Annotated in this window: 94 protein-coding genes and 1 tRNA gene (1 of these 95 running past the window's edge); 35 read left to right on the forward strand and 60 right to left on the reverse strand. The window is 71.2% G+C overall.

The features are described from left to right. Positions 1-129: 129 nt before the first annotated feature. The gene (locus VT52_RS11310) at positions 130-825 is read right to left on the reverse strand and encodes a hypothetical protein (RefSeq protein WP_143070870.1); all 696 of its coding nucleotides are present in this window, start codon (positions 823-825) and stop codon (positions 130-132) included. A gap of 51 nt (positions 826-876) precedes the next feature. Continuing rightward, on the reverse strand, positions 877-1,332 hold the full coding sequence (locus tag VT52_RS39685) for a DddA-like double-stranded DNA deaminase toxin (RefSeq protein WP_167377682.1): 456 nt from the start codon (positions 1,330-1,332) through the stop codon (positions 877-879). A gap of 697 nt (positions 1,333-2,029) precedes the next feature. On the opposite strand from VT52_RS39685, the gene VT52_RS11315 reads away from it, so the two are divergent. Next, positions 2,030-3,856 carry an IS481 family transposase gene (locus VT52_RS11315; RefSeq protein ID WP_046421952.1) on the forward strand — a complete coding sequence of 609 codons (1,827 nt, stop codon included), beginning with the start codon at positions 2,030-2,032 and terminating at the stop codon, positions 3,854-3,856. Positions 3,857-4,020: 164 nt separating this feature from the next. On the opposite strand, the gene VT52_RS11320 is transcribed toward VT52_RS11315, so the two are convergent. After that, entirely contained in the window at positions 4,021-4,251 is a 231-nt protein-coding gene (locus tag VT52_RS11320; protein ID WP_046421953.1) for a DUF7848 domain-containing protein, read from the reverse strand. Next, positions 4,248-4,445 carry a hypothetical protein gene (locus tag VT52_RS11325; RefSeq protein WP_046421954.1) on the reverse strand — a complete coding sequence of 66 codons (198 nt, stop codon included), beginning with the start codon at positions 4,443-4,445 and terminating at the stop codon, positions 4,248-4,250. The genes VT52_RS11320 and VT52_RS11325 overlap by 4 nt, the downstream gene beginning before the upstream one ends. Before the next feature lie 155 nt (positions 4,446-4,600). Between VT52_RS11325 and VT52_RS11330 the strand changes: the two genes are divergently transcribed. Then, positions 4,601-5,323 (forward strand): GntR family transcriptional regulator, encoded by a 723-nt coding sequence (locus tag VT52_RS11330; protein WP_043409952.1) that lies wholly within the window; start codon positions 4,601-4,603, stop codon positions 5,321-5,323. A gap of 70 nt (positions 5,324-5,393) precedes the next feature. Here VT52_RS11330 and VT52_RS11335 read toward each other — a convergent pair whose 3' ends face one another. Further along, entirely contained in the window at positions 5,394-6,239 is an 846-nt protein-coding gene (locus tag VT52_RS11335) for a GntR family transcriptional regulator (RefSeq protein WP_240509715.1), read from the reverse strand. Positions 6,240-6,499: 260 nt separating this feature from the next. Here VT52_RS11335 and VT52_RS11340 point away from each other — a divergent pair, with 260 nt between their 5' ends. From VT52_RS11340 to VT52_RS11360, 5 genes are all read left to right on the forward strand, one after another. Further along, a complete protein-coding gene (locus VT52_RS11340) occupies positions 6,500-6,826 on the forward strand; it encodes an SCO3933 family regulatory protein (protein ID WP_240509723.1) in 327 nt (108 codons plus the stop codon). After that, a complete protein-coding gene (locus tag VT52_RS11345) occupies positions 6,826-8,154 on the forward strand; it encodes an FtsK/SpoIIIE domain-containing protein (RefSeq protein WP_053055512.1) in 1,329 nt (442 codons plus the stop codon). Before VT52_RS11340 ends, VT52_RS11345 begins: the two co-directional genes overlap by 1 nt. Before the next feature lie 136 nt (positions 8,155-8,290). After that, positions 8,291-9,637 carry a replication initiator gene (locus VT52_RS11350; RefSeq protein ID WP_053055513.1) on the forward strand — a complete coding sequence of 449 codons (1,347 nt, stop codon included), beginning with the start codon at positions 8,291-8,293 and terminating at the stop codon, positions 9,635-9,637. After that, positions 9,630-9,815: a helix-turn-helix domain-containing protein gene (locus tag VT52_RS11355; RefSeq protein ID WP_079174983.1), complete on the forward strand. Its 186-nt coding sequence runs from the start codon at positions 9,630-9,632 to the stop codon at positions 9,813-9,815. Before VT52_RS11350 ends, VT52_RS11355 begins: the two co-directional genes overlap by 8 nt. Further along, positions 9,812-11,080 (forward strand): tyrosine-type recombinase/integrase, encoded by a 1,269-nt coding sequence (locus VT52_RS11360; protein WP_046421957.1) that lies wholly within the window; start codon positions 9,812-9,814, stop codon positions 11,078-11,080. The genes VT52_RS11355 and VT52_RS11360 overlap by 4 nt, the downstream gene beginning before the upstream one ends. A gap of 91 nt (positions 11,081-11,171) precedes the next feature. On the opposite strand, the gene VT52_RS11365 is transcribed toward VT52_RS11360, so the two are convergent. The 6 genes from VT52_RS11365 to VT52_RS11390 all read right to left on the reverse strand — a co-directional run bounded on the left by VT52_RS11365 (position 11,172) and on the right by VT52_RS11390 (position 26,597). Continuing rightward, positions 11,172-11,432, reverse strand: coding sequence for a hypothetical protein (locus VT52_RS11365; RefSeq protein WP_143070872.1), 261 nt, complete (start codon positions 11,430-11,432; stop codon positions 11,172-11,174). Next, entirely contained in the window at positions 11,429-22,546 is an 11,118-nt protein-coding gene (locus VT52_RS11370) for a LamG-like jellyroll fold domain-containing protein (RefSeq protein ID WP_053055514.1), read from the reverse strand. The genes VT52_RS11365 and VT52_RS11370 overlap by 4 nt, the downstream gene beginning before the upstream one ends. Positions 22,547-22,819: 273 nt before the next feature. After that, the gene (locus tag VT52_RS11375) at positions 22,820-23,488 is read right to left on the reverse strand and encodes a response regulator (RefSeq protein ID WP_046421959.1); all 669 of its coding nucleotides are present in this window, start codon (positions 23,486-23,488) and stop codon (positions 22,820-22,822) included. After that, positions 23,485-24,774: a sensor histidine kinase gene (locus VT52_RS11380; protein WP_046422058.1), complete on the reverse strand. Its 1,290-nt coding sequence runs from the start codon at positions 24,772-24,774 to the stop codon at positions 23,485-23,487. The genes VT52_RS11375 and VT52_RS11380 overlap by 4 nt, the downstream gene beginning before the upstream one ends. Before the next feature lie 39 nt (positions 24,775-24,813). Then, on the reverse strand, positions 24,814-25,656 hold the full coding sequence (locus VT52_RS11385) for an ABC transporter permease (RefSeq protein WP_046421960.1): 843 nt from the start codon (positions 25,654-25,656) through the stop codon (positions 24,814-24,816). Next, positions 25,653-26,597 carry an ABC transporter ATP-binding protein gene (locus VT52_RS11390; RefSeq protein ID WP_046421962.1) on the reverse strand — a complete coding sequence of 315 codons (945 nt, stop codon included), beginning with the start codon at positions 26,595-26,597 and terminating at the stop codon, positions 25,653-25,655. The genes VT52_RS11385 and VT52_RS11390 overlap by 4 nt, the downstream gene beginning before the upstream one ends. Positions 26,598-26,890: 293 nt before the next feature. On the opposite strand from VT52_RS11390, the gene VT52_RS11395 reads away from it, so the two are divergent. After that, positions 26,891-28,015 carry a PP2C family protein-serine/threonine phosphatase gene (locus VT52_RS11395; RefSeq protein ID WP_240509716.1) on the forward strand — a complete coding sequence of 375 codons (1,125 nt, stop codon included), beginning with the start codon at positions 26,891-26,893 and terminating at the stop codon, positions 28,013-28,015. Positions 28,016-28,051: 36 nt separating this feature from the next. Here the strand turns inward: VT52_RS11395 and VT52_RS11400 are convergent, their stop codons facing one another. From VT52_RS11400 to VT52_RS11410, 3 genes are read right to left on the reverse strand one after another with little or no spacing between them, the layout of a single operon-like run. After that, positions 28,052-29,326: a COG4705 family protein gene (locus VT52_RS11400; RefSeq protein WP_046421964.1), complete on the reverse strand. Its 1,275-nt coding sequence runs from the start codon at positions 29,324-29,326 to the stop codon at positions 28,052-28,054. A gap of 38 nt (positions 29,327-29,364) precedes the next feature. Continuing rightward, positions 29,365-30,633 (reverse strand): sensor histidine kinase, encoded by a 1,269-nt coding sequence (locus VT52_RS11405; RefSeq protein ID WP_046421965.1) that lies wholly within the window; start codon positions 30,631-30,633, stop codon positions 29,365-29,367. Next, a complete protein-coding gene (locus tag VT52_RS11410) occupies positions 30,624-31,277 on the reverse strand; it encodes a response regulator transcription factor (RefSeq protein ID WP_046421966.1) in 654 nt (217 codons plus the stop codon). Before VT52_RS11410 ends, VT52_RS11405 begins: the two co-directional genes overlap by 10 nt. A 302-nt stretch (positions 31,278-31,579) precedes the next feature. Here VT52_RS11410 and VT52_RS11415 point away from each other — a divergent pair, with 302 nt between their 5' ends. The 4 genes from VT52_RS11415 (at position 31,580) to VT52_RS11430 (ending at position 35,544) form a co-directional block, all read left to right on the forward strand. Further along, positions 31,580-32,011, forward strand: coding sequence for a BlaI/MecI/CopY family transcriptional regulator (locus VT52_RS11415; protein WP_107481304.1), 432 nt, complete (start codon positions 31,580-31,582; stop codon positions 32,009-32,011). A 4-nt stretch (positions 32,012-32,015) separates the two neighbouring features. Next, entirely contained in the window at positions 32,016-33,044 is a 1,029-nt protein-coding gene (locus VT52_RS11420; protein WP_046421967.1) for a M56 family metallopeptidase, read from the forward strand. A gap of 416 nt (positions 33,045-33,460) precedes the next feature. Beyond that, entirely contained in the window at positions 33,461-34,795 is a 1,335-nt protein-coding gene (locus tag VT52_RS11425; RefSeq protein ID WP_107481305.1) for an MGDG synthase family glycosyltransferase, read from the forward strand. Next, positions 34,792-35,544, forward strand: a complete 753-nt coding sequence (locus tag VT52_RS11430) for a polysaccharide deacetylase family protein (protein ID WP_046421968.1) — start codon at positions 34,792-34,794, stop codon at positions 35,542-35,544. Before VT52_RS11425 ends, VT52_RS11430 begins: the two co-directional genes overlap by 4 nt. A 65-nt stretch (positions 35,545-35,609) precedes the next feature. On the opposite strand, the gene VT52_RS11435 is transcribed toward VT52_RS11430, so the two are convergent. The 4 genes from VT52_RS11435 to VT52_RS11450 are packed head-to-tail and all read right to left on the reverse strand — an operon-like array spanning position 35,610 to position 41,437. After that, positions 35,610-36,914 carry an MFS transporter gene (locus tag VT52_RS11435; RefSeq protein ID WP_240509717.1) on the reverse strand — a complete coding sequence of 435 codons (1,305 nt, stop codon included), beginning with the start codon at positions 36,912-36,914 and terminating at the stop codon, positions 35,610-35,612. After that, the gene (locus tag VT52_RS11440) at positions 36,911-38,107 is read right to left on the reverse strand and encodes a type III PLP-dependent enzyme (RefSeq protein ID WP_046421969.1); all 1,197 of its coding nucleotides are present in this window, start codon (positions 38,105-38,107) and stop codon (positions 36,911-36,913) included. Before VT52_RS11440 ends, VT52_RS11435 begins: the two co-directional genes overlap by 4 nt. A gap of 8 nt (positions 38,108-38,115) precedes the next feature. After that, the gene (locus VT52_RS11445; protein ID WP_046421970.1) at positions 38,116-39,825 is read right to left on the reverse strand and encodes an IucA/IucC family protein; all 1,710 of its coding nucleotides are present in this window, start codon (positions 39,823-39,825) and stop codon (positions 38,116-38,118) included. 37 nt (positions 39,826-39,862) lie between these two features. Continuing rightward, positions 39,863-41,437 carry an IucA/IucC family protein gene (locus VT52_RS11450; protein ID WP_046421971.1) on the reverse strand — a complete coding sequence of 525 codons (1,575 nt, stop codon included), beginning with the start codon at positions 41,435-41,437 and terminating at the stop codon, positions 39,863-39,865. Between the two features lie 409 nt (positions 41,438-41,846). Here VT52_RS11450 and VT52_RS11455 point away from each other — a divergent pair, with 409 nt between their 5' ends. Both VT52_RS11455 and VT52_RS11460 read left to right on the forward strand, forming a co-directional pair. Continuing rightward, positions 41,847-42,596, forward strand: coding sequence for a response regulator transcription factor (locus VT52_RS11455; protein WP_046421972.1), 750 nt, complete (start codon positions 41,847-41,849; stop codon positions 42,594-42,596). Further along, positions 42,593-44,056: a sensor histidine kinase gene (locus VT52_RS11460; protein ID WP_046421973.1), complete on the forward strand. Its 1,464-nt coding sequence runs from the start codon at positions 42,593-42,595 to the stop codon at positions 44,054-44,056. The genes VT52_RS11455 and VT52_RS11460 overlap by 4 nt, the downstream gene beginning before the upstream one ends. A gap of 105 nt (positions 44,057-44,161) precedes the next feature. Here VT52_RS11460 and VT52_RS11465 read toward each other — a convergent pair whose 3' ends face one another. From VT52_RS11465 to VT52_RS11520, 12 genes are all read right to left on the reverse strand, one after another. Continuing rightward, positions 44,162-44,590, reverse strand: coding sequence for a response regulator (locus tag VT52_RS11465; RefSeq protein WP_046421974.1), 429 nt, complete (start codon positions 44,588-44,590; stop codon positions 44,162-44,164). Beyond that, a complete protein-coding gene (locus VT52_RS11470; protein WP_053055515.1) occupies positions 44,587-44,949 on the reverse strand; it encodes a hypothetical protein in 363 nt (120 codons plus the stop codon). Before VT52_RS11470 ends, VT52_RS11465 begins: the two co-directional genes overlap by 4 nt. A 245-nt stretch (positions 44,950-45,194) precedes the next feature. Beyond that, positions 45,195-45,467, reverse strand: coding sequence for a hypothetical protein (locus VT52_RS11475; RefSeq protein ID WP_046421975.1), 273 nt, complete (start codon positions 45,465-45,467; stop codon positions 45,195-45,197). 360 nt (positions 45,468-45,827) lie between these two features. Further along, positions 45,828-47,045 carry an MFS transporter gene (locus VT52_RS11480; protein ID WP_046421976.1) on the reverse strand — a complete coding sequence of 406 codons (1,218 nt, stop codon included), beginning with the start codon at positions 47,043-47,045 and terminating at the stop codon, positions 45,828-45,830. Next, complete coding sequence (locus VT52_RS11485) at positions 47,045-47,563, reverse strand: GNAT family N-acetyltransferase (protein ID WP_046421977.1); 519 nt, start codon at positions 47,561-47,563, stop codon at positions 47,045-47,047. Before VT52_RS11485 ends, VT52_RS11480 begins: the two co-directional genes overlap by 1 nt. A gap of 1 nt (position 47,564) precedes the next feature. Next, a complete protein-coding gene (locus VT52_RS11490) occupies positions 47,565-48,830 on the reverse strand; it encodes a type III PLP-dependent enzyme (protein ID WP_046421978.1) in 1,266 nt (421 codons plus the stop codon). After that, a complete protein-coding gene (locus VT52_RS11495; RefSeq protein WP_046421979.1) occupies positions 48,827-50,110 on the reverse strand; it encodes a DUF6271 family protein in 1,284 nt (427 codons plus the stop codon). Before VT52_RS11495 ends, VT52_RS11490 begins: the two co-directional genes overlap by 4 nt. Further along, positions 50,107-51,138 carry a phytanoyl-CoA dioxygenase family protein gene (locus tag VT52_RS11500; protein WP_046421980.1) on the reverse strand — a complete coding sequence of 344 codons (1,032 nt, stop codon included), beginning with the start codon at positions 51,136-51,138 and terminating at the stop codon, positions 50,107-50,109. Before VT52_RS11500 ends, VT52_RS11495 begins: the two co-directional genes overlap by 4 nt. 653 nt (positions 51,139-51,791) lie before the next feature. Continuing rightward, the gene (locus VT52_RS11505) at positions 51,792-53,279 is read right to left on the reverse strand and encodes a glycoside hydrolase family 3 protein (RefSeq protein ID WP_046421982.1); all 1,488 of its coding nucleotides are present in this window, start codon (positions 53,277-53,279) and stop codon (positions 51,792-51,794) included. A gap of 6 nt (positions 53,280-53,285) precedes the next feature. Then, complete coding sequence (locus tag VT52_RS11510) at positions 53,286-54,116, reverse strand: carbohydrate ABC transporter permease (protein WP_046421983.1); 831 nt, start codon at positions 54,114-54,116, stop codon at positions 53,286-53,288. Beyond that, positions 54,113-55,111, reverse strand: a complete 999-nt coding sequence (locus VT52_RS11515; protein ID WP_046421984.1) for a carbohydrate ABC transporter permease — start codon at positions 55,109-55,111, stop codon at positions 54,113-54,115. The genes VT52_RS11510 and VT52_RS11515 overlap by 4 nt, the downstream gene beginning before the upstream one ends. A gap of 110 nt (positions 55,112-55,221) precedes the next feature. Continuing rightward, a complete protein-coding gene (locus tag VT52_RS11520) occupies positions 55,222-56,499 on the reverse strand; it encodes an extracellular solute-binding protein (protein ID WP_046421985.1) in 1,278 nt (425 codons plus the stop codon). Positions 56,500-56,821: 322 nt separating this feature from the next. On the opposite strand from VT52_RS11520, the gene VT52_RS11525 reads away from it, so the two are divergent. Then, on the forward strand, positions 56,822-57,562 hold the full coding sequence (locus VT52_RS11525) for a GntR family transcriptional regulator (RefSeq protein WP_046421986.1): 741 nt from the start codon (positions 56,822-56,824) through the stop codon (positions 57,560-57,562). A gap of 22 nt (positions 57,563-57,584) precedes the next feature. On the opposite strand, the gene VT52_RS11530 is transcribed toward VT52_RS11525, so the two are convergent. The 12 genes from VT52_RS11530 to VT52_RS11585 form a co-directional block, all read right to left on the reverse strand. After that, on the reverse strand, positions 57,585-59,156 hold the full coding sequence (locus tag VT52_RS11530; protein ID WP_079174984.1) for an MmgE/PrpD family protein: 1,572 nt from the start codon (positions 59,154-59,156) through the stop codon (positions 57,585-57,587). Positions 59,157-59,256: 100 nt separating this feature from the next. After that, positions 59,257-59,625 (reverse strand): nuclear transport factor 2 family protein, encoded by a 369-nt coding sequence (locus VT52_RS11535; RefSeq protein WP_037654340.1) that lies wholly within the window; start codon positions 59,623-59,625, stop codon positions 59,257-59,259. Positions 59,626-59,677: 52 nt separating this feature from the next. Beyond that, positions 59,678-60,628, reverse strand: a complete 951-nt coding sequence (locus VT52_RS11540) for a diacylglycerol/lipid kinase family protein (RefSeq protein WP_046421987.1) — start codon at positions 60,626-60,628, stop codon at positions 59,678-59,680. Positions 60,629-60,855: 227 nt separating this feature from the next. Next, on the reverse strand, positions 60,856-61,944 hold the full coding sequence (locus VT52_RS11545; RefSeq protein ID WP_240509718.1) for a cytochrome P450: 1,089 nt from the start codon (positions 61,942-61,944) through the stop codon (positions 60,856-60,858). A 330-nt stretch (positions 61,945-62,274) separates the two neighbouring features. Continuing rightward, positions 62,275-63,765 carry an MFS transporter gene (locus tag VT52_RS11550; RefSeq protein WP_079174986.1) on the reverse strand — a complete coding sequence of 497 codons (1,491 nt, stop codon included), beginning with the start codon at positions 63,763-63,765 and terminating at the stop codon, positions 62,275-62,277. Between the two features lie 100 nt (positions 63,766-63,865). Next, on the reverse strand, positions 63,866-65,377 hold the full coding sequence (locus VT52_RS11555) for an MFS transporter (protein ID WP_046421989.1): 1,512 nt from the start codon (positions 65,375-65,377) through the stop codon (positions 63,866-63,868). A 53-nt stretch (positions 65,378-65,430) separates the two neighbouring features. After that, positions 65,431-66,441, reverse strand: a complete 1,011-nt coding sequence (locus VT52_RS11560) for a ketoacyl-ACP synthase III family protein (RefSeq protein ID WP_046421990.1) — start codon at positions 66,439-66,441, stop codon at positions 65,431-65,433. Positions 66,442-66,574: 133 nt separating this feature from the next. Next, the gene (locus tag VT52_RS11565) at positions 66,575-67,342 is read right to left on the reverse strand and encodes a thioesterase II family protein (RefSeq protein ID WP_046422065.1); all 768 of its coding nucleotides are present in this window, start codon (positions 67,340-67,342) and stop codon (positions 66,575-66,577) included. Between the two features lie 29 nt (positions 67,343-67,371). Next, entirely contained in the window at positions 67,372-68,370 is a 999-nt protein-coding gene (locus VT52_RS11570; protein WP_107481310.1) for an LLM class flavin-dependent oxidoreductase, read from the reverse strand. Between the two features lie 38 nt (positions 68,371-68,408). After that, complete coding sequence (locus tag VT52_RS11575) at positions 68,409-70,010, reverse strand: fatty acid--CoA ligase (protein ID WP_046421992.1); 1,602 nt, start codon at positions 70,008-70,010, stop codon at positions 68,409-68,411. A gap of 35 nt (positions 70,011-70,045) precedes the next feature. Continuing rightward, entirely contained in the window at positions 70,046-75,733 is a 5,688-nt protein-coding gene (locus tag VT52_RS11580) for a type I polyketide synthase (RefSeq protein WP_046421993.1), read from the reverse strand. Between the two features lie 11 nt (positions 75,734-75,744). After that, the gene (locus tag VT52_RS11585) at positions 75,745-76,053 is read right to left on the reverse strand and encodes an acyl carrier protein (RefSeq protein WP_240509719.1); all 309 of its coding nucleotides are present in this window, start codon (positions 76,051-76,053) and stop codon (positions 75,745-75,747) included. Between the two features lie 143 nt (positions 76,054-76,196). On the opposite strand from VT52_RS11585, the gene VT52_RS11590 reads away from it, so the two are divergent. The 12 genes from VT52_RS11590 (at position 76,197) to serS (ending at position 88,339) form a co-directional block, all read left to right on the forward strand. Then, positions 76,197-77,828 (forward strand): aldehyde dehydrogenase family protein, encoded by a 1,632-nt coding sequence (locus VT52_RS11590; protein ID WP_046421995.1) that lies wholly within the window; start codon positions 76,197-76,199, stop codon positions 77,826-77,828. Between the two features lie 27 nt (positions 77,829-77,855). Beyond that, positions 77,856-78,998, forward strand: a complete 1,143-nt coding sequence (locus VT52_RS11595) for an acyl-CoA dehydrogenase family protein (protein WP_046421996.1) — start codon at positions 77,856-77,858, stop codon at positions 78,996-78,998. Positions 78,999-79,143: 145 nt separating this feature from the next. Then, positions 79,144-80,436 (forward strand): aspartate aminotransferase family protein, encoded by a 1,293-nt coding sequence (locus tag VT52_RS11600; protein WP_046421997.1) that lies wholly within the window; start codon positions 79,144-79,146, stop codon positions 80,434-80,436. 2 nt (positions 80,437-80,438) lie between these two features. Next, positions 80,439-80,921 (forward strand): type II toxin-antitoxin system RatA family toxin, encoded by a 483-nt coding sequence (locus tag VT52_RS11605; protein ID WP_046421998.1) that lies wholly within the window; start codon positions 80,439-80,441, stop codon positions 80,919-80,921. 21 nt (positions 80,922-80,942) lie between these two features. After that, positions 80,943-81,476 (forward strand): hypothetical protein, encoded by a 534-nt coding sequence (locus tag VT52_RS11610; protein ID WP_046421999.1) that lies wholly within the window; start codon positions 80,943-80,945, stop codon positions 81,474-81,476. Then, entirely contained in the window at positions 81,473-82,021 is a 549-nt protein-coding gene (locus VT52_RS11615; RefSeq protein ID WP_046422000.1) for a flavin reductase family protein, read from the forward strand. Before VT52_RS11610 ends, VT52_RS11615 begins: the two co-directional genes overlap by 4 nt. Next, complete coding sequence (locus VT52_RS11620) at positions 82,018-82,998, forward strand: ferritin family protein (RefSeq protein WP_046422002.1); 981 nt, start codon at positions 82,018-82,020, stop codon at positions 82,996-82,998. Before VT52_RS11615 ends, VT52_RS11620 begins: the two co-directional genes overlap by 4 nt. Further along, positions 82,995-84,002: a beta-ketoacyl-ACP synthase III gene (locus VT52_RS11625; RefSeq protein WP_046422003.1), complete on the forward strand. Its 1,008-nt coding sequence runs from the start codon at positions 82,995-82,997 to the stop codon at positions 84,000-84,002. The genes VT52_RS11620 and VT52_RS11625 overlap by 4 nt, the downstream gene beginning before the upstream one ends. A gap of 35 nt (positions 84,003-84,037) precedes the next feature. Next, positions 84,038-84,268 carry a phosphopantetheine-binding protein gene (locus VT52_RS11630; RefSeq protein ID WP_046422004.1) on the forward strand — a complete coding sequence of 77 codons (231 nt, stop codon included), beginning with the start codon at positions 84,038-84,040 and terminating at the stop codon, positions 84,266-84,268. Continuing rightward, on the forward strand, positions 84,268-85,488 hold the full coding sequence (locus VT52_RS11635; RefSeq protein WP_046422005.1) for a beta-ketoacyl-[acyl-carrier-protein] synthase family protein: 1,221 nt from the start codon (positions 84,268-84,270) through the stop codon (positions 85,486-85,488). The genes VT52_RS11630 and VT52_RS11635 overlap by 1 nt, the downstream gene beginning before the upstream one ends. Positions 85,489-85,596: 108 nt before the next feature. Then, positions 85,597-87,078 (forward strand): APC family permease, encoded by a 1,482-nt coding sequence (locus VT52_RS11640; protein WP_046422006.1) that lies wholly within the window; start codon positions 85,597-85,599, stop codon positions 87,076-87,078. Next, complete coding sequence (serS, locus tag VT52_RS11645) at positions 87,062-88,339, forward strand: serine--tRNA ligase (protein ID WP_046422007.1); 1,278 nt, start codon at positions 87,062-87,064, stop codon at positions 88,337-88,339. The genes VT52_RS11640 and serS overlap by 17 nt, the downstream gene beginning before the upstream one ends. 59 nt (positions 88,340-88,398) lie before the next feature. On the opposite strand, the gene fabI is transcribed toward serS, so the two are convergent. The 6 genes from fabI to VT52_RS11670 all read right to left on the reverse strand — a co-directional run bounded on the left by fabI (position 88,399) and on the right by VT52_RS11670 (position 93,618). Further along, on the reverse strand, positions 88,399-89,166 hold the full coding sequence (gene fabI / locus VT52_RS11650) for an enoyl-ACP reductase FabI (protein WP_046422008.1): 768 nt from the start codon (positions 89,164-89,166) through the stop codon (positions 88,399-88,401). Then, on the reverse strand, positions 89,163-89,489 hold the full coding sequence (gene fdxA / locus VT52_RS11655) for a ferredoxin (RefSeq protein WP_046422009.1): 327 nt from the start codon (positions 89,487-89,489) through the stop codon (positions 89,163-89,165). Before fdxA ends, fabI begins: the two co-directional genes overlap by 4 nt. A 28-nt stretch (positions 89,490-89,517) precedes the next feature. Beyond that, entirely contained in the window at positions 89,518-90,888 is a 1,371-nt protein-coding gene (locus VT52_RS11660; RefSeq protein ID WP_046422010.1) for an MFS transporter, read from the reverse strand. Between the two features lie 144 nt (positions 90,889-91,032). Continuing rightward, the gene (locus VT52_RS11665; protein ID WP_046422011.1) at positions 91,033-92,133 is read right to left on the reverse strand and encodes a fatty acid desaturase family protein; all 1,101 of its coding nucleotides are present in this window, start codon (positions 92,131-92,133) and stop codon (positions 91,033-91,035) included. Positions 92,134-92,428: 295 nt separating this feature from the next. Further along, a complete protein-coding gene (locus VT52_RS37905; protein WP_167377683.1) occupies positions 92,429-92,578 on the reverse strand; it encodes a hypothetical protein in 150 nt (49 codons plus the stop codon). 32 nt (positions 92,579-92,610) lie between these two features. Then, positions 92,611-93,618, reverse strand: a complete 1,008-nt coding sequence (locus VT52_RS11670; protein ID WP_046422012.1) for a DUF2156 domain-containing protein — start codon at positions 93,616-93,618, stop codon at positions 92,611-92,613. A gap of 176 nt (positions 93,619-93,794) precedes the next feature. Here VT52_RS11670 and VT52_RS37910 point away from each other — a divergent pair. The 4 genes from VT52_RS37910 (at position 93,795) to VT52_RS11685 (ending at position 96,914) form a co-directional block, all read left to right on the forward strand. Then, positions 93,795-93,888 (forward strand) — tRNA-OTHER (locus VT52_RS37910). 285 nt (positions 93,889-94,173) lie between these two features. After that, entirely contained in the window at positions 94,174-94,971 is a 798-nt protein-coding gene (locus VT52_RS11675; RefSeq protein WP_046422013.1) for an AfsR/SARP family transcriptional regulator, read from the forward strand. 198 nt (positions 94,972-95,169) lie between these two features. Continuing rightward, entirely contained in the window at positions 95,170-96,702 is a 1,533-nt protein-coding gene (locus VT52_RS11680; RefSeq protein WP_206306490.1) for an acyl-CoA carboxylase subunit beta, read from the forward strand. Between the two features lie 11 nt (positions 96,703-96,713). After that, positions 96,714-96,914 carry an acyl-CoA carboxylase subunit epsilon gene (locus VT52_RS11685; RefSeq protein ID WP_046422015.1) on the forward strand — a complete coding sequence of 67 codons (201 nt, stop codon included), beginning with the start codon at positions 96,714-96,716 and terminating at the stop codon, positions 96,912-96,914. A gap of 91 nt (positions 96,915-97,005) precedes the next feature. On the opposite strand, the gene VT52_RS11690 is transcribed toward VT52_RS11685, so the two are convergent. The 3 genes from VT52_RS11690 to VT52_RS11700 all read right to left on the reverse strand — a co-directional run bounded on the left by VT52_RS11690 (position 97,006) and on the right by VT52_RS11700 (position 99,051). Further along, positions 97,006-97,431 carry a DUF6299 family protein gene (locus tag VT52_RS11690; RefSeq protein WP_046422016.1) on the reverse strand — a complete coding sequence of 142 codons (426 nt, stop codon included), beginning with the start codon at positions 97,429-97,431 and terminating at the stop codon, positions 97,006-97,008. Positions 97,432-97,522: 91 nt separating this feature from the next. Then, positions 97,523-97,921 (reverse strand): RidA family protein, encoded by a 399-nt coding sequence (locus VT52_RS11695; protein WP_046422017.1) that lies wholly within the window; start codon positions 97,919-97,921, stop codon positions 97,523-97,525. After that, the gene (locus tag VT52_RS11700; RefSeq protein WP_046422018.1) at positions 97,918-99,051 is read right to left on the reverse strand and encodes an acyl-CoA dehydrogenase family protein; all 1,134 of its coding nucleotides are present in this window, start codon (positions 99,049-99,051) and stop codon (positions 97,918-97,920) included. The genes VT52_RS11695 and VT52_RS11700 overlap by 4 nt, the downstream gene beginning before the upstream one ends. A 153-nt stretch (positions 99,052-99,204) precedes the next feature. Here VT52_RS11700 and VT52_RS11705 point away from each other — a divergent pair, with 153 nt between their 5' ends. Together VT52_RS11705 and VT52_RS11710 are read left to right on the forward strand one after the other, a co-directional pair. After that, positions 99,205-100,797 (forward strand): AMP-binding protein, encoded by a 1,593-nt coding sequence (locus VT52_RS11705; protein WP_046422019.1) that lies wholly within the window; start codon positions 99,205-99,207, stop codon positions 100,795-100,797. A 15-nt stretch (positions 100,798-100,812) separates the two neighbouring features. Further along, complete coding sequence (locus VT52_RS11710; RefSeq protein WP_046422021.1) at positions 100,813-101,631, forward strand: PaaX family transcriptional regulator; 819 nt, start codon at positions 100,813-100,815, stop codon at positions 101,629-101,631. 210 nt (positions 101,632-101,841) lie between these two features. Here the strand turns inward: VT52_RS11710 and VT52_RS11715 are convergent, their stop codons facing one another. After that, positions 101,842-103,203 (reverse strand): AfsR/SARP family transcriptional regulator, encoded by a 1,362-nt coding sequence (locus VT52_RS11715; protein ID WP_053055516.1) that lies wholly within the window; start codon positions 103,201-103,203, stop codon positions 101,842-101,844. A 276-nt stretch (positions 103,204-103,479) separates the two neighbouring features. Between VT52_RS11715 and VT52_RS11720 the strand changes: the two genes are divergently transcribed. Next, on the forward strand, positions 103,480-104,301 hold the full coding sequence (locus VT52_RS11720) for a macro domain-containing protein (RefSeq protein ID WP_240509720.1): 822 nt from the start codon (positions 103,480-103,482) through the stop codon (positions 104,299-104,301). 90 nt (positions 104,302-104,391) lie between these two features. Here VT52_RS11720 and VT52_RS11725 read toward each other — a convergent pair whose 3' ends face one another. The 6 genes from VT52_RS11725 to VT52_RS11750 all read right to left on the reverse strand — a co-directional run bounded on the left by VT52_RS11725 (position 104,392) and on the right by VT52_RS11750 (position 112,212). Continuing rightward, entirely contained in the window at positions 104,392-105,090 is a 699-nt protein-coding gene (locus VT52_RS11725; RefSeq protein WP_046422023.1) for a TIR domain-containing protein, read from the reverse strand. Between the two features lie 17 nt (positions 105,091-105,107). Then, positions 105,108-106,697 carry a hypothetical protein gene (locus tag VT52_RS11730; RefSeq protein ID WP_046422024.1) on the reverse strand — a complete coding sequence of 530 codons (1,590 nt, stop codon included), beginning with the start codon at positions 106,695-106,697 and terminating at the stop codon, positions 105,108-105,110. A gap of 55 nt (positions 106,698-106,752) precedes the next feature. After that, on the reverse strand, positions 106,753-107,481 hold the full coding sequence (locus VT52_RS11735) for a hypothetical protein (RefSeq protein ID WP_240509721.1): 729 nt from the start codon (positions 107,479-107,481) through the stop codon (positions 106,753-106,755). Positions 107,482-108,417: 936 nt separating this feature from the next. Beyond that, the gene (locus VT52_RS11740; RefSeq protein WP_046422025.1) at positions 108,418-108,639 is read right to left on the reverse strand and encodes a hypothetical protein; all 222 of its coding nucleotides are present in this window, start codon (positions 108,637-108,639) and stop codon (positions 108,418-108,420) included. 354 nt (positions 108,640-108,993) lie between these two features. Next, the gene (locus VT52_RS11745; protein WP_079174987.1) at positions 108,994-111,378 is read right to left on the reverse strand and encodes a bifunctional salicylyl-CoA 5-hydroxylase/oxidoreductase; all 2,385 of its coding nucleotides are present in this window, start codon (positions 111,376-111,378) and stop codon (positions 108,994-108,996) included. Between the two features lie 6 nt (positions 111,379-111,384). Beyond that, positions 111,385-112,212: an enoyl-CoA hydratase family protein gene (locus tag VT52_RS11750; RefSeq protein ID WP_046422026.1), complete on the reverse strand. Its 828-nt coding sequence runs from the start codon at positions 112,210-112,212 to the stop codon at positions 111,385-111,387. A gap of 304 nt (positions 112,213-112,516) precedes the next feature. On the opposite strand from VT52_RS11750, the gene VT52_RS11755 reads away from it, so the two are divergent. Next, positions 112,517-112,969: an ATP-binding protein gene (locus tag VT52_RS11755; protein ID WP_046422027.1), complete on the forward strand. Its 453-nt coding sequence runs from the start codon at positions 112,517-112,519 to the stop codon at positions 112,967-112,969. On the opposite strand, the gene VT52_RS11760 is transcribed toward VT52_RS11755, so the two are convergent. Together VT52_RS11760 and argF are read right to left on the reverse strand one after the other, a co-directional pair. Then, positions 112,929-114,392: an amino acid permease gene (locus VT52_RS11760; RefSeq protein WP_046422028.1), complete on the reverse strand. Its 1,464-nt coding sequence runs from the start codon at positions 114,390-114,392 to the stop codon at positions 112,929-112,931. The two genes, VT52_RS11755 and VT52_RS11760, sit on opposite strands and share 41 nt — an antisense overlap. A 184-nt stretch (positions 114,393-114,576) precedes the next feature. Continuing rightward, positions 114,577-115,343, reverse strand: partial view of an ornithine carbamoyltransferase gene (gene argF, locus VT52_RS11765; RefSeq protein ID WP_046422029.1) — the 3' portion only. Its footprint extends 244 nt past the window's final position; 767 of the gene's 1,011 nt are visible here — the last part of the coding sequence; its start codon lies beyond the right edge, outside the window; its stop codon occupies positions 114,577-114,579.

Raw genomic sequence — 115,343 nt, forward strand, 5'->3', positions numbered from 1 at the left:
CCCACCCTTTCAATCTCAGCGTCAGCTACTGCCGTCACCCCATGCAGAAGCCCCGTCAGCACGCACCTGACGGGGCTTCAACTTTGCTGTCGCCATCCTGCGCGAGGGCTGCGGGATCGGGCAGTGAGGCTACCGACCGCGCTCCGAATACGCCCTAATCCATTCCAGCGAGCGGCTTGGCAAGACGCGCCAAGGATGGGGCCACTCACGGTTCTCCAAGTAGTCGAACTTATCTGGACTCGTCACGGCGACCCTGATGTCCAGGACATCATTGGTGTGGCTGAAAGGGGCGAAATTCTCACGACCGAAGCTGGACACCACCAATACTCCATCACCTATGTGAAGGCGCAGCCCCGGCAGCGATCGCCACGGGCAGGTGGTGATTTCCGTCAACCCGGCGACAACTTCAGGCAGCAGCACCGGAGAAACCTGCGAGATCACCCTGTGAGATACCGGACCATAGGCGATCTCGAGTAGGTTCCGCTGAGCTAGCAGCTCGGCGAGCCCGGCATCAACCATCTTCCAGCCCTCTTCGTCCGGGCCGAGATCAAAGAAGCGATCGGCGTCGTTCGCATCGTACGCCCAGGCCCATTCGCCCTCATCTCCACTCATGAAGATCATTTTGTCGGGGTCGAAACGCGCAGGCCGGGGTGCCTTCAACTGCCAGACACTGCCTTCTTCCCACAGAAGTGGCGAAGTCGCAGAGTATTGGCGCTGGATCTGATCCGGCAGCCAGGCAAGGCAGTCAGGCATCGCTTCACCCGGCCCTCTGCTGCCGAACCATTGCTCGGCAACGTCTGCGATCGCTACATCTCCGATGTACACAAACCCTCCGTCGACCCATCCGAATATTTCCGCATTCTGATTCCCGGCACACTACCCCTCCCCAGCGAATTCGAGCGCCCTTGGGATGCCCCTGATATCGGAGTAAACCACCGTGAGGGTATTGCCCTTTTTGAGAGTCTGTTCAAGCCCCATGCAAGCGCGGCACACATAGTTCTGAGTGATATAGAGGGTTGCCGAGTTGCTTTCACTCTCGTTCAACATGGATACCGCTTGCATTTCCGCGTGGTGCCAGTTGTAGTCCGAGGTCGCGGGCTTGAATCCAGCCGGCTTAGGGGTGTTGTGTCCAGAAATCACCTCCGTCGGGGAGTCCGCCCCTTCTTCGTAGTAGTGACCATAAGTTCGCGGCTCTCCATTGGCATTGAGCTTGAGTCGATCCGGAAGCTTGCTGAACGCTCGCTTCACATTCCCGAGTCGCTGGTATCCACCAGAGGGAACATCAACTTCATTGCAATTGTGAACCAGAACCGGCGTCCCACCGGCTTCCACATAGTACGTGTGCTCGCCGGGCGGGCGTCACCTGCATTTTCGCTGGTCAGCGAATTCCGGCCGGTCCGTGGGCGTGCGTGGAAGTGCAGTGCTGTGCGCCCGTGTTGCCGTCGGCGTTGCCGTCAGACGGCTGCGTGCGTGAGGGCGGCGGAGTGGGCTTTGGCCGGTGTCCTGCCCGGGTTGGGGTCGGGCATGGTCAGGGGGCCGTACGCTGGCCCGGCAACTCGGGCAGGCTGTGCCCCTGCCCGGAATTTGAACGAGTGGCCCCCTGGCCTTGCCCGACGCGGGCCCCGGCCCGGGGAGGTGGGTAAAGCACACGGAGCCGACCGACCCCGGCGCCGGGCTGCGCTCCGACCAACTCCCTGCCGTCGCCTCGCCGTCGGCCTGGCGCTCACCGTACGGGCGCGTCCGGTCTTCTCAGCGTTTCCGGTCGTCCGCTACGCGCTTCTGCGCGGCCTGGTCGCTGGCCGGCCCGCGGTGGCGGAGCCGAGAGCGGGCCGGGTGGGCGGCCGTGCCGCGCGACCCGCGCCAGCGGGTCGCCTTGAAGACGTAGAGAAAGTTTGGACGCATCCCGCTTCGGCGGTATTATCCGGTCCCGGTAGATGCTTGACACTTCGGTCCCAGCTGATGGTTGACAGTGGCCGTGTTCGGCTTTTCCCCTGTGTGCGTCGTTGCGGCGTGTGTGGGGAGGCCGGGATTGGCGCTGGTGGAGTTGTCGGTTGTCGAGCAGAGATACCGGGCTGTCCTCGCGGTGCTGGCGGGCGCGACGGTGACCGAGGTCGCCGCGTCGCTGGGGGTGTCGCGGCAGACGGTGAGTGGGTGGAAGTCGAGGTATGCCGCCTCCGGTCTGGCAGGGTTGGCGGATCGTTCGCGCAGGCCGGCCTCGTGTCCGCATCAGGCTTCCGCCGAGGTGGAGACGGCCGTGTGCGAGCTGCGGCGCAAGCACCCTCGCTGGGGTCCGCGGCGGATCGCTCATGTGCTGGAGCGGTCCGGGACGGTGAGCCCGGTGCCGTCACGGATGACCGTGTATCGGATCCTGGTCCGTCACGGTCTGGTGGAGCCGGGGGTGCGGCGTCGGAAGCGGTCGGATTACAAGCGCTGGCAGCGGGACCGTCCGATGCAGCTGTGGCAGATGGACATCGTCGGCGGCGTGATGCTGGTCGACCCGGTGACGGGCGAGCTGACCGAGGCGAAGGTCGTGACCGGGGTGGACGACCATTCCCGGTACTGCGTGATCGCGTCGGTGGTCGAGCGGGCGACCGGGCGGGCGGTCTGCTCGGCGTTCGTCCGGGCCTTGCAGAGGTTCGGGGTGCCGGAGGAGGTGCTGACCGACAACGGCAAGCAGTTCACCGACCGGTTCGGGCAGGGCGGTGAGGTGTTGTTCGACCGGATCTGCCGGGAGAACGGGATCGCGCACCGCCTCACCCAGCCGGCATCCCCGACCACGACGGGCAAGGTCGAGCGGTTCCATCAGACACTGCGGCGCGAACTCCTCGACGACTGCGGAGCGTTCGAGAGCATCGAGGCGGCTCAGGCGGCACTGGATGCGTGGGTGGACGAGTACAACTGCGTGCGGCCGCATCAGGCGCTGGAAATGCAGTCGCCAGGCGACCGGTTCGCCCCGGTTGCCGAGCAGGAGCGAGACGTCCTGGGTCTGAAGATTCCCGGAGTGCTGGCGCTGGTGCCGCAGCAGCGGACACCTCCAGCGGTCCCGGAGCCGGCTCCGGGCGAGGCCTCGGCTGTGCCTGCCGCTCTGCCTGAGGTGGTCCCGGCAGTGGTGCCGGTAGAGCCCGGTGGGCCGGTGGAGTTCGAGCGGGTGGTGCCTGCGAGTGGGAATCTGCAGGTCGCGGGCAAGCAGTTCTGGCTGGGTCCGGCCCGCTCGGGGCTGACGGTGACGTTCTGGGCCGACACGCAGGTGATCCATCTGCTGATCGCCGGGTCGCGGATCAAGACCGTGCGGTCGCACCTGTCGGTGGCGGACCTGGGCCGGCTGGCGGCCCGGGGCGGACGTGCGGCCGGACCGGCCCCGCTTCCGACCGGTGACGGGACAGCGTTTGAGGTGGACCGGGTCGTGAACAACAGCGGCCTGGTCGGCCTGGGCGGGCACCAGGTCCTGGCGGCGGAGATCCTGGGCGGCCGCCAGGTGGGCATCCGCATCGACGCCGAGACGCTGTCGTTCTTCGACCTGTCCTCGCGGGAACTGCTGCGGGTGCGGCCCAGCCCGCTCAGCCGCGACGAGGTGCAGCGGCTGCGTGGCCTGCGGCTCGCGGGCCCGCCGCCCCGGCCCCGGGTGGAGCCGGTCCGTGTCCAGCGGCGGGCCAGCGCAGTGGGCACGGTCATGGTCTGCCGCCAGGTCGTCTCCCTCGGCCGCCCCTACGCAGGCCAGACCGTGACCGTCCACGTGTCCGACACGACGATCAGCGTCGAGCTGGACGGCCAGGTCCGGGTGATCCGGCGCACGACCGACGTCCCGGTCCGTAACGTGAAAGCGAACAAGCCCCACGGGGCTTCCCATGTTGTCTAGGTCCACCGTCAAACATCAGGTGAGACCAGAACGTCGTGCATCAGCTGGGACCCGACACCGCTTCGGCGGTACGCCGTGGCTGTCGGTTGAGCGTTCGGCTGGGCTGCTGGCCTGGTGCGATGGCCTGCGGGTTGTGGGTCCTGTTCCGGCTGGCGGTGGTGGTTCTACTCGGCTCGGGTGACCTTGGCATGGTCGGTGAAGACGCGCCTGAACAGGTCGTGGCCGGTGCGTCCGGTGTGGCGGAGTGCCCAGTCCTGTGCGGCTTCCTGCTCGGGGTGGGGTCCGGATTCGGCTCCGCAGCCGCCGGTGACGCAGAACGCCTCGTAGGTGATGCCCCCTTCGGGCGCGTGGCGGATGGCGTGAGCGACGTGCCGGTATACCGCACGGGGGCTCACTGGTGGCCCTCCGGGTGGCGTCGCATGTAGACGTTGCAGTCGCTGACGGTGGTCATGTCTCCGACCACGCGGGCCCGGTCGCGTACGTTGGCCAGTTCGGTACAGCCCGCGCAGCCTTCAACGGGAGTCGGCTCCAGTTCCAGGCGCAAGGGGAGTTCGACCGGCTGGGTGGAGTATCTGGTCGGCTCCGTCATGCACATCGCCACCTCTCGAACGTCACATGGCCGACCTCTTGACAGATCGGTGCTCTAGTTCAGTATTCGAGTGGCCGAAGCGCTCCCGCTACGGTTCGTAGTGCACTAGTGTGCCCTCACTGACAGCACGTCAACTCAACGGAGGGGCACGCCTTATGCCCAGTCCCAAGACGTTCACGAAGATCGCGGATCACTTCCGGGAGCGCATCCTGTCCGGAGAGCTTGAGCCGGGCGCCAAGCTGCCGACCAACCGGGAGATCGCCGGGCAGTGGCAGGCCGCGGCCGCCACCGTCTCCCGCGCCTTGCAGGCTCTCCAGGTGGAGAACTTCATCCGCACCACCCCCCGGGGCACCTACGTCGCCGATGACCCTCGCTGGACGCTGTCGGCGCGGGACCGGCTGGCCCGGGTCCAGCGGGTGAAGTCGTTCCTGGCCGAGGGTGAGACGAGCCGGGTGACGGCCGCCGAGCTGATCATCCCGCCGCTGTACGTGGCGGAGATCTTCGATCTGGAGGCCGGGGATCAGGTGGTTCGGCGCGAGTGGCTGGCCGGACGGGGCAAGACCCGGACCGTGTTCGCCGTGACCTGGTACCCGGCCCCGTTCGCCGCCCTCGTGCCGGACCTGCTGAACACCGCCCCGGGCCGCAATCACGGATTGTCCGCCCGGGTTCTGGAAGCCACCGGGCGCACGATCACTCACGCCCGCGACGACATGCACGCCCGTCCCGCCGATGCCCGAGAGGCGAGCGCGCTGGGGCTGCCGGTCGGCTCCCCGATCCTGGCCGGCGCCCACCGCTGGTCGGACGCGGAGGGGATCATCGAGTACGGGGAATGGTGCCTGCCGCCTCGATTCACCATCGGCTACGAGTACCAGCCCTGACCGATCCACGCGAAGCGTCCCCGAAAGCCAGCCTGCGGCCTTCGGGGACGCTGCCGTTCACGTACCCGCCTCAGTTGGTGTCGCGGCCTTCGAGGCGTTCGACACGCTCCTCAAGCTCCTCGATCCGCTCCAGAGCGCGTTCCAGCTTGTAGGCGAGATCCGCTACTCCGGCCGCCGCCGGGAACTCGTTCGGCGGGGCAGCCGACGCTTCGTCCGGCTCGTCCACCGGCTGCACCGCGACCGGTACCTCTGTGCCGAACTCGCCCCCCACGACGACATACGCCATCGAGCCGTTGCGCTGGTGGGCCTTCTTCATCCTGCCCTCCAGGGTGAGGAAGGTCAGGGCCTGGTCTGCGGATTCCGGGTCTCCGCCGATCGTGTCGACCACCTCGTCCACGGTGACCGTGGCGCCCCTGGCCAGTGATCCGTCTCTGATCTTGCGGACCAGGCGGCCGTGGGTGAGCTGGGTGGCGAAGCCGTGGTCGTCCCAGTCGCGTACGTAGACCTCGTCGCCGGGCAGCTCACCGAGGTAACGCAGGAGGAAGTTACCGGCCAGCAGGGCGATGGCATTGGTGACCACGTTGAGCGGCACCGCATAGTGCTCCGCCAGGACCTCGCGGGCCGGGAGCCGGGAGCCGGGAGCCAGAGTGCCGGAGTAGATCTGCTGTGTGAGATCGCCGGCGACCTTCTCGAAGGCGTCCTCGAAGTCGGCCGAGCGCGTGACGAATGTGCCGCGTCCCTGGCGGGCGATGACCCAGCCCTCGTTCCTGAGCAGCCGGATCGCCTTCTGCACGGTCAGGCTCGACGCCTTGTAGGTCTGCATGAGCTGGCTCTGCGTCGGCAGGAGCTGGCCGGGCCGCAGTTCGCCGTCCCGGATCTGCTGCCGGAGGTCGTCCGCGATGCGCTCGAACGTCAAGCGCGCTTCGTCAGCAGCAGCCATGTCCATCCCCGGTCCCAGTCCGATTCCACCCACCGCGGGCCGCTCGCTGCCTGTCGCGTTTCACCAGTTCAGCGGCCTCACGGGGTCAGGGTAGCCGCCTTATGGATGGACCATCTCACGAACGGATGGAACTCAATAGGGATGGACTTTGGATGGAATGAATGTATGGTTGCGGCACGCGATCGCCCACACGGGTGACTTGCACCCCTTCTACCTGGAGGTTTGCCGTGAAGACCATGCCCATCGACCAGTCCCAGGCCCTGGTGATCCTTGCCTCCGAGTCCCGGCCGCACTTCAAGGACCGCGAAGGCCAGCAGCCCGCGATCGACCGGGCCACCGGCGCCCACCTGCATCTGGTGGACGTGATGTTCGCCTTCAACGGCCGCGCCGAAGTGATCGCCGTGAAGGTCCCGGAGCCGGGTCTCGGCAAGGGACTGAAGGTCGGCCTGCCGGTCGTTTTCACCGGCCTGGTCGCGTCGGCATGGGAGAACGAGATCAACGGTAAGGACCGGCACGGCATCTCCCTGCGCGCCGACGCCGTCACCGCCAAGGCCGGTGCCTGATGACCGGCAACCCCCTCGGGCTCGCGCTCCTGGCCGTGGTTGTCCTCGGCGGGCTCGGGCTGCTGGGCTGGGCCGGGTACTGCTTTGCCCGCTGGTACCGGGCCGATGCCGAGACCCGGGTCAGTCTGCGGCAGGCGCGGCGGATGCGGTGGGGCTGGAAGCGGCTCGCCCCGATGCTGGGCCTGGCGGTCAAGGACGCCACCCCGACCGTGCTCCAGCAGTACGGCCCGCAGGAACAACCGACCAAGCCGCGCGTGCTGGTGCCACGCCTGCGCACCCGCGCCGACGTCTTCGGCGTCACTGTCACCGCCGATGCCCTGCCGCAGGTGGGGCTGAGCGCCTGGCAGGACGCTGGCGAGGGTCTGTGCGACGCCTGGGGGATGCGTCGCATCCGGATCAGTCAGCCCAAGCCCGGAGTGATCGTCGCGCGGGGCTTCCGACGTGAGCCGCTGGAGGCGGTGATCCGCTCACCACTCCTCGGCCCGGACGGCTCCCCCGTCTGCCGACCGGGTCAGTTCGTCTCCACCGATGACGTACTGCTCGGCTGGGACGAGGACGGCACCCCCATCGTGCTCAACCTCGCCTACTCCGCCCACGCACTCGTCGCCGGCCTCACCCGCTCCGGCAAATCGATCACCGTCAACACCCTGCTCGCCTATGCCTCGCTGATGCGGGACGTGCGCTTGATCGTGATCGACCCCAACCTCGGCGCCGTCGCGCCCTGGTGGCGTACTGCCTACAAGGTCTCCGACGCCATCCACCCCGACGAGCCGACCGAGATCCTGCGCTGGGTCCGCGAGGAAATGCAGCGCCGCGAGCGGCTGTTCTGGTCCGGCCGTACCGACCGCATCACCGAATTCAGCCCCGAACTGCCGCTGCTGCTCGTAGTGATCGACGAGGTCGCGAACTACACCCGCCACCCCGACCGCAAGGCCCGCGAACGCTTCGAGGCCGAACTGCTGGCCATCGCCAGCCAGGGCGCCAAGTTCGGCATCCGGCTGTGGCTGCTCACCCAGAAACCCTCCGCCGACGTGCTCACCACCGCCGTACGCACCAACCTCTCTGCCCGGATCTGCCACCGCGTCGACACCATCGAGGACTTCCTGCACCTCTTCCCCGACGGCCGGGAACTCGACATCACCGCCGCCGACCGCACCATGCCCCAGGGCGTCTCAATCGCCTCCGTCGGCGACATGCACACCCCCGTCCGGCTGCGCTCGGTCTACCTGCCCACCGAAGCCTGCTGGCAGATCAACGACCTCATGTGCGCCGAAGGGCTCAAGGTCCGCGAACTGCCAGACCACGTCGACCTGGACAAGGCCGCGTGACCGCCGCCTCCTGGTCCCGCTTCGCAGTGATCCCCGGCAAGGGCGTGTAGTCGCCAAACCCTCGCCCCTGCCGGGGCCTCCCTCCCATCCATCCACGGCACGCGTGTGTGCCGCAGCGCAGAGAGGTCCCGCCAGCATGCCACCGCACGACCCCACCGCCACAATCCCCCGCCCCGAAACCGCCACGGCCGCGCTCCCCGCGTTCACCGGGTATCGCGACCTGCTCGGCCTGGTCCGGCAGCTGACCTCGCTCGGCGGGTGCGCCCAGCCGATCCGGCTCGAAGGCCAGCGCACCGAGATCGACGCCTTCACCGGCGAGATCCTGCGCGAACTGAAGTCCAAGGAACTGCCCGCCGGACATCTCCTGGTCCGCTGCGGCAACCGCCGCACCACCCGCTGCCCCTCCTGCGCCGAGCTCTACCGCCGGGACACCTACCACCTCATCGCCGCCGGCCTGCGCGGCGGCGAGAACATCCCCGACCAGGTCGCCACCCACCCGCGCGTCTTCGCCACCCTCACCGCGCCCTCGTACGGCCCGGTCCACGGGCGACAGGTCAACGGCTCCGCCCGCTGCCGCTGCGGACGTACCCACACCAAGGGTGAACCGGCCCTCGGCACCCCGCTCAACCCGGAGCGGTACGACTACACCGGCGCCGTGCTGTGGAACGCCCACGCCCCCACCCTGTGGGCCCGCTTCATGCTCCAACTGCGCCGCACCATCGCCGCCGCAGCTGGTGTCCCGCAACGACTGCTCTCCAAGGTCGTCCGGGTCTCGTACGCCAAGGTCGCCGAGTACCAGCAGCGCGGGCTGATCCACTTCCACGCCGTGATCCGTCTCGACGGCCGCGCGGGCCCCTACACCCCGCCGCCCGCCTGGGCCACCCCTGAACTCCTCGCCGACGCCATCCGGATCGCGGCCACCCGTGCCCATATCGACGGGCCCGAAATCAACGGCCGCGCCCGCTCCTTCGCCTTCGGCGAGCAGATCGACACCAGGACCATCCGGTCCTCCGCCTTCCAGGGCGGGACCACGATCACCGAGGGCAAGGTCGCCGGATACGTCGCCAAGTACGCCACCAAGGGCACCGAAGCCGCGACCGGCACCCTCGACCACCGGCTGAAGAGGATCACCGACCTCTGGTTCGAGTCCGTACCCGAGCACGCCGCCCGCATGATCCGCACCGCCTGGACCCTCGGCGCCCGCGACGACCTCAAGTACCTGAACCTGCGCAAGTGGGCCCACATGCTCGGCTTCCGCGGCCACTTCTCCACCAAGACCCGCGCCTACTCCACCACCCTCGGCGCCCTCCGGACCGCCCGCGCCGCCTGGCACCACCGCCACACCCCTCCGCCCTCACCGACCACCCTCGTCATCGCCCACTGGGCCTACGACGGCACCGGCCTCACTCCCGATCTTGAACGCCTCGCCGCACTCATCCACGGCGGCCCGACATGCGAACAGGGAGTGACAGCCGGTGCGTGACGACGAACTCCTCACCGTCCCCGAGGCGATGGCCCGCCTCAAGATCGGCCGCTCCGCCCTCTACGACCTCCTGCGCACCCGCCGCCTGGCCTCGCTGACCATCGGCCGCGCCCGCCGCATCCCCACCCACGCCCTGGACGACTACGTCAAGCGCCACCTGGAAGAAGCCGCCCGATGACCGCCCCCAAGCGAAAGAAGGCCCGCGCCAACGGCGAAGGCACCATCTACCAGCGAAAGGACGGCCGCTGGGAAGCCGCCGGCTATGTCCTCGCCGCCGACGGCAGACGAAAGCGTGTCCGTGTCTACGGCACCACGCGCAAGAACGCGGCTGACAAGCTCACCGAGAAGATCGCCGACAGCAACCGCGGGCTGCCGGTTGCCACCGCTGACAGCACGCTCGGTGACTACCTGACGTACTGGCTCGGCAGTGTCGCGGTCCACCAGCTCCGCGAGAACACCCACACCCGCTACGCCGCCTGCGTCCGCCTCCACCTCATCCCCAGCCTCGGCACCAAGAAGATCGCGCGGCTCACCGCCAAGGACATCCGCACCTTCCTCGACCGGCTCCGCGCCACCTGTCAGTGCTGCACCCAGGGACTCGACACCGAACGGAAGAGGTGCTGCACGGTCGGCGAATGCTGCCAGAAGCGACTGTCCGCCTCAACCGTGACCTACGTGCACTCGGTCCTCAAGTCGGCGCTGGAACACGCCGTCCGCGAGGACGAGCTGCCGCGCAATGTCGCCCGGAACGTCAAAGCCGGCACGCACCGGCCCAGGCGCTTCCGGCCCCTGACTGCGACGGAGGCCCGTCGGTTCCTCAACGCCGCCCGCACGGACCGGCTCCACGCGCTGTACGAACTCGCCCTGCGCACCGGCCTCCGCAAAGGCGAACTACTCGGCCTCCGCTGGGAAGACCTTGACCTCAACAGTGGGACCGCCAGCATCCGCCGCTCGCTCCAGCGCACCCGCAGCGGTGGCCTCACCCACCTGCCCACCAAGACCCGCGCCTCCGAACGCCGCATCGCCCTCCCCACCGAATGTCTCCGCTCCCTCAAGGAACACAAGAAGCGGCAGGGCAAGGAGCGTGAGACGGCAGGACCGGACTGGAGAGGCAGCGGCCTCGTCTTCACCACCCCGACTGGCGGCCCGCTCGACCCGGCCAACCTCACCCGCCGTTTCCGTAGCTTCCTCGACCGAACCGGGCTCCGCCGCATCCGCTTCCACGACCTACGCCACTCCACCGCGACGCTACTCCTGGAGCAAGGCGTGGACCTCGTTGTGATCAAGGAGCTGTTGGGCCACGCACACATCGGCGTCACCGCTGGCGTCTACGCCCACGTAAGGCTCCGCCTCCAACGCCAAGCCATCGACACCCTGAACGGCGCCCTCGGCCCTGTCAACGACAACCCGGACGACCCACCCGCCGCGGCAGGCGTCCGCTGACGTTGCCGTCAAACGCCCGAGAGGCCCCACCGAATATCCATTCGGTGGGGCCTCTCGAAATGTCCACAGCATGTTATGGACTGAGGCTGACTTACCGAGTCACCTGAAGGCGCTCCTCCAGTGTTTCCAGTGAAATCTCACCTTGCACCCATGCCGTGACGTATTGCAGGTCATGAACCGAAAGACCGAAGGCCGATCGAAGCACTTGGGCCAGCCGGAACGGCGCCAACCTCAAGTTTGGATGCTTGTCGATTAGGAGATCAGCGATCTCTGCGATGCTGCACCCAATTCCGTGGTACTCGACGGCCAAGCGCGCCAATCGTTCAATTTCCTCGTCCATCAGTTCCCTCATCTTCGGAATGTGGCAAGGACTTGCTGGAAGTCCCCGTCGAGCCTCGGAACTGCTTCATCGATCCTCGCACGAGTGAAGCCATATCTGGCTGCCTGCCTTCCAGTCCAGGTTCCCTTGGCTGCCGATACAAGGCTTGCACCACCACGGACAGCTTCATTGAAGCCTCCAAGGTTATCTCCGTAGACCCAGATCCCCTGGACACCCTGAACTCGGTCCCCGAAGTGGCCCATAACTTCGTCGAACATCGCCTTACCCCGCAGCGGTGAACCCTTGTCGGGATTGTTGTGCATCATCATGGTCAGAATGCCGTCACTATCGAGGTCGGCAATCACGCCACTTCCACTCGCATCATGCGAGATGGAGTAAGTGCTTTCGTTACCACCACGCGTAACTCCGCAGTTATGTACGAGGACCGGCGTGGCGCCCGCCAGCACATAGTACGTGTGGAGGGTGCCGATGGTGAGGTCGTAGGTGGTGGTGTGGGCGTGGTAGAGGCGGACGCTCGTGATCTGGGCTGTGCCGGTCGGGGTCTGGAGGATGTCGCCGGCTGTCAGGTGCTGGGCGTCGACGAAGGCCGAGCGGGTTTCGTCGTAGAAGGGGTGGTGGAACGTCGTCGTCAGACGCGCGCCCAGGTTGCCCGCTTCCGCCGCGCCGGGCCCGCTCTGGTGGGCCGGAGCCGCGGCTCCGGTCCGGTCCTGGTGAACCGGGCCCGCCGCGCTGACCGCCGCCACCGGTGCCGTCGTCGGCTGGTCGGCCGCGTCGTGGTGGTGGCTCGCCGACAGCGCGCCGAGCACCGCAGCGGAGGCCGCCAGACCGAAGGCCGCCTTGCGGGCCGCCTTCCTGGCGAGCTTTCCGGCCAGGGACTTCGTCCCCGCCTTCAGCGCGGGCCTGGCCGCGCCCTCGGCAGCCGGCTGGGCCGTCTTCCTGATGGTCAGGTCCACGAAGTCGTGGTCGGTGTGGGTGACGATCACCGCGGTGACCTTGTGGGCCTCCACCGTCTTCGCGCCGGGCACCGAGTCGGCGATCACGTCGCCGACCTTGACCTGGTCGATCGCCTTGACCCTGCCGTCGGCCATCAGAACCCGGGTGGCACCGGTGAAGCTGTGCGTCTCGCACTTCACCGGCTTGCCCGAAGCGTCCTCGCCGGAGCGGGACTGGGTGCTGGAGGGCCCGTCGGACCCTCCCCCCGAACCGGCGTCTCCAGCCGCGTCCCGTGCGGCGGACTCGGCCTCCGCCTGTTCGCCGCGGCCGAAGAGCCCGCCGACGACCTTCAGTGCCTTCGGTGCCGCCTTGGCCAGCAGTTTGCCGCCCAGGCGGCCGAGGCCGTCGAAGGCGACGCCGGTGGCGATGCCTTCGGCCGCCGAAACGGCGAACGACTTTACGCTGCAGGCACTACCGCCCTTCTCCCCGCACTTGAAGCCCTGTTCCACCAGCGAACCCGCCGCACCGGCAGCCGCCGCGCAGACGACCGTGCCGACTCCCCCGGTCGCCGCCTCGCAGCCGGCGAACACCACCACGGACACGGCCATCGATGTGATCGCCGCCGCGTGATGCTTGATGAAGGTGCCCGCGGTCTTGACCGCCGAGACCGTCGCCGAGTACGCCGTCCGCGCGCCGGACTCCAGTTTCCGGCCCGCTGCCGCCGCCAGGTTCTTCGCGCCCCTGAGCATTGAACCGGCCGTCTTCTTAAGGGACTGCAAATGGCTCTTGGCGCTCCTCCCCCAGCGTTTGATGCGACTCGATGCACCGCGGTACGCGGATCTCGCCCACTGCCGGACACTGCCGCCCCACCGTCGGACACGCCGTGACGAGTAGTAGTAGATCCTGCGCGTGAAGCGGACCGTGGCGCGGTAGCCGTCGCGCACGTACCCCAGGTACTTGCCGGCCTGGCGCTTGACCCGGTGCACCACGCTCCGCGCCACGGCCACGCCCTTGTGCCACAGGTGCTCGCCATAGCTCTTCACCGCACGCGCCGCGTGCGTGACATGCCTGACCGCACTGTGGAACGCCTGCGTTTCGCAGGACCCGGTCCACCACGAGCAGTGCCCCGACGGATCCGTGCCCTCCATGGGGTTGTCGCCGACGTACGCGAACGGGTTCGCCGCCGCCGAGTTCGGTACCGCGCTGGGCGAAACGGTGTCCTTGTTCAGGAACTGGCCCGTGCCCGGGTCGTACCAGCGTGAGGCCGTGCCCACATCGGCTGTGCCCGGTTCCGTCCATCCCGACTGGAAGCCCAGGTGGCCCACCAGCGCGCTGTCCGAGATCACCTTGCCCAGCGGGCTGTACGTCGCCGAACCCGAGAGCGCCGTCGCCCCCGACGTGAACGTGCCCACCACGTCGTTGTGCAGATCCGTGAGCGCCAGCATCCCGGACCCACCGGTCGGCTTGATGCCGATCACCCCGCCCGCGGGGTCGTAGGTGTAGGTGTTGTCGCCGTCCGAGACGATCGTGTTGTCCGCGCCCGAGTACTGGAAGGTGCGCGAGGAGTTGTGCGTCGTGTCGGTGTCGGTGATGTTCCGGCCTGTCGCGTCCAGCGTGTACGACTGTGTGTCGGCCACGATCTGGTTGCCGAACGCGTCCGCCTTGAACGCCGCTGTCCCCGCCGTCGACGACTCCTGCGTCATCGTGCCGCGCGCCGAGTAGCCGTAGGAGTGGGTGCCGTCCGAGGTCAGTTGGTCCCGCTCGTCGTAGGTGTAGACGTCCGATCCGTTGCGGATGCGGTTGCCGGACGCGTCGTAGGCGTACTGGGTCGTCGTCGTGCCGTCGTTCCACGACGTCAGGCGGTCCGCCCAGTCGTAGGTGTACGTGTTGGCCGACGCGCCCGAAACGCCCGCCGTCGTCTTCGACGTCAGGTTGCCGTTCTCGTCGTACCCGTAGGCGAAGCTCGCCAGTGTCGACGCACCCTGCGTCATGACATCGCTGGTCAGTTCGTGCCGGCTGTTGTAACCGAACGAGCGGGTCTGGCCCGTCGAGCCGTACTTGATCGACGTCAGCTCGTTGAGCTTGCCGTAGGAGTAGGTCAGTTGTGTGCCGGTCGCCGCGTCGTTCAGCGACGACAGACGGCCCGCCGTGTCGTATCCGTAATTGGTCGTGCCCGCCGCGTCCGTGCGCGAGGCCGTCTGTCCGTCGTCGGTGTAGGTGAAGCTGGACGAGCCCGCCGAACCCGACGCCGTCAGCAGGTCGCCGCGGTCGTCGTAGGTGAACGCGTCGTGTGTGGCCGCCTGGTGGTCGACCGCCCCCGCGGTGCCCGCCTCCGCCGTGTCCGCCGACAGCACCCGGCCGTCGGCGTCGTAGGAGAAGCTGCGGGTCGCTGTCGCCGCGTCCGCACCCGTGCCCGAGGCCGACTTCAGCCGGCCGGCGGTGTCGTAGGCCATCGACGTGGTCACGCCGCCCGGCTGGGTGACGCTCGTCGGCAGGCCGTCCGCGTCGTACGCGTACGTCGTCGTCGAGTCCGCCGCCGACGTGTACTGCGCCGTCGTCGGCTCGATCACCTTTTCCTGCTGTCCCCACGGCGTGTACGAGTACCGCCAGGAGTTGCCGCGCCCGTCGGTGAAGCGGGTGCGGTTGCCCGCCGCGTCGTAGCCGAACGTCGTGGTGATCGACGTGGAGGCGTCGACCGGCTGCACCTCCTGGGTCAGCGTGCCCGCCGCGTCGTAGGTGAACTGACTGGTGTGGCCCCGCGCGTCCGTCGTCGAGGTCACGTCGCCCACGCCGTCGTACGTCTGCGACGAGTTCGTCAGCAGGTTGCCGGCGGCGTCGTAGCCGCGCGTCGCCGTCGGATCGCCGTCGGCGTTGTAGTCGGTGACCGTGTACGTGTCGTCCGGGAGCGTCGTCTTCGTGCGGTCGCCCGCGAAGTCGTAGGCGTAGCGCGTGGTGTTGCCCGAGCCGTCGGTCACCGAGGAGGTCTCGCCGGTCCGGTCGTAGCCGTACGTCGTGGTCACGCCGCCGGGTGTGACCACGGACGCGAGGTGCGCGCCGTAGGGGTTTCCGCTGGTGACGTCGTAGTGGTACTGGGTGGTCAGGGTCCGTGTCGACGGGTAGCGCTCCAGCACCGTGGAGGTCGCCTGGCGGCCCAGGTAGTCGTACGTCGCCCGGGTCTGGGCACCGGTGGCGTCGGTGGCGGTGCTCTCCTCGCCGTCGGCGTCGTACGTGGCGTGCGTCGTGGTGTTGTCGGGCTCGGTGATCCGGGCGAGGTTGCCCATCTGGTCGTACAGGTACCTGGTGGTCCGGCCGCCCGGCGTCGTCACCGACGTCTGGTCGCCCTGGCTGTCGTAGGTCCACACCGTGGTGCCCGGGTCGGCCGTGGAGGCGCCCGCCGGGGTGTACGGGGGGAGGGTCTCGGAGACCTTGTTTCCGTCGGCGTCGTATGCGGTGGTCGTGGTCAGGCCGTCGGGGTCCTGCTCCTCGACGGCCTCACCGAAGGTGTTGAAGCCGCTGGTGGTGACCGGGCGGACGGTGACCGCGCCGGCCTGGGTGCCGTCCGGCTCCGCCTGGACGGCCGGCGCGGTGGTGACCGCGAGGTTGCCGGCCTCGTCGTAGGCGTAGTCGGTGGTGTGTGTCTCGGCGTCCGTCTCGGACGTCGGCAGACCGCGCTTGTCGTACGTCCACTTCGTCGTCCGCTCGGTCGACGAGCCCACCGTGCCCCCGGTGCGGCCCTTGCCGTACAGCGAGGAGACCTCGGAGGCGGACAGGGCGCGCGGGTAGACCTGCACGTCGGAGACGGAACCGGGCAGCAGGTCGCTGGGGCCTCCCGCGTACTTGGCCTGGCCGATCGTCAGCGGCCCGGTGGCGCCCCACGGGGTGGCGTTGGTGCCGCTGCCGGACAGGGTGCCGTCGACGTAGATCTGGACGGCGCCGTTCGTCGCGTCGTACACGCCCACGAGGTGGGTCCACGTACCGCTGGAAGGGGTGGTGGCGGCGTACGCGGCCGGGAAGCTCGGGCCGGTGGAGTCCGAGCTCGTCTGCAGCATGCTCCACGTGGGCGCGCTGCTGTGCGCGTAGTTGTACTGGAGCATGAACGCGCTGTTGGTGGTGCCGGTCTGGGCCACGACGGTCGCGTTGTGGGTGGGCAGCGAGCTCATGTTCACCCACGCCGAGACGGTGTAGGACGCGGTGGTGTCCAGGACCGGTCCGTTGGTGGCGATCTGCTGGCCGGAGGTCCCGGCGAAGCTTGCCGCGTCGCCGGTCCAGGTGACACCGGTTGCCTGGGCGGTGTTGCCGGTGCCGGAGGAGTCGGTGACGGTGGCGGCGGAGGTCTGGTTCAGTTTCCACCAGCCCGACGGGTGCCCGGAGGCATCCCCGTACAGCGTCTCGCTGAGCATGTTGCCCATGGCGTCGTACGAGTTGGTGGTGGTGCGGTCGTAGCCGGACGGGTCCTGGTCGTTCTCGGTGGCGATGTCGTCGTCCGGCGTGTACGAGACGGTGCTGACCCGGTCCACGCCGGTCGGGTCGAGGGTGGTGGACGTGGTGCGCGAGGCGGCGTCGACCTTGTAGTCCGTGACGGTCTCGCCGTTGTCGGTGGTCTTGGAGACGAGGTTGCCGGCGGTGTCGTAGCCGTCCGACTCCAGTACGTAGCTGCTCGTGCCGTCGGCGCTGGTCCTGGTCGCCGTCGCGAGCAGGCCGTCGTCGGTGTAGGTGTACGACGTGGTGTTGCCCATCGCGTCGGTCACCGAGGCCAGGCGGCCGGACGGGTCGTAGGCGCGCGAGGACTCCGTCAGGGGGCTCGCGGTCTGCGGGTCGACCGGGTCGCCGGTGTACATCAGGCTCTGTGTGAGCAGCTTGCCGTTGTCGTCGTAGGTGTAGTCGATCTCGTTGCCGGCGGAGTCGACCTCCTTGGTCTTGTCACCGGAGGCGTCGTAGGTGTACGTGGTCGTGTCGCCGTTGGTCGCGCCCTCGGCCGCGTTGGCGTCGGACTCGGTCGCCACGTGGTCGTAGCCGTCGTAGGCCCAGGTCTTGGTGCGGGCCTGGTCGCCGCCACCGCCGTCGGAGACGGTCTGGGAGGTGACGTCGCCGTCGTCGTCGTAGACGGTGGTGGTGACGGGGCTGTGCGTGGCGCCGGTGACGCGGTCGGTGAGCTGCGGGTCGTGGATCTCGGCCACCTGGTCGGCGGCGTTGTAGGTGTAGGTGGTCGTCAGACCGTTCGGATAGGTGTCGGAGACCACCTTCTGCGTGGCGACCCGGCCGAGGCCGTCGTAGGTGTAGGAGGTCACCAGGCCGATGGCGTCGGTGGTGGAGGCCACGTCGCCGTCGGAGAAGTAGGAGACGTGGTTCACCGAGCCGCCGGGGCTGGTGGTCTGGACCGGCAGGCCCGCGGGCACCGTCCCGCCGTCGGCCGACGGATAGGTGCTGGTGCCGTCGCTGTACACGGTGCTGGTGGTGCGGCCGTTGGGGAAGCCGGGGACCGCGGGGCCGGTGACCGCCGTCTGATCGCCCGCGGAGTCGTAGGCGTAGGACGTGAGATACGTGTTGTCGGTCGCGGACGACGAGCGGCCGTCGCGCACGGTGAGCAGTTGGTCGTTGCGCGGGTCGGCGGTGGTCAGCTGCTGCGTCGTGTCGTCCGGGTAGTACGTGTAGTACACCGTCGAACAGTGGTCGGCCGCCTGGTCCTGGCAGGTGGTGGAGGACACCACGTTGCCGCGCACGTCGTGGCCGGTGACGGTCATCGCCCCGTTGGGGTCGGTGACGGTGTGCTCGAAGCCGGCGGTGTCGTAGCCGAAGCGGTTGGTGTTGCCCAGGCCGTCGGTCTCGCTCAGTTCACGATCGCCGTGCAGGAGGTCGTAGGTGTAGGTGAGCGTCGAGCTGGTCGGAGAGGTGACCTTCACCGTTTTGACCGGCAGCAGGCCGGTGGAGTTCCGCGCGGACCGGAACTGCTCGTCCACGTCGGCCGCGGACAGCTGGGAGCGGTAGAAGGCGACCTCGGCGATCGATCCCTTGAAATAAGTCGCGTAACCGGTGTTGCTGCTGGTGTTGTTGTGGGTTTCGTCGGGCCAGTAGCCGCCGATGTAGCCCGCCCCCACGTACGTGTACGACTGGCCGGACATGGCGGCGGTGCCGCTCTGACTGCCGACCAGCTTGTCGTCCAGGTACAGCGACTGGCCGGTGGCCGAGGTCGACATCACGACGTGGTGCCACTTGCCGTCGGTCACCGCGGACGCGGAGGTCAGTGGCTTGCTCGTGCCGCCGGAGAACCAGAACTCGCCGTGCAGCTTGCCGCTGCTGCCCACGTAGAGGGCCGGTGTGTAGGAGCCCGGCGTGGTCCCGTTGGTCAACGGGTCCTTGGACGCGGCGAACAGCACACCGTTCGCGGTCGACGTCTTGAACCACATGCTGACCGACTCGGCGCCCGAGCCGGGCACCGTGCCGCTGGGCAGCGCCACGTTCGAGGCGGTGCCGTCGAACGACGCGGTGGTGTGGTCGCTGAACGGCCCGCCCGCGCCGAGTGTCACCCCGTTGTACGTCCCGTCGCCGCCGCGCGTCTCGTCCAGTGCCCGTGCGGCGCCGGCCGCCTCGCCGAAGCGGTAGTACTGGCCGGGGGCGCCGCCCAGCACCGCGCCGCGGTAGGTGTCGCTGGACCCGGCGACGGCGGGCGCACCCAGTTTCCACACGCCGCCGTTCTCGTCGGTGAGCTGGGTAAGGGCGGTGGAGTCCGAGTCGTACGTCATCGCCGCGTACGTCTTGCCGGACGGGCGCTTGACGGACGTGAGCAGACTGGTGGCGTGCGTGCCGTACTTGTACAGGTCGCTGACGTCGGCGGCGACCAGCGGACGGCTGTACCAGGAGACATCGGCGATGGAGCCGTTGAAGTAGGTGGCGTAGCCGGTGGCGGAAGAGGTGGAGTGGTGCGGCTCGTCGGGCCAGCTGCCGCCGAGGAAGCCGGTGCCGAGGTAGTTGTAGACCTGGTTCTTGCCGAAGGCCGTCGCGCTCTTGATGGAGACGGTCCCGGAGACCGAGCCCACCTTGGCGCTGTCCAGATAGAGGCTCTGCGAGTTGCCCGCGGCCGACAGCACGACGTGGTGCCACTTGCCGTCGGCGACGGAGGCGGCGGACACGATCGGGGCGGCGCCGCCGCTGTACCAGAACTCGGCGTTCAGCTTGCCGTCGGTGCCGACGTAGATGGAAGGCGTGTAGAAGCCGGCGGCCTGACCGGAGCCGATGGGCTGCGAGGCGTACGAGTAGAGGACTCCCGGGCCCTGGGAGGTCTTGAACCACAGGGAGATGGCACCCGAGTCGGTGTCGTTGCCGAGGTTCTTGGGCAGCGAGACGTCGGAGGAAGCGCCGTTGAAAGAAGCCGCCGTGGCGGTGGAGCCGGTCAGCGGACCGGCCGCGCCGAGGGTGACGTTCTCGTAGGTGGCGTCGGTGGTGCCCTCGTTGGCCAGGACGCTGTCCTCGGCCGTGCTGCCGGAGGACTCCGACAGCGGCCAGTACGTGTGCGGATCCAGGTCGAGTGAGGCGGTCCGGTACGGCGAGGCGCTGCTGTAGTCGTAGGTGGTGCACTTGGTGGTGGACAGCGGCGAGCACACGCTGGTGAGCCGGTCACCGCTGTAGCCGTAGGTCCATGTCTCGGTGGTGGCCGGTTCGCCGGGCGTCACCGGATCGGTGGTCACGGTCGCGACATGCGCGGCCGAGGCGCCGGTGGGCGTGGACCAGGTCAGGCTGAGGGAGCGGCCGGAGACGGCGGACGCCATCTTGGTGATGTGGCCGCTGGTCCAGGTGAACGTCACCGAGCGGCCGTTGGCGTCGGTCACCGAGGTCAGGCCGTAGGCACCCGAGCCGAGGGACTGGGTGAAGGTGTAGACGGTGTCGTCCTTGTCGGTGAGCGTATAGCCGCCGCTGACCGACTTGAACGTGGCGAACCGTCCGTTGCCGGGTGTGAAAGTGCCGTCGCCGTTCTTGCCGTAGCCGACCTCGGAGCCGTCGGGGTAGGTGACGAAGACGCTGGAGACCGCGCCGGAGGCCGTGTAGTGCTCGGTGGCCCTGGCGTCGAAGATGCTCGACCAGGCAGCGCCGAACGCGCCCGTCCAGCGCGGGTCGCGGGAGTTGTAGTCGCGCTCGACGTCGAGGGACGGGCCGACGGTCGAGATGGACGCGTCGGTGTCGCTCGTCGTGTAGTTGCGGCTGGTGGGGTCGAAGCCGTGGTCGCTGCTGTTCTGCGACAGACCGGAGGTGATGACGGTCTGCGGCACCTGGACCGACATCGCGTACGGCGTCGCCGGGGAGTACAGGTTGGTGGCGGAGTCGTACGCCTGTACGGCCCAGGTGTAGGACTTGCCCCAGGCGAGTTTGCCGGCCGGCACGGTCCAGTCACCGGTGGAGACCAGGCCCGAGTCGGCGACCTTGGTGCCGGAGGAATCGAAGACCTGGAAGAGGTACTGGTTGCCGCTGCCGCTCGTGGAGTTGGCGCCGCCGGCCCATGCGGTGAGCTCGGGCGTCGTGGTGTGCTCGACCGCGTTGTTGTCGGGGAACTGCTCGTAGAGCTGCGGCGGGGTGTTGCCGGTGTACGTGACGACGATGTGCGGGCCGTCCGCCGGGTCGTTGAACGAACCGAACTGCTTCCAGTGCAGGCTGTCGGTCGTCGACGCGTACACGGCCAGGCCGTAGTCCTTGGTGGTACCGCTGAACCAGCCCTGGATGGCGGACGTGGACAGAGGGACCCGCAGCCAGTCGCCGACCGTGCGGTCACCGGAGGTGTTGGCACACGCGTCGGGCACGCTCGGCGTGAGATTGCCGATGGAGGAGCCGTACGAGGGGCCGGGGTAGCTGGTGACGGTCTCCGGACTCCAGGCCTGGGTGACGAGGGCGACGTCGAACCGCTCGGCGGTGCAGGTGGCGGCCCAGGTGTCGAAGATGTCCAGGTGCGCGTCGCTGACGGTGGCGCCGCCGGCGTCCCAGCCGGTGTACCAGTGGTTGACGAAGCTGTTCGCCTTGTGGGTTCCGGCGTCGTAGGAGCCGACCTTGATGGTCTGCTCGAACGAGTGGTCGCCGGAGTTGCCGGACTCGGCGTAGGTGGTGGTCCAGCCGTCGTCGATCTGCGGATCGACGGTGACCGGGAAGACGCGTCGCGAATCCCGCAGCCAGTCCTCGCCGAGGGTCACCTTCAGGGCGTAACCGCCCTTGCCGTGCACGAGTTCGGTGGTGACGTCGTGGGTGGTGGCCGGGTCGCCGGAGCGGGGGTCGACCTTCGAGTCGAAGGCGTATTCCGGGGGGATGCGCTCGACGGTCCTGCCGGTGCCGTCGCGCAGGTCGATCCAGCCGTCGGTGTGCTGGACGGGCTTGAGGCCCTTGAGACTGAGGGGGAACGTCCACGAGTTTCCGGCGTCCGCGGAGTGCAGGACGATCGATTCCTTCACGCCGGTACCGGTGGGCGACAGCTTCAGATCGGTGCCGTGGAGGACGTTGTCATAGGTGACGGTGGAGCCGTGAGCGGTGCCCTTGACGGGCTGCGCGCCCCGCAGGGTGTAGGCGACGCGGTGACTGTCGTCCGTGGCGAGCGAGGCGAGGGCGGGGTCGGTGGCCCTGGCACCGAAGTCGACGGCGGTGGAGTTGGCCTTCTCGTGCCAGCGCCCGTCGGGGCCAGCCCGCACGTCCACGTCGATGGGCGCCCATCTTCCCTTGCTCACCTGATAGTTGACGGGCTTGTTGTAGATGTCACGGGTGATGGAGCCATCGGCGTTGTCGTAGACGATCTCGTTGCGGGTGGACTTGGTCCCGCTGCGCCTGCTCGTCTTCGCGTCGAAGTGACCACCCACACTGCGGCCACGCCTCACCGTGGCGGTGTGCGCCTGGTAGGCGGACAGTTCGCCACGCCCCTTGCCCGGCTTGCGACCCGCGCCGCGGTGCGCCGCGGTGGCCGTGGCGGACACGTGGTGGCGGTGGCCGGCCGCGGTACCGGACTCCTGCCGGGGCAGCCGGCCCCAGTGCGGGTCGGTGAGCCAGCTCTTCAGCGAGCTCATGCTGAGGCTCGGCATCGAGAGCCGGCCCAGTTCCATTCCCTCGGCCGCGGCCTGATTCGTCGTCAGCATCAACGCGAGCGCGGTCAGGACGAGGACCGCGACCCGCCGCCGCGCACGGTGCGCACGGCCGGCGGGGCGGATACGGCGGAACGGCCGGATGCGCACGACAACGACTCCAACAGACAAGAGACACAGAAACGGAGGGATCTTGTCTGCTGTGAGCAACATGTGAACAGGCCGAAAAGATGATCAAGGTCTGAACTTGACCGCCGCTTACCGAACCTGTCGACTATTCGCCAAGTGTCCGATTCCTTCCTGTGGACTTCTTGGTAGATCGATCACCCGTGCGAGCAACTACCGTTGCCCGATCGTGACTCACCGTGCCTGGAACGTAGATGAGGCCTCGGCGGAGCAGGAAGCCTCGTCCGCGCCTTCCGTTCAGCTGATACCAGGGCGGGCGAGGCCCTGGTCGTAGGCGAAGATCACGGCCTGGACGCGGTCACGGGCACCGATCTTGGCCAGGACGCGGCCGACATGCGTCTTCACCGTGGACTCGGACACGACGAAGCGCGCGGCGATCTCGCCATTGGTCCAGCCCTTGCCGATGGCGACGAGAATCTCGCGCTCACGCTCGGTCAAGGAGGCCAGGCGCGGGTCCTCGCCCGCGTCACCTCTTCTGACAGGCACGTGCCGGGCGTACTCGTCCAGGATGCGACGGGTGAGGGCCGGCGCGATCACCGCGTCGCCCCCGGCGACCGCCCTGATTCCGGCGAGGAGTTCCTCCGGGCGTGCGTCCTTGAGGAGGAAGCCGCTGGCCCCGGCCCGCAGGGCGGCATGCACGTACTCGTCGACGTCGAAGGTGGTCAGCACGAGGACCCTGGAACGCCCCCCGGCCTCGACGATCCGGCGGGTTGCCTCGATGCCGTCCATGCCGGGCATCCGTACGTCCATCAGCACGACGTCGGGACGGAGTTCGGCGGTCCTGCGGACGGCCTCGGCACCGTTCGCGGCCTCACCGACCACCTCCGTCTCGGGCATGGAGTCGAGCAGCACCCGGAAGCCGTAGCGCTGCAGCTGCTGGTCGTCCACGACGAGCACCGTGGTCACCGGGTGCCTCCCCGCGATGTCAGGTCGAGGGCGGCCTCCACCGCCCACCCCCCGTCGGCCGCGGGCCCGGCGCTCACGGTCCCTCCGTACAGCGCCGCTCTTTCGTGGATACCCACCAGTCCGTGTCCTTCCTCGTTCCGTGGTCCGGCGGGCCCGGCCGGACCGTTGTCCCGGACCCGTATGACGAGCCGTTCGTCCCCGGCGACGACCGACAGGTTCACCCGGGTGCCGGCACCGGCGTGCTTCAGGGTGTTCGTCAGGGCTTCCTGGACGATGCGGTAGACCGTCAGCTGCATTCCCCGGTCCAAGGCGTCCACCTCGCCGACCGTGCGGTAGACGATCTCCAGTCCGGCGGTGCGTACTCCGTCGCAGAGCGTCTCGATGTCCGCGAGACCGGGCTGGGGGCTGAGTTCCGGTGCCTGGCGGGCGCCGTCCGACGCCTCCCGCAGGACGCCGAGCACCCGGCGCAGCTCGCCGAGGGCCGTCCGGCCGGTGTCGCCGATGAGTCGCAGAGCCTCTTTGCCGCGTTCGGGAGCGGTGTCCGTGGCGTACGCGCCGGCGTCGGCGAGGGTGATGATGACGGACAGGTTGTGGCCGACGATGTCGTGCATCTCCCGGGCCACCCTGGCACGCTCCGTGGCGGTGGCCAGTCTGATGCGCTGGTCACGTTCCGTCTCCAGCCGCGCCGCCCGCTCCCGCAGCCCCGCGAGCTGCGCCCGGCGCGTACGCACCACCAAGCCGACGGCCAGGGCAGCGATCATCGTACTCAGCAGGAAGAACAGGGCGTCCCAGACCGAGACGGCCGGCGAGACCCGCACCGCGACCAGCACCATCCCCGCCGCCATGACCCCGCAGGCCCACGGCAGCCGCCGCAACCGCCCGTGCAGGGCCAGGCTGTAGAGGGCGACGAACAGGGCGACGTCGGCGCGCAGCGCGGCACCCAGCGACCACTGCACGACGAAGACGACGGCGATGGCGGCGAAGGCCGCCAGAGGCCGGCGCCGCCGCCACAGCAGCGGCAGTACCAGACCGGCCTGCAGGGCCAGCACCGCCGCCAGGGGGAGCTGGGTGAAAGCGAACTGGAACCTGTGCCGCTCGTCCCCGTCCCCGTCCCTCGCGCCGCCGTGGTGCAGCAGGTCGGGCAGGCAGAACATGAGAAGGACCAGCACCACCACCGCGGTGTCCAGCACCCATGGGCGGGCCCGGTCGGCCTGGCGGAGCCGCTGGCCGATCCGGGCGAACCGGGCGACCAGCGGTCCCATTCCGCTGACGTCGTCAGTGCTCATGCTGGTGGTCGAGGTCGTCACCCGCCCATGGTGCAGGCGTCAGACGTCGCTGCGCACCAGCCGGTACCCCGCTCCGGCCAGCGCGAGCACCGTCCAGCCCAGGAAGACCAGCAGCCCAGCGGTGGGCGACAGGGTGGTGCTGTCGTGGGTCAGGGCGAACATCGACTCGCCCGCGCTACTCGGCAGGTAGGGACTGATGTGGTCCTGCCAGGAGCTGGGCAGCAGGGAGATCAGTCCCGGCACCAGCATCAGCGAGGCGACCAGCACCGAGATGCCGCCCGCCACCGACCGCAGCAGGGCACCCAGCGCGGTTCCGATGACACCGACCAGGCCGAGGTAGAGGCCGGCGCCCAGCAGGCTGCGTACGACGCCCGCGTGCGTGAAGCCCATGGCGGCCGGTGTGCCGGAGACAATGGCGCTGCCGAACCCGAAGGCGACGAACGCGCCGAGGGTGGCGACCACCAGCGCGACCAGCCCGAAGACGGCCGCCTTGGACCACAGCACGGGCAGCCGGCGCGGTACGGCCGCCAGCGTCGAGCGGATCATCCCGGTGGAGTACTCCCCCGCCGTGACCAGCACGCCGAGCACGCCGAGGGCGAGCTGCGCGAAGTTGGTGCCGAAGAGGGACAGGCTCACGGCCGTCGCGGTGGCGAAGTCCCGGTCCCGGTGCGGGGAGCCGATACCGGACTTGTAGTGGTTCGCGGCGATGAGCCCGAAGGCGACGAGGAAGAGCAGGCCGAGGCCCAGGGTGATCCAGGTCGAGCGCAGCGACCAGAGCTTGGCCCACTCCGAGGCCAGCACGCGCCGTCCGGTCACCCGGTAGGCGGGGCGGGCCGGGGCCGCGGGCGGCGCCTCGGCAGTCGTGGTGAGGGTGGTGCTCATGCGGGCCTCGCAGCGGTCTCAAGGGGGTCGACGGTCGTCGAGCCGTGGTACTCCACGGCATCCCTGGTCAGGTTCATGAACGCCTCCTCCAAGGACACCGTCCTGGCCGTCAGCTCGAACAGCGCGATCCTGTGCTCGGCCGCCTTCAGGCCGATCTCGCGGGCACTCAGCCCAGCCACCTGGAGCTCCTCGGAGCCCGCCCGGCCGGTGATGTCCACCCCCGGTCCGGCCAGTGCCTCCCGCAGCCGGGCCGGCTCCTCGGTGGCCACCTGCACCGTGTCGCCGCCGGCCTCGCGGACGAGGTCCCCCACGGTGGTGTCGGCCAGCAGCCGCCCCCGCCCCACGATGATCAGATGGTCCGCGACCAGGGCCATCTCACTCATCAGGTGCGACGACACGAACACGGTCCGCCCCTCGTCGGCGAGGGCCTTCAGCAGGTTTCGGATCCAGAGCACGCCCTCGGGGTCGAGCCCGTTGACCGGCTCGTCCAGCATCACCGTCTGCGGGTCGCCCAGCAGCGCCGCGGCGATACCGAGCCGCTGGCCCATGCCCAAGGAGAAGGCACCGGCCCGCTTCTTCGCCACGCTGCCGAGGCCCGCCATCTCGATGACCTCGTCGACCCGGCGCCGGGGAATCCCGTGCGTCAGCGCGAGCGCCAGCAGATGGTTGTAGGCCGAGCGGCCCGGATGGATCGACTTCGCCTCCAGAAGTGCCCCCACCTCCTGCAAGGGCGCCTGGTGGCCGGCGTAGCGGCGTCCGTTCACCGTGACGGAGCCGCTGGTCGGGGCGTCGAGTCCGACGATCATGCGCATGGTCGTCGACTTCCCCGCGCCGTTGGGCCCCAGGAAACCGGTCACCGTGCCCGGCTTCACGGCGAAGTCCAGGCCGTCGACGGCCGTCTTCTCCCCGTACCGTTTGGTCAGCTGCTGAGCGTCGATCATGCGCGTCTCTTCCTGTCGGAACCGGCGCCCGTTGGTCGCCCCTGACGCCTCACCGACAACGCTAGGAGGCGAGACACCCTGATCCGGTGGTACCGCGGACCGATCCACGTCCGCCGGGTCGTACCGCGGTACTACGCGCCACTGCGTCCCTGGTCTCACCGTTCAGGTCACGTTCGGGAAGGGACCGTTTCCGCGAGCCGTACCGCCCGCGGCGGGAAGCGCGCCGAGCATGTACCGACAAAAAGGTCTAAAAAGGCTACATGGGTGTGCGCGGGGTAGCTGATGGTCGCGTCTTGGAGCGGCACACCGGGCGCGGGCCGCTGCTGATCGCGCTCGCGCTGATCGTGGTCATCACCGTGACGGACATCGGTATCGGCACCACTGTCCATCTGGGCCCGTTGCTGGTCATCGCGCCGACCCTGACCGCCTCGTTCGCGGGTCCGCGGCTGACCGCTCTGGTCGGGGTGCTGGCGCAGGCGGCCCTGGTGGTCATCTCGGTCTTCCATGGCGGACTGACCACGACCAATCACGTGGCGCAGCTCATCGCCCTGGCCGTGCTGTCGGCTCTGGTGGTCTTCATCACCTATGTGCGGGAGCGGCGTGCCCAAGAGCTGAGCCGGGTGCGGTCGGTGGCCGAGACGGCACAGCGGACTCTGCTGCGGCCACCACCACACCGGATCGGGCCCCTGCGGCTGGCCTGGCTGTATCTGGCCGCCGAAGACGAGGCCCAGATCGGGGGCGACCTGCTGGCGGTCGCCCGCGCCGATCATCCCTGCACGCGGGTGCTCATCGGCGATGTACGAGGCCACGGGCTGGCCTCCATCGGCGAGGCATCGGTGGTGATGGGCGCGTTCCGTGAGGGCGCCCACCGGTACTCCTCGTTGCCCGAACTCGTCGGCGCCGTCGAGGAGAGCGTATGCCGCCACCTGGAGGAGGTCGCCGATTCCACGCACGAGGCCGGCGAGCACTTCATCACCGCCGTCATGGTCGACATCCGCGACCAGGGGCCGCAGGCCGAGATGCTCAACTGCGGCCACCCGCCACCCCTGCTGATCCGTGGAGAGCGGGTGACCTTCCTGAACTCCCGGCGGCCCGCGCCCCCGTTGGGCCTGTGCTCCCTGTGCGTGCGGAACGACCGCACCGATCCCTTCACCTTCGAGACAGGCGACATGCTGCTGCTCTACACCGACGGCGTGATCGAAGCCCGTTCACCGGACGGAACCTTCTATCCGCTGGCCGAGCGGGTCGCCTCCTTCCCCGCCTCCAGCCCTGACGCCCTGCTGCACCACCTTCACCGCGACCTGCTCGAACACTCCGGTGAACGGCTCGCCGACGACGCCGCCTTCCTGATCATCGAGCGCACTTCCGCGCGCCGCATGTCCCATGCCGACGGACCTCTCCTCTCCAGGAACGGCTGATCGTCACCCCGGCCGAGTCGCCGCCGATCAGGTCCGTCAGCGCATGTCCGTGAGGAGGGTGCCGAGTTCGGCCTCCTGCCGCGCCGGCGGCATCGGCGCGTTGGAGTGGTCGATGCCGAAGGTCTTCAGGACCTGGTCCATCTGGGCGTCGAGGAACGTCCAGCCGGTGTTGTCCAGCGGCTGCAACGTGGCCTGGTCGGCGTCCCAGAGGTCTCGCAGCGACTGGGCGGCCGCGTGGGCGCCGCTCGCGTTGCCCGACCGTGCGTCCTTGAGCGAGGTCGACGCGAGAGCCCGCAGCGCGTCGACCTTCGTGGACGGGAACTTCTTCACGGCCTGGCCGGGGGCGAGGCGAACGGTGGAGGTGGCGTCCTCCTCCGGCGCCGGGCCGACGTGCGGCCGGCTGTGCGCCCAGACCAGCAGGAACCCGGTGGCGACGGCGAGGAGGCCGAAGCCCGCCAGCGCGACGCGCTCCTTTCGCGGGTCGGCGGCGGTCCGCGGGGCGTGCGTGGCTTCGGATGTCTCCGTCACGTCGGAGCGCGTCACCGTCAGGTAGATGACGGTCACCAGGATCAGTCCGAGGAAGATCAGGCTGGTGGTGAAGGTGCCCAGCGCGAGGCCGGTCGGCTCGCCCGGCTGGGCGACCTTGGGGGAGGCGAGCCAGTCGCCGATGTTGGCGCCCAGGGGGCGGGTCAGGATGTAGGCGAGCCAGAAGGACAGCACCGGGTTCGCGCCGAACCTCCGCAACAGCGTGATCGCCGCGATGAGGCCGAGCGGCAACAGGACCGAGACTCCCGGGCTCCAGCCGGTGAGCTCGAGGGTCCAGTCGCCGGTCGCGGTGCCGAGCGCGAAGGTGACGAGAACGGTGAGCCAGTAGAACGACTCGCGCGACAGGGTCGTGACCGAGTGGATCGAGAGGGTGCGCTCGCGCATCCACCACGTGCCGAAGACCACGGCGAGCAGGACCGAGAACACGGTGGAGCTGATCCACAGCGGCACGTTGAGCTGGTCGGTCAGGATATCCGTGTACAGCGTGCCCGTGACACTGACGACGACCACGGTCAGCCAGTACGGGAAGGGGACGTACCGCTTCAGCCGCAGCTGGACGCCCAGCACCACGACGAACACCGCGGTGAAGATCCAGGCGGTGTTCACCAGGCCGACGCCCAGCTTCATGTTGATCCAGTCGGCGAAGCTCTCGCCGACGGTCGTACAAAGGATCTTGATCACCCAGAACCAGATGGTGACCTCGGGAACCTTGTTCAGCATCAGCCGCCCGCTGCGGCGCGTGCGGGCTTCGCTCGTCGTTGTCATGCGCCGAGGGTTACCCGGCCGACCTGCACACAACCTGACTACGCGATCGCGCCCGCCGTGGGGAAGGTCACCTCCACGCGGCCATGACCAGCCGCGACCGCACGGACCGCCACTCCCGCGGACGCGGCGAGACGCTTCACCACCGCCAGCCCCAACCCGTGCCCCTCGCCGCTGGTCACGCCCGCTTCGAAGACCCGGTCGACCTCCGCCGGATCGAACCCCGGGCCGTCGTCGAGGACTTCGATCACGGCCCCCCGGGGCTGGATGCGCGCCGTGACCCAGACGCGCGAACTCGCATGCCGCAGGCCGTTCTCCAGCAGGGGCGACAGCACCGCCACGACGAGTTCCGTCGCCACCGCGACGGCGACGTCGTCCGGGACGGCGACGTCGATGGCGCGACCGGCGACAGCCTGGCGCGCCGCCGCCCCGAGATCGCAGCGGGTATCCCCGTCGATCCGGGTCCGGGCGGCACCGAGAATCGTGGTGATCGCCGTGTTCAGGCGGTCGACCTCGGTCAGCACGGCCTCCGGTGCCACCTGGTGACCGGAGAGCTGCGCCAACTGCGCCTCGCCCCGCAGGGCGGTCAGGGGCGTCCGCAACTCGTGGGCGATCTCGTCGGTGAGCCGACGTTCGTCCGCGAGCGCGTGGTCCACACGGTCGAGCAGGCGATCGAGAGTTCGCCCCAGCTCCCCGAATTCGTCCCGCGGAACACCGAGGCCGAATCGGCGCCCGGGTTCGTGATCGCCCCAGTCGTCGGCGAGGGCGGCCATTTCGTGCACGACCCGCAACGCGCGCCCCACCACGAGGTGCGCGACGACGCCGGCGAGCAGGATCGAGATGCCGCCCAGCATGAGCGACATCGTCAGGCTGCGCTGCTCCGAGGTCTCGTACGGCGTCAGATCCACCCTCACGACCACCATGACGCGGTGGCCCTCCAGCCGGACCGGCTGGGCGTACAGCAGACGACTGCCGACCGTGGTGGTCCGGGACCGCCCGGAGCCGACGAGTTCGACGACGCGGTCGAGGACACCACCCGGCACGATCCCGTCGATGAGGTGCCCATCGGCATACACCCACGAGACCGTGTCCAGCGCTTCATTGCCTCCCTCGATCAGCACGACGTGACCACCGCGTACGGCTACGTTCGCCGCCACCGCCTCCGCACGCGTATGCGCCAGAGCGTCCGCGTCGGCGTCGGTCACCTGGCTCAGCAACACGTGCGAGACCACCACCAGCACCGCGACCACCGCTGTGGCGATCAGGACCGCGAGCGCGACGACCCTCCCGCGAAAGCCTGTCACTCCCATCGATAGCCCACCCCACGGACCGTTGCCAGGCGGTCGGCCACACCCAGCGCACCGAGTTTGGTCCGTAGCCGGCGAACGAAGGAGTCAAGGGTGTTGTCGCTGACCTGCGCGCCGTGCGGCCAACCCGCGGCAACCAGGGCGTGGCGGCGTACCGCGTCGCCCTGCGAGGCGATGAGCCTGCCCAGCAGCCGAAACTCGGTCGGTGTCAGGCTCTCGCTCGTCGAACCGTGGATCACGGTATGTTTCGCCGGATCGAGAACGACGCCTCTTCGTGGGGTCGCCGCGGTTGTTCTGCGCAGCAGGGCGCGAACCCTCACCAGCAACTCCGGGATGTCGAACGGCTTCGTCATGTAGTCGTCGGTTCCCGCCTCGAAGCCGCCCACCTTGTGGTGCATGCCGTCCAGGGCGGTGAGCATCAGCACCGGGGCATCGATGCCCCGTGCCCGCAGCGCCAGGCAGACGTCCCGGCCATCGGCGTCCGGGAGCCCCAGGTCCAGGACGACCAGGTGAGGGAGCGGGTCGAGTTGCCGCAGCAGGCTGTCCGCGGTGGAAGCGACAGCGAGCGTGTGCCCGTCGTGCTCAAGTGCGCGCTTGAGCACGTCACGGACTGCCGCGTCATCCTCGCAAACCACAATAAAAGCCACGGATCGACCCCAGGCGTCACGGCGGACAGTTCCCTGTTCTCCTGGCCGGCGCCCTGGCGGTCCGCAAGTTCCGCACGTCGGCGACGCCCGGTCCAGCGCGCCTGCTGACGCCCTTGCCACCGACCGGGTCCCCAACCATATGACTACAGTCTTGTAGACGCATCCGCCCGGACGGTCTCCGCCGCCCGCCCCGCCGGCCCCGCCGTCCCCCCGGCGGTCTCACGCGAGGACATGTCCTACAACAAGTAGAACATGGGCGGGTAGCCTGTACGCGACGACGGCGAGGGAAGGCGGACGGTGAGGTGACGGGCCGAGGAGACGAGGAAGCCCACGAGGCGTCCGGCAGGCGGGCACGCGGCCAGCTGGAGAGCGATGTACTCGCCGCGCTCTGGGCGGCAGACGGTCCGCGGACCGCGCGGGAGGTCCGGGAACAGCTGCCGGGCGACCTCGCCTACACGACCGTGCTCACCATCCTGTCCCGGCTGCACGACAAGGGCATGCTGGTACGGCACCGGGAGGGCCGCGGCTATGCCTACGAGCCGGCCCGCGACGAGGCGTCGCACACCGCCCAGCGCATGCACTCACTGCTGACGGGTGGCTCCGACCGTCAGGCGGTGCTGGCCCGCTTCGTCTCGGAACTGTCCGAACAGGACGAGCAACTGCTCCAGCAGCTGCTGCTGTCCGGGCACGACGACGTACCCCCCGAGAGCCGGCGCGCGCCCGGGAAGCGGTGAGCCGGTGCTGATCAGCGTCTACATCCCGTTCCTCGTCACCGCGGCGCTCGCCGTGCTGGCACCGCCCGTGGCGCACCGGCTGCCCCCGCGCCCGGCGGCCCTGGCGCTGGCGTGCGCCGCGCTGGTGACGGCGGCCGGATGGGCGGGTTCCCTCGCCCTGCTGGCTTTCACCGGAGTGGCACAGATCCCGCAGATCGCCGAGGAGGGCCGCTGGTCCGTGTCCGCGCTGCGCTCCCAGGACCCCGTCTACGCCGTGGTCGCGGCCGCCAGCACCCTGGTGCTCGCGGTGTGTGTCGTCTCCCTCGGCGTGGCCGCCGTCCGGCAGGGCCGCCACCTGCTCCGGGCCCGGCGGGAGTGCGCCGAGCTACCCGGGCACACCGAGCTGGCCGTACTCGACGACGACGTCCCGCTGGCCTTCGCACTGCCTGGGGCGCCGGGCCGGATCGTCGTCTCCAGGGGGATGCTGCGCCGCCTCGGTGACGCCGAGCGCCTGGCGCTGCTCGCCCACGAGCGGGCACATCTGAGCGGGCGTCACCACGTCTTCCAGAGTGTGTGGCGGCTCTCGGCCGCTCTGAACCCGTTGCTGCGGCCGGTGGCCGTCGCGGGCAGTTTCGTCCTCGAGCGCTGGGCGGACGAGGAGGCCGCCGAGCGGGTCGGTGACCGTACGGTCGTCGCCCGCGCCGTGGGCCGCGCCGCCCTGGCATCGGCCGGCGCGTCCCGCCCCGCCGCGCTGGCCGCGACCGGTGGGGTGGTGCCCAGGCGAGTACGGGCCCTGCTCGCCCCGCCACCCGCCCGTCGCAGTCTGCCCCTGCTGGCGGGCGGCCTGCTGCTGGCCGTCTGCTGCGCGAGCCTGGCCAATGCCGCCTCGGACAGCGACCGCATGCTGGACAGCGCACAGTGGGCGCTGTGCAGGGCACATGCCGACACCACCCCTGTCGCCGCACGGACCGCCCACGACGACGCCCTCGGCCGCGGACCGGACGGCTGCGGCGGCGCCCCTGATCATCCGGAGCACGGAGAGCGGCACTTCTGACCCGCCCGGCACCGGCCCTCACCCCGCCGCGCCGCCGCCCGGTGCCGGACCGGCATCAGCACGTTGAACATTCCCCGCGCCCGGCGCGCCGGGCGAGCACGCCGGCCAGGCCGCCGGCAACAGCCGGGTCCCCGGGACAGGAATACGTCCCCTACGGGCACGGCGGCCTCGGCGAGGATCACGACCGGTCCCTGACCGGTACCGACAGGGGTGCCGCGGTCCGGACCGCGGCCGGACCGCCGTCCCGCGGCGATCACTTCCCGAGTTCTACATCATGTAGTAGCTTCCCTTCTCGGCACCACAGCGGTCCGTTCGCGGCCCTGGTCCGCGCGCAGGCGCGGCTTCGGCCTGCCCGCAGCGCCGTCCGGGCCGGGCATGCCCGGCGTGCCCCTTAGCCCATCAGGAGGCGATCCACCGTGGTCCACCGTGACGACCTGGTGCCGGAGTCGGCGCCCTCGCAGTCCGCCGCACCGCCGCTGGGCGGTGCCGGGCGGATCGCGATCATCTCGGCCGGTGTCGGCGCGGGACACGACGGTGCGGCCGCCGGGCTGGCCGAGCGGCTGGCCGAGCACGGGTACCTGGTGGACCGGCACGACTTCCTCGAACTACTGCCCACCGGTACGGGGCGGCTGCTGTGCGGTACCTACCACCGCATGCTGACCTGGTTGCCGGACGGCTACCAGCGCCTGTACGCGGTCACCGACCGCGCGGCACGCCCCGGCGCGGTGTGGCGGGCACTGTTCCGCGCCGCCGGGAAGCGCACCCTGCGGGCGCTCGCTCCGGACACCCGCGCGGTCGTCTCGACCTATCCCGGCGCGAGCCAGGTCCTCGGCGCACTGCGCCGGCGCGGCAAGCTGACGGTGCCGGCCTTCACCTACCTCACCGACTTCTCCGTCCACGCCCTCTGGGTCGCCCCCGGCATCGACTCCCACCTGGCCGTGCACCCGGTGCCGGCGGCCCAGGCTCACGTACAGGGCGCGGTCGCCGCCACCGTCGTGGGGCCGGTCACCGATGCACGCTTCACTCCCGCCACCGCCGGGCAACGGGCATCCGCCCGCGAGCGGTTCGCCCTGCCCGCGGACGCACCCCTTGCCCTGCTGGTCGCCGGGTCGTGGGGCGTCGGGCCGGTGCGACGGGCCGCTGCGGAGATACGGGAGACCGGGGTCGCGGTGCCCGTGGTGGTGTGCGGTCGCAACGAGTCCCTCGTGAAGGAGTTGCGCGCGGACGGCATCGAGCACACCTTCGGCTGGGTGGACGACATGCCCAGGCTGATGCACGCCTGCGACGTCCTGGTGCAGAACGCGGGCGGGCTGACCTCGCTGGAGGCGTTCGCCGCCGGGCTGCCGGTTGCCAGTTACCGCTGCATCCCCGGTCACGGCCGGACCAACGCGGACGCCTTGGACGAGGCGGGCCTGGCGGCCTGGATACGCGACCCGGCGGACCTCGGCCCGGTGCTGGCGGAACTCCTCCACGGCCCCCGCGGTCGGGCCCAGCGTGCGCTGGGACTCGATCTGCACCGCCTGGCTCCCGGACCGGTGACCGCCATCGCCGCCAGAACCCGGCTGTACCCCACGCCGGACGCACGGCCCGCGGTGAGGCGCTTCACCGGCCGACGGCGGATCGCCCTGGCGGCCGTCACCGTGGCCGTCACGGCCTGTCTGGGTGTCGCCGCCCCGCTGGCCCACGCCTACGACGAGACGCCCGCCCGCTTCACCGCCGTCGCCCACTACCTGGACGGAGACGGACGATGACCCCGTCCCGTCGCGCCCGGGTCACGGCGCTCGCCTCGGCCGCAGCGGTGCCCGCGCTCGCGGCGTTGCACGCGGCACCCGTGATCTCCACGTTCGGGCCGCTGCGCAACGCGGTCATGCCGCGCCTGGCCGGCCGCGGCCGGCCAGATCACGTCGCGCTCACCTTCGACGACGGGCCCGACCACCTGTCCACCCCGCGCTTCCTCGATCTCCTCGACGCACGCGGGCTGCGGGCCACCTTCTTCATGCTCGGCTCGATGCTGGCCCGCTCACCGGGGCTGGCCGCGGAAATGGCTGCGGCCGGGCACGAAATCGCCGTTCACGGCTGGCACCACCGCCCGCTGCTGCTCCGCGGTCCCCACGCCGCCTACGCCGATCTCGCCCGCGCCCGCGACGCCGTGGCCGCCGTCACCGGCAGCCCGCCCGTGCTCTTCCGGCCGCCGTACGGGGTGATGAGCGGCGCCGCCCATCTGGCCTGCCGGCGCCTCGGCATGACCCCGGTGCTGTGGACCTGCTGGGGCGAGGACTGGCGCAGGCGGGCCACCCCGCAATCCGTCGAACGCACTGTCCTGACGGACCTGCGCGGTGGCGGCACCATCCTGCTGCACGACTCCGACTGCACCTCCGCCATCGGCTCCTGGCGCACCACCCTCGCCGCGCTGCCCCGCATCCTCGACACCTGCCAGGAACGCGGCTGGCGGGTCGGCCCCCTGCGCGAACACGGCGTCCCCGGTCCGCCCCGCCGGTGACCCCCGGCCGGCCGGGGAACGCTCGCGACATCGAGCCGCACCACGGTCGGCGAGCACCGGATGCGTCACAGGTCGGGCTGCCGCTCCCGCCTCGGCCGGACCGAGGCGACGGGTGAGCCGGTCACGGCTGCCGGTCCGGTCACGCGGATCCGCCGCCGGGTCCGGCCCGCGAACGAGACAGAAAGCGCGAGCGCTGTGACGAGGGAGACGACGCCGCCCAGGACCAGGGTGAAGCGGGCTCCGAGAGCGTCGGACACCACGCCGACCAGCGGTGCGCCGATGGGTGTGCCGCCGAGAAGGACGAGGAAGTAGACGGACAGGACGCGGCCCCGCAGCGCCGGGTCGGCATGGAGCTGGATCAGGGCGTTGGCGGTGGTGGTCACGGTCACCGCGGCACATCCGGTGATGAACAGCAGGACCAGGAAGGAGCCGTAGCTCGGCATGAGGCCCTGCGCGACTTCGAGTGCGCCGAAACCGATCGTCGTCGATGTCAGACGGCGCGCGGTGGGGGGCTTGCCCTGGTTGGCCCAGTAGACCGCACCGAGGAGGCTGCCCAGAGCGTAGGCGGTGGAGAGGCAGCCGAAGGTGGCGGCGCCCGTGTGGAACACCGTGACGGCGACGAGCGAGACGGTTACCTGGAAGTTGAGACCGAAGGTGCCGACGAAGGCGATGAGGCTGATCGGCAGGAGCAGTTCCGGGGTGGTGGCGATGTGGCGGAGTGCCTCGCGCGCTCGCGTGGGGCCCGGTCGCACGTGGACGGGCACGTCCGGCGCGTCGGTACGGATGGTGATCAGTCCGTGGAGGACGGCCAGGTACGAGGCGGCGTTCAGGAAGAACACCGGACCGGTGCCGAGGGCCGCTACGGTCAGGCCGGCGAGAGCCGGGCCGATCGCGCGGGCCACGTTGAACTGGGCGGCGTTCAAGCTGACCGCGCTGGCCGTCCGCTCGTGGGAGACGAGTTCGCGGATGTAGGCGTTGCGGACGGGACCGTCCAGAGCGGTGGCGGTTCCCAGGGCGAAGGCCAGCGCGTAGAGGGACAGCGGATTCACGGCTCCGGTCACCGTGAGCAGTCCCAGCAGGAGCGACTGCGCGGCCATCGCCGTCTGGGTCAGGAGCAGCAACCGCCGCTTGGGATACCGGTCGGCCAGGATGCCTCCGGTCAGGCCGAGCAGGGTCTGGGGCAGGAACTGCAGCGCGGTCACGACGCCGACCGCGCTGCCGCTGTTGCCGGTGGTGTGGAGGACGAGCAGGTCCTGGGCGCCCCGCTGCATCCATGTGCCGGTATTGGAGACCAGTTGCGCGAGCAGGTAGCGCCGGAAGTTCCGGACGGCGAGTGCGTGCGTCACCGGCAGGCGGAGGACGGTACTCACGACGGCCGACCGGCATACGTCCCGTCCGCGACGGGCGTGCCGGTGTCGTCGAGGTGATGGAAGGTCGGGTGGGGGTGCATGAGGAACGCGTGGTGGGAGATGTTCCACGCGTAGGCACCGGCCATGGCGAAGGCGACGCGGTCGCCGACGCGCAGCCGTTCGACCACGATCCGGCTTGCCAGTACATCCTTGGGCGTGCACAGCTGTCCGACCAGTGTCACCGGCTCGTCCCGCACCTCCGGACGATTCCAGGGCCGCCGCCAGGTGTCGTCGGGGATCACCTCGAAGGGCTGGTCGTGCTGCTTCGCGGCCGGGGTGCGCAGATGGTGGGTACCTCCGCGCAGTACGGCGAATGCCTGCCCGCGGCTGGACTTGATGTCCAGGACCTGGGTGACGTACCGGCCGCAGTACGCCGTGACGGAGCGGCCGGGCTCGATCCGCAGGGTGAGGTGGGGGTGACGGGCGAGGATCCGGCGCAGTCCGGCGCCGAGGGCGGGCCAGTCGTACAGGCCGGACGGATGCGTGTAGTCGACGCCCATGCCGCCGCCCACGTTGACTTCGCGCAGATCCACTCCGCGATCGCGGGCCCAGCTCTCGGCCCAGGCGAGGACCTCGTCGACGAGCAGGAGATGGGGCCGTGCCTGAAGACCGCTGGCAAGGTGGAAGTGGAGGCCGCGCAGTCGGACGCCCGGGACCGACTCCATCACCTCCAGGCAGCGGTCCAGCTGTACGGGATCCATGCCGAACGGCCCGCCGCCCATGGCCAGGGCGACTCGGCCCACGTGGACGGGCAGGTCGACCCGCAGCAGGACGTCCACGTTCCGGCCGCCCAGCAATGTGGCGAGCAGGCGGAGTTCGTGTTCGCTCTCGATGTGCAGGCGCTCGGCCCTCGCGTCCAGTGCGCGGATCAGCTCCCACTGCGTCTTGCCCGGACCGCCGAAGGCGATCGGCGCGCGCGGGACGATGGCGCGGACGTGGTCCAGTTCACCGCCGGAGGCCACCTCGAAGCCGTGGACGTGTTCGGCGAGGGTGTGCAGGATCCGGGGGTCGGAGTTGGCCTTGGCGGCGTACAGCAGCTCGACCCGGTCCGGCAACGCGGCCCGGATCGTGCGCACGTGTTCGCGCAGGTGGGCCAGGTCGTAGACGTAGGCGGGCAGTTCGTCGTCGGGCAGTGCGGCGAGGAGGCCGTGCATCTCGGGACTCACCGGACCACCTCGCGGGGGAAGTCCGCGCCGAGCGGGCTGGGCAGAGGCACGTAGGTCGCGTGCCGGTCGGCCTTGCGGGACCAGCGCAGCAGAAGGTTGGCCTTGGCCGGCAGCGGTACGCCGGACAGCAGGGCACGCAGGCGCGGCGGTTCGGCGGCGGTACGGGCGTAGCCTGCGAGGTGGTCGCGGACCAGGCCCCACAGGGAGGGTTCCAGCGCCGGGTCGAGGTCGGCCAGTGCGCTGATCATTTCGGCGGTGTGGTTGACCAGAAGGCAGTACGCGACCCGGTTCCAGCCGTGTTCGGGATCGTAGGTGAGGGGGCCGCGCACATCGTCCGGGAGATCGTCGAGGGCCCGCCCGTGACGGCCGGGCAGGAGCTTGGTGCCCTCCATGTCGCGGAAGAACATCTGCGCGGGAGTGCCGTCGGCCTCGACGCCGACGACGACGTTCTGGAGGTGGGGTTCGAGCACGACACCGTGTTCGAAGTAGGCGGCCAGTACCGGGGGCAGCAACAGCCGGAGGTACGCGTCCCACCAGGCCAGGACGTCACCGTCGCCGCGGGCGAGCAGTCGGGAGACATGGGCTGCGCTGGTCGGATACTCGTCCGCCACCGCGGCGGCGAGCAAGGGGGTGACCCCTGGACGCAGATGCCGGCGCAGGCCGGAGCGGACGATGACGCCGAAGCCCTCCAGAAGAGAGATGTCGCCTGCCGGGGCCAGGGTGCGGTAGCCGGGCTCGGCCAGGACCGCGCATCCCGGGAAGCGGTCGGCGAGCCGGGCGAAGACGGGCTGGAGCAGCCGGTCGAGGGCAACGGCCCCGGACAGCTCGTAACCCGCGTGCCTGCGGACACAGTTGGTGAGCCGGACGTTGAGGCTGAACTTCAGGAACGCGTCGGCCTCAGGGGCGTACAGCGTCCGCACCGATGCGGTCGGCACCATCTCCGGGCCGCCCGTGCCGGTGTCCACGACGTCCCCGGCGGCGACCGCCTCGCGCAGCCGGTCGTGGTTCTTCAGCAGCCGGTACTGCCAGGGGTGCACGGGGAGTACGGCGAACTCCGGGTCGGCCACACGGTGCAGTGCGTCCAGCGCGTGCGGGTCGCCCTCTTCCCGTACGAGACGGCGGCGCACCGCGAGGTAGCGCAGGCGGAAGCGGGTGCCGGTCTCCGGTCCGTACGCCAGCCAGTCCGCCGGGTCGCCGGTACGGGCCTTGGGCGTGGGGTGGAAACGGTGGCCGAACACCAGGGACTGTTCCGAGGCCACGTACAGGTCCGCGGCCACCCGGGCACCCGCCCGCTCCTCCAGTACGACGCGGATCGTCTCCCGGCTGTCCGTCACCTGGCTCAGGAACTCCTCGTTGGCCAGTCCCGTGCGCTGTTCCAGTTCGTCCTGGATGCAGCCGGCCAGCTCGCGCCAGTCCACGGTCACCCAGGTGTCGCCGTCGAGCCTCTGCACCGAGCCCTGGAAGCGATGCGCTCCGATCAACGAGGTCCGACGCAGTGCGGCACGCAGCAGCAGGCCCCGGCGAGGCAGCCGTAGCAGGATGTGATCGTCGACGACCGTCACCTGATGCTCGGGGGCGGACACCTCGCGGATCAGGCAGTTGAGCAGCGTGTGGGTCGTGACGAGGTCGGCCGTCCGCGACGGCTCCGCGGTCGGGGAGAGGACGGTGGCGGCGTCATCGGTGTGGGGGGCTGTGCCGGTGGTCATGTGGTCGCTCCAGTGGGACAGCGGTCGGTGTCAGAGGTCAACGGCACGACGCCAGGGGGTTGGAGACGGACGTCCATCGCGCGGCGCCCGGATTCTCGGACAGACGCATGGCGATGGTCGCCTTCAGCGGCATGGTGTCCCCGAAGAACGCTGCCGCGTCCTCCTGATCCGGCAGGGAGGCGAAGACGCGGCGCCCGGCCTCGGCGACCACGCCCCACAGCGCCCGTGGCTCAGCCGCCCGGGTCCGGCTGAGGACGTCGGCCAACTCGCTGAAGACCCCGCTGATCAGGCCGCCGAAGAGCTTGGTGCGCAGCGCACCGATGTCGTCGCCGGCACGGGTGCCGAGCAGCGGCGGCAGCGTGAAACCGCACCGGGCCAGGCGGCGCGGGCTGACCCGTACGCCGTCCAGGTCCCGGTACAGCACCCGCACCGGTCGCCCGTTCCGCAGGACGACCAGCGTGTTCTGGCCGTGCGCCTCCAGCGCCACTCCCATGGACAGCAGCGTCAGGACCGGCGGCAGGACGAGGTCGGCGAGGTCCGCCAGCCAGCGCACCGGGTCCCCGGACACCACGGCGGCTCCGGTCGCGTGAACGGCCGTGAGCGGTACCGCGATCTCCCCGGCGTCGAGGTGGCACTCGGTCGATTCCCGGAGCATGGCCGTCAGGCTCGCGGAAGGCTGTCCGTGGACGCGTACCGAGCCACCGCTCAGCTCCCGGAGGACGCGCAGGCTGCCGCTGTGTCCAGCCTTGTCGACGACGGCCGCGACCAGCTCGGACAGTGGGGGCCCGTCGGCGGCCTCGGCCGCGGAGATGGTGCGCCGGTAGTTGGTGACCTGGACATCGAGCGCGGTCTTGACATGGCAGCCGGGCAGGGCGCCCACAGGCGCGAGGGTACGCAGCGAGAGCAGCGGGCGGGCCGCGATCGTCTCCTCCACGACGGCCAGGTCGCGGTGGTGCCTGAGCACGTTGTCCCGCTGCCAGGGGTGCACCGGCAGCAGGTAGGCGGCACCGTCGCGCAGCGTCCGCGGCCAGTCGCCGGTGCCCTGCCAGCGGTCGGCCGGGACCCGGAGCAGGGCCAGCGGGACGATCGGGTGGTGCTCGGGCGCGTAGGCGAGCACGTCGGCGACGGACATGCCGGTGCGCGTCCGGCAGCAGGGGTGCTGCGGGTGGCCGTCGACGACCGCCTGCTCCGCGTCAGCCGAGTCGCCCAAGGAGACCTCGCGGTCCGCGTTCGCGGCTCTGGCCAGGGCCAGGTTGACGACGCTGTTGTCGAGTTCGGCCGCCAGCCGCTCCGCCGCGGGGGTACGCAGGCCCAGCTGGGCCAGTAGCCGGGCCGGGTCGCTGATCGGTCCCTTCGGCCCCGACACGGCGAAGTCCTCCGGAACGTCGGCGAACGGCCGCGCGCCGGCCTCGGCCGCCGAGAGCGGACCGCCCCGTCGCAGCTCGACAACCAAGGATCCGGACTCGCGCCGACGCCTGGTCACACCGGGCAGGGGTTCTCTTGCGAAGGCGCCCCACAGGCGGGACAGCACAGTGGCGCGTGCTCCCGGCAGTGCGGTCGCGAAGGGCTCCACCAGGTCCGGGCGGATGCGGTGCAGTTCGTCGAAGTGCATGGGACGTCCCTGGTTCTTGCGGTGGCGGGTTGTCCGGTGGTGCTCCGGTGGCACCGACCGCCCGACCGACGCTACGGGAAGACGATCAAGGGAATTGCCAGAGCAAATACAGCGAGAGGCCGCGGACACCCGCGCGGCAGCGCTTCGCGGTGCGTGATTCCGGCCGGACCGGCCGAGGAGGGCGCCGGGGCACGCGGACCGGCCTTGGACGGGATTCCGGCTGTCACCTGGGAGACCGACTGCCGGCGTCCGTGGCGTTAACCCCGGGCTAACGCCACGCTGACCAGGCCCTTGATGTCGTCGACACACCCCGCCACACCGAATGAGCCGACCGTGGAAGATCACTGGCTCGGGGGAGCTTGCGGCGTTTACGCCACACGCCGTGGCGGGCGTCTGTGAGCCTTTCGGCATGCGTGTCTTACTGATCGAGGACGACGACCGGGTGGCCGGGCCGTTGGCGGAGGGGCTGCGCCGTTTCGGGTTCACCGTGGAACACGCCGGAACGGGGGCCGAGGGCCTCGCCGCGCCGGAGGCGGCGATGGTGCTGCTGGACCTGGGGCTGCCCGACATGGACGGCATCGACGTCTGCCGGGCGCTGCGGTCCCGCTCGTCCGTGCCGATCATCATGATCACGGCCAGAGACGACGAGGTGGACCGTGTGCTCGGGCTCGAACTGGGTGCGGACGACTACGTCTCCAAGCCGTTCGGCGTACGGGAGCTCGTCGCCCGGATCCGTGCCGTCACCCGCCGCGCCCGCCCGGCGGTTCCGGACCTCCAGTGCGGGTCTTCGAAGCCCTCTGACGACCTCGGACCCGACATCCAGCGGATCGGCCCTCTGACCATCGACTGCCGCACCCGGCAGGTACGCCTGCATCAGTCGTCCATCGCCCTCGCGCCCAAGGAGTTCGACCTGCTCACCTGCCTCGCCGAAGACCCCGGCGCCGTCTGCTCCCGCCGGCAGATCCTCGACAAGGTCTGGGAACCGAACTTCTTCGGCCCCACCAAGACCCTGGACGTCCACATCGCCGCGCTGCGCCGCAAACTCGGCGACGCGTCCTGGATCGAGAACATCCGCGGAATCGGCTTCCGTCTCGTCCTCCCGGCACATCTCGACGCCACGTCCGCCGCGGTGCGGGCGCGCGGCGGAGAGATCCGGTGACTCGCCGCCTCCTGCTCAGCCACCTGAGCCTGATAGTGCTCGTCCTGCTCGCCCTCGAAGTGCCTTTCGGCGTCTTCTACTCCCGCAGCGAGCTGGCCCGCTTCTCTCGCACGGCGGAGCAAGGGGCGATGACGCTTGCCGAGGTCTGCGAGGACAAGATGGAGCACGGGCTGACAGCCGACCTGCCCGAACTCGCCGTCGCGTACGGGCGACGGACCGGAGGAACCGTGCTTGTCGCCGATCGCCGGGGGGTCGTCCTCACCGACACCGCTGCCCACGCCGTGGTCGGCAAGGACCTATCCGCCGAGCCGGACATCTCCGCGGCCCTGCGTGATCGCCTTTCCGTCGGCACGCGCGGGGCCGCGCCCGCGGACGGTGAGTTCCTCGTCGTCACCGTGCCAGGCGGGTCCGACCCCACCGTGGCCTGTGTGGTCCGCACGGTTTACGCGCTGGGTCCGCTCAAGGCCAGGGTGCGCACCGCATGGGCAGTGCTCGCCGCCGTCGGTCTCGGAGTCCTCGCCGCCGCCTCCCTGATCGGATTCGCCCTCGCGCGCTCGATCACCCGTCCCGTGCGGGCGCTGGAGCGCGCCACCGCTCAACTCGCCGAAGGCCGGATCACCGATCCACCGGCCACCGACCACGGTCCACCGGAACTCCGCAGGCTCGCCGCGTCGTTCACCCGGACCGCGACCCGGCTTCAACGCCTGCTCCAGGCTCAGCAGGCGTTCGCCTCCGACGTGTCACACCAGCTGAAGACACCCCTGACCGCACTACGCCTGCGCCTGGAAAACTTCGAGCCGCACCTCGCCCCCTGCGCCCAGGACAGCCTCGACAGGACGCTCGGGGAGCTGGAGCGGCTCAGCCGTATGGTGCAGGGCCTGCTCGCACTCGCACGGCTGGAAAGCACCGAGATCCGGGCGGAAGCCGCCGATCTCAATGCCGTCGTCTCCGATCGCGCGGACATCTGGACGGCCTTCGCCGACGAACAGCAGGTCGACATCATCGTGTCCGGAGACACCTCCGTTCCGGTTCTGGCGGTCCCGGGCGCACTGGAACAGATCATCGACAACCTGCTCTCCAACGCGCTCCGCGTGTCCGCACCAGGGTCCTCCGTCACCCTGTCGGTCATCACCACCCCTGCACAAGGAAGCCGCACACCTTCCATGGCCGAGCTGCATGTGATCGACCAGGGTCCCGGCATGACCGAGGCCGAACGGCGCAGGGCCTTCGACCGTTTCTGGCGAGCTCCCCACGCCGACCACGACGGCACCGGCCTCGGTCTGCCACTGGTCCGGCATCTCACCCGTGCGGGAGGGGGCGAGGTCACCTTGGAGGCAGCCCCCGGCGGTGGGCTCGACGCGGTCGTCCGTCTCCGCCACGCCGAACGCCGCGAGCCGCAGGACCGCCTCGTCACCGCTGCGGACGCCGACACGGCGGCCCGGTCCACACCCGCACGGTAAGGCGCACGTGCCCCGTAGGTCGATTGCGTACCGCGAGCGTCCCGACTCGCAACCCCTGCAGGGCGGACTGTGGCGAGCCGCAGGTCCGCTCCGCGGTCGCGTCCGTCAGCGCGGGAGGCGGGTGACGGTCTCCAGGTAGAAGGCGTCGATGCTCTGGACGGCTCGTTCGAAGTCGTCGAGGTTGACGGGCTTGGTGACGTAGGCGTTGGCGTGGTGCCGGTAGGCGCCGGCGATGTCGTCCGGGGCCGAGGAGGTGGTCAGGACGACGACCGGGATGGTGCGCAGGTCCGGGTCCTCCTTGATGACGGCGAGCAGTTCGCGGCCGTTCATGCGGGGCATGTTCAGGTCCAGGACGATCAGGTCGGGACGGGAACGGGACGGGTCCCGGAGATGGGCGAGGCCGGCCACGCCGTCGTGGACCTTGACGAGATTGCGGGCGCCACGGGCCAGGAGCGCGTCCTCGACGAGAAGGGCGTCGGCTGCGTCGTCCTCGACGAGGAGCACGTCGTAGGGACGGGCAGGGGCGGTGATCATCGGGTACTCCCGGTTCGGGGGGACGTCGAGGGGGGCTGCTGGTCGAGCAGACCGGGCCACCGCCGGCGGGCACCTTGCCGGGTCATGTTGGAGGCCCGGCCGATCTGCGGGTAGCCGGCTCCGGCGTCGGCCGCCTCGTTGGCGGCTTTGGCCTCCAGCCGTTCGACTGCCTGCTGGAGGTAGGTGAGAAGGTGCAGATGCGCCAGGGCCTGCGCCTGCTCCGCCCCGTGGTCGGCATCGGCGCGTATGGTCTCGAACACCTCGGGCACGAGGCGTGACACGAGCTCGTCGACCTGGCGGACGGCCACCTCGGCGATATCGCTGTCGGTCATCCGGAGTCTGAAGTGGATGCCTGGCATGCCCGGAGTGTATGACCCTGCGACCAGCTATGACAACCAGTGTTGTCATGTCGCGCGGGGCGCGAACCGGCCGCGCGCGACCGGTTCGGCCGCTTCTCCTGAAGCGACCAGAGGGGAGCAGCCCATGCACATGCCTGTTCAGCGTCCCGTCGACCCCTTCAGGGCCTACCCCCGGGAAGCGTCACCTCGGCATTCGCCGAGCTGCTACAGCAGCAGGCCAAGAGCCCTGGAGCCGTTCAGGGAACCTAGGCTCGGGCGAACGTCCTGCCGGCGACGACATTCGCGATCACCACGTAGACGACCGCGGGGATGCCGTAGTCGAGGAGCACCTGGAGGGTGTGACCGGAGACGTCGAAGAGTCCGATCGACCAGCCGGCGAGCCAGTCGGCGGCGGAGTGGAACCAGCCGACGACGGTGTTGCCCCGGTTGGCGTCGAGCAGGTCCATCAGGATCCAGACGACGAGGATGCCCGCGAGGACGTGGGCCACGGTTCTTATGACGGAGTCGATGCCTTTCATGGACTCCGTTTTGCCCGCCGCGGCCCGGATAAACGGCCCCCGCCGCGGGGCCGGCGGTGGCGCGTACCGGAAACGGCGGGTACGTGGTCCGGCCGGCCGGCGTGGCGACGCTGGACGCCCGGCATGTCGTGCTCGCCTCGGGCCTGCGCGACGAACTGCCGGCCGTTCCCGCGCCGCGCGCGCCGTGGGACAAGGACGTGATCTTCCGCCCGCACTCCGCGCTCGACCACGACCTGGTGGACGAGGAGACCGAACAGGCCGTCGCCGCGCATCGCGCGACGGCCGCGACCACGGCACGCCGACGTCCGCCCGCACCTGGCCACGCCCCGCCGGCTGTCGACGCACGCGTCCACCTCGAACCTACGCGGCACTGCCCTCCCGGTCGCCGTCGGTCATGGCGGGCAGGGGGCTCACCCGGGGCTCCGGGGACGGGCGGACGTTCCAGGGGATCCACGTCGCGGTCACGGTGACCGCGAGGGCGGAGGCCACGACCACCGCCATGCCCAGGGTCAGACCGCCCGCCGTCGCCACCAAGCCGATCAGCGCGGGGCCGGCCAGCAGCCCCGTGGTGCCCATGGCCGCGACCAACGACAGCGCGTCGGAACCCCGTTCGGCGGCGGCGACGTACACACAGGGCGTGATGGCCGCCGCGCCGAGGCCGACGCAGGCGAAGCCGAGGAGCGTCATGGGCACCCCGCCGGTCAGCAGCGCGAGCCCCAGTCCGACGGCGGCCAGCGCGCTGCCCGCGCGCACCACCGGGCCGTCGCCCCAGCGGTCGCGCCAGCGGTCGGCGCACGCGCGGGCCAGCAGCATCGTCGCGGAGACCACCGCGATGCCCAGCGGGGCGACCGTCGGCGACGCCTTGACACCGTCCTTGAGGTAGAGGGTCGACCAGTCGTTCATCGCCCCTTCCGTGATGGTGCCGAAGGCCATGGCGCAGCCCATGAGGAGGGTGAGGCCAAGGGGGAGGGCCCGGCGTCGTGTGCGCCGCTTCTCCCCCGCCGTGGTCGGCGCGGGCGCGTCGGGGAGCAGGCCCCGCCGGGCGCACACCGGCAGCAGCAGCAACACCGCCCCGGCCACGCCGAAATGGGCCGGAACGGACTGCGTCAGGCTGGTGACTCCCGAGGTCAGGAGGGCAGCCGTCAGCAGTCCCGCGCTGAAGGTGGCGTGCAGCTGGGACACGGCCGTGCGGTCGTACGACGACTCCAGCGTGGCGCCCTGCGCGTTCATGGCGACGTTGAGGCAGCCGACCGCGACCCCGTCGGCGCAGACCGCGAGGAGGGCCAGGGGGTAGTTCGGTACGACCGACAGCGCGGCCAGTACGACGATCAGGGCCAGCGCCGACGCGAGCGACAGCGTGCGCGAGCCCAGGCGCCGCATCAGGACCGCGACCAGTGGGAACGCGGCCGCGGCGCCCGCACCGCAGGCCATCAGGAGGAGACCCACTTCCCCGGTTCCCAGGTCGAGGCGGGTCTTCAGCGCGGGGAGGCGGGAGACCCAGGTGCCGTACTGGAAGCCGAGGAAGCAGAACAGGGCCGCGATCGACCACTTGGCGCGGGAGAAGGAGGGAGTGGGCATCAGGACGTCCTCAGCGCTTCGCGGGGCAGCCGGGCCGACATGTAGAGGGCGTCGGTGCCGTAGGCCGGCGGGACGGGGGTCTCGGGGTGGGGCGTGTAGCCGTTCGCCCGCCAGAAGGTCTCCTTGCCCGCCACGGCGATCAGGGAGACCGTCTCGAAGCCGCGCCGCCGTGCCGTCTCGGTGATGTGGCGGACCAGGCGGCCGCCCAGTCCCCTGCGGCGCAGCGGGGCGCCGACGACCAGGTCGTGCAGGTGGAGGTTGGTGGTGTCGTGGCGGGTGTGCTCGGGGCGGGTCGGATCGGGGCAGTGGGGGCGGGGGTAGGGCAGCGCAAGGGTGTAGCCCGCCAGCCGGCCGTCCACGGTGAGGGCGAAGCAGGTGGCGGGTGAGGCGGCGGCGCGGGAGCGCAGCAGGTGCTCGCCCTCGGCGAGGGAGAGGTGCGCGTACGCCTCGTGTTCGAGGGCGGCCAGCTCCGGCCAGTCGGGGGCCGCTATCTCCCGGATGCGTATGTGGTCGTTCATCTCAGGGCCGTTCGTGGTCTGGGGAGGGGTGCGTGCGGACGCAGACGCAGGGCAGCGGGCCGAAGCCGTTGAAGCCGCCGGTGGTGTAACTCGTGGCGTAGGCGCCGGCGGAGAGGATCCACACCGGGTCGCCGGAGGCGAGGTCCCGGGGGATGCGGACCGGGAGCAGGCCGGCGCCGTAGGCGTCGTCGCTGTCGCAGGTCGGGCCGGCGACGACCGCCGGGATCGTCACCCCCTCGTCCGGCCGGCCCGGGAAGACCATCTGGTGGGTCAACTGGTCCATCTCGTAGAGGCCGTTGAACTTTCCGCAGCTGAGGTAGAGCCAGTGCGCGTCCCCGCCGTCCGGACGGCGGCGGTGGGTGAGGCGGGCGACACGGGCGCGGACGGCGCCGTGGTCGGCGACCAGGTGGCGGCCCGGTTCCATGACGAAGGTGACGGGGGCGAGGGCGCGCAGCCGGTCCATGCCCTCGCGGAGCACGGCGAAGATCTTGTCGAGGGGCGGGTCGAGCGGCGTGCCGTGGCGGTCCCGGTAGCCGAGCGCGGGCAGGCCGCCGCCGAGGTTGACGTGGTCCGGTACGATCCCCCGCCCGGCGAGCGAGGTCAGGGTCCCGGCGAGCAGGTCGAGGGCCGCTTGCCAGCCCTCGGCGGTCATCTGCTGGGAGCCGACGTGCACGGACAGACCGGCGGGGGTGAGGCCGGCCGAACGGGCCGTGTCCAGGATCCGCAGGGCGTCCTCGGGGGCGCAGCCGAACTTGCGGTTCAGGCCCCACAGGGCGCCCTCCCCGCTGGTGGCGAGACGGCAGAACACGCGTGCGCCGGGAGCGTGCCGGGCGATGGCGGTGACGTCCTCGACGCTGTCGGTGGCGAAGGTGCGGATGCCCTGGCGGTGGGCCTCGGCGATGTCGTGGTCGGACTTGATGGTGTTGCCGTAGTGGATGCGGTCGGGGGTGGCGCCGGTGCGGAGCGCCTGGGATATCTCGGCGGGGCTCGCGGCGTCGAAGCCGGCGCCGCGGCCGGCCAGGCAGCTCAGGACCTCGTCGACCGGGCAGGCTTTGAGGGCGAAGCGGACGTCGGTGCCGGGGAGTTCGGCGAGGAGGGAGTCGTACTGGGCCTCTATGCCGGTGAGGTCGTAGATGATGCGGTCGGTGTCGGCGGCGGACAGGGCGGTGGCGAGGGCGCCCGCGGGGGCGCCGCGGCGGGCCGTCGGGCGGGTGCGGGGCCGGTTCGGCCGGCGGCGCGGTTCCCCGCGCCCCTTCGGGGCGCTCATGCGCGGGTCGCCCGGATCAGCGCGGGCCAGGCTTCGGCCAGGTCGGCGTGGGCCGCCGTGTCCGACCGGGCCTCACCGAGCAACTGGTCGCGTTCGGAGACGAGCCGGTCGGCGAGATCCGCGTACTTTCCGCCCAGTTTCCGGTACGCCGTGTCCAGGCGGTCCAGGCGCCAGAGGTTCTCGGCGGTGTCCAGGGTGGTGCTCTCCCGGATGAACTCGGTGATCGGTTCGGGGCGGACCCGGCCGTCGTCGTCCAGGAGGGCGGCGCCTGTGGCGGTCATGCGGTCGTAGACATGGTGGAGGTGGCACATCGACAGCAGGAACTTCACGAAGCGGCGCTGATAGGCCGGGAAGCCGGTGGGGGTGCGGCGCTCGGGGGTGTGGAAGTTCTCGATGTGCCGGTTGTGGAGGATGCCGGGCAGGGTGGCGTCGTGCACCAGGTGGAGGAGGAAGTAGTCGCTGCCGATGGTGTCCGTGGCGGGCGGCAGCGGGACGCGTTCGTAGACGGCGCGGTCGAAGGCGACGTTGCACATGTCGACGCGCATGGGGTCCACCAGGGTGAGGGTCGAGCGGTCGCCGGTGAACGGGGTGGTGCCCGCGCCCGTGAACGACTCGACGACCAGGTCCCGTTTGCGTTCCCGCGACCAGTCGACGGGCGCCCAGAGACTGACCACGTCGTGGTGGACGGCCGGGTCGAGGCAGCGTATCTCGTCGATGTCGACGGACGGTTCGCCGATGAAGGAGGCGCCGGCCAGGGAGACCGGGCGGTGGGCGTGGGCCGGGTCGAGTTCGGTGTGCAGCCCGGCGGCCGTCGCCTCGGCGGCGGGGCGGCCCAGCCAGGGCAGCTCGTGGTGGATGGGGAACACGGGCTCGCCGGCGTGGAGTTGGTAGGTGCTGTCCGAGTCCCTGCGGTGCACGGAGCGGCAGCCGAGCGCGGCGGCGAACAGGAAGGCGCGGTTGGTGCAGGCGCCGTAGGAGACGGCGGCCGGGAGCAGCAGGTCCAGGAGATCGGCGGGCAGGCCCGCCGAGTCGATCAGCGCGCGCAGCCGGGCACGCTGCTGGTCCTCGTCCATGTGGTGGACGGTCACCCGGGGGACCTCGGGCAGCGCGGCGAGTGCCTGGCGGTGGACGGCGCGGGTGCGGGCGTCGGCGGAGTCGAGGATCAGGAGGTGGACGTCCGCGCCGAAGCGGCGGACCGCGTAGGCGGCCTCCTGGTGCAGGGCGGTGATCGTCGCGGGACAGGCGCGGTTGGTGGGCAGGCAGAGGCAGATCTGGTTCACTTCGCGTCTCCCCCGCCCGTCCAGGAGTCGAGACCGAGCAACTTGCGTCCCAGGGGGTTGAGTTCGGCGGTGCCGTAGCGCGATGCCTCGGGGCGGCGGGCGTCACCGAGGAGCGTGGCGTTCCAGTCGGGGGTGGCCAGGGTCCGCCAGGAGTGCACGCGGGAGTCGCGCAGGGCGGTGTGCTCCTCCAGGGCGGGCATCATCGAGAGGTACTGGACGGCCCGGACTCCGCTCGCGGAGTGGTTGGGGGCGACGCCGTGCGCGAGCAGCCCGTTGAAGATGAGCAGGTCACCGGCCTGGAGGTCGGGGCGGATCACCGGGAACTCGGTACGGTCGGTGTTCGGGCGGATCGGGTCGCGGCCGGGTGGCCGGGAGAGCCGCCATTCCTCGAAGCGCCGGAAGAGTTCGGGGGCGCACTGGAAGCCGCCGAGTTCGGGGCGGGTGTCGTTCAGCGCGATGATGCCCTGCACGCGCTGGGGCAGCACGGCGAGGGTGGTGTCCACGTCCCAGTGCAGATCGATGTCGAAGCCCTCGGTGGTGGGTTCGATCAGTGAGCGTGAACGGGTGCCGGTGTTGGGCGGGTTGAGGTTGAGGCGGTCGAGGGTGACCCACAGCTCCTCGCAGTCCCAGATGTCCACGAAGGCGTCGTGGACCCGCTGGTTCTGCCGGCTGTCCCAGAGCAGCTGATGGTGGTACGACTCGACGAAGCCGTAGATGAACAGGTGCTGGTCGAGTTCGGAGCGGAACTCCGGATGCTCGTACCAGGTCTCCGGGCGGTCGGGGTCCAGGCCCTGGAACCGCCAGGCGAAATCCAGTAGTTGTTCGGCCTCACCGGGCGTGATGGCCTCGCGGACGACGACGTAGCCGTACGTCTGCCAGAACGCGAAGTCCGCTGCCGAGAGCACCCTGAGCGGGTGGGACTTCTCGATGTCGCGCAACGGGGTCGGGGCGAGGTAGGTCTCGCCGTCGGCGCTGAAGTAGGGGCGGCGGGACGCCGCGCGGTGGAGGTAGGGGGCTGGTGTCTGCATGCGAGCACTCCGGGGTGACGGATGTGGGTGGCGGTGAGACATGTGCCGGTGGCATGCGCCGGAGCGCGGAGGTGCCACGAGGATCTGCGTTTTCCGGTGGTGGGGCCGCCGCACGGCGGGGCGGGTTCGTCGTGGCTCGTCGGCCTGCCTCGCCCGCGCGGCGGAGCCGGATGCCGAGCGCGGAGCCGCGTGCCGAGCGGGGTCCCGCGGGGGTGGGCGGGCCCGGCCCTGCCGGGTAGGGCCGGGCCCGCCCGGATGAGCCGAGCCCGACCGGTCCGAGACGGACGGGGCTCAGCTGGTCGGTGCGGACGGGTCGGAGTCGGTCGGTGGGACGGGGCCCGGCCGGCCGGGGCGGGCGGTCCGCGGGTGCGGCCGGCGCGGTCGGGCGGTGTGCGGCCGGGCCCCGCCGTCCGGGACGGTGGTGCGGCTCCCGGAGCGACGGGGACGCAGCCCGCCCGGCTCCGAGTGGACGGTGAGGACTGTCCCGTCAGGACGCCCGCGGCTCGATTCGCGCCGCCCCGGACGGGCCCCGGGCCGGCCGGCGTCCCGAGGGGCCGGGACGTCCCCCCGGGTCCCGGCCGCCGTGCGCGCGGCGCACCGGCCGGGACCCGCCCTCGCCGGCGAACCAGGCCCCGCCCCCTCGTACTCCCCGCTCAGCCCCGCACGACGGCCTCCGCCGCCGCGACCCCGCACACCCGCGCGGCGCCGTACGTGGCGATGTGCAGGGCGCCCCTCGGTGCCGCCTGGGGCAGGCCCATTTCCACGACAACGGTGTCGGGACGGGCGGCGAGGAGGGTGTCGAGGGCGGAGCGCATCCAGTCGTGGCGGTGTTCGTCGCGGACGACGGCGACGATCCGTCGGTCGCCGGCGGCGGCGAGGGCGAGCGTGCCCGCGTCCGTTCCGGTGAAGGAGCCGTCCGTGCTGCCGGGCACCAGTCGTCTGAGTTCATCGGTGACGCCCCAGGGGGTCTGGTCGCCGACGGCGATGTTGGGCTCGGGGTTGAACCGGGCGATGTGGACGGGCGAGTCGACGGGCGCGGCGGCTGCGGCGCGGGTCACTCGCAGCGCCCGGCGCGCCGCCGTCAGACCGACCTCCGGCGCCGGCTCGGTGCGCGCCGCGTCGCCGCGCGCGCCGGCCGTCCAGCGGGCCAGCTCCCGTACCCGGGCGGCCGCGTCGGCGAGCCGTTCCTCGGGCAGTTCGCCGGAGCGTACGGCGGCCACGAGCGCGTCCCGCAGGCCGAGCACGGTGCCCTCGTCGCACAGACCACCGCCCACGCAGATGGCGTCGGCGCCGGCCGCGATGGCGAGGACGACGCCGTGTTCGAGGCCGTAGGTGCCGGAGATGGCGCGCATCTCCATGCCGTCGGTGACGATCAGGCCCTGGTAGCCGAGTTCGCCGCGCAGCAACTCGGTGAGGATGCGTCGGGAGAGGGTGCCGGGGCGGTCGGGGTCCAGGGCCGGGACGAGGATGTGCGCGCTCATGACGGCCCGGGTGCCCGCGGCGATCGCCGCGCGGAACGGGGGCAGCTCACGTGCGAACAGCGTCTCGGCGTCGACGTCGATGCGGGGCACGGCGTGGTGGGAGTCGATGTTGGTGTCGCCGTGGCCCGGGAAGTGCTTGGTGCAGGCGGCCACGCCGGTGGACTGCAGGCCCTCGACCCAGGCGGCGGTGTGCCGGGCGACGAGGTCGGTGGCGGCGCCGAAGGAGCGGACGCCGATGACCGGGTTGTCGGCGTTGGCGTTGACGTCGGCGGACGGCGCCCAGTCGAAGTTGACGCCGCAGCCGGCCAGGCGGCGGCCCAGCTCGCGGGAGACCGCGCGGGTGAGATCCGGGTCGTCGACCGCGCCCAGGGCGTGGTTGCCGGGGAAGGAGGAGCCGGTGCGCACGTCGAGGCGGGTGACGTCGCCGCTCTCCTCGTCGATGGCGATCAGCAGGTCGTCCCGCTCGGCGTGCAACTGGGCGGTGAGGGACGCGACTTGGCTTTCCGTGACGACGTTGCGGCCGAACAGCGCGACGGAGGCGAGGCCCTCACCGAGACGGCGGCGCACCCAGTCGGGGGCGGTGGTGCCGTCGAAGCCCGGTTGCAGCACCGCGAGGGCGTCACGGGTCAGGGTGTCAGGGCCGGTGGCGAGTGTGGTCATCGGACGTCATCCCTTCACGGCGCCGTCGGTCAGACCGCTGACAGCCTTGCGTTGCAGGAAGATGAAGAGGATCAGGATGGGCAGAGCGAAGAGCGACGAGGCGGCCATGGTGGCGCCCCAGTCGTCGCCGAAGGCGGTCTGGAACTGCGACAGCCACAGCGGCAGGGTCTGCTTCTCGATGTCCTTGTTGAGGATCAGGACCAGCGGGAACTCGTTCCAGGCGGTGATGAACCCGAACAGCGAGGTGGCCATGAGGCCGGGCGCGAGCAGCGGGAAGATCACCTTGCGGAAGGCCTGGAGGCGGGTGCAGCCGTCGACCATCGCCGACTCCTCCAGTTCCTTCGGCACGGCGGCGATGTAGCCGCGCAGCGTCAGGACGGTGAGGGGCAGCACCATCATCGCGTAGAAGACGGTGAGCGGGACGAGACTGTCCAGCATGTCGCTGTCGCGCACGATCATGTAGATGGCGATGATCATGACCTCCCAGGGGGCCATCTGCGCCAGCATGAAGGTGACGATGAACCCGCGCCGTCCCTTGAACCGCATCCGGGCGAGCGCGAAGGCGGCGAACAGGGCGATGACGAGCGACAGCAGCACCGAACAGAGCGTCACGGTGACGGAGTTGGCGACCAAAGTCCAGAAGTGGTCGGCGTGGACGGCCTTGTCGAAGTGGCCGAAGGTGAAGTGCGTGGGGAACCAGACCGGGTTCTCGGTGATGATGTCGCCGGTCGGCTTGAAGGCCGTGGCGAACATCCAGTATACGGGGAACACGAAGCCGACGAAGAGGACGACGGCGGTCGCGTTGGGCCAGATACGGCCGAAGAGCGAGCGCTTCACAGCTCGTCCTCCTCTTGCTTGAGCACCATGCGCAGGTAGTACGAGGTGATGACGAGCAGGACCAGGATGGTGAGGAAGGAGATCGCCGCGCCGACCCCGAAGTGCTGGTTCCCGACGCCCTCGACGTAGGCGTAGATCGGCAGGGTCTCGGTGAGGCGGTCGGGGCCGCCCTCGTTCATGGCGAAGACCTGGGGGAACGCCTTGAAGACCCAGATGACCTCCAGGAAGGTCGTGGAGTAGAGGAAGGGCCGCAGGAAGGGCAGGGTCACGAAGGTGAAGCTCTGCCAGGCGCCGGCGCCGTCCAGGGAGGCGGCCTCGTACAGCTCCTTGGGGATGGTGGTCGTCGCGGCGTAGAGGTTGATCGCGACGAACGGGATCGACTGCCACACGATGAGCAGGACGATCACCGAGAAGGTGGAGAACTGGCTGCCCATCCAGTTGTAGTCGGCCATCGAGTGCCAGCCGAGCTTGTCCAGGACCCAGTTGACGACGCCGAAGCGCTGGGCGAACAGCCACTGGTAGACGGTGGTGGCCGCGATGACGGGCATGGCCCAGGCGAGGACGAGGCCCACCAGCAGGGTGAGGCGCATCTTCTTGCCGAGGCGGGCCAGCAGCAGTCCGATCAGGGTGCCGAACAGCATGATCAGGACGACGTTGGCGGCGGTGAACAGGACCGAGCGTTCGACGACCTTCCAGAAGTCCGGACCGGTCAGGACCTGCTGGTAGTTGTGGAAGCCGTTCCACTCGGTGAGGTGCTGGATGAGCTGCCGCGGGTTGAGGTTCTGGAACGACAGCATGCCGTTCTTCACCAGTGGCCAGCCCAGCAGGACCAGGGTGGCCAGCAGCGCGGGCAGCAGGAGGAGATAGGGGGCGGCGGCAGGGCGGCCCGCCGGGGACCGGGAGGCCCGGTCCGCACCGCGCGGCGGCGCCGGCGCCCGGCCCTCGCGGACAGCGGGCCCCCCGGCCGTGTCCGTGCCTTCGGTCTGCACTGACATGAGTCGTCGTCTCTTCCGTGGCCGTACGAGATCGTGCGTTCCGCCGGCGCCGATGGGCGCGGGCGGCGCAGGTGAGCCGGGGGCGTCGCTGGGACGCCCCCGGCACGGGGTCAGTTCTGCTGGGCCAGACGCTGGTTGATCTGGCCCTCGACGTCCTTGGCGGCGGCGGCCGGGGCCTTGCCGTTCAGCACGGCGGTCATGTACGACTTGATGGGGTTCGGCGTGTTCTCCACCGCGGCCCACTCGGGGATCAGCGGGGTGGTGCCGCCCACCGCGGCGCCCGGAGCCGCGGCCTCGGCGGCGGCGTTGCCCTTGAGGTTGCTCTCCAGGGACTCCTTGTTCGGGATGACGCCGCTCAGCTTGGCCAGTTCACCCTCGTACTGGTCGGACAGGGCGATCTTCAGGAACTCCTTGGCCAGGGACTGCTTCTTGCTGTTCTGGGCGACCGCGAGGTTGGAGCCGCCGAGGAAGACACCCTCGGGCTTGTCGGCGGTGGCGCCGGGGATGGTGAAGTAGCCGAGGTCCTTCTCGATGGACTTGTTGGCCTGGACCGCGGTGGCCGCCTCCCAGCCCATGCCGATGAAGGCGCCGGTCTTGCCCTTGGCGAAGACGGCGGCCTGCTGCGGGTTGGCCTCGTCCTTGTCCTTGGGCGCCTTGGAGTAGGCGGCGTACTTCTTGTAGATCTCCATGGCCGCGGCGACCTTGGGGTCGGCGAGGTTGGAGACGTACTTGTCGCCCTGCTTCTTCACCAGGTCGCCGCCCTGGCCGACGATCAGGCCGTCGAGGAAGTACCAGTTCTGGCCGGGGAGGTAGATCGGCTCGGCGTCCGTCTTCTTGCCGATGGTGTCGAGGTCCTTGAGGAACTCGTCACGGGTCTTCGGCGTGGACTTGATGCCGGCCTGGGCCCAGATCTTCTTGTTGTAGATGACGACGCGGTTGGCGAAGTACCAGGGAGCCGCGTACTGCTTGCCTTCGTAGACGGACGACTTGGAGACCGAGGCGGTCCAGTCGGCGCCGATGGACCGCTTGAGGTCGCCGAGGTCCGCGAGGCCGCCGGTGGCCGCGTAGGCCGGGGTCTGCGTGTTGCCGACCTCCAGGACGTCCGGCGGGTTGTCCTCCGAGAGAGCGGTGGTGATCTTCTGCTGGATCCCGTCCCACTTCTGGGTCTCGAACTTCAGCTTGGCGCCGGTCTTCTTCTCGAAGGCGGCCTGGACGTCCTTGGACCACTGCGGCGGCGCGGAGCCGTCCATGGTCCACACCGTCAGGGTCTGGCCCTTCCAGCTCTCCGGACCGGCGTCCTTGCTGTCGTTGCCACTGTTTCCGCCACACGCCGCAACGGAGACCATCATGCCCGCGATCACGATCGCGGAAGCGAGCTTGCGCTTCACGCCACCCTCCTCAGGGATGCCACTAACCCCCCACGCCCTCGGCGGTGACCTGCGTACGACGCTGTTGCGCATAGGGCTCGGGACCTGGCCACTAATGGTGTAGACCAGTACGGTGGAGCTTGGCCTAGACCTTTCGGGGTGTCAAGGGTGGTCCGGACGACGGACGGAGGCCGTTACGAGAAAGTCACCGGAGTACTTTCGTCCACTTCGGGCCCGCACTCACGACCGCGTCGTCCCTTTCGCCCGGTCCGTTCAGTTGGACTAGACCATAGGGCACTTGGTCGCTATAACGGGAGCCCATCGACACAGCCGGAAGGCAGGCATGACCACCGACGTCAGCGGCGCGCGCGTGCCGAAGTACTACCGCATCAAGCAGCGGCTGCTCGCCATGACCGAGGCGCTCCAGCCCGGTGCGGCGGTGCCGGCGGAACGGGTGCTCGCCGAGCTGTTCGACACCTCCCGGACCACCGTGCGGCAGGCGCTCCAGGAGCTGGTCGGGGAGGGCCGGCTGGACCGGATCCAGGGCAAGGGCACGTTCGTGGCGCAGCCGAAGCTGTACCGGACGCTGCAGCTCACCTCGCACACCGAGGACATGCGGGCGCAGGGGCTGTCACCGGCCTCGCAGGTGCTCGATGTCGGCGAGGCACCGGCGGACGAGCGGCTGGCGGGACTGCTGGGGGTCGCCGCGGGGGAAAGGGTGCTGCGGATCGAGCGGCTGCGGCTCGCCAGCGGGGAGCCGATGGCGATCGAGACGACGCATCTGTCGGCGCGGCGGTTTCCGGGGCTGCGGGGGGTGCTGGCGTCGTGTCCTTCGCTGTACACCGCGCTGGCGGAGGTGTACGGGGTACGGCTGTCGTCGGCGGACGAGACGATCGAGACATCGCTGTCGACACCGCGGGAGGCCGCGCTGCTGGCGACGGATGTGGGCTTGCCGATGCTGCTGATGTCCCGGCACTCACGGGACGCGCAGGGGGCACCGGTGGAGTGGGTGCGGTCCGTGTACCGGGGGTCGCGGTACAAGTTCGTGGCGACACTGCGGCGGCCGGCGGTGTGGGGGGCGTAGCGACGGGGGGCGACGGGGGCCGCTAGTTCAGGAACGCCGTCTCTATCCAGCGGCGGACCGCCGAGGGGCGCATCCGGTGGAGGCGGTCGACCGTGTCGGCGACCTCGTGGGGGCCGCCCACCGAGAGGAACTTCTCGCGGACCAGGTCGGCGTGGGAGTGGCGGGTCTCGGGGCCCGCGGCGCCGATGGGGATCAGGCGGGTGCGGGAGATCGTACGGCCGTCGGTCAGGCGGACGGTGACGCGGGCGCCGGTCGCCTTGGTGGAGCGGGAGAAGTCGCGGTTGTCGGCACGGACCGAGCCGACCAGGTCCACGAGTTCGTCGCCGCCGAAGCCGCGCAGCCACGGCACCGCCAGCTCCCCCGCCTCCCGTACCGCCTCCCCGAACGGGGCGTCGGACAGGAAGAGTTCGCGGGTCATCTCGGTGTCGTGCTCCAGGCGGATCCGCTTGGCCAGCGCCCAGCGGTCGAGGTCGTCCACGGCGGGCGAGGAGAAGTCGTCGACGGAGAACTCGCCGGTGAGGAGCGTGGTCGCCACGGGGTACGGCACATCCAGGACCAGCGCGCCGAGCGGGGAGCCGGGACCGGTGACGTAAGCGGCGGCGCGCTGTCCCGCGAACAGCGTGTACAGGGACGCCTCCACGACGACCTCGGCCACGTCCTGCGGTCGCAGCGGGCCCAGTTCGCGGTGGATCTCCTGCGCGCAGTCCACGGCCGCGTCGATGCCGGGTCCGCCGGGATGCATCTTGAAGGACAGCGTGTCGGTGTGCCAGCGCCGGCCGAGGCCCTTGGCGACCGCCTGGGGCAGCGGCACCGTCGCGAAGCGGGCGAGGAAGCCGTCGCTGTGCTCCATGATGTCGGGCGCGCCGCGCAGCCCGGCGTACGCCGCGTCACAGGCGTCCATCGCGGTGCGCACCGGTGTGAAGGTGTTGAACAGCCGGGCGTCGCTGGCCAGGAAGGCGCGCATCAAAGGCCAGTTGGGCATGGCGAAGGCCAGTCCGAAGGCGTTCTCGTACAGGCTCGCGGAGGCCCGGTCGGCGTGCAGCCGCCCGGCGACCGCGCCGGCCAGATGGGTGTGTACGGCGCTCTGGCCGCGCAGCGGTCCGAGGGTCGCGGAGGCGGTGATGCGGGCCGCGCACTCATTGGCCACGACCACCGAGGTCAGCAGGGAGAGGCCGTCCAGGCGGCGGGCGTAGGCGAAGGCGAGGGGGACGGCGACCGTGGAGTTCGACAGATGGCCGGCGTACGCGGTGTCGTCCAGGTTGAGCCAGGAGCCGAGCGCCGCGAAGACTCCGGCGGCCTGGCGCGGGTCGCGCTGCATGGGGTGCCCGAAGGCGGCCACCAGCTTGCGGCCCAGGGGGTGTTGGAGCCCGGCGCGGATGGAGGCGATCTGCGAGAGCACCTGGCTCGCGGCGAGTTTGAGCACCCGGCACGGCACGGCCTGCGGGCGCAAGGTGGCGGCCCAGTGCGAGAGTTCGCGCAGCGGGGTGTCCGTGCCGGCGGGGTGGCGGGCGGCCGACGGCGACGACGCCTCGGCCTGCTCGGCCCAGTCGTCGCACAGCGCCCGGGCGACGCTCTCCGCGAGGACGGCGGTCATGGCGGGTACCTTCCGTGCGTGCGTCGAGGGGGAGGACATCGGTCCTCAACACGGGTGCGGGAGCACCGGATTGCCGGTGCTCCCGCGACGCGTGCCGGTGTTACGCGGCCGGGACCTTGTCCAGGAAGCCGTAGACGGCCTTGATCTTGCCGGCCTCGTCGGCGACGAGGACGTCGAAGCCGATGGCGATCGGCTCGGCGCCGGCCTCGGTCACCAGGCCCCACTGGAAGCGGGCCTGGTTGTGGTGGGCGTCGACGGTGCCGTGCAGCTCGAAGGAGAGACCCTTGAACTGGTCGCGGGCGCCGGCCACCACAGCCGCGAAGCCCTCGCGACCCTCGACCGCGGCCAGCGGGTCGATGTACGGGGCGTCGGCGGTGAACAGCTCGGCAATGGCCGCGGCGCGCTTGTCGGCGTCCGCCTCGTTCCAGATGTCGAGGTAGCGGGTGACGGTGGTGGTCAGGTCGCTCATGCGGGCGATCTCCTTTTTGGGTGGTGCTTCTTCGGTTCTTCGGACGGTTGGTTCAGGGGGTGGCAGGCGCCCACACGGGGAGGGCTCCGGGGAGCACCTCGAAGGTGGCCGCGGCGCCGATGCCGTGTTGGTACTCACCGTCGTGCTCCAGCGGGAGGCGGCGGCCGTCGGTGCGTTCCACGGTGATCCGGCGGCCCCGTGCGTAGACGGTCGCCGGATGGGCCATATGGGCGGCGTTCAGGGTCAGTTCGGGAACCTGGGCCGCGGTGATGTCGCCGCCGATGACACAGACGTCGAGCAGTCCGTCGTCGAGCAGTGAGTCGGGCAGTACCTGGTAGCGGCCGCCGCGGTAGGGGCCGCCGCCGACGTTGGCGAGGACGGTGGGGCCCTCGTGCACGATCCGGCCGTCGACCGTGACCCGGCCGGGGTACGGCTCGTACCCGTCGGCGGTGTCGGCGAAGGCGCGGACATAGCGTTCGCGGCCGCTCAGCGGTACCTGCTTCGCGGTGATCAGGGCGTCCGCGATGACACCCGAACAGGCGCCCAGGTACACGTAGTTGCGGGTCTCGGCGAGGCGGGCCAGGTCGAGCCTGCGCAACCGGGCGCTGCCGCCGATGCCGTGATCGGTGAGGATCGCCTTGAGCGCCTCGCTCCAGGACCGCTCGCCCCACAGCATCTTGTAGCCGGAGTTGCCGGTGCCACCGGGTATCACCGCGAGGCTCGCCCCGTGGTCGGCCGGCACCAGTCCCTGCACGGCCTCACGGACCGTGCCGTCGCCGCCGATGGCGACGATCAGGTCGGGAGCGTCATCGGTGCGCTCCAGGGCGCGGCGTACGGCGACGGTCGCGTCCCCCGGTCCGCTGGTCCGGTGGACCTCGGCCCGCTCCAGGTAGGTGGCGCACAGATCCCGTACCTGACTGACGAGTTCGGGGCTGTGGCTACCGGAGGCCGGGTTGGCCAGGATCAGGGCCCGGGTGGGTCCGGGGGCTGCGGTGTCTGCCATGACGGGCGCTCTCCTCACATCGGACGCACCGGCGGTGGACGGAACACGGATGACTCTGCCAAGGGGCCCTGACCTGGCACTGACGCGCTACTGACGTTTCGTCATGAACCTGCCGCGCTGTTCCTCGACGGCAGGTCCCGCGCCCGACGATCACCGCCGGGCGCGGGAACCGAACCGGACGACCGCCCCGGCGTCACCGGGCAACCGGCCTCACCGAGCAACCGGCATCACCAGGTGACCGGCAACTCCTGGAGCCCGTACACGATCGTGTTCTCCCGGAAGCGGACGTCCTCCGGCGCCACCGCCAGGCGCAGGCCCGGGAAGCGGGTGAACAGGGCCTTGAGGCAGACCTCCAGCTCCATCCGGGCCAGGGAGGCGCCCGGGCACAGATGGGCGCCGAAGCCGAAGGCGAGGTGTCCGGCGGCGTTGCGGTGGATGTCGACCCTGTCGGCGCCGGGATATACGGATTCGTCATGGTTGGCCGCGGGGATGGCGACGATCACGCCGTCCCCCTTGCGGATGGTCGCGCCGCCCAGTTCGACCTCGGCCACGGCGGCCCGCACCTGGTTGTCCTGGGAGATGGACCAGTACCGCAGCAGCTCCTCGACGGCGGGCTTGAACAGGCTTTCGTCCGCGCGGAGTTCGGCGAGCTGGGCGGGGTCGCGCAGCAGGCTGAGGACGCTGAGGCTGATCTGGTGGGCCGTGGTCTCGTGCCCGGCGACGAGGATGAACCGAGCCATGGCCACGAGCTCCTCGTGGCTCAGCTCGCCCGCGCTCACGTACCGGGTGGCGAGCCGGCTGATCAGGTCGTCCCGCGGTTCGGCGGTGCGCCGCGCGACGAGCCCGTCGAGGAACTCGGTCATCGCGACGAACGCCGCGTACGTCTCCTGGGGGCCCGCCTCCTGGGAGAGGATGACCTGGCTCTGCTCGGTGAAGTCCGCCTCGTCTTGTTCGGGCACCCCGAGCATGCGGGCGATGACCAGCGAGGGCAGCCGGATGGCGAAGTTCGCCACCAGGTCCACCGGCTTCGGTCCGCTCTCCAGCTCGTCCAGCAGCCGCCCGACGAGGAGTTCCACCTCGGGGCGCAGGGCGCGGGTGCGGCGGGCGGTGAACTCGGTCAGGGCCATCCGGCGCAGCCGGCCGTGCTCCGGGTCGTCCATGCGGCTGAAGGACATCACGCCCGGCTCCGGCGGCAGCTGGATGCGGATCGGGAAGCCCGGCTGCTGGTCGTCGGCGCTGAACCGGTTGTCGTTGAGCACCTGGCGTACGTCCGCGTGCCGGGTGACCAGCCAGGCCTCGCCGCCTCTTATGCGCACTCTGGAGGGCGCTTCCTCACGAAGTGGGGCGTAGGCGTCCGGCGGCGCGTAGGGGCACGACCGGGGCATGGGCCAATCTGGCAGTTTTCGCTGCTCACAGGCGAACATGGGGTTCCCTCCGTTGGCTGGATCTCAGCGTCGGAGCACATCCTGGTGAGCAGCACTGACGGAAATCTGACGGGTTACTGACTCGTTATATACTGGCAAACATATACTTTTATGAAGGCAAAGAGGGTGGCGGACGGATAGTTCGGGCCCCGGTGGAGAGCAACGAGAAGGGGGCCGGCGCGGTCGGCGCCGGCCCCCTTCGGGGTGGGAGTGCGGGGCGGGTCAGGCGGCCGCGGCCGCCGCGCCCTCCGCCGCCCGCGCTCGCGGCAGCAGTTGCACCAGGCAGGCCACCAGGACGCAGATCCCGGCCTGCACCAGCAGTCCGACGCTGAAGGCGTGGGCGTAGGAGTGCGCGGTGACCTGCGATCCGGCGACCCCGAAGAAGACCACGCCGAGCACGGCGATGCCGATCGCGTTGCCCATCTCCTGGGCCGTGGAGAACACACCGGAGGCGGCGGCCGCGTGCTGCGGGGCGACCCCGGCCAGGACCAGCGAGGCGAGCGGGGCGATCACGAAGCCCATGCCGAGGCCGGCCACGACCATGGCCGGGATGCACCAGGCCACGTTCCCGGTGCTGTCCAGGTGCCATGCGGTTTCGGCCAGGCCCAGATTGCCGATCGCCTGGAGCACCGCGCCGAGCGCGAGCACCTGCTTGCCCAGCTTGGCGGCGACCTTCGGCGACTGCGCGGAGCCGAGGAAGAAGCCGAGGCCGAGCGGCATGAACAGCAGGCCCGACTTGAGCGCGGAGACGCCACGGCCCTCCTGGAGGTACAGCGCGAGGACCAGGAAGAAGGAGGCCATCGCGGCGAAGAACACCAGCAGGGAGACGACGCCGATACCGAACGAGCGGTCCGCGAAGAGGCTCGGGTGGACCAGCGGAGAGCCGTCACGGGCCGCCTTGCGGCGCTGCGTCCACCAGAACGCGGCCAGCAGCGGCACCGCCGCCACCAGGCACTCCCATGTCCAGGTCGGCCAGCCCTGCTCGCGGCCCTGGACCAGCGGCAGCACGATGGCCGTGAGACCGGCGGTCACCAGCACCACACCGGTCCAGTCGAGTCCCGTACGGCCCTCCGCGCGGGACTCGGGGACCAGCTTCGGGGTGAGCAGCAGGACGATGGCGCCGATCGGGGCGTTGATCAGGAAGATGGTGCGCCAGTCCCAGCCGAAGAGGTCGGCCTTGATCAGCAGACCGCCGATCAGCTGGCCGAACACTGCGGAGGCGCCCATCGTGATGCCGTACGCGTTGAACGCGGCGACCCTGGCCTTGCCCGTGTAGGCGGTGGTCAGGATGCCGAGGACCTGCGGGATGACCAGCGCGGCCGCGGCGCCCTGCACGGCGCGGGCCGCGATCAGTTCGGGCATGTTCGGGGCGACGCCGCAGGCCAGCGAGGCCAGTGCGAACAGGGCCAGGCCGATGGCGAACACCTTGCGGCGGCCGTACAGGTCGCCGAGCCGGCCGCCGGTGATGAGCATGGCGGACAGGCCGATGTTGAAGGTCGCCGCCACCAGCTGGATCTCGGCGCTGGTGGCGTGCATGTCCCGCTGGAGCGAGGGGATGGCCACATTGACGATGAAGAAGTCGATGTTGGCGATGAACAGGCCGAGCAACACCACGAGGAGAGCGCCCCAGGCGGGCTTGCCGCCGGATTCCCCGTGGTCCGTTGCCGGCACGGACTCGGCACTTGTGCCGGTCAGTTCCGCTTCGGTGGTCATGGACGAAACTCCTCTGTGGTGCGCTGACGGCGTGTCCGTCGGCGGACACGCGGAACGGGACCGGCGGCGGACCCGCGATCGGGGCGGGCCGCCGCACGGCTCAGGACGTGGGTGCCTTCTTGGGCGGGCGCGGGAACAGCTGGACCAGGGCCGCCACGCCGAGCGCGAACGGCACCAGCAGATAGACGCTGGCCCGGAAGGCGTCGGCGTAGGCGTCGGGTCCGGTGCCGTTGCCCAGGACGTGGTAGAAGACCACGCCCACCAGCGCGACGCCGATCGCGCCGCCGACCTGGTTGGCGGTGGACAGCACACCGGAGGCCGCGCCCGCGTAGCGCGGGTCGGTGCCCGCGAGGGCCACGGTGGCCAGCGGTGCCATCACCATGGCCATGCCGGCGCCGCCGACCAGCAGCCCGGGCACCAGCCAGACCACCGCGCCATGGGTGCCGATGTGTTCCACGGCGGCGTACAGCCCGATCAGACTGGCCGTCAGCACCAGCGCGCCGACCGCGAGGGTCTGCCGGCCGAGCACCGCGGCGATCTGCTTGGCGGTCATCGAGACGCCGAGGAAGCCGACGCCGAGCGGCAGGAAGACCAGGCCGGAGTCGAGCGCGCTGAGCCCGCAGCCCTGCTGGAGGTAGAGGGCGAGCACCAGGAAGAACGACGCCATGCCGGAGTAGTAGACGAGGGCCGTGCTCACCCCGACGGTGAAGGAACGCTGGCGGAACAGCGCCGGGTTGACGAGCGGGCCGCGGTCGGCCGCCGCCAGCCGCCGCTGGTAGAGCGCGAACAGGGCGAGCAGCACCGGGGAGACGGCCAGGCACACCCAGGTCCACTCCGGCCAGCCCTTCTGCTGGCCCTCGGCGAGCGGCAGTACGACGGCGACCAGACCCGCGGAGACCAGCAGCATGCCGAGCGGGTCGAGGCGGGACTTGCCCTGCGCCTTGGACTCGGGGACCACCCGCGGGGCGAAGACCAGCGCGGCGATGCCGATCGGCACATTGACCAGGAAGCAGGTGCGCCAGCCGAGCCCGGCGATGTCCAGGTGGATCAGCACACCGCCGATGAGCTGGCCGAACACACCGGCGAGACCCATCGTCAGACCGAACGCGTTGAAGGCGCGGATACGGGCGGGCCCGCTGTAGACGGTGCCGATGATGGCGAGGACCTGGGGGCCCATCAGGGCGGAGGCGAGGCCCTGGGCGACGCGGGCCGCCACCAGCTGCCCGGCGGTGGGCGCGCTGCCGGCCCAGGCCGAGGAGAGGGTGAACAGGGCCACGCCGATCAGGAACATCCGGCGGCGGCCGTAGAGGTCGCCGAGCCGGCCGCCGGTGATCAGTCCGGCCGCGTACGCGAGCGCGTACCCGGCGACGATGAACTCCACGGCGGACGAACCGGCGTGCAGATCACGCTGGGTGGCGGGGATCGCCACGTTGACGATGAACACGTCGAGGGTGATGACGAAGGTGCCGATCAGGATGATCGGCAGCATCGCCCAGTGCGGGGCGGGGGGCTCCTGCGGTGCCGCGGTGGCTCCCGGGGTGTTCGAGCCGGTGGCGCCGGGCTGGTTCCCGTGCTGGCCCGGGGCGGCTTCCCGGGGTTCTTGTAGGGCCATGACGGCCGTTCCTTTCTTCGTTCGGTGGGGGGACTGGGGAGCCGCCCCTCCCGTCACCAGGACGGGGTGTGCAGGATCTCCAGTACGGCTGCGGAGAAGCTGAAGCCCGCGCCGGCCGCGACGACGAGGACGAGGTCGCCCGGTCCGACGGCGCGTTCCAGGACGAGGTGTTCGATGCCGAGGAACTGGTCGCCGGGGCCGACATGCCCGTACTTGCGGCCGACCTCCCAGGTGCTCTGCTTCTCCGTGAAGCCCAGCAGGTCGAAGTTCTCGGGGGTCTTGTTGCGGTGGACGTGCGGGGTGACGACGCGGGTGATGTCCTCGGTCGACACACCCGCCTCGGCCATTACGCGCCCGGTGGTGGACATCAGGGCGGCCTCGTAGCGCTCCCAGGAGCCCTGGGCCTCCGGGGTGGCCGCGTGCTGCTTGCCGCGTTCGATCAGCCGTACCTCGGGGCCGGGCTGGAGGGCGAAGGGTTCGAGGCCGCGGTTCCAGCGCTCCAGCGAGTTGTCGGCGCCCAGGGCGGCGGCGACCACCCGGGCGAAGCCGGTGCGCCCGGACAGCAGCAGGGCGCTGCCGCCGTCCGCGAAGATGAGGTTCATCTGGACGTTCCAGCGGTCCACCCAGGGCGCGGCGAACCGGTCGCCGGTGGTGAGCAGCACCTCGGTGGCGAGGCCGGAGGTGATGTAGCCGGCGGCCAGGCCGAGGGAGCCGACGGCGGCGTTGCAGCGCTGCTGGAGGTCGAAGCCGGGGACGCCGGGGCCGACGGTCTCCCCCGCGACGTAGGACGCGGCGGGCCACATGTCGTGGCCCTGGTAGCTGCCGGAGGAGTGCAGGACGAGACCGACGTCGGCGGGCGCGACGCCGGAGCGCTCGACGGCCAGGCGGCCCGCGCGTACGGCCATCTCGGGGCCGGAGAGTTCGTCGGAGACGGCGATGTTCTCGAAGCCGAGGTCGCGGTGCTCCTCGTCGACCAGGCCCTCGGCGGCGGCCTGTGCCACGGTGGTCGTGTCCGGTATCCATGACCCGGCCGACGCGATGAAGAGGTCTTTGTCGAATCTCATGCTGCTGCTTCTCTCTCGGATGGGTGGCCTCGGCAGTACGTCGGGGAGAGACCGACGAGCGCCGTGTCGGCGGGCCGCCTGTCACCTTCTCGCGACCCGCTGACACGGCGCTGACGCGCGCCGTTTCCCCCGGTCAGCTCACGGCGGTGGCCACGGTCCGCTGGAGCCGGTGTGCGAAGTGGGCGGTGACGGCCTGGGCGTGGGTGTCGATGTAGAAGTGGCCGCCCTCGTACTCGTTGTGTCCCAGGTACGACGGGGTGCGCCCGGCCCAGTGGGTCATGGCGTCCGGGGCCTCCTGGAGCGGGTCGCTGCGGCCGCCGTAGGAGGCGAGCGGGCAGCTGACGCCGGCGCCGTCGTCGTCGTAGTCCCCGGCGACCCGCAGGTCGGAGCGCAGGGCGGGCACGACCAGGGCGAGCATCTCGGGGTTGTCGTAGACCTCGGCCGGGAAGGAGCCCAGCTTCTTGATCCACTCGACGAGTTCGGGTTCCGGCATCCGGCTCTGCTCCTCGGTCGGCTTGAAGAAGCCGACGGGCGACCAGCCGGACATGCCGACCATCGCGGGGACCGGGCCGCCCTCCTCCTCCATGCGAATGGCGAGCCGGAAGGCCAGCTGGGCCCCGAGGCAGTGGCCGAAGAACGCGAACGGACGGTCGTCGAGGTCGTTGAGGACCGCCTCGTGCAGGGCTTCGAGCAGCGGCCAGAAGTTCTCGTAGGTCTCCTCCTCGCGGCGGTTGTGCCGGCCGGGGAGGGTGACGGCCTGCGGGGAGATGTCCGGCGGCAGCAGGCGTTCCCAGTCGCGGTAGATGATGGCGCCGCTGCCCGCGTGGGGCAGCAGGAACAGCCGGATGGAGGCGTCGGGCGAGGGCTCCACGGGGTGGAACCAGTGTCCCTCGCTGGACATCTGGCTGCCGATGGTGCCGATGGCGGTGGTCACGACTGCGTACTCCCTACGGTGGGTGCGGAACCGAGGGCGCGTACCGCGGGCAGCAGCACCTCGGCGATCTCCTTCAACTGGGGCTCCGGGTCGAGGGATCCGATGCGGATCACCAGGTGCCGGGCGCCGGCCCGGACGTATCCGGCGAGCCATTCGGCGCACTTCTCGGCACTGCCCCAGGCGTACGCCTGGATGCTGCTCATCTGCTCCAGGGAGCGGCCGTAGTAGTGGCTGATGTAGTGCTCCAGCTCGGCCTCGGCGGCGGCCTCGTCGCTGTTCACGGTGACCGTGGCGTACAGCCCGGGAACCACGGTGCGGCCCGCCTCGGTGGCGAGTTCGCCGAGCCGGGCGGCGGCGCGGCCGTAGGCGTCGACGTCGGGGAGGAAGGGGAGCCAGCCGTCGTAGCGGGTGGCGGCGCGGGCGAGCACCTTGGGGGTGTCGCTGCCGGCCAGCCACAGCGGCGGGCCGCCGGGCACGGCGGGCGAGGGCAGCCGGTCCAGGTTCTCGGCCTGCCAGAACCTGCCCTCGAACTCGCTGGGTTCGCCGTCCTCGCCGGCCCGCCAGGCGGTGCGCCACAGCGCGGTGATCTCGTCCAGGCGGCCGACGCGGCCCTGGAAGGAGGCGCCGACGGACTCGAACTCCGCCTCGGTCTCGGCCATCGGGAAGCCCGAGCCCAGGCCCAGGATCAGCCGGTCGGCGGCCACATGGCTGAGGCTCGCGATCATGTTGGCGCCGATGAGGGGGTGGCGCAGGGCGGGGGTGAGGGCGGCGGTGCCGACGGTGATGCGCCGCGTCGCGGCGGCGGCGGCCGACAGCACGACCAGGGGGTCGAGGCGGGGGCGGGCGGTCAGGGAGTCGCCGGCCCACAGCGAGTCGAAGCCGAGGGCCTCGGCCCGGCGGGCGAAGTCCAGCAACGGGGCGGCCGCGTAGGTGCCGTTGATGGCCTGCTCGCGGGTGGGCAGCAGGATGCCGATCCGCAGCGGTTCGGTACTCATGGGCGTGTCACTCTCCGCGGGGACGTCGGGGAACGTGGTCATACGGCACTCCCGGCAGCGGCCCTGGTCTCCGCCGCCAGCCGCTCGCGCACCGCGCGCCGCAGGATCTTGCCCGAGGGGTTGCGGGGCATGGAGTCGGCGAAGTGGTAGGTGCCGGGGATCTTGTAGTCGGCGATCCGGCCGCGCAGGGACAGCAGGAGTTCGCGGGGGGTCGCCTTGGCACCGGGGCGCAGCACGACCACCGCGTGCACGCTCTCGCCCCAGCGGTCGTCGTGCAGCCCGACCACGGCCACGTCGGCGACCGCCGGGTGCGCGGCGAGGGCCTTCTCGACCTCGGCCGGGTAGATGTTCTGCCCGGCCACGATGATCGTGTCGTTGATGCGGTCGCACAGGTGGAGATAGCCGTCCTCGTCGAGGAATCCGGCGTCGCCCATGTGCAGCCACTCCCCCACCAGGGTGCGGGCGGTGGCCTCGGGCAGGTTCCAGTAGCCGAGCATCCGGGAGGGGGCGCGCACGCAGATCTGGCCGATGGTGCCGGGCGGCACGCTCTCGCCGTCGGGACCGACCACCTTGATCTCGTTGCCGGGGCAGGGCAGGCCGACCGAGATGAGCCGGGTGCTGCCCGCGTGGTGGTCGCCGGGCGGCAGACAGACCGCGACGCTGCCGGTCTCGGTGCTGGCGTAGATCTGCGCGAACTCGCAGCGGTAGGTCTCCAGGCACTGTTTGAGCAGCGTCTCGGACATGGGCGCCGCGCCGTAGGCGATCTTGCGCAGCGAGGTGAACGCCTCGGGCCCGGCGCCGCGTTCGGCCGCCATCGCCTGGAGCATCGCGGGCGCGGCGAAGGTGGTGGTGACGCCGTGCTCGCGGATCAGGCGGACGGCCTCCTGCGGGTCGAACTGCGGCATGATCACATTGGTGCCGCCGGCGTTGAAGGTGTGCAGGAACCAGCCGATGCCGGCGACGCCGAAGCCCGGCAGGGAGATCAGGGCGACGTCCTCGGGCAGCCAGTCGATCCAGTCCACGCCCCGCTCGCGGCTGGCGTGCGGCAGGGTGAAGAAGCTGCGGTGGGCGAGGATGGCGCCCTTGGGCAGCCCGGTGGTGCCGCTGGTGTAGATCTGGATGACGGCGTCGTCCGGGCCGGTGCCGGGTGCCAGGTCGGTCTCCGGCTGGTCGGCGGCCCAGGCGAGCAGCCCGGCGCCGCGGGCGGGTTCGCCGTCGGCGTCGGTGCCGTCGACCCGGATCACCTTGCGCAGGCCGCGCAGTTGGGGCCGTACGGCGGCCACGGTGTCCCAGAACTCGTCGTCCACGAAGATCAGCGTGGCTCCGGAGTCGCGCAGGATGTGGTCGACCTCGTTCGGGGTGAGCCGCCAGTTGACCGGCACCAGGACGGCGCCCGCCTTGGCGCAGGCGATCATCACGAGGTAGTAGTTCGCCGACTCGCGGCCGAGGTAGGCGACCCGGTCGTCGTGCCGTACCCCGCTGGTGCGCAGGGCGTGCGCGGCGCGGTTGCTGTCGCGGTGCAGCTTGTCGTAGGTGGTGACGTGCCCCTCGCAGATGATCGCCGGGTGGTCGGGGCGGGTGCCGGCGTGGGCACGGGCGGAGTGGTGGAGCGTCCAGCGCTCTCTCGGTATGTCGCTCATGGTGATGTGCCGTCTCTGTCGAACTGTTCCGGCCGTCACGCCACCGGCGCCGGGGCGAGCAGCCCGTCCACGAACTGGGCGAGCGCGCGGACCGTGGGGTGGTCGTGGGTGAGGGAGGCCGGCAGGGGCAGCCGGAACGACTGCTCCAGTGCGGCCTTGACCTGCTGGGCCATCAGGGAGTCCAGGCCCAGCGACACGAACTCGCTGTTCAGGTCCAGCTCGTCGCCCTCCTCCAGGTGCAGGACGGCGCCGACCTTCTCGCTCACCACCCCGGTGACGGCGGCGAGCCGTTCGGCGGCGGGGAGCGCGGTGAGGGCGGTGAGGTCGGGTCCGGTGCCCTCACCGCCGCCCTGGCGGGCGAGCCGGTCGTAGAAGAGGTCGCCGTTGACGCTGCCGGAGACGTAGCGGTCCCAGTCGAACTCGCCGACGATCCGCTGGGTGCGGGGCCGGCCCCAGAGCCGGGCCAGGGTGTCCAGGGCGCGGGTCGGGGAGAAGAAGCGGACGCCGCTGCGTTCGATCTCCTGGCTGAGGTGCTCCTCCAGGCGGGCGGACATGCCGACCCGGGCCCAGGCGCCCCAGTTGACCGACAGGCCCGGCACCCCGCGCCGGCCACGCCATTCGGCGAGCGCGTCGAGCCCGGCGCTGGCGGCGGCGTAGTGGCCCTGGGTGGCGCCGCCGAGGACGGAGGCGATGGAGGAGTAGGTGACGAAGAACTCCAGCTCCGGGAAGGAACTCTCGGCGGCCTCGTGCAGCAGCCAGCCGCCGTACGCCTTCGCGGCGAGCTGGGCGTCGATGGACTCCCAGGTCAGCTCGGAGATCAGCTTCTTGTCGTAGGAACCGGCGGCGTGCACGATCCCGCCGAGCGGACGCGAGCCCGCCGCGAGGTGCCGGACCAGCCGCTCGACGTCCCCCGGCCGGGAGACGTCGGCGCGTACGACGTCGATCTCGGCGTCGGCCGCGAGGTCGGCGAGGACCGGCGCGGCCTCCTCGGTGGCCTTGCCGCTGCGGCTGACCAGGGTGAGGTGGCGGGCGCCGAGCGCGGCCAGCTTGCGGGCGGTGACCAGGCCGAGGCCGCCGAGGCCACCGGTGACCAGGTAGGTGCGGTCGGCGCGCAGTCCGGCGGGCCCCTCGTCGGCCGGCTCGGGCCGCTCCTCCAGGTCCCCGGGCAGGGTCACCCAGGCGGGTCCGGCCGGGTCGGAGAGGGCGGTGCGCAGGGCCTCGCCGGTCTCCTCCAGGCCGAAGCGCAGGCCGGAGCCGTCGTCGGCGGCGGCCGGCACCACGGCGACCGCGGGCACGGTGAGCGTGGCGCGGAAGGTGCCGTCGTGGCGTACGAGGACCTCGTCGCCCGGCGCGAACCCGGTCCCGGCGGCGGCCGCCAGGACGGAGCCGCGGGCCAGCCGGCCGAGCAGCGGCGGGAGTTCGGCCTCGCCCGTCTCCTCGGCGCGTTCGGCGCGCCCGGTGTCCAGGGCGACGCGGGCGTCCTCGGCGGTCAGGCCGACGGCGCTCACCCGGACCTGGACCTCGTCCGCCCCCGGGGCCCGGTCGGTGACCGGCGCGAGCACCATGTCGGACAGGTCGCCGGAGTCGGGGGCGCGCAGCTCGAAGCCGCCGGTCCAGGTGAGGCTGGCGTCACCGGCGAGCAGCCGGCGCACGTAGCGGCGGCCGGGGCGGTGGGCGACCTGGTACTCGCCGGCCGGTTCGGTCCGCCACTCCTCGGCCAGCGGGGCGAGGCCGCTGCCGGGGGCGAGGTCGACCAGGGTGGCCCGGTACTGGGCGTACTCGGTGAGCAGCACCCGGCCGAAGCCCCACAGGGTGGCGGCTCCCAGGTGGCCGCCGTCGCCGGCCGGGTCGCCGGGCAGCCACTGGGCGCCCTCGGTGACCAGCCACAGCCTGGGCGGACGGTTCGCGGTCTCCAGCGCCCCGATGAGGGTGAGGAGTTCGCGGTAGTTGTCCTCGCACTCGGCGCGCAGCCGCTCGGCGGACATCGGCCCGGAGCGCTGGTGCCACAGCCGGCAGACGTCGGTGACGGTGGGGTCCTCCAGGGCGGCCTTGAGGTCGGTGAGATCGGGCAGCCAGGTGACCTTGAGGCCGGGCTCGGCCGCCAGGTCGGCGGCGCGCGCGGCGCAGGGGTCGAGGAGGACGACGTGCCGGGCGGCGGGGACACCGCCGCGGGCCGGCAGGGCGCGGCGCACCCACTCGGGGCGGTGCAGGAACTGGCGGCGGCCGCCGCGGCCCTCGGGGCGGGCCATGCGCACCCCGAGGAGTTCGGCGACCGGGTCGCCGTTCTCCAGCAGCAGCACGTCGGCGAGGCGCCGGTCCTGGTCGCCGCGGACCCGGGCGAGGACGCGTAGCTGCTCGCCGCGCGGCTTGCGGAAGTGCCGTACGGAGGCGATCTCGCGGGGCACGAACACCGGGCCCTCGGGGTCGAGGACGACCAGGGCCTGGACGGCGGCCTCCAGCAGCTCCGCGGGGACGTGCTCGACGGCACTGGCGTCCCGGCCGGTGAGTTCGCCGGTGACCAGTCCGTCGCCGTGCCGGGCGGCCTTGAGCAGCAGGCGCATGCGGGGGCCCTGGGGGCGGCCGACGGAGGCGAGGTCGGTGTAGATGTCCTCGTCGTCGATGTGCTGGGCGGCCGGGGCGAGCCCCGCGTCCAGCTCGGCCAGCTCCGAGACGGGGACGAGCGGTTCGGGGTCGGCGGCGACCGTGGCGGTGGCGTGCAGGTTCTCCTCGCCGCCGACCAGCGTGTACACCTCGACCTCGGCGCCGCCGCCGGGGCGGGGCCGCCAGCGGGTGGTCAGCGCGGTGACCGTCTCGGCGGGCAGTTCGAGGGGGGCGAGCAGCCTGAGGTCGCGGACGGCGTGGCGGGCGTGGCCCTGCACCGCGTCCTGTACCGCGAACAGCAGGTCGACGTAGGCGCCGGCGGGCAGCACGGTGCGGTCGTCGGCGGCGAGGTCGGCGAGCGCGCCCAGCTCCTCGGGCATGAACTCGGCGGTGAACTCCCGTACCCCGCTGGCGAATCGCTCCTCGGTGCCGAGCAGCGGGTGGCGGGCGGTGCCGTTCGCGGCGGTGCGGCGCGGGGCGACGGAGGGCAGCCAGTAGCGCTTGCGCTGGAAGGCGTACGTCGGCAGGTCCACCCGGGCGGGCGCGGGGTGCCCGGCGTGGTAGCCGTCCCAGGCGACCGTGAGCCCGGCCGCGTAGTAGTCGGCGAGCGCGGTCAGCGTGGTCGCGGTGGTGGTGTCGCGGCGGCGCAGGCTGGCCAGCCAGACGTGGTCCTCGACGGTGACCGAGCGGCGGGCGAGCGCGGTGAGCCCGGCCTGCGGTCCGACCTCGATCAGGGCGTGCCGGCCGCGCTTGGCGACGGCGCGGATGCCGTCGAGGAAGCGCACGGGCTCGCCGATGTGCCGGACCCAGTAGCCGGGGTTGCCGATCTCGCGGAAGCGGGCGAGCCGTCCGGTGACGTTGGAGATGAGGCTGATCTTCGGCTCGTGGAACTCGATGCCGTCGAGGGCGGCGCGGAAGTCGTCGTAGACCTCGGCCATCAGCGGCGAGTGGAAGGCGTGGGAGACCTTGAGGCGCTCGACGCGCACCCCGCGCTCGGCGAGGGCGGCGCTCACCTCGTCCAGGGCCGCGGTGGCGCCCGATATCACCGTCTGGTCGGGGGCGTTGACCCCGGCGACGGCCAGGCCCTCGTGCCCCTCCAGGAGCGGGGCGACGTCCTCCAGGGGCGCGCTGACGGCGGCCATGCCGCCCTCGGCGGTGACGGCCTGCATCAGCCGGGCGCGGGCGGCGACCAGCTTGACGGCGTCCGGGAGGTCGAACAGCCCGGCCACGGCGGCGGCGACGACCTCGCCGATGCTGTGCCCGATGAGCACGTTGGGCTTCACGCCCCAGGCCATCCACTGCTGGGCGAGCGCGTACTCCAGGGTGAACAGGGCGGGCTGGGTGTACTCGGTGCGGTCGATGGCCTCGGGGTCGGCGGCGGTGCCGAGCAGCAGCTCGCGCACCGAGCGGCCGAGGTGGGCGGCGAACAGCTCGTCGCAGGCGTCGACCTGCGCGCGGAAGACGGGGAGCGCCTCGTAGAGGGCGGCGCCCATGCCGGCGTACTGGGAGCCCTGGCCGGTGAACATGAACGCGGTCTTGCGGATGCCGGTCGGGCCCTCGTGCTCGCGCTCGGCGGCCTTGTCGAGGAGTTTGACGAGGGTGGCGCGGTCGGCGACGGGGGCGGCGATCCGGTACGGGTGGTGGGCCCGGGTCGTGTTGGCGCTGTGGCAGAGCGCGGCGACCGGGGTGTCGGGCCGCTCCTCCAGCAACGCCCGGTAGTCCGCGGCGAGTTCGCGCAGGGCGCCCGCGTTCTTGGCGGAGAGGGTGAACAGCGGTGCGGCGCCGCCCTCTTCGGCCTGAGCGGCGGGACGCGAAGGCGCCTCCTCGAGGACCACCGCGCCGATCGTGCCGGCGAAGCCGAAGCTGTTGACGACGGCGCGCTTGACCTCGGCCTTCCAGGGCTCGCACGCCGTGGGCACCCGCAGCGGGTACAGGTCCCAGGGGATGCGCCCGGAGGGGTTGTCGAGGTTGATGTGCGGGTAGATGGTGCCCGAGCGCAGCATGAGCACCGTCTTGATGACGCCGACGATGCCCGAGGCCGGCTCCATGTGCCCCAGGTTCGTCTTCACCGAACCGACCACCACCGGCCGGTCCTTGGTGTGGGAGTCCACGAACACATCGCCGATGGCGCCGAATTCGATGGGGTCGCCGAGCGGGGTGCCGGTGCCGTGCGCCTCGACGTAGCTGATGTCCCCGGGCGCGAGGTGGGCCGCGCTCAGCGCGCTGCGGATGACCTTCTCCTGGGCGGGCCCGTTGGGCACGGTCAGGCCGGCGCTGTCGCCGTCCTGGCCGACGGCGGTGCCGCGCACGAGGGCCAGCACCCGGTCGCCGTCGCGCTCGGCGTCGGAGAGCCGCTTGAGGACGACGATGCCGCAGCCCTCGGCGCGCGCGTACCCGTCGGCCGCCTCGTCGAAGGTCTTGCACCGGCCGTCCGGGGACAGCATCTGCGCGTTGGAGAACATCACCGGGATGCGCGGGTGGTGCAGGGCGTTGACGCCGCCGCACAGCGCGATGTCCGTCTCGCCGCCGCGCAGCGCCTGCACGGCCAGGTGCAGGGAGACCAGCGAGGAGGAGCAGGCGGTGTCCACGCTCATGCTCGGGCCGCGCCAGCCGAGGAAGTAGGAGAGCCGGCCGGACAGCGGGAACATGGTGATGCCGGAGGCGAGGTGGCCGTCGAGCTCCTCGTACGGCAGCGAGTCCAGCTCCAGCGCGTAGTCGATGGAGCTGGCGCCGATGTACACGCCGCCGTTGCCGCGGCGCAGCGGAGCCGGGTCGATGCCGGCGTGCTCCAGCGCCTGCCAGGCCGTCTCCAGCAGCAGCCGCTGCTGGGGGTCCATGTAACGGGCTTCCTTCGGCGAGATGTTGAAGAAGCCCGCGTCGAACAGGTCGATGCGGTCGAGGAAACCGCCGCCCGAGGCGCGGATCTTTCCCTTGTCGTCGGGGCCCTCGGGGGTGAAGGCCTCCACGTCCCAGCGGTCGGTGGGAATGGGGCGGATCCCACTGCGGCCCTCACGCAGAAAGTCGTCGAACTCGTCGGGCGAGCCGCTGCCGCCGGGGAACCGCAGACCGATTCCGACGATCGCTACCGGCTCGGGGGCCTGCGCTGATTCCGTACGCGGCATGGAACGACTCCTCAAGCTTCCTGGACGGCCTGGGTCAGGTGGTCGACGAGGTGGGTGATGGTCGGCTCGTTGAAGAGCACATTGACGTTGATCGACAGATCCAGGAGCTGTTCCAGGCTCTGGCGTATCTCGGTCAGGCGCAGCGAGGTCAGCCCGAGGTCGAAGTAGGAGATGTCGACGGGAAGGTCCTCGGAATCGTCCATGAGAAGAACGACCTTGAATTTCTTGAGGACGATTGTCTCGATTTCCTCGGTCAGTTCGCTGCGCGGCAGCTCACGCAGCCGCTGGATGGTGCTGTCGACGGGTGACATGCGCCTCATGCAAGCAGCGGCGACTGACGCCCCACTGACGACCCGGACGGGGCGGGTTGGCTGGATCAGTCGGGTGTCAGCGCCGGATCAGATTCCGCTGTCACGCTCGCATTGCTTCAAGAAATCCACACGCCATATCCGAAAGGCTGAAGATGCTTCGCGAAGCCGCGCAGGAGGAGAGTGCTGAGGCACCTTCCGGATTGAAGAGTTACGACCTCTACATCGCGGGCAAGGACGTCGCCGGCGACGGCTGGGTGTACACCGTCAGCGGGCGTTCGCTGCTGGAAGACGTGTTCACCAGCGTGAGCCTGAAGCGCTCCCTCGAACAGGACCCGGAGTCCGAGGCGGCCAAGCACCCCTATGTCGTGGGGCGTTGCGCGATCGCGGACGACGCCTCCATCGACCTCGCCACCCAGGCCGCCGCCGCGGCCGCCGCCGACTGGCAGGCGGTGCCGCTGGAGCGGCGGATGAAGCTCGGCACCCGGTTCCGCGAGGAACTGATCAAGCACGAGGACGAGTTCCTGCGGATGCTGGTCGCCGAGTCCCACCCCGTCAAGCTCGCTCGCTGGGAGCTGAGCTGCCTGCTCCAGATCTACTCGCCCGGATCGCTGCGCTGGTACGACAAGCAGATGCGGGTCGAGAAGGAGTACAACGGCCGCCGGCTGATCCTCCACCGCCAGCCCGACGGAGTGGTCGCCTTCAACCCGCCGCAGAACGCCCCGCTGCCGAGTGCCGCGCTGTGCGTGCTGGCGCTGATGGCCGGCAACGCGGTGGTGGTGCGGGCCCCGCGGAGCATCGCACTGTCCACCATGTGGCTGCTGCGTGACATCGTCGCCCCGCTGCTGGAGGAGTTCGACGCCCCGCCCGGCGTGCTCAACGCGGTCTGCTCCAACCCGAAGCAGACCATGGACCGCTGGATCGCGGACCCGCTGATCAACGACATCTTCTACATCGGCGGCAGCCAGGAGGGCCTGCGCTTCGAGCAGCAGTGCGTCGCCCACGGCAAGAAGCCGATCCTCGAACTCGCCGGCAACGACGGCATCGTGGTGTGGAAGGACGCCGACGTGAAGTGGGCGGCCGAGGCGATCACGGAGGCGTTCTACGGCTCCGGGCAGATCTGCATGGTGCCCAACTACGTGCTGGCCCACCCGGATGTCGCCGAGGCGCTGATCGCCGAGGTCAAGAAGCAGGTCAAGGGCATCAAGCCGGGCCTGCCCGAGGAGGAGGACGTGCTGCTGTCGCCGGTGCGGCGCAGCGAGCGGTTCTTCCGGCTGCTGCGCCAGGCGCTGGACAACGGTGCCGAGCTGGTCACCGGCGGCAACCGCACCGAGGTGGACGGCACGGTCTCGGAGACGGGCGTCTTCCTCCAGCCGACGGTGGTGCGGGTGGACGGCCTGGACCGGGCACGGACGTACGACGTGGTCCGCGAGGAGACCTTCTTCCCGCTGGTCCCGATCGTGGTCGCCGAGCGCGACCATGACGACGCCATGCTCGAATCGTTCCTTCAGTTCGTCAACAGCAACGACTACGGGCTGCGCAACTCCCTGTGGTCGCGCTCCGACCACGTGGTCGAGACGTTCGTGCGGCGCACCGTCAACGGCGGCCTGCTGAAGGTCAACGACTCGCACATCGGCTTCCTGCCCTACCTGCCGAGCCACGGTGGCACCGGCCGCACCGGCGGCGCGTTCGGCGAGGCCAACTACCCGATGCTCAAGACCTCCCACGTCCAGGGAGTCAGCATCGCCCGCGACGTCAGCCCGTACGACGCGGTCTTCGGCGCCTGAACCCACCCCGTCCCCGGAGGTTTTCCCGTGCGTTCCCTCGATGTCGCCCGGACCGTGTGCGAGCGGTTCCACCCCGGACTGCTCAAGGAACTGGAGCAAATCCCTTACGAGCAGCGGGAGAAACCCGGCAGTCCGGTGATCGACCTGTTCCGCATCCACGGCGGCGTGGGCCTGCTGATACCCGAGACCTACGGCGGCCACGGCGCGGCCCCGCTGGAGGCGCTGCGTGTGCAGCTGGCCCTCGGCGCGATCTCGCCCTCGCTGGTCGCGGCCGTCTCCATGCACCACTTCACCGCGGCCATGCTGTACTCGCTCGCCGTCAAGGCGGGCCGGCTCACCGACGCGCAGACCCGGCTGCTGCACCAGATCGTGCCCGACCAGAAGGTGCTGGGCTCCGGCTGGTCGGAGGGCCGTACCGCCGCGAACATCCTCAAGCCGGCCGTGACCGCGCGCCCGGTGGAGGGCGGCTTCCTGCTCTCCGGCTCCAAGAAGCCGTGCAGCCTCTCCCGTTCGATGAGCCTGCTGACCGCGTCCACCGCGATCCACGGCGAGGACGGCGGCGAGCCGGAGCTGGCGCTCGCGCTGGTCCCGGCCGACGCGCCGGGCCTGTCCGTGCACCGGTTCTGGGGCAACGACCTGCTGGCCGGCGCCGAGAGCGACGAGGTGCGCCTGGAGGACGTGTTCGTGCCCAGCGAGATGGTGGTGCGCGGCGGCGCGGACGATCCCACGCGACTGGACGACCTCCAGTCCGCCGGGTTCGTCTGGTTCGAGATGCTGATCTCCGCGGGGTACGCGGGTGCCGCGGCCGCTCTGGTCGAGCAGGTGCTGACCCGCAGGCGGGGCAGCGCCGACGTGCGCGCCGCGCTGGCCGTCGACATGGAGGCGGCGGTGGCCCTGCTGGAGGGAGTGGCGCGGGCGACGGGTCCCGAGCCGGGCGACGAGGAGTCGGTGGCGCGGGTGCTGGTGGCGCGGTACGCCGTGCAGAACGCGCTGCCGGGCATCGTGGCACGGGCGCTGGAGCTGCTCGGCGGGATGGAGTTCATCACGGACTCCGCCCCCGCGCAGGCCGCCGCGGCGACGCGGGCGCTGGCCTTCCACCCGCCGTCCCGGATCGCCGCGTCCGAGCCGATGCTCACCTACTTCGACGGCGGGCCACTGGTTCTCGCGTAGGCACGCGCCGCCGGGAACCCGCAGGCCGTACGCGGCCGATCGCGCCCGCACGGCGGAGCCGCAGATCGAACAGAGTCCCGCGCCCCCGAGGGGCGCTCCACATCGCCGGCGTCCAGAAGTCCCCCTCTCTTGGAGTGAGTGACACGTGACCGTCTTGCACGATTCCCCCCACGCCCCCGTCGTCGACGAGGCCGAGATCCTCAACCTCTACCGGGCCCATCTGAGCAAGGGCCGGGCCACACTCGCCGAGCTGTTCGGCAGCCACATGGAGGTGGCCTCCGAGGGCGCCTGGCTCACCACCAGTGACGGTGAGCGCTTCCTGAACGCGGGCGGCTACGGCGTGTTCATCATGGGCGCCCGGCACCCGATCGTCATGGAGGAGGTGGAGCGCCAGCTGCGCACCCACCCCACCGCGACCCGCATCCTGCTGGAGCCGACGGTGGCCCGCGCCGCCGAGGCGCTGGTGTCCGTGCTGCCCACCGGCCTCGACCGGGTGCACTTCGCGCTGTCCGGCGCCGAGGCGGTGGAGACCGGCCTGAAGCTGGCCCGCGCGGGCGGCTTCAAGCGGACCGTCTCGATGCGCGGCGGCTACCACGGCAAGACGCTGGGCGCCCTGTCGGCCACCGCGAAGGAGGTCTACCAGGCACCGTTCCGGCCGCTGATCCCCGACTTCCAGCACCTGCCGTTCGGTGACGCCGACGCCCTGGAGGCCGAGCTGAAGGCCCACCCGGGCGAGGTCTGCGTGATCCTGGAGCCCGTCCAGGGCGAGGGCGGAGTGATCATCCCGCCCAAGGGCTACCTCAAGCGGGTCGAGGAACTGGTCCGCGAGTACGAGGGCTTCCTCATCCTCGACGAGGTGCAGTCCGGGTTCGGGCGGCTCGGCGAGTGGTGGGGCGCCGACCTCGAAGGCGTCGTACCGGACGTGCTGCTGGCCGGCAAGGCGCTCGGCGGCGGGGTGATGCCGGTGTCCGCGGCCATCGCCACCCGCAAGGCGTTCCGCCCCTTCGACAAGGACCCCTACGTCCACACCGCCACCTTCTCCGGACAGCCGGTGCTGATGGCCGCGGTGATGGGCGCGGTCCGCGCCGTCAAGGAGGAGCGCCTGGTCACCCGCTCCATGGACCTCGGCGCCCGGCTGCTGCCGCGGATCGCGGAGGTCGCCCACCGCAACATCCCCGAGCTGGTCGTGGACGTCCGCGGCCAGGGGCTGCTCATCGGCGTGGAGCTGGTCGAGGCGGGCCTCGCCGGCGAGCTGCTGATCGAGCTGTTCAACCACGGCGTGGTCGCCAACCACTCCATGAACGGCAGCTCGGTGGTCCGGTTCACCCCGCCCGCCGTGCTGAGCGACACCGACCTCGACTACCTCGTCAACTCCTTCGACCTGGCCACCCGAGACCTCATCAAGGGCGCGGCCACTATGCCGGAAGGCGGTAACTGATCGTGCGGCACGTCGAACTCGAATCCCTGATTCCCGCGGAGCAGGCCGAGGAGGTCCTGCACGCCGTACGGCGCTGGGAGAAGTACCCGGATCTCGCGCCGCACGTCAACGCGACCACCGTGCACTCCGCGTACCCCGAGCCCAAGCCCTCCTCCAGCTGGGAGCTGCACTTCCGCAGCGGCCTGCTGCGCTGGACCGAGGACGACACGGTGCTGCCGGAGGCGGGCGAGATCCGCTTCGAGCAGTCCGACGGCGACTTCGACTCCTTCACCGGGGTCTGGTCGGTCAAGCAGAACGGCGCGGACGTCGTCGTCCGCTTCGACGCCGACTTCGACTTCGGCATCCCGAGCCTCGAAGGCATCCTCGACCCGATCGCCGAGCGGGTCATCAAGGAGACGGTCGCCTGGGCCCTGACCGGTCTGTACCCGGCCGTGCGCATCCGGGGCGGCATCGAGCTGAACACGCCCGCCACGGTCGGCGCGTAGCACCGGCCGAAGGAGCTGACCATGGACCAGGCGAATCCCTTCGAGACCCCACGCACCTACTCGCTGCACCGCGCCGAGTACCTGGTGGGCCTCGCCGTCACCACCGGGATGATCATCTACCACTTCGGTGACATCCGCTGGCTGCCGGCGCTCGGGCTGTTCCTCTACATCGACCTGATCGGCTACATCCCCGGCGCCATCGCCTTCCGCAAGAGCGGCGGGCAGCCGATCCACAAGGCGTACTACGTCCTCTACAACGTCATGCACAGCCTCATCACCCAGGGCGCGGTCGCCGCGCTGTGGTGCTGGCTGGTCAAGCCGGAGTGGGCGCTGCTGGTGCTGCCGTTCCATCTCTTCGGCGACCGTGGCCTGTTCGGCAACTTCATGAAGTCCTTCGCGCTGCCCTTCGAGCCGGTGCGCCAGGAGGGATACCTCCGCCTCCTGGACGACCTGGGCCTGCCGCACCCCAAGCCGGTCGGGCACGAGATGGACCCGGTGCCGGTCGGGCACGTCCCCGCGCATCCCGTCGTCCGCGAGACGGAGGCCGTGCGATGACCACCGCCGCGACCCCGGTGCGCCGGGCCGTGCGCCAGGACCCGGCCGAGCGCAGGCGGGCCCTGTACCACCTGGCCTCCCCGGTGTCCGTGCTCACCACGGGCCCGGCGGAACGGATGCACGGCACCACCGCGAGCACCGTCACCCTGGTCTCGCGCTCACCGCTGCTGGTCGGGGTGGTGCTGCGGGCGGGCTCGTCCTTCGCCCGCCTCGCCGCCGTCGAGGGCCGGTTCGCGATCAATGTGCTCGGCGGCGAACAGGCGGACGTGGCGCGGCGGTTCGCCGACAGCTCGCGGCCCGACGGCAGCGCGGCCTTCGCCGGCCTCGCCTGGACCGCCGACCGCTACGCCCAGGCCCCGCTGATCGCGGGCGCCCTCGCCCACTACGTCTGCCGGTTCCACTCCGCGCACTCCGCGGGCGACAGCGAGCTGCTGCTCGGCCACGTCGTCCGGGCCACCGCGGACGAGGGCCTGCCGCTGCTGAGCTACACCGGCGGGCTGTTCGCCGGTTCCCTGCGTCCGGCGAAGGAGACCGCCGCATCATGACCGCACCCGTTGCCCCCGAGGCCGACTGGGAGAAGGCTCCCGGCCTGCTGGACGGCGCGAAGGAACTCACCCTCGGCCCCGAGGAGTGCGACCTCGCCTACTGGTTCACCTCCGTCGCCCAGGGCACCCTGCGTGACCGGGGTGCCACCGGCCACCATGTGGACGCCCTCACCCCCGACTTCCTGAAGGCGCCCGGCCCGCTGCGCGAGGCGCTGATCCTGGAGTTCGGCTTCCGGGCCCTCTCCGAGGAGCTGGCCACCCGGCTGCTCGGCCACTACGTGACCATCGCGCCCGCCGTCCCCGAGATGGAGTTCTACGCCACCCAGCTGATCGACGAGGCCCGGCACGCCCGCGTCTTCCGCCAGCACCTGGTGGACCTCGGCATCCCGCAGAGCGCCCTGCTGCGGGAGATCGAGGAGATGACCCAGGACTACCGCGCGCGGGTGCTGGACCCGGTGGTGGACTTCACCCTGGACATCGTCCGCGACAAGGCCGACTTCCCCGGCGGCGTCGGTGTGTTCGCCATCATCATCGAGGGTGTCCTCGCCCCCGCCGCCGAGCTCAGCGAGCGCAAGTGGACCCCGCTGTCCCCGGCGACCGGCGAGATCTCCCGCGGCACCGCCATCGACGAGATCCGCCACCTCACCGTGGCCAGCACCATCCTGCGCGACCACCTCGTCGAGCACCCCGAGTACACCCCCCGGCTCCTGGAGATCCTGCGCTCGGGCGTCAGGCTGTGGGACGAGCTGCCGGACCGCGAGTTCGTCATCCACCGCGAGGAGCTGTTCCAGGAAGGCATGTTCAAGCACGCCGACCTGATCGGCGACTACGAGGTCTGGCCGGGCGTCCGGCTGCTCGACACCACTCCCGACCAGCGCTACGACATGGCCGAGCAGTGGACCGACGAGATGGCCGAGGTCCGGATGAAGTACATGGGCCTGCCCGTCGAGGTCCTCGCCTCGGAGGCCGGCGCATGAGTACCGGGCGGGCGGCGGTCGTCACCGGGATCGGCTCGTACGTCCCGCCCAACATCGTCACCAACGAGGACCTCTCGCAGCGCCTCGACACCTCCGACGAGTGGATCCGTACCCGTACCGGCATCGCCGAGCGGTTCTACATCACCCCTGGCACCTCCACCGGCGACCTCGCGGTGGAGGCGGGTCTGAGGGCCCTGAAGTCGGCGGGCGACGAGCAGGTCGGCGCGGTGGTGCTCGCCACCACCACCCCGGACCAGCCCTGCCCCGCGACCGCCCCCCAGGTGGCCGCGCGGCTCGGGCTCGGCCAGGTACCCGCCTTCGACGTGGCGGCCGTCTGCTCCGGATTCCTGTACGGCCTCGCCTCCGCCGCCGGGCTGATCGCCTCCGGGGTCGCCGACAGCGTGCTCCTGATCGCCGCCGACGCCTTCACCACGATCATCAACCCCGAGGACCGCACCACCGCGGTGATCTTCGCGGACGGCGCGGGCGCGGTGGTGCTGCGGGCCGGCTCGCCGGACGAACCCGGCGCGCTCGGACCGCTGGTGCTCGGCAGCGACGGCGAGCTGAGCCATCTGATCGAGGTCCCGGCGGGCGGCTCCCGGCAGCGCTCCTCGGGCCGCCCGGCCGTCCCGGAGGACCACTACTTCCGGATGCTCGGCCGGGACACCTACCGGCACGCGGTGGAGCGGATGACCAGCGCGTCCACCGAGGCCGTCGAGCGGGCCGGCTGGCGTCTGGGCGACGTCGACCGGTTCGCGGCGCACCAGGCCAACGCCCGGATCCTCGGGGCCGTCTCGGACCGGCTCGACATCCCCGAGGAGCGGCGGCTCAGCAACATCGCGCGGGTCGGCAACACCGGCGCCGCCTCGATCCCGCTGCTGCTCGCGGAGGCCACCGCCGACGGCCGGCTGGCAGCGGGGAACCGGGTGCTGCTCACCGCCTTCGGCGGCGGGCTGTCCTGGGGCGCGGCCACCGTCGTCTGGCCCGAGCTCCAGACCATCTGACCGATCGTCAGGCAAGACCTTCGAAAGGAACCGACATGCTGGAGCAGCTCAAGGAAATCCTGTCCAACAAGCTCAAGGTGTCGCCCGAGGCCATCACCCCCGAGGCCACCCGGGAGGACATCGAGCTGGACTCGCTGGCCGTCGTGGAGCTGTCGCTGCTGCTGAAGTCCGAGCTGGACCTGGACATCAGCGACGACGACCTCCTGGAAGCCGAGACCGTGGCCGACATGGTCCGGCTGATGGAGGAGCGGAGCGCGAAGGTCTGATGGCCGCGATGGACATCGCCGTCACCGGGCTCGGTCTGATCACCCCCGGCGGGATCGGGGTCGGACCGAGCTGGGCGGCGGTCTGCGACGGCAGGCCGGCCGCGGCCCTCGATCCGGTGCTGGCCGACAACCCCGTACAGATCTCCTGCCGGGTGCCCGACTTCGACCCCGAGAGTCTGCTGAGCGCGCGCCGGGCCCACCGGCTCGACAGGTTCGTGCAGTTCGCGCTGGTCGCCGCGCACGAGGCGGTGGCCGACGCGGGCCTGGACCCGCAGACCTGGGACGGCGCCCGGGTGGGCGTGGTCCTCGGTTGCGCCGACGGCGGGCCGGGCACGGTCGAGGAACAGCACCATGTGCTGCGCGAGCAGGGCGCGGACCGGGTGTCGCCGCTGCTGCTGCCGATGCAGCTGCCGAACATGCTGGCCGGTCAGACGGCCATCGAGTTCGGGGCGACCGGTCCCAACCTGGTGGTGGCCACCGCGTGCGCGTCCGGCGCGACGGCCATCGGCACCGCCCGGGACCTGCTGGCGCTCGGCCGCTGCGACATCGTGCTGGCCGGCGGCAGCGAAGCCATGATCACCCCGCTGGTCATGGCCGGGTTCGCCCAGATGGGCGCGCTGTCCAAGCGGCACGACGACCCGGCGTCCGCGTCCCGTCCCTTCGACGCCGACCGGGACGGGTTCGTGGCCGGCGAGGGGGCCGGGATCCTGGTGATGGAGCGCGTCGCCGACGCGCGGGCCCGTGGTGCGCACGTGCACGGGCGGATCATCGGGTACGGCGCCACCGCCGACGCCCACCACATGACGTCGCCGCATCCCGACGGCGCCGGCATCGAGGCGGCGGTCCGCGCGGCGCTCGCCGACGCGGGGGCCGACCCCGACGACGTCCAGCACGTCAACGCGCACGGTACGTCGACGCCGCTGAACGACCTGTCCGAGGCGCGGATGATCCAACGGACGCTGCGCGGCGATCCGGTGGTGACGTCCACGAAGGGGGTCACCGGGCACCTGCTGGGCGCGGCCGGGGCGGTCGAGGCCGCGTTCACCGTGCTCAGCGTCGAACACGAACTCATCCCGCCCACCGCCAATCTGGTGATTCCGGACGCCCGGATGGAGATCAAGCTGGCACAGACCCTGACCGAGATGCCGATCGATCTGGCGCTCAGCAATTCCCTCGGGTTCGGGGGGCAGAACACGGCGCTGGCGATCGCGCCCGCCTGAGCATCTGCCCCGTTTCCCCAACAGCCGTCCGCCGGAGAGCTCCGCGGGCGGCTGTTGCCCTTACGTCACCCCCCACAGTCCCCGTCTCTCCCCATATCTGGAGTTCCCATGTCCACCAGTGGTTCGCCGCCCGCGTCGGGGCGGCTCGGTACGGCGCACATCCTGTTCCTCATCGTCGCCGCCGCGGCCCCGCTCTCCGCGATGGTCGGCACGGTCCCGCTCGCGTTCGCGTTCGGGGACGGGGCCGGGGTGCCGGCCGCGTTCCTGTTCGCCGGGGTGACGCTGCTCTGCTTCTCGGTCGGGTACGCGGTCAGCGCCCGGCGCACCGGGGGGTCCGGCGGGTTCTACGCCTCCGTCGCCGACGGGCTCGGCCGGCCCCCGGCGGTCGCCTCCGGATACCTGGCCCTGCTGTCGTACAACTGCGCGACCATCGGACTGGCCGGCGCCCTCGGATACTTCACCCAACTCGTGCTGGCCGCGCACGGGCTGACGGTGTCCTGGGAGTGGTGCGCGGCGGTCGGGCTGGTGCTGACCGCGGTGCTCGGCTACCGGGAGATCGCGCTGAGCGCCCGGGTGCTGGCCCTGCTGATGCTGGGCGAGATCGGGGTGCTGGCGGCCCTGGACGTGGCGATCCTCGTCCGGCACGGGGTGCACGCGCTGCCCGCCGCCTCGTTCTCCCCGCACACCGCGGCGGGCCCCGGTGTCGGGGTCTCGCTGATGTTCGCGTTCGTGTCCTTCATCGGGTTCGAGTCGGCGGCGCTGTACGGCAAGGAGGCGCGCGATCCGGAGCGCAGCGTGCCCCGGGCGACGTACGCGGCCGCCGCGCTGATCGCCGGGTTCTACGCGCTGACCAGCTGGCTGGCGGTGGGTGCGATCGGCCCGGACCGTGTGCGCGAGGTCGCGGGCAAGCAGATGGGCGACCTGTTCTTCGGGCTCGGCGACGACTTCCTCGGCACGGCGGGCAGCACCATGCTCCAGGTCCTGCTCTGCACCAGCCTGTTCGCGGCGACGCTGGCCCTGCACAGCGCCGCCAACCGCTACGCCCAGGTCCTCGCGCAGGACGGCCTGCTCCCCCGCACGCTGGCCGCCGAGCACGTCCGGCACGGCTCCCCGCACCGGGCGAGCGTCTGGCAGAGCGTGCTGACCGCGCTGGTGCTGGCCGGCTTCGCGGTCGCGGGCCTGGACCCGTACGCCGACCTGACCACCAGCATGCTCGGCCTCGGCACCCTCGGCATCGTCACGCTCCAGGCGCTGGCCGCGCTCTCGGTGCTCGGGCTGCGGCTGCGCGCCGGGCACGGGCACTGGTGGAAGGAGACCCTCGCCCCGCTGCTGGGCTTCGCCGGGCTCGCCACCTCCGTATGGCTGGTGGTCGGCAACTTCGACATGCTCACCGGCTCCCCCTCGAAGGTGATCGCCGCGCTGCCCTGGCTGCTGCCGCTGGTCGCGCTCGGCGGGCTCCTCTACGCGGCCCGGCTGCGTACGGCCCACCCGCTGCGCTACCGGCTGCTCGGCACCCGGTACACCGCCGCCCCCGCCACCCCCGACCTCTCCCCCGCCCCGTCAGGAGACCGCCATGCACGATCCCAATGAGCTGATCGAGGCCGGCGAGGACGCCAGGCGCCGCCTGGCCCGCCGCCGCTACGACCTCGACCTGGACGCCGTGGGCGGTGCGCTGCGCGCCCGGTCGGCGGCCAACGCCGAGGTGACCCGGCTGCGCACCGAGCTGAACAGAACGGCCAAGGCCCGCCGTTCGGGCCCGCCCAGCGAGGCGGAGAAGGAGGCGGCCCGCGCGCTGCGCGCCGAGGTGCAGCAGGCGGAGGGCCTCGCCCGCACCGCCGCGGCGGACCTGACCGAGCTGCTGCTGGGCATCCCCAACCTGCCGCTGGACGCCGTCCCGGACGGCGACTCCGAGAAGGAGGCCGTGGAGGTACGCCGGGGCGGTCCCGCGCCGCGTCCGGCGGCGGGCGCCCGGCACCACGCGGAGATCGGCGAGGCCCTCGGCATCCTCGACCCGCCGGCCGCGGCCAAGCTGTCCGGCGCCCGGTTCAGCGTGGCGCACGGCGCCGGGGCCCGCCTGGAGCGCGCCCTCGCCGACTTCTTCCTCGATCTGCACACCCGCGAGCACGGCTACACCGAGCAGTCGGTGCCGTTCCTGGTCTCCCGGGACACCATGACCGGTACCGGGCAGCTCCCCAAGTTCGAGGAGGACCTGTTCCGCACCCAGGTCGGCGAGCGGGAGCTGTTCCTGATCCCGACCGCGGAGGTGCCGCTGACCAACCTGGTCTCCGGCGAGCTGCTGGACGCGCGGGCGCTGCCCTACGCCTTCACCGCCCGCACCCCCTGCTTCCGCGCGGAGGCGGGGGCGTACGGCCGTGACACCCGGGGCGTGCTGCGGCTGCACCAGTTCGAGAAGGTGGAGCTGGTGCGGATCTGCGCGCCGGAAGCGGCCCAGGAGCAGCTGGAGCTGATGGTCGGGCACGCCGAGGAGTGCCTGCGCCTGCTCGAACTGTCCTTCCGCACGGTGCTGCTGCCCGCGGGCGACATGGGCTTCTCGGCGCGGATGACGTACGACATCGAGGTGTGGCTGCCGGGCGGTGACGCCTTCCGGGAGATCTCCTCGGTGTCCGACTGCGGCACCTTCCAGGCGCGGCGCGCGGACATCCGGGTCAAGCGGGCCGACGGCCGCAAGTCGCCGGCCGCCACGCTGAACGGCTCGGCGCTGCCGATCGGGCGGACGGTGGCCGCGCTCCTGGAGCAGGGCGTGCAGGACGACGGTTCGGTGCTGCTGCCAAAGGCGCTCCAGCCGTACACCGGGTTCCGGCGGATCCTGCCGGGCGGCGCGACCGAGTGACACCACGGGAAGGGGGCGGGTGCCGGACCGGCACCCGCCCCCTTCCCGTGTCCGCGCCGTCAGGCGCCCATCATGTGCACCCCGCCGTCCACGTGGACGATCTCGCCGGTGGTGCGCGGGAAGAAGTCCGACAGCAGGGCGACGACCCCGCGGGCGGTCGGCTCCGGGTCGGTGAGGTCCCAGCCGGCCGGGGCCCGGCCGGTGGTCCATACGTCGGCCAGTTCACCGAAGCCGGGGATGGACCTGGCGGCCATGGAGCGCAGCGGGCCGGCCGCGACCAGGTTGCTGCGGATGCCGAACTCGCCCAGGTCGCGGGCGAGATAGCGGCTGGTGGACTCCAGGGCGGCCTTGGCGACGCCCATCCAGTCGTAGTGCGGCCAGGCCACGGCCGCGTCGAAGGTGAGCCCGACGACCGAGCCGCCGCGCCGCTTGAGCAGCGGGAGGCAGGCGGTGGTCAGGGACTTCAGCGAGTACGCCGAGACGTGCACGGCGGTCGAGACGTCGTCCCAGGTGCCGTCGAGGAAGTCGAAGGCGCCCTGGGGGCCGAAGGCGATGGAGTGCACCACGCCGTCGAGGCCGTCGGTGTGCGCGCCGACCCGCTCGGCCAGGGTGTCCAGGTGGTCCTGGTCGGTGACGTCCAGCTCGATGACGGGTGCGGGCTTCGGCAGCTTCGCCGCGAACCGTTCGATCAGGGAGAGCCGCCCGAACCCGGTGAGCAGGACCTCGGCGCCCTCCTGCTGGGCGATCCGCGCCACGTGGAAGGCGATGGAGGCGTCGGTGACCACGCCGGTCACCAGGACGCGCTTGCCCGCGAGGATGCCGCTCATGCCGACACCTTCTTCGGCAGGGCGCTCACCAGCGGGGAGTCATGGTCCTGGGGGCCGGCCGCGCTGCCGCCACCGGGTGAGCCGAGGGCGGCGAAGAAGTCGGCGTTGGAGGCGGCGTGGTCGTCGCCCCACTCCTCGGGCAGGTCGTCCGCGAAGTAGATGGCGTCGACCGGGCACACCGGTTCGCAGGCGCCGCAGTCCACGCATTCCTCCGGATGGATGTACAGGGCGCGACGGCCCTCGTAGATGCAGTCCACGGGGCATTCGTCGATGCAGGAGCGGTCCTTGATGTCGACGCAGGGCAGTCCTATGACGTAGGCCATGCTCAACTCCATCCTCCATAGGGGTTGTTCACTTCAGACAGACACCGGTGGTGCGCTCGCCGAGGAAGAACACGGTGACGGCGAGTACGGCCATGGCGGCGGCGATGACGCCGAACAGCGCCCCGGGACCGTGCGCGTCGAGGACCGGCAGCAGCGCGAACGGCATTGCGCCGGCGCTGAGTTTGGACAGCGAGTACGCCGCGCCCGCGGCGGTGGCCCGGATCTCGGTCGGGTACTGCTCGGAGAGGTACACGTGCGAGACGCTGGAGAAGACGTTGCTGAAAAGGGTGTAGGCGAACCCGCACAGCACGATGAGTTCCGCCGACCCGGCGTAGGCGAAGCCCAGTCCGGCGACCATCATGGCGGCGGCCGAGACGGCGACGAGGGTACGGCGCTCCACGCGGTCCACGATCGGCAGCACGAGCGCGGAACCCACCGGGTAGCCGAGGAAGGACAGCGCGGTGAAGCCGAGTCCGGCGACGACGCCGTAGCCCTTGGCGGCGACGATCTGCGGGGCGAGGGCGCCGAAGCCGTAGTAGCCGACGACGGACAGGACGCAGAACACCCACAGCACGAGGGTGCGGCGCAGCAGTCCGGGCCGGAAGATGTCGCGCAGCCGGGTCTCCCGCGCGGCCCCGGTGTCCTGTCCCGCGGCGGGCGGGGCCAGGGGCAGCCCCTGCCCGGCCGCCTCGGCCTCCAGCCGGGCGACCAGACGGTCGGCCTCCTCGGTGCGGCCGGCGGCGGCGAGCCAGCGCGGGGACTCGATCAGCTGCCGGCGCAGGCCCCACACGAGGGCGGAGCCGAGGGCGCCGAGCACGAACAGCCAGCGCCAGCCGGCCACCCCGAGCGGGGAGAGGGGCACCAGCCACAGGGCGGCGAAGCCGACCGCGGGCACCCCGCAGAAGGCGAGGGTGTAGGCCCAGGCGATGAACCGGCCGCGCTTGGAGGCGGGCAGCACATCGGCCAGATAGCAGTCGGACAGGGCCTGTTCGGCGCCGATGCCGAGACCGGCGAGGAAGCGGGTGACGATCAGCCAGGCGGCGTTGGGCGCGAAGGCTCCGAGCAGCGAACAGGCCGAGTAGATGGCCAGGTTGATCAGGAAGGCCCGACGCCGGCCGAACCGGTCCGCGATCCGGCCGAGCGTCAGGGATCCGATGAACTGGCCGACGAACGCGGAGGCCAGGACGAGTTTGAGCGAGGTCGTACCGAAGCCGAAGTCGCTCTGAAGCACCTTGCCGATAGTGCCGGAGAGGTTGTTCTCGAAGGTGTCGAAGAACAGGCCGACGCCGATGACCGCGGTGAGTCTTCGGTGCAGGGGAGTGATCGGCATGCGGTCCAGGCGGGCGCCGATCGGGGCGGGAGCGGCGAGACCGCCGGCCGCGGCGGTGGTCTGGGACATGGGGCTGGCTCCTTGGAGACTGCTGTCGCACGCTTTCGCTGTGCTGGTGGGGAAGGAACCGCCCGGGTCACCGGCGGACCCGGGCGTGCGGCCCGGGGGCCAGGTGTGGGGGTGGGTCGGGATCGATCGACGGGGGTCGGGGGATCAGGCCGCTTCCACGGCCTGGCGGCGGATCTGCTCGTCGACGTCACCGCGCCGCACCGGCGCGCTGACCTCGTGGAGGAAGGAGGCGACCTCGCGGTACGAGCGCCAGAAGCCGACCTCGTGGTACGGCACGCCGCGTTCGGCGCAGTACTCCATGGTCAGTTCGCGGGCGCGCGGCAGGCTCTTCTGCGGCATGGCCGGGAACAGATGGTGCTCGACCTGGTAGTTGAGGCCGCCGTACAGGAAGTCGATGAGCAGGCTGGGGCGGATGTTGCGGGAGGTGAGCACCTGGCGCTCCAGCCAGTCCAGGCTCTCCTCCTCGCCGTCACGGACCTGCATGCCCTTGTGGTTCGGGGCGAAGATCATGCCGAAGTACACGCCCAGGGCGGCGTGCTGGACGACGATGAAGGCAACGGCGAGGGCCGGGGACAGGACGGTGAAGACGCAGGTGAGGTAGACGGCGGCGCGCAGCAGGATGAGGAAGGTCTCCAGCACGGGACGCTTGGTCTTGCCGCCGGTGATGGACATGACCGCGGTCTTCAGCATCTTGAAGCCCTCGAGGACCAGCAGCACGAAGAACAGCACGCTCTGGTAGCGCACCACGAACTTCTGGGTGCCCTTGCGGGTCGGGTACTGCTTGATGTCGAAGATGGCGGTACGCCGGCCGATGTCCGGGTCCATGTCGAGGTGGTTGGGGTTGGAGTGGTGCCGGTTGTGGTGGTTGACCCACCAGCCGTAGCTGACCCCGTTGACCAGGTTGGCGTGCACGTAGCCGACGGCGGAGGCGGCCTTCTTGCTGCGGAACATGGCCTTGTGGCCGGCGTCGTGCCACATGAAGGCCGACTGGCCGCCGCACAGGCCCATCCACACGGCGGTGAGCAGCTGCCACCAGGTGTCGCCCAGTTCGAAGAACGCGATGAACCCGACGGCCAGCAGGGCGGTGTTGAGGGCGAGCTTGCCCACGTAGTAACGCGGGTTCAGATCGAGGAGACCCTCGGCCTTGACCCGTTTGAGCAGTTCGGCGAAGGTGGCCGACGCGCCGGTACGTTCGCCGCCCGGTGCGGCCGCGGCCACGGCTTCCTGTATGTGCGGACGCTGCATGCGTTGCTCTCCTTGGGAGAAAGTGCCCGGTAGCGGGCGGCGGCGCCGCTGCCCCGCGGACCTGCGGACCTGCGGGCGCCGCGAGTCGACTTCAGCTCCCGCGTGGCGTCACCGCCGCGGGCTGTGGCCCGCCCGGCGGACCCGGGCGACGGGAGTGCAGTGCGGCACTCCCGGACCCGGACCACCGGGCGAACGTACGTCCAGCGTTCCGTGCACCACTGATGTGGCACTGATACCGGTCTGATCGGGCCAACCTCGCCCCGGCGGCCGGTACCCGGGCCGCCCGTGCGGCCACTCAGGCGGTCGCCTCGGCGCGCAGGCGGTCGTCCAGGGCGCGCACCGCGGCGTCGGCGCCCTCGGCGACCTGGGCGTCGTCGGGGGCGCCGATGACGGCCATCAGCTGCTCGACCACGGCGTGCGAGAGATCCTCGGTGGACTGGCTCATTTCATCGTCTCCTGTCGATGTCGGGGTGGGTGTCAGAACGCCTTGCAGGCACGGAAGATGTGCGCGAAGCCGGGCAGCGAGGCCTGCGGGCCGTCGAAGGCGACGTACTCGGGGATCAGCAGGTCGGGGGCCCACTTCTGCTTGTACGACAGCTGGGTCTGTGCCGGGTACAGCGCCGCGCCCTCGGCCCACAGGGCGTGCATCAGCCACTGGAACCCGGGGCTGTGGGTGTCCAGTTCGTGCCCGGCGTCCAGCCCGGTGAACGGCGTGAAGCCGAAGTGCAGCCACTCGACGCCCTCGGCGCGGAAGATCTCGATGGCGTGCGCGTTGATGGCCTCCATCAGGCCCGGCGAGCCCTCGGGGATGCGCCGGCTGAGGTCGTGCATCCAGCCGGCCCGGCTGCCGTAGACCGGCGAGTACGAGATGTAGGCGACCGGCTCGCCGTCGATGGTGCCGCTGAACAGCCGCCGCTGCGCCTGGGCCGGCCCGCCGATCTGGCCGACCAGGAACTCCAGTTGCTGCGCGCCGCCCTTGGAGCCGAGCCACGCCTTGTCGATCACGGCGATGTCGTCGGCGACCTCGGCCGCGTCGACCTCCTGGATCTGGAGGCCGTTGCGCAGCGCGCGGGAGATCTTGTTGCGCAGCTGCATGAACTTGGTGCCGCGCAGCGTGAAGTCCTCCAGCCCGACCGCCCAGGAGGCGCCGATCTGGTTGACGACGCAGCCGCGCGCCGCGTACCGCTCGGCGTCGGCCCGCTGGAGCTGCACCCCGACCAGGCTCAGACCCTCGTCGCGGACGTAGGTCCGGAAGGCGTCCAGGAGGGTGTCGTAGTCGCCCTCGGCGGCGAACGGGCCGCCGAACTGCACGGCCCAGCGGCCGGTGCGGCGGTAGACGACGACACCGTCCACGCCCGGGACGGTGAAGACACTGTTTCCGCTGTTGAGCGCGAGGAAGGAACTCGGGTTCTCGCTGGCGGTGTGGGCACGTATCGCGTCGAGAATCAGACTGTCCGCACCGGTCTCGGTGGTGATCGCGGTCATTCCCCTACCCCTTTCGGGAGCGTTTTCCGTCAAAGGGAGTACAGCACCGCGACGTCGCCCCGGAAAAGAGCAGTTGGGCATTCATTTACCTATGTCAGAACCGCGTCAGCATTCCGTCAGCCCTTACTGCCAATGTAGTTGACGTGAACGGCACCGGAATCCGGAGCCGAACACGGGGAGAGGTGCCCGGAGTGGCCGATCGGGGACCGTGTGCACCGCATTGGTCGGGCCTGACGGCCCACGCAGGTTCAAATCCTGCCCTCTCCGCCACGGCCGGAACCATGGCTGGACGCGCTTCCCGCCCCGGGCGGTGGGAAACAGCAGGCGTCCGTCCGTGAATTCGGCATCACCAGCCGGTGCTTCTGTGAACGCATTCGAGCACCGGCACAACCCAGAGCCGCCGGCCGCCCCCCGTCCCGGCGGAACTAACGCCCCGGCGGGCCGCGGTACAGGTCGAGGCCCGCCGGGGCATGGCGCGTTCGGTCATTCTTTCTTTCACGGCAGCACCACTCCGGAAACACCGTCGGCGAGGAATTGTCATCTAGGGGGAAAGATATGCTGAGGTTCTCCGTTCTAGGAGCGCTGGAGATACGCACTGCCGCCGGTGAGGCGGAGGTGTGCGGCGATCTCCAGCGCACACTGGTGCAGACCCTGCTGGTCAGCGAGGGCCGGCCGGTGAGCGGGGAGAGCCTGGCGGAGGAGATGTGGGGCGAGGCCCTGCCCGACCACCGGGCCAACGCGCTCCAGGCGCACATCAGCCGGCTGCGGCGCAGGCTGCGGTCGCTGGAGCCGGACCGCCCCGCCTCCCGGGTGACCATCCACCCGGCCGGCTACCGGCTCAGCGTCGGCGAGGGGGAGCTGGACGCGGCGGAGTTCGTACGGGCCGTACGGCAGGCCGAGTCGGCGGGGCCGCAGGACGCGGAGCGCGCCGCCCGGATGCTCGGCGAGGCGCTCGCGCTGTGGCGGGGCCCGGTGTTCGGCGGCTTCCCCGGCGGCACCATGTGCCAGCTCGCCGGGGCACGGTACGAGGAGTACCGGATGCGCGCGATGGAACTGCGCTTCGACGCCGAACTGCGCCTGGGCAGACACGCGTCGGTGCTCGCGGAGCTGGCCGAGGCGCACACCAACCACTCGCTGCGCGAGCGCTTCTGCGAGCAGCTGATGGTCGCCCTGTACTGCTCGGGCCGGCAGGCCGACGCGCTCGACGTGTTCCGCCGGATGCGCCGCAGGCTGGACGAGGAGCTGGGAATACAGCCGTCGCCGGCGCTGCGCAAGGTGGAGCTCGCGATCCTCTCGCACGATCCGGCGCTGACGGGGGACGCGCTGGTCCCGACGGCACTGCAGCCGGTGTGACCGCGGCCCGGGGCCGAGCCGTTCGGGCCGGGCCGTAAGCGGCCGGACCGTAAGCGGCCGGACCGTAAGCGGCCCGTCAGCGCCCGGTCAGACCGCGTTGCCACGATCGTGTCCGGATCACCCCGGCGACGGCCCGGCGCGGGCGGCGTCCGATGTCACGTCACCTCACGGCAGAGGCAGGCAGAGATGAAGTCCCACATCGCGGAACTGGCCGGCATACGCGAGAGCGTGCTCGCCGGCCCGAGCGAGAAGGCGACCGCGGCGCAGCACGCCAAGGGCAAGCTGACGGCTCGGGAGCGGATCGAGCTGCTCCTGGACCCGGGTTCCTTCCAGGAGGTCGAGCCGCTGCGCCGGCACCGGGCCACCGGTTTCGGCCTGGAGGCGAAGAAGCCGTACACCGACGGTGTCATCACCGGCTGGGGCACGGTCGAGGACCGCACTGTCTTCGTCTACGCGCACGACTTCCGCATCTTCGGCGGCGCGCTGGGCGAGGCCCACGCCACCAAGATCCACAAGATCATGGACATGGCCATCGCGGCCGGCGCGCCCCTGGTCTCCCTGAACGACGGCGCGGGCGCCCGCATCCAGGAGGGCGTGACGGCGCTCGCCGGCTACGGCGGCATCTTCCGCCGGAACACCGCCGCCTCCGGGGTGATCCCGCAGATCTCCGTGATGCTCGGCCCGTGCGCGGGCGGCGCGGCCTACTCCCCCGCCCTGACCGACTTCGTCTTCATGGTCCGCGAGACCTCGCAGATGTTCATCACCGGCCCCGACGTGGTCAAGGCGGTGACGGGCGAGGAGATCACCCAGAACGGCCTGGGCGGCGCGGACGTGCACGCCGAGACCAGCGGTGTCTGCCACTTCGCCTACGACGACGAGGAGACCTGCCTGGAGGAGGTCCGCTACCTGCTCTCGCTGCTCCCGGGCAACAACCGCGAGAACCCGCCGCGGGTGGAGTGCTCCGATCCGGCCGACCGGCGCTGCGAGTCGCTGGCCGATCTGGTGCCGGAGGACGGCAACCGGCCGTACGACATGACGAAGGTGATCGAGGAGATCGTCGACGACGGCGAGTACCTGGAGGTCCACCAGCGCTGGGCCCGCAACATCATCTGCGCGCTCGCCCGCCTCGACGGCCAGGTCGTCGGAATCATCGCCAACCAGCCGCAGACGCTCGCCGGCGTCCTCGACATCGAGTCCTCCGAAAAGGCGGCGCGCTTCGTGCAGATGTGCGACGCGTTCAGCATCCCGCTGGTCACCCTGCTGGACGTGCCGGGCTTCCTGCCTGGCGTCGGGCAGGAGCACGGCGGGATCATCCGCCGCGGCGCGAAGCTGCTGTACGCCTACTGCAACGCGACCGTGCCGCGCATCTCCCTGATCCTGCGCAAGGCGTACGGCGGCGCGTACATCGTCATGGACTCCCAGTCGATCGGCGCGGACCTGACGTTCGCGTGGCCGACGAACGAGATCGCGGTGATGGGCGCGGAGGGCGCGGCCAACGTCATCTTCCGCCGCCGGATCGCCGACGCCGAGGACCCCGAGGCCATGCGCGCGCGGCTGGTCAAGGAGTACAAGTCCGAGCTGATGCACCCGTACTACGCCGCCGAACGCGGCCTCGTCGACGACGTCATCGATCCCGCCGAGACCCGCGAGGTCCTGGTGCGGTCGCTGGCGATGCTCCGCACGAAGCACGCGGAGAGCCCCGCCCGCAAGCACGGCAACCCCCCTCAATGACGGAGGTCCCCATGTCCGTGTCCACCCCCTCCCCCACTCCCCCCATCCGGGTCGAGAAGGGCGAAGCCACCGACGAGGAACTGGCCGCCCTGACCGTCCTGCTCCTCAGCCGCGGCGCCCTCCCGGGCCCCGGCACCGAGGCGTCCTCCCCGGGCACGACGTCCTGGCGCCCGCACTCCTTCCACGCGCCGCACAGCTGGCAGCGGGCATAGGGCGTCCGGACGGCCCGGGGAGGTGCGCCACCGCGGTACGGGTACGCCCGCCCCCGGACCCCGGTCGCCCCCGCCCGCGTGGCCCCCGGGTTCACCCCTGGACCAGGATGACGTCCTGGTCGGCGTGGGCGTGGAACACCGGCAGCGGCACCAGCCCCGCCGGGCGCAGTTCCATCACCGTGGCCTGGACGTGGGCCGTACCGGGCCGCAGGGTCTCGCCGGTGACCGTGCCGGAGTCGGCCCAGGTGTGCGTCGACCCGTCGCAGCGCGCGAGGGTGCCGCCGACGCCGTGTTCCACCCGGGGGTCCCGCCGGCTCAGGGCGGACGTCACGAAGACCGGGCCGGTGCCGCCGGTGCAGCGGTAGGTGCCGGTCAGGGTGACGGTGCCGTCGACGGCGAGCCGGCCGACCGGGTCGACGGTGACGGACTCGCCGGGCGCGGCGTGGACCGGTCCCGCGGCGAGGGCCAGCAGTGCGGCGCCGCCGAGAGCCGCGGCGAGGGCGAGGCGGACGGGCATGGATACCTCCAGGTTCGCACCGTTTCGGGGGCCTCCACTGGTACCCGTCCCGCACCCCCGCGGGCGTGACCGTCACCCGGGCGGTGGCGCGTCACGGCAGTACGGCGAACCCGTCCAGCTCCACCAGTGCCGCTTCGTCCCACAGCCGTACGACCTGCACGACCGCCATCGCCGGATAGTCCCGGCCCGCCGCCGCGCGCCACAGCCGCCCCAGTTCCCGTGCCTGCGCGCGGTACGCGGCGACGTCCGTGGCGTACACCGTGACCCGGGCCAGCTCCGCGGGGGTGCCGCCGGCCGCGCGCAGGGCGGTGAGCAGGTTGCCGAGCGCCCGCTCGAACTGCTCGGCCAGCGTGTCCCCGGTGATCTTCCCGTCGGCGTCGAGCGCGGTCTGGCCGGCGAGGAACACCACCTTGGACCCGGCCGCGACGACGGCGTGCGAGAACCCCGTGGGCGGGGACAGCTCGGACGGGTTGACGCGTTCGGTCGTCACCGGGCCTCCTGCTCGTGAGCGGCGTACAACTCCTTGGCGATGATGCCTCGTTGGACCTCGCTCGCCCCCTCGTAGATGCGCGGCGCCCGCACCTCGCGGTAGAGGTGTTCGAGCAGATGGCCGCGCTGGAGGGCGCACGCGCCGTGCAACTGCACGGCGGCGTCGACGACGTACTGCGCGGTCTCCGTCGCGAGCAGCTTGGCCATCGCGGAGCGGCGAGGCACGTCGGGCGCGCCCTCGTCGTACGCGGCGGCCGCCGCGTACACCATCAGCCGGGCCGCCTCGGTGCGCAGCGCCATCTCCGCGACCTGGTGCGACACCGCCTGGAGGTCCATCAACCTGCCCTTGAACGCCTGCCGTCGACGGGTGTGCGCCACGGTCGCGTCCAGCGCCGCCTGCGCCATGCCCACCGCGAACGCCCCGACGCTGGGACGGAAGAGATTGAGCGTCCCCATGGCGACGGCGAATCCCCGGTCGACCTCGCCGAGCACGTCGTCCGAGGTGACGGGGACGGCGTCGAAGTCCAGCGCGCCGATGGGGTGCGGGGAGATCATCTCCAGGGCGCGGCCGGTGAGTCCGGGCCGGTCGGCGGGGACGAGGAACGCCGTCACCCCGCGGGCGCCGGCGCGTGGCGCGGTGCGCGCGAAGACGGTGTAGAAGTCCGCCTCGGGCGCGTTGGAGATCCAGCACTTCTCCCCCGTCAGCAGCCACCGCCCCGCTCCCCGCTCCTCGGCCGCGAGCGCCAGCGCGGCCGCGTCCGACCCGGCGCCCGGCTCGCTCAGCGCGAAGGCCGCGACCGCGCCGCCGTCGGCGACCCGGGGCAGCCAGCGCTCCCGCTGGGCCGGGCTGCCGTGTGCGTGCACGGGGTGGGCGCCGAGCCCCTGGAGGGCGAGCGCGGTCTCCGCCTCCGTACAGCCCTGCGCCAGCGACTCCCGCATCAGGCACAGATCGAGCGCACCCGACGTGAACAGCCTGGCCAGCAGGCCGAGTTGACCCAGCGCGGCCAGCAGTGGCCGGTTGACGCGTCCGGGGGCGCCCTTGTCGGCGAGCGGACGCAGCTCCTCGGCGGCGAGCGCCCGCAGTCGCGCGCACCAGGCCAGCCGTTCCGGTTCGAGTGAGAATGCGGGCACTGCCGGTCCTCCCTCCGGGACGGACCACGGCGACCGTCCTCCCGCACGACGTTATCGCGCACAGTTGACTGCCGTCACCAACACGATACGCTCAAACCGCGAGCCCGCCAGGAATGCCCGTCCGGACGTCCGTCACGGCAAGGGGGCAAGGCCATGCATCTCTCGGCCCACGTGGACACCTTCGCGCGCGACCATCTGCCGCCGCCGGAGGACTGGCCCGAGTTGCGCTTCGACCTGCCGGAGCTGCGCTATCCCGCCCGGCTGAACTGCGCCGTGGAGCTCCTCGGCCACGCCGACGGCGGCCGCCCGGCCTTCCGCACCCCGGACGGACCCGTGTGGACGTACGACGAGCTGCGCGCGCGGGTCGACCGGATCGCGCATCTGCTCACCGGCGAACTCGGCGTCGTGCCCGGCAACCGGGTGCTGCTGCGCGGCCCCACCACCCCCTGGCTCGCGGCCTGCTGGCTCGCGGTGCTGAAGGCGGGCGCGGTCGCGGTCACCGTGCTGGCCCAGCAGCGCCCGCACGAACTGGCGACCATCTGCGAGATCGCCCGGGTGGACCACGCGCTGTGCGACGCCCGCGCCGTGGCGGACCTGGCGAAGGCACGGACACCCGGGCTGCGTGTCACGACGTACGGCGGCGACACCCCCGACGACCTCCTGCGCCGCTCCGCGCCCGCGACTCCCTACCCCGCCGTCGACACCGCCTGCGACGACGTCGCCCTGATCGCCTTCACCTCGGGCACCACGGGACGCCCGAAGGGATGCATGCACTTCCACCGGGACGTGCTGGCGATCGCCGACACCTTCTCCCGGCACGTCCTGCGCCCGCGCGCCGACGACGTCTTCGCCGGCAGCCCCCCGCTCGGCTTCACCTTCGGCCTCGGCGGTCTCGTGATCTTCCCCCTGCGGGCCGGGGCGAGCGCCCTCCTGCTGGAACAGTCCGGCCCCCGCCGCCTGCTCCCCGCGATAGCCGAGCACCGCGTCTCGGTCCTGTTCACCGCCCCGACCGCGTACCGCGCCATGCTGGACGAGCTGGACGGCCACGACATCTCGTCCCTGAGACGCTGCGTGTCGGCCGGGGAGAACCTGCCAGCGGCGACCTGGCGGGCGTGGCACGAGCGCACCGGGGTGCGGATCATCAACGGCATCGGCGCGACCGAGCTGCTGCACATCTTCGTCTCCGCCGCGGACGACGGAACGAGACCGGGCGTCACGGGAGTGCCGGTGCCGGGCTGGCAGGCGCGGGTGCAGCACCCGGACGGCACCCCGCTGCCGGACGGCGAACCCGGACTGCTGGCCGTGCGCGGCCCGGTCGGCTGCCGCTATCTGGCGGACCCCCGCCAGCGCCAGTACGTGCGCGGCGGCTGGAACATCACCGGCGACACGTACGTCCGTGAGCCCGACGGCTACTTCCGCTACGTGGCCCGCGCCGACGACATGATCATCTCGGCGGGGTACAACATCGCGGGGCCCGAGGTGGAGGACGCCCTGCTGCGCCATCCGGACGTGGTGGAGACGGCGGTGGTCGGCCGCCCGGACGAGGTGCGCGGCCAGGTGGCGGTCGCCTACACGGTGCTGCGCGAGGGCGCGCGCCGCGACCCGGAGGCGCTGCGGGCGTTCCTGACCGCCGAACTCGCGCCGTACAAGTGCCCGCGCGAATTCGTCTTCCTGGCCGCCCTCCCGCGCACCGCGACCGGCAAGTTGCAGCGGTTCCGCCTGCGCACCCCAGGTGACCAGCTGTGACGCCGACGACCTAAGATGATCATCGTGTCCGAGCAGCACGCCCCCAGATCACTCATCGTCACGCTCTACGGCGCGTACGGCCGCTCCCTGCCCGGCCCGATGCCCGTCGCCGAGCTGATCCGGCTGCTGGCCGCGGTCGGCGTGGACGCACCCTCCGTCCGCTCCTCGGTGTCCCGCCTCAAGCGCCGCGGCCTGCTCCTGCCCGCCCGCACGGAGGCCGGCGCCGCCGGCTACGAACTCTCGCCCGAGGCCCTGCAGCTGATGGAGGACGGCGACCGCCGCATCTACGCCGCCGCGCCCCCCGAGGACGCGGGCTGGGTGCTGGCGGTCTTCTCGGTGCCGGAGACCGAGCGCCAGAAGCGCCACGTGCTGCGCTCCCGCCTGTCCTCCCTGGGCTTCGGCACGGCGGCCCCCGGCGTCTGGATCGCCCCGGCCCGCCTCTACGAGGAGACCGAGCACACCCTGCGCCGGCTGCGCCTGGACCCCTATGTCGACTTCTTCCGCGGCGACCACCTGGGCTTCGCGCCCACCGCCGAGGCCGTCGCCCGCTGGTGGGACCTCGCTTCGATCGCCGAGGAGCACATCCGCTTCCTCGACGCCCACGCCCCCCTCCTGCGCGCCTGGGAGCACCGCGCGGACACCCCGCCGCGGGACGCCTACCGCGACTACCTCCGCACCCTCGACTCCTGGCGCCACCTGCCCTACACCGACCCGGGCCTCCCCACCGACCTCCTCCCCGCCGACTGGCCGGGCGTGCGCTCCGCGGAGGTCTTCCGGTCGCTGCACGAACGCCTGCGCGACGCGGGAGCGGAGTTCGCGCGCCAGACAGCCTGAACCGGAGCGTTCCGCCGCCGGCCCGGCCGGAACCGGACCGGAAGCGGCCGGCGGGTACCGGCGGAAGCGTCCGAGGTGGTCTGGTGGACAGCGGTGAGGCCGGGTGCGGTGGCACGTGGCGCGGGCGGCGGGGAGATCCCGCGAAGGGGGAACTGCGAGATGCGGAGCAGCCCGCGGCCCCGGGGGAAGCGGCCGGGCCCCCGCCCGGCCTCACCGCCAGTCCGTCGCGCGCGGTCCGGGTACCAGGTCCTGGAAGCGCTGCTCCACGGGGGTCAGGTCGGTCTGGGCCAGTTCCTGGGGCCGTACGACGAGACGGAGTTCAGGGGTCAGAGCGGGGTGACGGCGGCAGGCGTCGATGAACGAGTCCACGATCAGGGCGACGAGCTGGCCTCGGTCCAGATCGGTGACACGGGCCAGTCCGGAACCGATCAGCGGGACGGCGACCGGTTTGAACATGCCGTGGACCGCCACCGAGGCCCACAGGTTCTCCAGGCTCAGCCGCAGATCACTGTCGCTGGATCTGGCCACCAGATCGTTGCCGAGGTGCGAATAGGCGGTGGCGAACACCCGGCGGCCGTCGACCGGCACCACCACGGTGGTGCCCATCGGGTAACGCACCCTCCGTCCCAGCGGCTTGGCCCGCACGCTCTCCGTGCCGACCGCCTTCGTCTTGCGCAGCCCCGCCCGCAGCTTGTCGTCCAGCAGACGGCGCCGGCCGGCGAACAGCCGGTCGACGAGCTGGCTCTGTACGCTTTCACGGCTGATCACGAGATCCTCGGAGGTCTCCGTGTCGAAGGTGTCGGAGAAGCCGATCACGAGATTGCAGTCCGCCTGGTCGAACAAGTCGCCCCGTACCAGCACCACTTCGGCCCGCTGGCCGGCCAACGGGACGGGGTGCCTGAGCAGTTCGTCCCCGTGCCGGGCACGCAGCTCCGCGCGCAGCGTGTCGAGGACACGCGCGGCCTCGGTGTCGTCGGGGTGTTCGTGGACAAGGAGTTCGGCGACCGGCAGCGCGCGTTCCGGATGGCCCAGGTCCATCTGGACCCGCACCAGCTCGCGGCGCGCCGAGTCCTGGAGGGAGGTCAGGCGGCGTATGAAGGGCATCGCGAACCCCTCGCCGTTCACCTCGGCCAGCGGGCGACCGCGCACCATGGACAGCGCCTCGGCCAACCGGTGCGCCGCGGTGGCCGGCGGCGCGAGCAGGGCGTCGCTGACGATCGCGGTGAAGCGTGCGCTGTCGAGTTCCTCGGGGCGCAGCACCAGACGGTACGCGGTCTGCGGGCCCTGCACGGTGACCTGCTGCTCGGTGCGCAGGACGCTCGTCCCGACGCCGTCCTGGCCGGGAGCCAGCGCCCGCCGTAGTTCCAGGACGCGTTTCTGGACCTCGTTGCGGTTGCGCTGGTCCAGCTGACGGGGCTCGTCCGCGAGCCCCCAGACGTCGCGACGCAGTTGCCGCACCGGCACCGCCTCGCCTCCGGCCACCACCAGACGCACTAGCAGCCGCGCGGTCAGCGGCGTCAGCCGGACCGGAGCACCATCGACTTCGAGCCGGACCGGGCCCAGTACCTTCACTCGGATACGCGTTCCCGTACCGGACATCCCCGTCGCCCCCCCGGGCTTTTGTTCATCACTCTGTGTCACTTTGTGGTGACTTAAAGATTACCATCAGATCGTGGGGTACCTATGTCTTCGGATAATCCCGCTCCTTCAGGTTCGGCGGACCCTATAGGATCCCCGGGCTCCGCCCGGCCGCTTTCCGAGCCGCGCCCGCGGCGACGCTCGCGCCGCCCCTGCCCCCTCCCTTTCCCTCGTCTGCCACGGGGCACACGGCGCGCCCGGAATGCCTTCGTGCGGGACACGATGGCGGCCTTCGGCGGGCTGTCCGCCGTCTTCCAGATCATCGGCCCGTTCGTGCCGCAGACCGCGTCCGGCACGGTCGTCGGGCTGTCGGTGGGGGCGTGCCTGGGATGGGGACTGCTGCGGGCCCGGCCGGCGGGCCGGGTGCGGCAGGTCTTCCGGCGGCCCGACATGACGGTGGTGGTCGAGGCGGGCGACGTGTTCGACCAGCCCGGCCATCTCGTCGTCGGGTTCTGCGACACCTTCGACACACTGTCCGCCGGCGGCCGGGTCATCAACGACGACACCGTGCAGGCACAACTGCTGGATCGCAGGTACGGCGGCGACACGCCCCGTCTGGACGCGGAGCTGACCGCGGCGCTCACCTCGGCCCAGCCCGTCGCGCGCGAGGAGCGGGCGGACAAACCGCTCGGCAAGCTCGACCGCTACCCGATCGGCACGGTGGCGGTACTGGGTGCCCGGCCACGGCTGGTCTTCGGCGTGGCCTACAGCAGGATCGGCAACGACTACGTGGCCGCCTCCGGCGTGGAGGACCTGTGGCGGGGCCTGGGCGGGCTGTGGGACGCGCTGCGCGCGCACGCCCAACTCGAGCGGGTGGCCATGCCGCTGGTGGGCTCCGGACTGGCACGGCTCGGGTACCTCGACCGGGACAGTCTGCTGCGGTTGATCCTGATGTCCTTCGTGGCCCGGTCCCGGGAGGGCGTGATCTGCCGTGAACTGCGTGTGGTGATACGGCCCGAGGAACTGGACGGCGTCGACATGCGGGAACTGTCCGCGTTCCTCGGCGCCCTGGCGTCGGATCCGGCCCGGTAGCGAACCGGCGGACCTGATCGCGTACACGCGTCCGCCGATGGCGCGCGAAGGGGCGGAAGGCCCGCGGCCTCCCGCCCCTCTCACCTTCCGTCAGGCCAGCCGGCGGTAGGCCGCCAGGTTCCTGAAGTAGGAGATGTCGCGCCAGTCCGGCCGGGTGTCGTCGAGGTCGCACTCGGCTCCCTTGAGCCGTTCGACGATCTTCGCGACGGCGGCCTCCGAGCCGTCGAAGTGAATCACGTTGCGGCCCGCCAGGTCCGCGGCGGGCCGCACCTGGCCCACCTGCACGATGATCGTGCGCTCCGGGTAGGCCATCAGCGCCATGCCGAGTTCGATCAGCACGTTCTGGCGGGGCTGACCGGTCGACTGGGTCTCGTAGGGCGGCTCGTTGTCGCCCAGCAGGTGCGGATGCAGTTTGGCGACATCGTCCGGGGTGAGCAGCACGAGCGCCGCCTGTGCCTGCGACAGCGCCTTCTCGATGACCTCACCGAGGAACGGCGCGGTCCCTCCGGTGGCCCGAACCAGCCGCTCCCACTCCAGCGGGCGCAGATCCAGCCGGTGCAGCAGCCCGAACATCGCCGTGCGGACCTCCTCGTCGCGGCCGTGCACGACGAAGACGCTGCGGCTGCGGCCGTAGTCCGCGCGTGCCTGGGCCGCGCGCGCCGCCTCCTGCTCGGTGGACGGCTCGGCCTCCTGCGGGGTGTTGTAGACGTTGTAACCGATACCGCTCTGCCGGCCACCGAAGAAGTTCTGGCTCCGGTCACCGCCGGTGTTGCCCCGGCTCCTGGTCATCTCCTCGCCCTCTCTTGTCAACTGCTCTGCTTCGGCTGGTAGTTGTAGCTGATGTCGCTTTGCCGGCCGCCGAAGAAGTTCTGGCTCTTGTCGCCCAGCAGGATGTTGGTCTGCGCGCGGTCGTGCTCGACGAGGTCGACGTCGTGCTCGTCGAGGAAGGCGCGGATGTTCTGGAGCAGACGGCGCTCCACGATCTCCATGTACTTGGTCGCGTCGGCCTGCTGGAAGAAGTGGTGGTAGGTCTCGCTGGTGGCCAGTTCCCTGATACTGGCCAGCGCTCCGCAGTTGAGCCAGCGATTGACGTACCGGCCGAGCCGGAACTCGCTGGTGTCCGTCACCCGGGCCGTCAACAGCAACTCCGCCGTCGCCCGCCTGGCCCGCCTGGCCCGCCAGGGCCGGGTCCACCGGACGGCCCACACCGGCAGGAACCGCTCCGGGACCAGCCGCAGCGGCCACAGCCACAGCGTCACCCACCAGCGCAGCAAGGCCGTGCACATGTCCCACGCCACTCGCACCGCCAGACGCCCGTCGACGGCGCGGGGCAACTGGTCCACGAGGTGGAAGTCCTCCACCAGCGGTCCGAGCACATAGGTGTGGAACTCGGTGTGCAGCGTGTTGCCCTTGATGTCGAATCCGACGAAGACCGAGGTGACCAGCTCCTCGTTCCACGACCCGACGCGCACGCACAGGTATTCGCGGGCCGCGTCGTAGTCCTCCCGCCAGTGGATGCCGGGCAGGTCGTCCATGCCGGGCAGCTCGGACCAGGCGGCTCCGGCGGAACGGTCGTTGGTGCGGATCGCGGTGGTGTAGCAGCGCTGCTCGACGGTCAGCCCCTCGATCCGCTCGTCGCGGCGGGCCTCGTCGCGCAGATCGGCGGCCATCCGGGAGGCGATCTGGCCGGTGATCTCGCCCACGGTGAACGGGATCACCTGCCTGCGCTCCACCGTGTCGAGGTCGGGCGGCGAGCCGTCCTCACTCCTGCGTGCCGTGATCCGGGTCCGCGGCGCACCGAGCAGCAACTGCGCGTTGGACCAGTCGCGCAGCGGCAGGCCGGCACCGACGAAGGGACGGTAGCCGCCGTAGAAGACCAGTCCGCTGCGGCTGGCCTGCTCGTGGTCGATCTTGCGGGCGAGTTCGGCGGTCAGCTTGGTGTGCGTCGGGCAGGCGCCGTCGAATCCGCCGTCCGGGCCGTTCTCACGCAGCCGGGTCATCAGGACGTGCAGGGTGACGATCCGCCGCAGGTAGGCCGCCGCCCAGGGCACCCAGCACAGCGTGATGACGCCGAGAGCCCCGTTGAGCAGCCCGCCGCTCAGCGCCAGCAGGATCACGGCTGCCGCGCCGGCCGTGATCCCCCACTGCATGCGGTGCAGCCGGCGCGCGGCGAGTGCGTGGGCGAGGACCGAGACCGCGTCGTAGCCGAAGGAGGGCGCGACGACCCGGAAGCGCCTCTTCAGCAGCTCGCGGATGACGGCACGCCGGTATCCGGGGTCGAGGTAGGCGCCCGCCGACAGCAGCCGGGTGGCTCTGGTGCGCGCGTACTCGCGGTGTTCCGGCCGCTTCCGCGGTGCCGGGCCGGGCGGACGGGGTGTGGGTACTTCTGTGACCATGGTGGTTCAGCGCTCCGCTCATGGGGCACGCCCCTGCGGGCACACCCGGTGGGTGTCAGCCGGTCTGGGTGCCTTTGCCGCTGGTGATCACGCCGCCGCTGACGGTGTAGGTGGCGTCGTACGAGTGCGTCGTGCCGTCCGTCTGGAGGGCTTCGATGGTCAGCCGCACCTCGGCGCCCGTCACGGACACGACGTGGATGGTGTCCCGCTCGGTGGAGGCGTAGCCCGATGCGAAGCTGCTGTAGCTGGAGTCGAGGTTCTTGCCGCCGAGGGCCCATGCGCTCCGGTAGTCCCGGGCGTTGATCGCCTCGAAGTAGGCGGCGACGACCTCGCTCGGTCCGCCGCTCGCGCTCGCGCTCGGGGTGCCGCCCCCGGTGTCCGTCGCAGAGGCGTAGCCGCCGTCCCCGTAGCCGTCGGTCGTGGCCGTCTCGGGGGTGCCGTAGACGTCCGGAGTGCTGGTGTCGCCGTACTGCGACGCGGGCGCCGTCGTCGAGCCGTCGTAGGTCGGCCGGCCGGCCGTGCCCGGAGAGCCGGCACCGAGGAATCCGGAGCCGGACGACCCGGGGGAATCAGACGGGCCGGCCGGGGCGGAACCGCCGGCCAGGCCGCCGAACAGCGCCAACATCAGGACCAGCAGCAGGGGGGTGACGATGACCGCGAGCCCCCAGGTACGGGCGGGCCCGTTCGGGGGAATCAGACCTGGCGGGCGGTAGGTGGGCGGCGCGAGGTGGGTGGACGGTGTGTCGGGAGGCTCGGCAGGCGGGGTCAGCCCTGGGGCGGTCATGGGGTTCTCCAGAGATCACGGCAGTGCGGCGCACCCGCACGGCTGCTCGCACGGCGGGCCCGTACGCCACGGCCCTCGTGGGCTCTCGGTGGACAGCGGTGTGCGAACGAGTGGTTGACGTCTCGTATGCGACCAGCGCCACCGCTTCCGTGGCCAGAACCGAGCAGCTTCCGAACCGCTTCCGGCCCGCTCGGGAACCCTCGGCAGGGGCCGTCGGGACGGCGGCTGCGGAGGCTGAGGCGTCCCCGCGGCGGGGCCGCGGAGGCATCGCGGCGGGGACGCGGAGGCGCCGCGACAGAGACGCGGAGGCACCGCGGAACGCACAGGCGCCGCGGAACGCCGGCCAGGAAGGCATCTCGATGTTCCGCGTGTGCCGGCCCCGAGCGCGTCACCGTGCCCGGCGGTCAACTCCTGCGGGAGGAAGGGGCCTGGCCATCGGTGACGTCGAGGGGCCGCACCCGCGTCGTGGACCTGGCGGGAGAAGGAGGCCGCCGTCCGGTCCGGCGGGGACGGGCGGGCGAGCGGCGATCCCCGGCCGGCGGGAGTCGTCCCACGGGCGACGGCGGCGGTCGTCCGCCCGGTGTTCCTGGCCCGCCACCCGGAGCTTTCCGTCCAGGGTCAGGAGCCGCCGGTGTTCACGGGGCCCGGCCTAGCGGCTCCTGCGAGATCGGGAAAAAGGTCCTGGCTAGGCCGCCTCGGGGCGTGGACCGCGTGGGTTCGAGGCGGGTGACCGGGGCTCGGCCGGCGGGAAGGTGTCGGCCTCGCCGAAGTCGGGGGCCTGGAAGGGGTTGGTCGCCGGCGGCGGCGATGCCGCGGTCGGGCAGCGGGGCTGCGCTTCCGGGGCGGAGAAGAGGGATGTGGCGTCGATGGGATGGCTCTCTTTCGTGACAGGTCCCACGACGGGGACCTGGTGTGCCGTGACCTGGCACGGCGGTGCTACAGCTTGGTCATCTTGCTGTACGGGCTCAGGATCCGCATCTGGGAGGAACCGAAGTCCACGAGGGCCGCGACGCCCTCCTCGATGCCGATCACTCGGCCGAGGCCGTACATGTCATGCGTGACCTGATCACCCAGTGCGAAGTGCTTGGGAACCGGTGCGACCGGGGCCTTGAAGGGACTGGTCGGCAGGTGGCGCTTCGGCGCGGGAGGCTTTGTCATGGCTCATTATGCGCCTTCGCGCAACCCGCTCGCTGTGGCCGTCGGCACAATTTCGGACGCAGGCACCCGCCTCACGTCGCTGACCTGGGGTTTCGAGTGGCGGAGCGGAGAAATTGAAGCCCGGATCCGAGCTGGGGCAGGGTGCGTGTGCCGGCGGTCGGACCGGCGCGGCCGGTCTCCCGCGACCCGCTACGGCAGGCGCACGCCTCGGGGCGGGGGACGTGGCCGCCGTACGGAGGACTCGCCCCGTTCGCGCCGGTGATCCGCGCGCGTGCCGTCGCGGTGACGGACTCCGTACGGTCCCGCGTCACGTCATCGCCTCCGGGCACAGCCCGCGAACCGGCGCCGGCGCCCTCAGTCGCCCAGGGAGAGACGGGGTTTGGGCGTGTCCGCGCGGCCCGTCTGCGGGCGGCGGCTGCCCGCGCGGTACGGGGTGGGCCAGTGGATGCCGGGGCCCTCGTAGGACTGTTCGGCGGCGGCGTGCAGGGTCCAGTGGGGGTCGTAGAGGTGGGGGCGGGCCAGGGCGCAGAGATCGGTGCGGCCCGCCAGGATCAGCGAGTTGACGTCGTCCCAAGAAGAGATCGCGCCCACCGCGATCACCGGGACGCGGACCTCGTGGCGGATGCGGTCGGCGAACGGGGTCTGGTAGGAGCGGCCGAAGTCCGGCTGCTCGTCGGAGACGACCTGGCCGGTGGAGACGTCGATCGCGTCGGCGCCGTGGGCGGCGAAGGCGCGGGCGATCTCGACCGCGTCCTCGGCGGTCGTGCCGCCTTCGGCCCAGTCGGTGGCGGAGACCCGGACCGTCATGGGGCGTTCGGCGGGCCAGACCGAGCGTACGGCGTCGAAGACCTCCAGCGGGAAGCGCAGGCGCCGGTCCAGTGAGCCGCCGTACGCGTCGGTGCGGTGGTTGGTGAGGGGCGAGAGGAAGCCGGAGAGGAGGTAGCCGTGGGCGCAGTGCAGTTCGAGGAGGTCGAAGCCGGCTCGGGCGGCCCGCCACGCGGAGGAGGTGAACTGTTCCCGGATGTCCGTGAGTTGGGCGCGGGAGAGCTCGCGGGGCCGCTGGCTGCCGGGCCGGTACGGGAGCGGGGAGGGGGCCACGATCGGCCAGTTGCCGGTGGGCAGCGGCTCGTCGATCCCCTCCCACATCAGCCTGGTCGATCCCTTGCGGCCCGAGTGGCCGAGCTGTACGCCGATCGCCGTGCCCGGTGCCTGCCGGTGCACGAAGTCGGTGACGCGCCGCCACGCCTCCGCCTGGCGGCCGGTGTAGAGGCCGGCGCAGCCGGGGGTGATGCGGCCCTGCTCGCTCACGCACACCATCTCGGTCATGACCAGGGCCGCGCCGCCGAGCGCGCGGGCGCCGAGGTGCACGAGGTGGAAGTCGCCGGGCACGCCGTCGGTGGCCGAGTACATGTCCATCGGCGAGACGACGACGCGGTTGCGCAGGGTCAGGCCGCGCAGGCGCAACGGCGTGAACATCGGGGGCGTGCCGGGCGGGCAGCCGAACTCGCGCTCCACGGAACCGGTGAAGTGGGCGTCGCGCAGCCGGAGGTTGTCGTGGGTGACGCGGCGGCTGCGGGTGAGCAGGTTGAAGGCGAACTGGCGGGACGGCTGGTCCCGGTACCGGTCCAGGTCCTCGAACCACTCCAGGCTCGCCCGCGCGGCCCGCTGGGTCGAGGCGACGACGGGCTTGCGTTCCGCCTCGTACGCACTCAACGCGGTCGGCACGTCCGGCTGTTCACGCAGGCAGGCGGCCAGTGCCAGCGCGTCCTCGACGGCCAGTTTGGTGCCGGAGCCGATGGAGAAGTGGGCCGTGTGCGCGGCGTCGCCGAGGAGGACGAGGTTGCCGTGCGACCAGCGGTCGTTGACCACCGTACGGAAGGTCGTCCAGGCGGAGTTGTTGGAGCGCAGGGGGCGGCCGCCCAGCGCCTCGGCGAAGATCTTGGCGCAGCGCTCGGTCGATTCGCGCGGGTCCGTCCCGGCGAATCCCGCCGCCTGCCAGACCTCCTCGCGCATCTCGACGATGACGGTCGAGGCGTCGGGCGCGTAGGGGTAGCCGTGCAGTTGCATCACGCCGTGCTCGGTCTCGGCGATCTCGAAGCGGAAGGCGTCGAAGGCGAAGTCGGCGGCGAGCCAGATGTAGCGGCAGCGGTGGCCGGTGATCCTGGGGCGGAAGACGTCGGCGTACCTCTCGCGGGTGGTGCTGTGGACCCCGTCGGCCGCGATGACCAGGTCGTGGTCCGCGCGGAGGCGGTCGATGGGCGGGGCCTCGGCGCGGAAGTCGATCCGGACGCCCAGGTCCTGGCAGCGGGTGTGCAGGATCTCCAGGAGTCGGTGCCGGCCGAGGGCCGCGAAGCCGTGGCCGCCGGAGGTGTGCCGGGTGCCGCGGTGGACGATGTCGATGTCGTCCCAGCGGACGAAGTCCCGCCGCAGTGCCTCGAAGACGACCGGGTCGGCGTGTTCGATGCCGCCCAGGGTCTCGTCGGAGAGGACCACGCCGAAGCCGAAGGTCTCGTCGGGGGCGTTGCGCTCCCAGACGGTCACCTCACGGCCGGGGTCGAGCCGTTTGAGCAGGGCGGCGGCGTAGAGGCCGCCGGGGCCGCCGCCGATGACCGCGATGCGCGGGGAGCGGCCGGTCGCCGCCGGCGGGTACGGGTGGTCCGTGGCCGATCGCGCCCGCGCGGCGGCGGCGTCCTGACCACTGCCCCGCGCCCCTGAGGCCGGTGCGCCTGACGTCGGCATGAAAGCTCACCTTCCCCGCCACTTGGGGGCTCGCTTCTCCATGAAGGACGCGTGGAACTCCCGGTAGTCCTCGCCGTTCATCAGCAGCGCCTGCGTCGCCGCGTCCAGTTCGACCGACGCGGCCAGCGGCATGTCCAGCTCGGCGGTCAGCAGCGCCTTCGTCTGTGCGTGGGCCAGGGCCGGGCCCTCGGCCAGGCGGCGGGCCAGCGCGCCCGCGGCCTCGTCGGCGTGGCCCTCCTCGGTCAGTTCGCTGATCAGACCGATGCGCTCGGCCTCGGGCGCGCGGACCGGCTCGCCCAGCATCAGCAGGCGGGTGGCGTGGCCGAGACCGACGACCCGGGGCAGCAGGTAGGCGGCGCCCATGTCGCCGCCGGACAGGCCGACCCGGGTGAAGAGGAAGGCGAAGCGGGCGCTCGGGTCGGCGACGCGGAAGTCCGACGCGAGGGCGAGGACGGCGCCGGCGCCCGCCGCGACCCCGTGGACGGCGGCGACCACCGGGAACGGGCATTCCCTGATCGCCCGTACCACCTGGCCGGTCATCCGGTTGAAGTCGAGCAGCTGGGCGGTGTCCAGGGCGAGGGTGGCGCCGATGATCTCGTCCACGTCGCCACCGGAGCAGAACCCGCGGCCCTCTCCGGCCAGCACCAGGGCGCGCACCGCGCGCTCCCGGGACAGCTCGGCCAGCAGATCGCGCAGATCGGCGTAGGCGCCGAAGGTGAGGGCGTTGAGCTTGTCCGGGCGGGCGAGCGTGACCGTGGCTACCCCGTCGGCGATCCGGAGGCGCAGGTGCTCCCAGTCTGCGGTGCGGCGGGCGGAGCCGGTGAAGGGACTCATGACGTGCGGCCTCCCTTGGGCGGCGTGCCGTACGTTGCGCGGTCCTTCGAAGTTATCACTCGTTTGTGACTGTCGTCACGACTACGCGACAAACCGGAGGCCGAAGGCGCCTTTTCGGCCGGATCGTGTCGGCTGTCACCGGTCCGCTTCAGCGCCGTAACAGAGGGCTCCGGCGCGCGAGGCGGGGCGTCGGCCGGGGTAAGGCGTCCGGTACCGGGACGGGAGTCCCGGGCGAAGCCCGCCGACCATTTCGGACGACCGGGCCCGTACCATTCCTGTAGTCGAAAGCAGGACAGCCTGCTCCATGAACGGACTCGCCTTGCACGAACGCCCCGCCGAATCGGCCTCCTGGCGCATGGCGCTGCCGCACACCGCCGCGGCGGTGCCGGTGGCCCGCGCCCTGGTGCGTACGGCCCTCGCCGAGGTGGCGCACGCGGCCGACTGCGACACGGCGGAGCTGCTCACGGCCGAGCTGGTGGCCAACGCGGTGGAGCACACCGCGGGCCGCGGCCCGATAGAGCTGGTGGTGGAGCTGCTGCCGACCGGCTGCCAGGTCGAGGTGCACGACCCCGACCCCGCGCCGCCCGGCCAGCTGACCCGGCCGGTCATCGAGGAGCCCGACCTGTGGCAGGAGGGCGGGCGCGGGCTGCTGCTGATCCGCACCCTGAGCGCCTCCTGCGGACACCGCCCCACCCCGAGGGGCAAGGCGGTGTGGTTCACACTCCCTGCGATTCCCGCGCCGCGCCGTCCGCTGTGACACCGGCCCGGTCCGCCTCGGCGGCCATGTCGCGGGCCAGCGTGGAGTGCCGGCGCCCGTAGGCGACGTAGACGAGGAAGCCCACCGCGAGGAACAGCGCGAACTGCATCCAGGTCTGCCAGCCGGTCTCGTACATCAGGTAGAGGCAGAAGGCGATGCCGAGCAGCGGGCCCACCGGGTAGAGCGGCACCCGGAAGCTGCGGGTCAGGCCGGGCTCGCGGCGGCGCAGGGTCATCACCGCGACGTTCACCACGGCCATGATCGCGAGCGTGCCGATGGTGCACAGGTTCATCACCGCGTCGAGCGAGGCGAAGGCCGCCGGGACCGCGAAGACCACCGCGACGATCAGGGTGCCGGCCACCGGCGTGGAGGTCTTCGGGGAGACCTTCTCGAAGACGCGCGGGATCAGGCCGTCCCGGGCCATCGACATCAGGATGCGCGTCTGGCCGTACATCACAGCGAGGACCACGGAGGCGATGGCGACGACCGCGCCGAAGGCGATCACGCCGCCGCCGACGGCGGAGCCGGTGACCTCGTTGACGACGTAGGACAGGGCGGCGGGACGGCCCGCGACCTGCTTGCCGCCGATGGCACCGATGGCCGCGAGCGCGACGGCGCAGTACAGCAGCGTCACGATGCCCATGCAGACCATGATCGCCACCGGGATGTCGCGGCGGGGGTTCTTGGCCTCCTCACCGGCGGTGGTGATCGCGTCGAAGCCGATGTACGAGAAGAACGCGGCGGTGGTGCCCGCGCCGATGCCGCCGAGGCCGGCCGGGGAGAACGGGGTGAGGTTCCCGTGCTTGAAGGCGCTGTAGCCGATCGCGCAGAAGGCGATCAGGATCACCAGCTTGACGGCGGCCATGGCGGCGGTCGCGCCGGCGCTCTCGCGCACGCCGCGCACCAGCAGCACGGAGGCCATGGCGATCACGAGCACCGCGGGGAGGTTGACGACGCCGCCGTCGCCCGGTCCCGCCGACAGCGCGGTGGGCAGCTGCCAGCCGACGAGGCTGTGCAGCAGTTCGTTCACGTACTGGCTCCAGCCGACCGCGACGGCCGAGATGGAGATGCCGTACTCCAGCAGCAGGCACCAGCCGACCAGGAAGGCGGTGGACTCGCCGAGGCCGGCGTAGGCGAAGGAGTACGAGGAGCCGGAGACCGGGATCGCGCCGCCCAGCTCCGCGAAGGAGAAGGCGGTGAACACGCAGGTGATCGCGGCGAGGACGAAGGAGATGACGACGGCGGGGCCGGCCTGGGCGACGGAGTCGGAGAGGCCGACGAAGATGCCGGTGCCGACGATGGCGCCGACGCCGAAGCAGATGAGCTGGAAGAGCCCCATCGTGCGCTTCAGGCCGTGTCCCTCGCGGTCGGCGCCGGATTCGGCGACGAGCAGGTGGGGGGACTTGATACGGGGAGCGGGCATTGCGGGTGGTGCTCGTTTCTGGTGGTGCGGGCGGCCGGGTGGCGGTCGCCGGTGCGAGCGGCGGGTGCGACGGGTGGCGTCGCGGGTGCGAGCGACGGGACGACGGTCGCGCCGAACGGCCGCGGAATGGGTGGTTCCGAGGCCGCGGATCAGGATAATCCCTGGTCGGGGGCGGGAACCAGGCTCAACTGCCGAGTGTGGCGACCAGCACGGCCTTGATGGTGTGCAGCCGGTTCTCGGCCTCGTCGAAGACGACGGAGTGCGTCGATTCGAACACCTCGTCGGTGACTTCCAGGGAGGTCAGGCCGTACGCCTCGTGGATCTCCCGTCCGACCTCGGTGCCGAGGTCGTGGAAGGCGGGCAGGCAGTGCAGGAACTTCACGTCCGGGTTGCCGGTGGCGCGCAGGACGTCCATGGTCACGGCGTAGGGCGCGAGCTCCTTGATCCGCTCGGCCCAGACCTCCTTGGCCTCGCCCATGGAGACCCAGACGTCGGTGGCGACGAAGTCGGCGCCGCGGACGCCCTCGGCGACGTCCTCGGTCAGGGTGATCACCGCCCCGCTGCTCCGCGCCAGCTCGCGGGCGCGGGCCACGATCCCCGGGGCGGGCCAGTACCGCTCGGGCGCGACGATCCGTACGTCCATGCCGAGCAGGGCGCCGGTGACCAGGTAGGAGTTGCCCATGTTGAAGCGGGCGTCGCCGAGGTAGGCGAAGGAGATCCCGGTCAGCGGCTTGGCGCTGTGCTCGGTCATGGTGAGCACGTCGGCCAGCATCTGGGTGGGGTGCCAGTCGTCGGTGAGCCCGTTGTAGACGGGCACGCCCGCCCGTGCGGCCAGCTCCTCGACCTTGGCCTGGCTGTCGCCTCGGTATTCGATGGCGTCGAACATCCGGCCGAGCACCCGGGCGGTGTCCGCCACGGACTCCTTGTGTCCGATCTGCGAACCGGACGGGT

The organism is Streptomyces malaysiense, from assembly GCF_000980885.2.
In the GTDB taxonomy this organism is placed as follows: Bacteria; Actinomycetota; Actinomycetes; order Streptomycetales; family Streptomycetaceae; genus Streptomyces; species Streptomyces malaysiense.

Excerpts from the sequence above, each read along its gene's own strand:
- VT52_RS11365 (WP_143070872.1), bottom strand. The coding sequence starts at position 11,432 with ATGAGGGAACTGATGGACGAGGAAATTGAACGATTGGCGCGCTTGGCC.
- VT52_RS11610 (WP_046421999.1), top strand. The coding sequence starts at position 80,943 with ATGGACCAGGCGAATCCCTTCGAGACCCCACGCACCTACTCGCTGCAC.
- VT52_RS11455 (WP_046421972.1), top strand. The coding sequence starts at position 41,847 with ATGCGTGTCTTACTGATCGAGGACGACGACCGGGTGGCCGGGCCGTTG.
- VT52_RS11555 (WP_046421989.1), bottom strand. The coding sequence starts at position 65,377 with ATGGCCCTACAAGAACCCCGGGAAGCCGCCCCGGGCCAGCACGGGAAC.
- VT52_RS11340 (WP_240509723.1), top strand. The coding sequence starts at position 6,500 with ATGCCCATCGACCAGTCCCAGGCCCTGGTGATCCTTGCCTCCGAGTCC.
- VT52_RS11590 (WP_046421995.1), top strand. The coding sequence starts at position 76,197 with ATGCTTCGCGAAGCCGCGCAGGAGGAGAGTGCTGAGGCACCTTCCGGA.
- VT52_RS11525 (WP_046421986.1), top strand. The coding sequence starts at position 56,822 with ATGACCACCGACGTCAGCGGCGCGCGCGTGCCGAAGTACTACCGCATC.
- VT52_RS11560 (WP_046421990.1), bottom strand. The coding sequence starts at position 66,441 with ATGAGATTCGACAAAGACCTCTTCATCGCGTCGGCCGGGTCATGGATA.
- VT52_RS11740 (WP_046422025.1), bottom strand. The coding sequence starts at position 108,639 with ATGACAAAGCCTCCCGCGCCGAAGCGCCACCTGCCGACCAGTCCCTTC.
- VT52_RS11625 (WP_046422003.1), top strand. The coding sequence starts at position 82,995 with ATGAGTACCGGGCGGGCGGCGGTCGTCACCGGGATCGGCTCGTACGTC.
- VT52_RS11670 (WP_046422012.1), bottom strand. The coding sequence starts at position 93,618 with ATGACCGCGATCACCACCGAGACCGGTGCGGACAGTCTGATTCTCGAC.
- VT52_RS11350 (WP_053055513.1), top strand. The coding sequence starts at position 8,291 with ATGCCACCGCACGACCCCACCGCCACAATCCCCCGCCCCGAAACCGCC.
- VT52_RS11325 (WP_046421954.1), bottom strand. The coding sequence starts at position 4,445 with ATGACGGAGCCGACCAGATACTCCACCCAGCCGGTCGAACTCCCCTTG.
- VT52_RS11750 (WP_046422026.1), bottom strand. The coding sequence starts at position 112,212 with ATGAGTCCCTTCACCGGCTCCGCCCGCCGCACCGCAGACTGGGAGCAC.
- VT52_RS11575 (WP_046421992.1), bottom strand. The coding sequence starts at position 70,010 with ATGAGCGACATACCGAGAGAGCGCTGGACGCTCCACCACTCCGCCCGT.
- VT52_RS11735 (WP_240509721.1), bottom strand. The coding sequence starts at position 107,481 with ATGACCGCCCCAGGGCTGACCCCGCCTGCCGAGCCTCCCGACACACCG.
- VT52_RS11485 (WP_046421977.1), bottom strand. The coding sequence starts at position 47,563 with ATGAACGACCACATACGCATCCGGGAGATAGCGGCCCCCGACTGGCCG.
- VT52_RS11675 (WP_046422013.1), top strand. The coding sequence starts at position 94,174 with ATGCTGAGGTTCTCCGTTCTAGGAGCGCTGGAGATACGCACTGCCGCC.
- VT52_RS11475 (WP_046421975.1), bottom strand. The coding sequence starts at position 45,467 with ATGAAAGGCATCGACTCCGTCATAAGAACCGTGGCCCACGTCCTCGCG.
- VT52_RS11760 (WP_046422028.1), bottom strand. The coding sequence starts at position 114,392 with ATGCCCGCTCCCCGTATCAAGTCCCCCCACCTGCTCGTCGCCGAATCC.
- VT52_RS11480 (WP_046421976.1), bottom strand. The coding sequence starts at position 47,045 with ATGCCCACTCCCTCCTTCTCCCGCGCCAAGTGGTCGATCGCGGCCCTG.
- VT52_RS11360 (WP_046421957.1), top strand. The coding sequence starts at position 9,812 with ATGACCGCCCCCAAGCGAAAGAAGGCCCGCGCCAACGGCGAAGGCACC.
- serS (WP_046422007.1), top strand. The coding sequence starts at position 87,062 with ATGCACGATCCCAATGAGCTGATCGAGGCCGGCGAGGACGCCAGGCGC.
- VT52_RS11450 (WP_046421971.1), bottom strand. The coding sequence starts at position 41,437 with ATGCACTTCGACGAACTGCACCGCATCCGCCCGGACCTGGTGGAGCCC.
- VT52_RS11380 (WP_046422058.1), bottom strand. The coding sequence starts at position 24,774 with ATGAGCACTGACGACGTCAGCGGAATGGGACCGCTGGTCGCCCGGTTC.
- VT52_RS11665 (WP_046422011.1), bottom strand. The coding sequence starts at position 92,133 with ATGCAGCGTCCGCACATACAGGAAGCCGTGGCCGCGGCCGCACCGGGC.
- VT52_RS11725 (WP_046422023.1), bottom strand. The coding sequence starts at position 105,090 with ATGACCAGGAGCCGGGGCAACACCGGCGGTGACCGGAGCCAGAACTTC.
- VT52_RS11390 (WP_046421962.1), bottom strand. The coding sequence starts at position 26,597 with ATGATCGACGCTCAGCAGCTGACCAAACGGTACGGGGAGAAGACGGCC.
- VT52_RS11465 (WP_046421974.1), bottom strand. The coding sequence starts at position 44,590 with ATGATCACCGCCCCTGCCCGTCCCTACGACGTGCTCCTCGTCGAGGAC.
- VT52_RS11550 (WP_079174986.1), bottom strand. The coding sequence starts at position 63,765 with ATGACCACCGAAGCGGAACTGACCGGCACAAGTGCCGAGTCCGTGCCG.
- VT52_RS11505 (WP_046421982.1), bottom strand. The coding sequence starts at position 53,279 with ATGACCACACTCGCCACCGGCCCTGACACCCTGACCCGTGACGCCCTC.
- VT52_RS11515 (WP_046421984.1), bottom strand. The coding sequence starts at position 55,111 with ATGTCAGTGCAGACCGAAGGCACGGACACGGCCGGGGGGCCCGCTGTC.
- VT52_RS11440 (WP_046421969.1), bottom strand. The coding sequence starts at position 38,107 with ATGCACGGCCTCCTCGCCGCACTGCCCGACGACGAACTGCCCGCCTAC.
- VT52_RS11530 (WP_079174984.1), bottom strand. The coding sequence starts at position 59,156 with ATGACCGCCGTCCTCGCGGAGAGCGTCGCCCGGGCGCTGTGCGACGAC.
- VT52_RS11620 (WP_046422002.1), top strand. The coding sequence starts at position 82,018 with ATGACCGCACCCGTTGCCCCCGAGGCCGACTGGGAGAAGGCTCCCGGC.
- VT52_RS11330 (WP_043409952.1), top strand. The coding sequence starts at position 4,601 with ATGCCCAGTCCCAAGACGTTCACGAAGATCGCGGATCACTTCCGGGAG.
- fdxA (WP_046422009.1), bottom strand. The coding sequence starts at position 89,489 with ATGGCCTACGTCATAGGACTGCCCTGCGTCGACATCAAGGACCGCTCC.
- VT52_RS11565 (WP_046422065.1), bottom strand. The coding sequence starts at position 67,342 with ATGTCCAGCGAGGGACACTGGTTCCACCCCGTGGAGCCCTCGCCCGAC.
- VT52_RS11635 (WP_046422005.1), top strand. The coding sequence starts at position 84,268 with ATGGCCGCGATGGACATCGCCGTCACCGGGCTCGGTCTGATCACCCCC.
- VT52_RS11490 (WP_046421978.1), bottom strand. The coding sequence starts at position 48,830 with ATGAGCGCCCCGAAGGGGCGCGGGGAACCGCGCCGCCGGCCGAACCGG.
- VT52_RS11470 (WP_053055515.1), bottom strand. The coding sequence starts at position 44,949 with ATGCCAGGCATCCACTTCAGACTCCGGATGACCGACAGCGATATCGCC.
- VT52_RS11585 (WP_240509719.1), bottom strand. The coding sequence starts at position 76,053 with ATGAGGCGCATGTCACCCGTCGACAGCACCATCCAGCGGCTGCGTGAG.
- VT52_RS11345 (WP_053055512.1), top strand. The coding sequence starts at position 6,826 with ATGACCGGCAACCCCCTCGGGCTCGCGCTCCTGGCCGTGGTTGTCCTC.
- fabI (WP_046422008.1), bottom strand. The coding sequence starts at position 89,166 with ATGAGCGGCATCCTCGCGGGCAAGCGCGTCCTGGTGACCGGCGTGGTC.
- VT52_RS11630 (WP_046422004.1), top strand. The coding sequence starts at position 84,038 with ATGCTGGAGCAGCTCAAGGAAATCCTGTCCAACAAGCTCAAGGTGTCG.
- VT52_RS11690 (WP_046422016.1), bottom strand. The coding sequence starts at position 97,431 with ATGCCCGTCCGCCTCGCCCTCGCCGCGGCTCTCGGCGGCGCCGCACTG.
- VT52_RS11710 (WP_046422021.1), top strand. The coding sequence starts at position 100,813 with ATGATCATCGTGTCCGAGCAGCACGCCCCCAGATCACTCATCGTCACG.
- VT52_RS11535 (WP_037654340.1), bottom strand. The coding sequence starts at position 59,625 with ATGAGCGACCTGACCACCACCGTCACCCGCTACCTCGACATCTGGAAC.
- VT52_RS11540 (WP_046421987.1), bottom strand. The coding sequence starts at position 60,628 with ATGGCAGACACCGCAGCCCCCGGACCCACCCGGGCCCTGATCCTGGCC.
- VT52_RS37905 (WP_167377683.1), bottom strand. The coding sequence starts at position 92,578 with ATGAGCCAGTCCACCGAGGATCTCTCGCACGCCGTGGTCGAGCAGCTG.
- VT52_RS11705 (WP_046422019.1), top strand. The coding sequence starts at position 99,205 with ATGCATCTCTCGGCCCACGTGGACACCTTCGCGCGCGACCATCTGCCG.
- VT52_RS11640 (WP_046422006.1), top strand. The coding sequence starts at position 85,597 with ATGTCCACCAGTGGTTCGCCGCCCGCGTCGGGGCGGCTCGGTACGGCG.
- VT52_RS11745 (WP_079174987.1), bottom strand. The coding sequence starts at position 111,378 with ATGCCGACGTCAGGCGCACCGGCCTCAGGGGCGCGGGGCAGTGGTCAG.
- VT52_RS11405 (WP_046421965.1), bottom strand. The coding sequence starts at position 30,633 with ATGGGAGTGACAGGCTTTCGCGGGAGGGTCGTCGCGCTCGCGGTCCTG.
- VT52_RS11430 (WP_046421968.1), top strand. The coding sequence starts at position 34,792 with ATGACCCCGTCCCGTCGCGCCCGGGTCACGGCGCTCGCCTCGGCCGCA.
- VT52_RS11755 (WP_046422027.1), top strand. The coding sequence starts at position 112,517 with ATGAACGGACTCGCCTTGCACGAACGCCCCGCCGAATCGGCCTCCTGG.
- VT52_RS11445 (WP_046421970.1), bottom strand. The coding sequence starts at position 39,825 with ATGACCACCGGCACAGCCCCCCACACCGATGACGCCGCCACCGTCCTC.
- VT52_RS11580 (WP_046421993.1), bottom strand. The coding sequence starts at position 75,733 with ATGCCGCGTACGGAATCAGCGCAGGCCCCCGAGCCGGTAGCGATCGTC.
- VT52_RS11615 (WP_046422000.1), top strand. The coding sequence starts at position 81,473 with ATGACCACCGCCGCGACCCCGGTGCGCCGGGCCGTGCGCCAGGACCCG.
- VT52_RS11400 (WP_046421964.1), bottom strand. The coding sequence starts at position 29,326 with ATGACAACGACGAGCGAAGCCCGCACGCGCCGCAGCGGGCGGCTGATG.
- VT52_RS11685 (WP_046422015.1), top strand. The coding sequence starts at position 96,714 with ATGTCCGTGTCCACCCCCTCCCCCACTCCCCCCATCCGGGTCGAGAAG.
- VT52_RS11730 (WP_046422024.1), bottom strand. The coding sequence starts at position 106,697 with ATGGTCACAGAAGTACCCACACCCCGTCCGCCCGGCCCGGCACCGCGG.
- VT52_RS11660 (WP_046422010.1), bottom strand. The coding sequence starts at position 90,888 with ATGTCCCAGACCACCGCCGCGGCCGGCGGTCTCGCCGCTCCCGCCCCG.
- VT52_RS11570 (WP_107481310.1), bottom strand. The coding sequence starts at position 68,370 with ATGAGTACCGAACCGCTGCGGATCGGCATCCTGCTGCCCACCCGCGAG.
- VT52_RS11385 (WP_046421960.1), bottom strand. The coding sequence starts at position 25,656 with ATGAGCACCACCCTCACCACGACTGCCGAGGCGCCGCCCGCGGCCCCG.
- VT52_RS11500 (WP_046421980.1), bottom strand. The coding sequence starts at position 51,138 with ATGCAGACACCAGCCCCCTACCTCCACCGCGCGGCGTCCCGCCGCCCC.